This window comes from uncultured Tateyamaria sp. (assembly GCF_947487805.1).
GTDB lineage: Bacteria > Pseudomonadota > Alphaproteobacteria > Rhodobacterales > Rhodobacteraceae > Tateyamaria.
In genome coordinates, this window is the sequence record NZ_CANKXW010000010.1 from 55,060 (window position 1) to 165,590 (window position 110,531).

General features: G+C 62.9%; 119 protein-coding genes and 3 tRNA genes (1 of these 122 running past the window's edge). 67 read left to right on the top strand and 55 right to left on the bottom strand.

Annotation, left to right across the window (positions count from 1 at the left end; all coding sequences use genetic code 11):
- On the bottom strand, positions 1–53 hold the 5' portion of the coding sequence (locus Q0949_RS19080) for a hypothetical protein (protein WP_299376212.1). The gene continues 121 nt to the left of window position 1, outside the view; 53 of the gene's 174 nt are visible here — the first part of the coding sequence; its start codon is at positions 51–53; its stop codon lies off the left edge, out of view.
- On the bottom strand, positions 54–236 hold the full coding sequence (locus Q0949_RS19085) for a hypothetical protein (protein WP_299144803.1): 183 nt from the start codon (positions 234–236) through the stop codon (positions 54–56).
- Between the two features lie 200 nt (positions 237–436).
- Here Q0949_RS19085 and Q0949_RS19090 point away from each other — a divergent pair, with 200 nt between their 5' ends.
- From Q0949_RS19090 to Q0949_RS19115, 6 genes are all read left to right on the top strand, one after another.
- Positions 437–634, top strand: coding sequence for a hypothetical protein (locus Q0949_RS19090; RefSeq protein ID WP_299376214.1), 198 nt, complete (start codon positions 437–439; stop codon positions 632–634).
- Positions 635–724: 90 nt separating this feature from the next.
- Positions 725–1,054 (top strand): sarcosine oxidase subunit delta, encoded by a 330-nt coding sequence (locus Q0949_RS19095; protein ID WP_299376217.1) that lies wholly within the window; start codon positions 725–727, stop codon positions 1,052–1,054.
- 49 nt (positions 1,055–1,103) lie between these two features.
- Positions 1,104–4,118 (top strand): sarcosine oxidase subunit alpha family protein, encoded by a 3,015-nt coding sequence (locus Q0949_RS19100; RefSeq protein WP_299376220.1) that lies wholly within the window; start codon positions 1,104–1,106, stop codon positions 4,116–4,118.
- A complete protein-coding gene (locus Q0949_RS19105) occupies positions 4,111–4,683 on the top strand; it encodes a sarcosine oxidase subunit gamma family protein (RefSeq protein ID WP_299376223.1) in 573 nt (190 codons plus the stop codon). Before Q0949_RS19100 ends, Q0949_RS19105 begins: the two co-directional genes overlap by 8 nt.
- A 75-nt stretch (positions 4,684–4,758) precedes the next feature.
- A complete protein-coding gene (locus tag Q0949_RS19110) occupies positions 4,759–5,166 on the top strand; it encodes a hypothetical protein (RefSeq protein ID WP_299376226.1) in 408 nt (135 codons plus the stop codon).
- A 92-nt stretch (positions 5,167–5,258) separates the two neighbouring features.
- A complete protein-coding gene (locus Q0949_RS19115; RefSeq protein ID WP_299376228.1) occupies positions 5,259–5,858 on the top strand; it encodes a superoxide dismutase in 600 nt (199 codons plus the stop codon).
- A gap of 62 nt (positions 5,859–5,920) precedes the next feature.
- Here Q0949_RS19115 and Q0949_RS19120 read toward each other — a convergent pair whose 3' ends face one another.
- On the bottom strand, positions 5,921–6,460 hold the full coding sequence (locus Q0949_RS19120; protein WP_299376229.1) for a TIGR00730 family Rossman fold protein: 540 nt from the start codon (positions 6,458–6,460) through the stop codon (positions 5,921–5,923).
- Between the two features lie 127 nt (positions 6,461–6,587).
- On the opposite strand from Q0949_RS19120, the gene Q0949_RS19125 reads away from it, so the two are divergent.
- Entirely contained in the window at positions 6,588–8,093 is a 1,506-nt protein-coding gene (locus Q0949_RS19125) for a LysM peptidoglycan-binding domain-containing protein (protein ID WP_299376232.1), read from the top strand.
- A gap of 68 nt (positions 8,094–8,161) precedes the next feature.
- Positions 8,162–10,015, top strand: a complete 1,854-nt coding sequence (locus tag Q0949_RS19130; protein ID WP_299376235.1) for an ABC transporter ATP-binding protein/permease — start codon at positions 8,162–8,164, stop codon at positions 10,013–10,015.
- Between the two features lie 34 nt (positions 10,016–10,049).
- On the opposite strand, the gene Q0949_RS19135 is transcribed toward Q0949_RS19130, so the two are convergent.
- Both Q0949_RS19135 and Q0949_RS19140 read right to left on the bottom strand, forming a co-directional pair.
- Positions 10,050–13,940, bottom strand: a complete 3,891-nt coding sequence (locus tag Q0949_RS19135) for an efflux RND transporter permease subunit (protein WP_299376238.1) — start codon at positions 13,938–13,940, stop codon at positions 10,050–10,052.
- Positions 13,937–15,247: an efflux RND transporter periplasmic adaptor subunit gene (locus Q0949_RS19140; RefSeq protein ID WP_299376241.1), complete on the bottom strand. Its 1,311-nt coding sequence runs from the start codon at positions 15,245–15,247 to the stop codon at positions 13,937–13,939. Before Q0949_RS19140 ends, Q0949_RS19135 begins: the two co-directional genes overlap by 4 nt.
- A 251-nt stretch (positions 15,248–15,498) precedes the next feature.
- Here Q0949_RS19140 and Q0949_RS19145 point away from each other — a divergent pair, with 251 nt between their 5' ends.
- The 3 genes from Q0949_RS19145 to der all read left to right on the top strand — a co-directional run bounded on the left by Q0949_RS19145 (position 15,499) and on the right by der (position 19,055).
- Positions 15,499–16,170 (top strand): tetratricopeptide repeat protein, encoded by a 672-nt coding sequence (locus Q0949_RS19145; protein WP_299376244.1) that lies wholly within the window; start codon positions 15,499–15,501, stop codon positions 16,168–16,170.
- Between the two features lie 11 nt (positions 16,171–16,181).
- A complete protein-coding gene (locus tag Q0949_RS19150; protein WP_299376246.1) occupies positions 16,182–17,519 on the top strand; it encodes a PQQ-like beta-propeller repeat protein in 1,338 nt (445 codons plus the stop codon).
- A gap of 84 nt (positions 17,520–17,603) precedes the next feature.
- Positions 17,604–19,055 (top strand): ribosome biogenesis GTPase Der, encoded by a 1,452-nt coding sequence (gene der, locus Q0949_RS19155; RefSeq protein ID WP_299376248.1) that lies wholly within the window; start codon positions 17,604–17,606, stop codon positions 19,053–19,055.
- On the opposite strand, the gene Q0949_RS19160 is transcribed toward der, so the two are convergent.
- From Q0949_RS19160 to Q0949_RS19170, 3 genes are all read right to left on the bottom strand, one after another.
- A complete protein-coding gene (locus Q0949_RS19160; RefSeq protein WP_299376251.1) occupies positions 19,052–19,732 on the bottom strand; it encodes a tryptophan-rich sensory protein in 681 nt (226 codons plus the stop codon). The genes der and Q0949_RS19160 overlap by 4 nt on opposite strands.
- A 57-nt stretch (positions 19,733–19,789) precedes the next feature.
- On the bottom strand, positions 19,790–21,082 hold the full coding sequence (serS, locus tag Q0949_RS19165; RefSeq protein ID WP_299376253.1) for a serine--tRNA ligase: 1,293 nt from the start codon (positions 21,080–21,082) through the stop codon (positions 19,790–19,792).
- A 313-nt stretch (positions 21,083–21,395) separates the two neighbouring features.
- Positions 21,396–22,871: a pentapeptide repeat-containing protein gene (locus Q0949_RS19170; RefSeq protein WP_299376256.1), complete on the bottom strand. Its 1,476-nt coding sequence runs from the start codon at positions 22,869–22,871 to the stop codon at positions 21,396–21,398.
- A gap of 193 nt (positions 22,872–23,064) precedes the next feature.
- On the opposite strand from Q0949_RS19170, the gene yajC reads away from it, so the two are divergent.
- The 10 genes from yajC to Q0949_RS19220 all read left to right on the top strand — a co-directional run bounded on the left by yajC (position 23,065) and on the right by Q0949_RS19220 (position 30,120).
- On the top strand, positions 23,065–23,343 hold the full coding sequence (yajC, locus tag Q0949_RS19175) for a preprotein translocase subunit YajC (RefSeq protein ID WP_299376259.1): 279 nt from the start codon (positions 23,065–23,067) through the stop codon (positions 23,341–23,343).
- On the top strand, positions 23,343–25,007 hold the full coding sequence (gene secD, locus Q0949_RS19180; RefSeq protein ID WP_299376261.1) for a protein translocase subunit SecD: 1,665 nt from the start codon (positions 23,343–23,345) through the stop codon (positions 25,005–25,007). Before yajC ends, secD begins: the two co-directional genes overlap by 1 nt.
- Positions 25,008–25,236: 229 nt before the next feature.
- Positions 25,237–26,205: a protein translocase subunit SecF gene (secF, locus tag Q0949_RS19185; protein ID WP_299376263.1), complete on the top strand. Its 969-nt coding sequence runs from the start codon at positions 25,237–25,239 to the stop codon at positions 26,203–26,205.
- The gene (locus tag Q0949_RS19190; protein WP_299376266.1) at positions 26,198–26,950 is read left to right on the top strand and encodes a sulfite exporter TauE/SafE family protein; all 753 of its coding nucleotides are present in this window, start codon (positions 26,198–26,200) and stop codon (positions 26,948–26,950) included. The genes secF and Q0949_RS19190 overlap by 8 nt, the downstream gene beginning before the upstream one ends.
- Positions 26,951–26,953: 3 nt before the next feature.
- Positions 26,954–27,307, top strand: coding sequence for an Mth938-like domain-containing protein (locus tag Q0949_RS19195; RefSeq protein WP_299376269.1), 354 nt, complete (start codon positions 26,954–26,956; stop codon positions 27,305–27,307).
- A gap of 73 nt (positions 27,308–27,380) precedes the next feature.
- Positions 27,381–27,995 carry a heme ABC exporter ATP-binding protein CcmA gene (gene ccmA, locus Q0949_RS19200; protein ID WP_299376271.1) on the top strand — a complete coding sequence of 205 codons (615 nt, stop codon included), beginning with the start codon at positions 27,381–27,383 and terminating at the stop codon, positions 27,993–27,995.
- Complete coding sequence (gene ccmB / locus Q0949_RS19205) at positions 27,992–28,648, top strand: heme exporter protein CcmB (protein ID WP_299376273.1); 657 nt, start codon at positions 27,992–27,994, stop codon at positions 28,646–28,648. The genes ccmA and ccmB overlap by 4 nt, the downstream gene beginning before the upstream one ends.
- A 47-nt stretch (positions 28,649–28,695) precedes the next feature.
- The gene (locus Q0949_RS19210) at positions 28,696–29,439 is read left to right on the top strand and encodes a heme ABC transporter permease (RefSeq protein WP_299376276.1); all 744 of its coding nucleotides are present in this window, start codon (positions 28,696–28,698) and stop codon (positions 29,437–29,439) included.
- Positions 29,436–29,588, top strand: coding sequence for a heme exporter protein CcmD (gene ccmD / locus Q0949_RS19215; RefSeq protein ID WP_299376279.1), 153 nt, complete (start codon positions 29,436–29,438; stop codon positions 29,586–29,588). Before Q0949_RS19210 ends, ccmD begins: the two co-directional genes overlap by 4 nt.
- Positions 29,581–30,120: a DsbE family thiol:disulfide interchange protein gene (locus Q0949_RS19220; RefSeq protein WP_299376282.1), complete on the top strand. Its 540-nt coding sequence runs from the start codon at positions 29,581–29,583 to the stop codon at positions 30,118–30,120. Before ccmD ends, Q0949_RS19220 begins: the two co-directional genes overlap by 8 nt.
- A gap of 172 nt (positions 30,121–30,292) precedes the next feature.
- On the opposite strand, the gene acnA is transcribed toward Q0949_RS19220, so the two are convergent.
- Positions 30,293–32,980: an aconitate hydratase AcnA gene (gene acnA, locus Q0949_RS19225; protein ID WP_299376284.1), complete on the bottom strand. Its 2,688-nt coding sequence runs from the start codon at positions 32,978–32,980 to the stop codon at positions 30,293–30,295.
- 248 nt (positions 32,981–33,228) lie between these two features.
- On the opposite strand from acnA, the gene Q0949_RS19230 reads away from it, so the two are divergent.
- Positions 33,229–33,921: a thioredoxin family protein gene (locus Q0949_RS19230; protein WP_299376287.1), complete on the top strand. Its 693-nt coding sequence runs from the start codon at positions 33,229–33,231 to the stop codon at positions 33,919–33,921.
- A gap of 9 nt (positions 33,922–33,930) precedes the next feature.
- Here the strand turns inward: Q0949_RS19230 and Q0949_RS19235 are convergent, their stop codons facing one another.
- The 6 genes from Q0949_RS19235 to purB all read right to left on the bottom strand — a co-directional run bounded on the left by Q0949_RS19235 (position 33,931) and on the right by purB (position 39,188).
- A complete protein-coding gene (locus Q0949_RS19235; RefSeq protein WP_299376290.1) occupies positions 33,931–34,836 on the bottom strand; it encodes a lysophospholipid acyltransferase family protein in 906 nt (301 codons plus the stop codon).
- A 26-nt stretch (positions 34,837–34,862) separates the two neighbouring features.
- On the bottom strand, positions 34,863–35,726 hold the full coding sequence (locus tag Q0949_RS19240) for a DMT family transporter (RefSeq protein ID WP_299376292.1): 864 nt from the start codon (positions 35,724–35,726) through the stop codon (positions 34,863–34,865).
- 45 nt (positions 35,727–35,771) lie between these two features.
- Positions 35,772–36,842 (bottom strand): FliG C-terminal domain-containing protein, encoded by a 1,071-nt coding sequence (locus Q0949_RS19245; RefSeq protein WP_299376294.1) that lies wholly within the window; start codon positions 36,840–36,842, stop codon positions 35,772–35,774.
- 71 nt (positions 36,843–36,913) lie between these two features.
- Complete coding sequence (locus tag Q0949_RS19250) at positions 36,914–37,507, bottom strand: tetratricopeptide repeat protein (protein ID WP_299376295.1); 594 nt, start codon at positions 37,505–37,507, stop codon at positions 36,914–36,916.
- 84 nt (positions 37,508–37,591) lie between these two features.
- On the bottom strand, positions 37,592–37,756 hold the full coding sequence (locus tag Q0949_RS19255) for an adenylosuccinate lyase (RefSeq protein WP_299376298.1): 165 nt from the start codon (positions 37,754–37,756) through the stop codon (positions 37,592–37,594).
- A gap of 124 nt (positions 37,757–37,880) precedes the next feature.
- Entirely contained in the window at positions 37,881–39,188 is a 1,308-nt protein-coding gene (gene purB / locus Q0949_RS19260; protein WP_299376300.1) for an adenylosuccinate lyase, read from the bottom strand.
- Between the two features lie 84 nt (positions 39,189–39,272).
- On the opposite strand from purB, the gene Q0949_RS19265 reads away from it, so the two are divergent.
- The gene (locus tag Q0949_RS19265) at positions 39,273–39,605 is read left to right on the top strand and encodes a hypothetical protein (RefSeq protein ID WP_299376303.1); all 333 of its coding nucleotides are present in this window, start codon (positions 39,273–39,275) and stop codon (positions 39,603–39,605) included.
- Positions 39,595–40,005 (top strand): DUF6314 family protein, encoded by a 411-nt coding sequence (locus tag Q0949_RS19270; RefSeq protein ID WP_299376305.1) that lies wholly within the window; start codon positions 39,595–39,597, stop codon positions 40,003–40,005. The genes Q0949_RS19265 and Q0949_RS19270 overlap by 11 nt, the downstream gene beginning before the upstream one ends.
- Here Q0949_RS19270 and Q0949_RS19275 read toward each other — a convergent pair.
- Positions 40,002–40,256 carry a DUF6455 family protein gene (locus Q0949_RS19275; protein ID WP_299376307.1) on the bottom strand — a complete coding sequence of 85 codons (255 nt, stop codon included), beginning with the start codon at positions 40,254–40,256 and terminating at the stop codon, positions 40,002–40,004. The genes Q0949_RS19270 and Q0949_RS19275 overlap by 4 nt on opposite strands.
- Positions 40,257–40,409: 153 nt before the next feature.
- Here Q0949_RS19275 and Q0949_RS19280 point away from each other — a divergent pair, with 153 nt between their 5' ends.
- The gene (locus tag Q0949_RS19280; protein ID WP_299376309.1) at positions 40,410–41,009 is read left to right on the top strand and encodes a biotin transporter BioY; all 600 of its coding nucleotides are present in this window, start codon (positions 40,410–40,412) and stop codon (positions 41,007–41,009) included.
- A gap of 157 nt (positions 41,010–41,166) precedes the next feature.
- A complete protein-coding gene (locus Q0949_RS19285; RefSeq protein WP_299376312.1) occupies positions 41,167–41,682 on the top strand; it encodes a hypothetical protein in 516 nt (171 codons plus the stop codon).
- Between the two features lie 154 nt (positions 41,683–41,836).
- On the opposite strand, the gene Q0949_RS19290 is transcribed toward Q0949_RS19285, so the two are convergent.
- Together Q0949_RS19290 and dddP are read right to left on the bottom strand one after the other, a co-directional pair.
- A complete protein-coding gene (locus Q0949_RS19290) occupies positions 41,837–43,075 on the bottom strand; it encodes a bifunctional alpha/beta hydrolase/OsmC family protein (RefSeq protein ID WP_299376314.1) in 1,239 nt (412 codons plus the stop codon).
- Between the two features lie 94 nt (positions 43,076–43,169).
- Entirely contained in the window at positions 43,170–44,513 is a 1,344-nt protein-coding gene (gene dddP / locus Q0949_RS19295) for a dimethylsulfonioproprionate lyase DddP (protein WP_299376317.1), read from the bottom strand.
- A gap of 118 nt (positions 44,514–44,631) precedes the next feature.
- Here dddP and Q0949_RS19300 point away from each other — a divergent pair, with 118 nt between their 5' ends.
- On the top strand, positions 44,632–45,729 hold the full coding sequence (locus Q0949_RS19300; RefSeq protein WP_299376318.1) for a hypothetical protein: 1,098 nt from the start codon (positions 44,632–44,634) through the stop codon (positions 45,727–45,729).
- Positions 45,730–45,758: 29 nt separating this feature from the next.
- Positions 45,759–46,505: a DUF3445 domain-containing protein gene (locus Q0949_RS19305; protein WP_299376320.1), complete on the top strand. Its 747-nt coding sequence runs from the start codon at positions 45,759–45,761 to the stop codon at positions 46,503–46,505.
- 5 nt (positions 46,506–46,510) lie between these two features.
- Here Q0949_RS19305 and Q0949_RS19310 read toward each other — a convergent pair whose 3' ends face one another.
- Positions 46,511–46,954 (bottom strand): glyoxalase superfamily protein, encoded by a 444-nt coding sequence (locus tag Q0949_RS19310; protein WP_299376322.1) that lies wholly within the window; start codon positions 46,952–46,954, stop codon positions 46,511–46,513.
- Positions 46,955–47,122: 168 nt separating this feature from the next.
- Positions 47,123–47,860: a lytic transglycosylase domain-containing protein gene (locus Q0949_RS19315; protein WP_299376527.1), complete on the bottom strand. Its 738-nt coding sequence runs from the start codon at positions 47,858–47,860 to the stop codon at positions 47,123–47,125.
- A 186-nt stretch (positions 47,861–48,046) separates the two neighbouring features.
- On the opposite strand from Q0949_RS19315, the gene Q0949_RS19320 reads away from it, so the two are divergent.
- Positions 48,047–48,256 carry a hypothetical protein gene (locus tag Q0949_RS19320; RefSeq protein ID WP_299376324.1) on the top strand — a complete coding sequence of 70 codons (210 nt, stop codon included), beginning with the start codon at positions 48,047–48,049 and terminating at the stop codon, positions 48,254–48,256.
- A 161-nt stretch (positions 48,257–48,417) separates the two neighbouring features.
- Here Q0949_RS19320 and glnA read toward each other — a convergent pair whose 3' ends face one another.
- Together glnA and Q0949_RS19330 are read right to left on the bottom strand one after the other, a co-directional pair.
- Entirely contained in the window at positions 48,418–49,821 is a 1,404-nt protein-coding gene (gene glnA, locus Q0949_RS19325) for a type I glutamate--ammonia ligase (RefSeq protein WP_299376326.1), read from the bottom strand.
- A 33-nt stretch (positions 49,822–49,854) separates the two neighbouring features.
- Complete coding sequence (locus tag Q0949_RS19330) at positions 49,855–50,193, bottom strand: P-II family nitrogen regulator (protein WP_299376329.1); 339 nt, start codon at positions 50,191–50,193, stop codon at positions 49,855–49,857.
- Positions 50,194–50,510: 317 nt separating this feature from the next.
- On the opposite strand from Q0949_RS19330, the gene Q0949_RS19335 reads away from it, so the two are divergent.
- A complete protein-coding gene (locus Q0949_RS19335) occupies positions 50,511–51,320 on the top strand; it encodes an NAD(P)H-hydrate dehydratase (protein WP_299376332.1) in 810 nt (269 codons plus the stop codon).
- On the opposite strand, the gene Q0949_RS19340 is transcribed toward Q0949_RS19335, so the two are convergent.
- Entirely contained in the window at positions 51,317–51,820 is a 504-nt protein-coding gene (locus Q0949_RS19340; protein ID WP_299376334.1) for a Hint domain-containing protein, read from the bottom strand. The genes Q0949_RS19335 and Q0949_RS19340 overlap by 4 nt on opposite strands.
- Positions 51,821–51,959: 139 nt before the next feature.
- Between Q0949_RS19340 and Q0949_RS19345 the strand changes: the two genes are divergently transcribed.
- A tRNA-Leu gene (locus Q0949_RS19345) sits at positions 51,960–52,044 on the top strand.
- Positions 52,045–52,054: 10 nt separating this feature from the next.
- On the top strand, positions 52,055–53,020 hold the full coding sequence (locus tag Q0949_RS19350; protein ID WP_299376337.1) for a YihY/virulence factor BrkB family protein: 966 nt from the start codon (positions 52,055–52,057) through the stop codon (positions 53,018–53,020).
- Here Q0949_RS19350 and Q0949_RS19355 read toward each other — a convergent pair.
- From Q0949_RS19355 to Q0949_RS19385, 7 genes are read right to left on the bottom strand one after another with little or no spacing between them, the layout of a single operon-like run.
- Positions 52,977–53,906, bottom strand: a complete 930-nt coding sequence (locus Q0949_RS19355) for an AEC family transporter (protein WP_299376340.1) — start codon at positions 53,904–53,906, stop codon at positions 52,977–52,979. The genes Q0949_RS19350 and Q0949_RS19355 overlap by 44 nt on opposite strands.
- 24 nt (positions 53,907–53,930) lie before the next feature.
- Entirely contained in the window at positions 53,931–54,734 is an 804-nt protein-coding gene (locus Q0949_RS19360; RefSeq protein WP_299376342.1) for an MBL fold metallo-hydrolase, read from the bottom strand.
- The gene (locus Q0949_RS19365; RefSeq protein WP_299376345.1) at positions 54,731–55,531 is read right to left on the bottom strand and encodes a TatD family hydrolase; all 801 of its coding nucleotides are present in this window, start codon (positions 55,529–55,531) and stop codon (positions 54,731–54,733) included. Before Q0949_RS19365 ends, Q0949_RS19360 begins: the two co-directional genes overlap by 4 nt.
- A complete protein-coding gene (locus Q0949_RS19370) occupies positions 55,528–56,643 on the bottom strand; it encodes a DNA polymerase III subunit delta' (protein ID WP_299376347.1) in 1,116 nt (371 codons plus the stop codon). The genes Q0949_RS19365 and Q0949_RS19370 overlap by 4 nt, the downstream gene beginning before the upstream one ends.
- A gap of 51 nt (positions 56,644–56,694) precedes the next feature.
- Complete coding sequence (gene tmk, locus Q0949_RS19375; protein ID WP_299376349.1) at positions 56,695–57,342, bottom strand: dTMP kinase; 648 nt, start codon at positions 57,340–57,342, stop codon at positions 56,695–56,697.
- Positions 57,339–58,502, bottom strand: a complete 1,164-nt coding sequence (locus Q0949_RS19380) for a D-alanyl-D-alanine carboxypeptidase family protein (RefSeq protein ID WP_299376352.1) — start codon at positions 58,500–58,502, stop codon at positions 57,339–57,341. Before Q0949_RS19380 ends, tmk begins: the two co-directional genes overlap by 4 nt.
- Before the next feature lie 18 nt (positions 58,503–58,520).
- On the bottom strand, positions 58,521–59,309 hold the full coding sequence (locus Q0949_RS19385; RefSeq protein ID WP_299376530.1) for an SPOR domain-containing protein: 789 nt from the start codon (positions 59,307–59,309) through the stop codon (positions 58,521–58,523).
- A 309-nt stretch (positions 59,310–59,618) separates the two neighbouring features.
- Here Q0949_RS19385 and Q0949_RS19390 point away from each other — a divergent pair.
- From Q0949_RS19390 to Q0949_RS19420, 7 genes are all read left to right on the top strand, one after another.
- Positions 59,619–59,708 (top strand) — tRNA-Ser (locus tag Q0949_RS19390).
- Between the two features lie 146 nt (positions 59,709–59,854).
- Positions 59,855–61,048, top strand: coding sequence for a site-specific integrase (locus tag Q0949_RS19395; protein ID WP_299376354.1), 1,194 nt, complete (start codon positions 59,855–59,857; stop codon positions 61,046–61,048).
- Complete coding sequence (locus tag Q0949_RS19400; RefSeq protein WP_299376357.1) at positions 61,049–61,960, top strand: hypothetical protein; 912 nt, start codon at positions 61,049–61,051, stop codon at positions 61,958–61,960.
- A gap of 97 nt (positions 61,961–62,057) precedes the next feature.
- Entirely contained in the window at positions 62,058–62,270 is a 213-nt protein-coding gene (locus Q0949_RS19405) for a MerR family transcriptional regulator (protein WP_299376359.1), read from the top strand.
- 183 nt (positions 62,271–62,453) lie between these two features.
- Complete coding sequence (locus Q0949_RS19410; protein ID WP_299376361.1) at positions 62,454–62,750, top strand: hypothetical protein; 297 nt, start codon at positions 62,454–62,456, stop codon at positions 62,748–62,750.
- A gap of 81 nt (positions 62,751–62,831) precedes the next feature.
- Positions 62,832–63,320, top strand: a complete 489-nt coding sequence (locus tag Q0949_RS19415) for a hypothetical protein (RefSeq protein ID WP_299376363.1) — start codon at positions 62,832–62,834, stop codon at positions 63,318–63,320.
- A 545-nt stretch (positions 63,321–63,865) separates the two neighbouring features.
- Complete coding sequence (locus Q0949_RS19420) at positions 63,866–64,444, top strand: hypothetical protein (RefSeq protein ID WP_299376366.1); 579 nt, start codon at positions 63,866–63,868, stop codon at positions 64,442–64,444.
- 18 nt (positions 64,445–64,462) lie between these two features.
- On the opposite strand, the gene Q0949_RS19425 is transcribed toward Q0949_RS19420, so the two are convergent.
- Entirely contained in the window at positions 64,463–64,942 is a 480-nt protein-coding gene (locus tag Q0949_RS19425) for a hypothetical protein (RefSeq protein ID WP_299376368.1), read from the bottom strand.
- A 281-nt stretch (positions 64,943–65,223) separates the two neighbouring features.
- Here Q0949_RS19425 and Q0949_RS19430 point away from each other — a divergent pair, with 281 nt between their 5' ends.
- On the top strand, positions 65,224–65,925 hold the full coding sequence (locus tag Q0949_RS19430; RefSeq protein ID WP_299376371.1) for a fumarylacetoacetate hydrolase family protein: 702 nt from the start codon (positions 65,224–65,226) through the stop codon (positions 65,923–65,925).
- Here Q0949_RS19430 and hpaR read toward each other — a convergent pair.
- Positions 65,922–66,359, bottom strand: coding sequence for a homoprotocatechuate degradation operon regulator HpaR (gene hpaR / locus Q0949_RS19435; protein WP_299376374.1), 438 nt, complete (start codon positions 66,357–66,359; stop codon positions 65,922–65,924). The two genes, Q0949_RS19430 and hpaR, sit on opposite strands and share 4 nt — an antisense overlap.
- A 133-nt stretch (positions 66,360–66,492) precedes the next feature.
- On the opposite strand from hpaR, the gene hpaE reads away from it, so the two are divergent.
- From hpaE to hpaH, 4 genes are read left to right on the top strand one after another with little or no spacing between them, the layout of a single operon-like run.
- Positions 66,493–68,004: a 5-carboxymethyl-2-hydroxymuconate semialdehyde dehydrogenase gene (gene hpaE / locus Q0949_RS19440; RefSeq protein WP_299376377.1), complete on the top strand. Its 1,512-nt coding sequence runs from the start codon at positions 66,493–66,495 to the stop codon at positions 68,002–68,004.
- Positions 68,004–68,987 (top strand): 3,4-dihydroxyphenylacetate 2,3-dioxygenase, encoded by a 984-nt coding sequence (gene hpaD, locus Q0949_RS19445; protein ID WP_299376380.1) that lies wholly within the window; start codon positions 68,004–68,006, stop codon positions 68,985–68,987. The genes hpaE and hpaD overlap by 1 nt, the downstream gene beginning before the upstream one ends.
- 17 nt (positions 68,988–69,004) lie before the next feature.
- The gene (locus Q0949_RS19450; protein ID WP_299376382.1) at positions 69,005–69,859 is read left to right on the top strand and encodes a fumarylacetoacetate hydrolase family protein; all 855 of its coding nucleotides are present in this window, start codon (positions 69,005–69,007) and stop codon (positions 69,857–69,859) included.
- The gene (gene hpaH / locus Q0949_RS19455) at positions 69,856–70,656 is read left to right on the top strand and encodes a 2-oxo-hept-4-ene-1,7-dioate hydratase (RefSeq protein WP_299376385.1); all 801 of its coding nucleotides are present in this window, start codon (positions 69,856–69,858) and stop codon (positions 70,654–70,656) included. The genes Q0949_RS19450 and hpaH overlap by 4 nt, the downstream gene beginning before the upstream one ends.
- 6 nt (positions 70,657–70,662) lie before the next feature.
- On the opposite strand, the gene Q0949_RS19460 is transcribed toward hpaH, so the two are convergent.
- The 3 genes from Q0949_RS19460 to Q0949_RS19470 are packed head-to-tail and all read right to left on the bottom strand — an operon-like array spanning position 70,663 to position 73,831.
- Positions 70,663–72,156, bottom strand: coding sequence for a malonyl-CoA synthase (locus Q0949_RS19460; protein WP_299376388.1), 1,494 nt, complete (start codon positions 72,154–72,156; stop codon positions 70,663–70,665).
- 14 nt (positions 72,157–72,170) lie between these two features.
- Complete coding sequence (locus Q0949_RS19465; protein ID WP_299376390.1) at positions 72,171–73,439, bottom strand: malonyl-CoA decarboxylase; 1,269 nt, start codon at positions 73,437–73,439, stop codon at positions 72,171–72,173.
- Between the two features lie 5 nt (positions 73,440–73,444).
- On the bottom strand, positions 73,445–73,831 hold the full coding sequence (locus tag Q0949_RS19470; protein ID WP_299376393.1) for a YciI family protein: 387 nt from the start codon (positions 73,829–73,831) through the stop codon (positions 73,445–73,447).
- Between the two features lie 95 nt (positions 73,832–73,926).
- Here Q0949_RS19470 and Q0949_RS19475 point away from each other — a divergent pair, with 95 nt between their 5' ends.
- From Q0949_RS19475 to Q0949_RS19505, 7 genes are read left to right on the top strand one after another with little or no spacing between them, the layout of a single operon-like run.
- Positions 73,927–74,808, top strand: a complete 882-nt coding sequence (locus tag Q0949_RS19475) for a fumarylacetoacetate hydrolase family protein (RefSeq protein WP_299376395.1) — start codon at positions 73,927–73,929, stop codon at positions 74,806–74,808.
- Positions 74,805–75,458, top strand: coding sequence for a malonic semialdehyde reductase (locus Q0949_RS19480; RefSeq protein ID WP_299376398.1), 654 nt, complete (start codon positions 74,805–74,807; stop codon positions 75,456–75,458). The genes Q0949_RS19475 and Q0949_RS19480 overlap by 4 nt, the downstream gene beginning before the upstream one ends.
- Before the next feature lie 19 nt (positions 75,459–75,477).
- Positions 75,478–75,921 (top strand): OsmC family protein, encoded by a 444-nt coding sequence (locus Q0949_RS19485; RefSeq protein WP_299376401.1) that lies wholly within the window; start codon positions 75,478–75,480, stop codon positions 75,919–75,921.
- Between the two features lie 27 nt (positions 75,922–75,948).
- Entirely contained in the window at positions 75,949–77,037 is a 1,089-nt protein-coding gene (locus Q0949_RS19490) for a C4-dicarboxylate TRAP transporter substrate-binding protein (protein WP_299376403.1), read from the top strand.
- Positions 77,038–77,048: 11 nt separating this feature from the next.
- Complete coding sequence (locus tag Q0949_RS19495) at positions 77,049–77,570, top strand: TRAP transporter small permease (protein ID WP_299376405.1); 522 nt, start codon at positions 77,049–77,051, stop codon at positions 77,568–77,570.
- On the top strand, positions 77,567–78,874 hold the full coding sequence (locus Q0949_RS19500; protein ID WP_299376408.1) for a TRAP transporter large permease: 1,308 nt from the start codon (positions 77,567–77,569) through the stop codon (positions 78,872–78,874). Before Q0949_RS19495 ends, Q0949_RS19500 begins: the two co-directional genes overlap by 4 nt.
- Positions 78,875–78,887: 13 nt before the next feature.
- Complete coding sequence (locus tag Q0949_RS19505; protein WP_299376411.1) at positions 78,888–79,757, top strand: dioxygenase; 870 nt, start codon at positions 78,888–78,890, stop codon at positions 79,755–79,757.
- Here the strand turns inward: Q0949_RS19505 and Q0949_RS19510 are convergent.
- The 4 genes from Q0949_RS19510 to Q0949_RS19525 all read right to left on the bottom strand — a co-directional run bounded on the left by Q0949_RS19510 (position 79,754) and on the right by Q0949_RS19525 (position 82,751).
- On the bottom strand, positions 79,754–80,434 hold the full coding sequence (locus Q0949_RS19510; RefSeq protein ID WP_299376414.1) for a GntR family transcriptional regulator: 681 nt from the start codon (positions 80,432–80,434) through the stop codon (positions 79,754–79,756). The genes Q0949_RS19505 and Q0949_RS19510 overlap by 4 nt on opposite strands.
- Positions 80,435–80,762: 328 nt before the next feature.
- The gene (locus tag Q0949_RS19515; RefSeq protein ID WP_299376533.1) at positions 80,763–81,563 is read right to left on the bottom strand and encodes a metal ABC transporter permease; all 801 of its coding nucleotides are present in this window, start codon (positions 81,561–81,563) and stop codon (positions 80,763–80,765) included.
- A complete protein-coding gene (locus tag Q0949_RS19520) occupies positions 81,550–82,278 on the bottom strand; it encodes a metal ABC transporter ATP-binding protein (RefSeq protein ID WP_299376417.1) in 729 nt (242 codons plus the stop codon). The genes Q0949_RS19515 and Q0949_RS19520 overlap by 14 nt, the downstream gene beginning before the upstream one ends.
- Positions 82,269–82,751, bottom strand: a complete 483-nt coding sequence (locus Q0949_RS19525) for a Fur family transcriptional regulator (RefSeq protein ID WP_299376420.1) — start codon at positions 82,749–82,751, stop codon at positions 82,269–82,271. Before Q0949_RS19525 ends, Q0949_RS19520 begins: the two co-directional genes overlap by 10 nt.
- Before the next feature lie 87 nt (positions 82,752–82,838).
- Here Q0949_RS19525 and Q0949_RS19530 point away from each other — a divergent pair, with 87 nt between their 5' ends.
- On the top strand, positions 82,839–83,864 hold the full coding sequence (locus Q0949_RS19530; protein ID WP_299376423.1) for a zinc ABC transporter substrate-binding protein: 1,026 nt from the start codon (positions 82,839–82,841) through the stop codon (positions 83,862–83,864).
- A 9-nt stretch (positions 83,865–83,873) separates the two neighbouring features.
- Here Q0949_RS19530 and Q0949_RS19535 read toward each other — a convergent pair whose 3' ends face one another.
- Positions 83,874–85,082, bottom strand: a complete 1,209-nt coding sequence (locus Q0949_RS19535; RefSeq protein WP_299376426.1) for an FAD-binding domain-containing protein — start codon at positions 85,080–85,082, stop codon at positions 83,874–83,876.
- Between the two features lie 132 nt (positions 85,083–85,214).
- Between Q0949_RS19535 and Q0949_RS19540 the strand changes: the two genes are divergently transcribed.
- From Q0949_RS19540 to Q0949_RS19575, 8 genes are all read left to right on the top strand, one after another.
- Positions 85,215–85,856, top strand: a complete 642-nt coding sequence (locus Q0949_RS19540) for an ATP-dependent Clp protease proteolytic subunit (RefSeq protein WP_299376429.1) — start codon at positions 85,215–85,217, stop codon at positions 85,854–85,856.
- Between the two features lie 161 nt (positions 85,857–86,017).
- Positions 86,018–87,283: an ATP-dependent Clp protease ATP-binding subunit ClpX gene (gene clpX / locus Q0949_RS19545; RefSeq protein WP_299376432.1), complete on the top strand. Its 1,266-nt coding sequence runs from the start codon at positions 86,018–86,020 to the stop codon at positions 87,281–87,283.
- Positions 87,284–87,389: 106 nt separating this feature from the next.
- Complete coding sequence (locus Q0949_RS19550; RefSeq protein WP_299376435.1) at positions 87,390–87,734, top strand: metalloregulator ArsR/SmtB family transcription factor; 345 nt, start codon at positions 87,390–87,392, stop codon at positions 87,732–87,734.
- Positions 87,731–88,177, top strand: a complete 447-nt coding sequence (locus Q0949_RS19555; protein WP_299376438.1) for an SRPBCC domain-containing protein — start codon at positions 87,731–87,733, stop codon at positions 88,175–88,177. The genes Q0949_RS19550 and Q0949_RS19555 overlap by 4 nt, the downstream gene beginning before the upstream one ends.
- Before the next feature lie 63 nt (positions 88,178–88,240).
- Positions 88,241–88,606, top strand: a complete 366-nt coding sequence (locus tag Q0949_RS19560; protein WP_299376445.1) for a RidA family protein — start codon at positions 88,241–88,243, stop codon at positions 88,604–88,606.
- 78 nt (positions 88,607–88,684) lie between these two features.
- A complete protein-coding gene (locus tag Q0949_RS19565) occupies positions 88,685–89,068 on the top strand; it encodes an NADH:ubiquinone oxidoreductase subunit NDUFA12 (RefSeq protein WP_299376447.1) in 384 nt (127 codons plus the stop codon).
- Entirely contained in the window at positions 89,069–89,521 is a 453-nt protein-coding gene (gene mlaD, locus Q0949_RS19570; RefSeq protein ID WP_299376449.1) for an outer membrane lipid asymmetry maintenance protein MlaD, read from the top strand.
- Positions 89,518–89,874: a DUF2155 domain-containing protein gene (locus tag Q0949_RS19575; RefSeq protein ID WP_299376450.1), complete on the top strand. Its 357-nt coding sequence runs from the start codon at positions 89,518–89,520 to the stop codon at positions 89,872–89,874. The genes mlaD and Q0949_RS19575 overlap by 4 nt, the downstream gene beginning before the upstream one ends.
- Here the strand turns inward: Q0949_RS19575 and aat are convergent.
- The 9 genes from aat to Q0949_RS19620 all read right to left on the bottom strand — a co-directional run bounded on the left by aat (position 89,838) and on the right by Q0949_RS19620 (position 99,188).
- Positions 89,838–90,479: a leucyl/phenylalanyl-tRNA--protein transferase gene (gene aat / locus Q0949_RS19580; RefSeq protein WP_299376452.1), complete on the bottom strand. Its 642-nt coding sequence runs from the start codon at positions 90,477–90,479 to the stop codon at positions 89,838–89,840. The two genes, Q0949_RS19575 and aat, sit on opposite strands and share 37 nt — an antisense overlap.
- Before the next feature lie 80 nt (positions 90,480–90,559).
- A complete protein-coding gene (gene accC, locus Q0949_RS19585) occupies positions 90,560–91,909 on the bottom strand; it encodes an acetyl-CoA carboxylase biotin carboxylase subunit (protein WP_299376454.1) in 1,350 nt (449 codons plus the stop codon).
- Between the two features lie 10 nt (positions 91,910–91,919).
- The gene (gene accB / locus Q0949_RS19590; protein WP_299376456.1) at positions 91,920–92,408 is read right to left on the bottom strand and encodes an acetyl-CoA carboxylase biotin carboxyl carrier protein; all 489 of its coding nucleotides are present in this window, start codon (positions 92,406–92,408) and stop codon (positions 91,920–91,922) included.
- A 182-nt stretch (positions 92,409–92,590) separates the two neighbouring features.
- Positions 92,591–93,691 (bottom strand): calcium-binding protein, encoded by a 1,101-nt coding sequence (locus Q0949_RS19595; RefSeq protein ID WP_299376458.1) that lies wholly within the window; start codon positions 93,689–93,691, stop codon positions 92,591–92,593.
- Positions 93,692–93,910: 219 nt separating this feature from the next.
- On the bottom strand, positions 93,911–94,666 hold the full coding sequence (locus tag Q0949_RS19600) for an ABC transporter ATP-binding protein (protein WP_299376461.1): 756 nt from the start codon (positions 94,664–94,666) through the stop codon (positions 93,911–93,913).
- Positions 94,667–94,752: 86 nt separating this feature from the next.
- Positions 94,753–95,517: an ABC transporter ATP-binding protein gene (locus Q0949_RS19605; RefSeq protein WP_299376464.1), complete on the bottom strand. Its 765-nt coding sequence runs from the start codon at positions 95,515–95,517 to the stop codon at positions 94,753–94,755.
- A gap of 12 nt (positions 95,518–95,529) precedes the next feature.
- Entirely contained in the window at positions 95,530–96,729 is a 1,200-nt protein-coding gene (locus tag Q0949_RS19610; protein ID WP_299376466.1) for a branched-chain amino acid ABC transporter permease, read from the bottom strand.
- A 3-nt stretch (positions 96,730–96,732) separates the two neighbouring features.
- Positions 96,733–97,764 carry a branched-chain amino acid ABC transporter permease gene (locus Q0949_RS19615; protein ID WP_299145906.1) on the bottom strand — a complete coding sequence of 344 codons (1,032 nt, stop codon included), beginning with the start codon at positions 97,762–97,764 and terminating at the stop codon, positions 96,733–96,735.
- Between the two features lie 83 nt (positions 97,765–97,847).
- On the bottom strand, positions 97,848–99,188 hold the full coding sequence (locus tag Q0949_RS19620) for a substrate-binding protein (RefSeq protein ID WP_299376469.1): 1,341 nt from the start codon (positions 99,186–99,188) through the stop codon (positions 97,848–97,850).
- Positions 99,189–99,419: 231 nt separating this feature from the next.
- Between Q0949_RS19620 and Q0949_RS19625 the strand changes: the two genes are divergently transcribed.
- From Q0949_RS19625 to Q0949_RS19645, 5 genes are all read left to right on the top strand, one after another.
- Entirely contained in the window at positions 99,420–100,718 is a 1,299-nt protein-coding gene (locus Q0949_RS19625; RefSeq protein ID WP_299376471.1) for a helix-turn-helix domain-containing protein, read from the top strand.
- Positions 100,719–100,815: 97 nt separating this feature from the next.
- Positions 100,816–101,190, top strand: a complete 375-nt coding sequence (locus tag Q0949_RS19630) for a response regulator (protein WP_299376474.1) — start codon at positions 100,816–100,818, stop codon at positions 101,188–101,190.
- The gene (locus tag Q0949_RS19635; protein ID WP_299376477.1) at positions 101,187–101,483 is read left to right on the top strand and encodes a hypothetical protein; all 297 of its coding nucleotides are present in this window, start codon (positions 101,187–101,189) and stop codon (positions 101,481–101,483) included. The genes Q0949_RS19630 and Q0949_RS19635 overlap by 4 nt, the downstream gene beginning before the upstream one ends.
- A complete protein-coding gene (locus Q0949_RS19640; protein WP_299376479.1) occupies positions 101,483–104,152 on the top strand; it encodes a sensor histidine kinase in 2,670 nt (889 codons plus the stop codon). The genes Q0949_RS19635 and Q0949_RS19640 overlap by 1 nt, the downstream gene beginning before the upstream one ends.
- Positions 104,153–104,249: 97 nt before the next feature.
- Complete coding sequence (locus Q0949_RS19645) at positions 104,250–105,437, top strand: hypothetical protein (protein WP_299376482.1); 1,188 nt, start codon at positions 104,250–104,252, stop codon at positions 105,435–105,437.
- 3 nt (positions 105,438–105,440) lie between these two features.
- On the opposite strand, the gene Q0949_RS19650 is transcribed toward Q0949_RS19645, so the two are convergent.
- From Q0949_RS19650 to Q0949_RS19665, 4 genes are read right to left on the bottom strand one after another with little or no spacing between them, the layout of a single operon-like run.
- Positions 105,441–105,875: a TIGR01244 family sulfur transferase gene (locus Q0949_RS19650; RefSeq protein WP_299376485.1), complete on the bottom strand. Its 435-nt coding sequence runs from the start codon at positions 105,873–105,875 to the stop codon at positions 105,441–105,443.
- A 9-nt stretch (positions 105,876–105,884) separates the two neighbouring features.
- Positions 105,885–106,316, bottom strand: coding sequence for a DUF6691 family protein (locus Q0949_RS19655; protein WP_299376488.1), 432 nt, complete (start codon positions 106,314–106,316; stop codon positions 105,885–105,887).
- Positions 106,316–106,735: a YeeE/YedE thiosulfate transporter family protein gene (locus Q0949_RS19660; protein WP_299376491.1), complete on the bottom strand. Its 420-nt coding sequence runs from the start codon at positions 106,733–106,735 to the stop codon at positions 106,316–106,318. The genes Q0949_RS19655 and Q0949_RS19660 overlap by 1 nt, the downstream gene beginning before the upstream one ends.
- A gap of 10 nt (positions 106,736–106,745) precedes the next feature.
- Complete coding sequence (locus Q0949_RS19665) at positions 106,746–106,988, bottom strand: hypothetical protein (RefSeq protein ID WP_299376494.1); 243 nt, start codon at positions 106,986–106,988, stop codon at positions 106,746–106,748.
- A gap of 107 nt (positions 106,989–107,095) precedes the next feature.
- Between Q0949_RS19665 and Q0949_RS19670 the strand changes: the two genes are divergently transcribed.
- Positions 107,096–107,359, top strand: a complete 264-nt coding sequence (locus Q0949_RS19670; RefSeq protein ID WP_299376497.1) for a DUF2312 domain-containing protein — start codon at positions 107,096–107,098, stop codon at positions 107,357–107,359.
- Between the two features lie 12 nt (positions 107,360–107,371).
- Here the strand turns inward: Q0949_RS19670 and Q0949_RS19675 are convergent, their stop codons facing one another.
- Positions 107,372–107,842 carry a helix-turn-helix domain-containing protein gene (locus Q0949_RS19675; protein WP_299376499.1) on the bottom strand — a complete coding sequence of 157 codons (471 nt, stop codon included), beginning with the start codon at positions 107,840–107,842 and terminating at the stop codon, positions 107,372–107,374.
- Between the two features lie 87 nt (positions 107,843–107,929).
- Positions 107,930–108,805, bottom strand: a complete 876-nt coding sequence (locus Q0949_RS19680; protein WP_299376501.1) for a hypothetical protein — start codon at positions 108,803–108,805, stop codon at positions 107,930–107,932.
- Positions 108,806–108,939: 134 nt separating this feature from the next.
- Here Q0949_RS19680 and Q0949_RS19685 point away from each other — a divergent pair.
- Positions 108,940–109,015, top strand: a tRNA-Thr gene (locus tag Q0949_RS19685).
- The last annotated feature ends 1,516 nt before the right edge of the window (positions 109,016–110,531 follow it).

The following is a 110,531-nucleotide window of genomic DNA, read 5'->3' on the forward strand; positions in this document are numbered from 1 at the left end:
AGAACCACGCCGACAATGGCAAATGCCAGAACGATCAGGCCCAGCCACTCCATTCAGTGGGTCTTCTTACCTTCACCGGCGGCACTGCCAAAGGCGATCAGGTTGCTGACGTCAATCTCGCGCCCTCCACGGGCGGCCTTGCGCCGGGCCGCGGCGCGCTGTTCGCGCACAAACATGATCAACGCAATCGCGATGATCGTGCCAAAGACCAGAACGGCGCCCATTTCCTTGCTCATGGCTCTCTCCTGTCAACTCACGTTGACACTGCCACATCCGTAAGGGCGCGGTCACGCAAATTCGCAAAACCGGCGGGACGTGGCCGGATGACACCCCGGCAAATGGCCGGGTTCAGCCCGTTTTCGCACGGACACGCCCGCCCCGTTGCGCCCCGCGCCACAGCTGACCAGATGGAGGCCCACACAACGGAGGCTATCCCATGTCAGACTATCCCAACCCGAACCTGCACCGTGGTGACGGCGTGTCGGGCCGCGGCCTGCTCATCGCCTTTGGCGTCATTGTCGCGATCATCGCGATCCTGGCCCTTGTCGGCACCAGCAGCGTGCCCGACGGCGGCACCGTCAGCCAGGACGCCATCGCACCTGCGACGGAACCCCTGGTCGTGCCAACCGAATAACACCACACCATCCACATTCCGGACCGCATCGGGCGGGCGTCTCACGGCGCCCGCCTTTCGCGTGTCCGCCCCGCTGACCGGAGTGTTGCCATGCTGATCCTGACCTGCCCCTGCTGCGGCGTGACCGGCGAAGAGACCGAATTCCACGCCGGTGGCGAAGCCCACCTGAAACGGTTCGGCCCCGGTTCGACCGATGACGACTTTGAAAGCTATCTGTTCATGCGCGAGAACCCCAAGGGCGTTCATTTCGAACGCTGGCGCCACGTCTATGGCTGCGGCAAGTGGTTCCACGCCGCCCGCTGCACGATGACGTTGGAGGTGTTCGGCACCTATCCCGCCCAGACGTTGGCCCCACCGCAAGAACTGTGCGACGCGATCTCCGCCAAGCGCCCCGGCTGGTCCTGGAGGGCATTCTCGTGATCCACCCTTTCGTCTCTCCATTCCGCGCCACAGTTCAGGGGGCCCTGACATGAGCACAAGACTAGCCACAGGTGGCCGCCGTCTGAACCGCGACGCTGGCGTCCGGTTCTCTTTCAACGGGCAAAGCCTCAAGGGGGTCGAGGGCGACACACTCGCCTCGGCGCTCCTGGCCAATGACCAGATGCTCGTAGGCCGGTCCTTCAAGTACCACCGCCCGCGCGGCATCGTCGCCGCAGGCCCCGAGGAGCCCAACGCGCTGGTCAACCTCGGCCAGGACGCCGCGTTCGAACCCAACCAGCGCGCCACCACGACCGAGCTTTTCGACGGGCTGACCGCCACCAGCCAGAACCACTGGCCCAGCCTCGAATTCGACGTGGGCGCGATCAATGCGAAACTGTCGCGTTTCATGCCCGCGGGCTTCTACTACAAGATGTTCATCCACCCGCGCCCCTTGTGGAAACATGTCTACGAGCCATTCATCCGGCAGGCCGCGGGCCTCGGTAAGGCGCCCAAGGGCCGCGATGGCGACACCTACGAACATTTCTATGCCCATTGCGATGTGCTGGTCGTGGGCGGTGGCATCGCGGGCCTGACCGCGGCCAAGGCCGCCGCTGACAGCGGCGCGCGCGTGCTGATTGTGGAACAGACCGCCCATTGGGGCGGACGTGCGCCGGTGGATGGCGGCACCGTGGACGGGTTGCCTGTGGATAAGGTAGTGGACGATCTCGTGTCCGCGCTGCGTGACATGGACAATGTCACGATGCGGTTACGCATGATGGGCGCAGGCGTGTACGACCACGGCTATGTGCTGGGTTACGAACGGCTGACCGACCATGCGCCGGATCTGGACGGGCCGCGCCACCGGCTCTGGCGCATCCGCGCAGGCCACACGATCACCGCGACGGGCGCGATCGAACGGCCTCTCAGCTTTGCGGGCAATGACGTGCCGGGCGTGATGCTGGCGGGGGCGGTGCGCGACTACGTTGTCGACTACGGCGTCAGCGTGGGCGACCGCACGGTCGTGGTCACCAACAATGACGACGCATATCGCACCGCAATCGCTTTGAACGCCGCAGGATTGTCGGTTCCGGTCATTCTCGACGCGCGGGTGCCGTCGGTGGACAGCCCCCTGATGGCGCAGGCCAAGGCCGCGGGCATCCGGGTGATGATGGGCCACGGCGTGGCCAAGGTGCTGGGCGGCAAGCGCGTCACCGGTGTCGCTGTCTGTGCCCAGGCGGGCGAGGGCGCGGTGCTCGAAGAAATTGCCTGCGACGCGGTGGCGATGTCGGGCGGCTGGTCGCCCGTGGTGCACCTGTGGTCGCATTGCGGGGGCAAACTTGTCTGGGACACGCAATTCGCCATGTTCCGCCCGGATGTGGACAAATCCCCCCTGGGCGCCGATGGCGCGCCGTTCGTCAGTGCTGCGGGTGCGGCCAACGGCCACTTCGGGCTGGCCGAAATTCTGGGCGACGCCCACGCGATGGGGCAGGGGGCAGCACGGCGCACGGGCCACACCCCCGCCAAATCCGCAGCCCCCGCAGGCGACAGCATCGAAGAGGCCCCGATGCTGCCCGTCTGGCTGATGCCCCAGGGCGCGTCGCGCGCGCTCCGCTCCAAGGCGTGGCTCGACTACCAGAACGACGTGAAGGTGTCGGACGTGCAACTGGCCGCGCAGGAAGGGTTCGAATCCGTCGAACACGCCAAGCGCTACACCACGCTGGGCATGGCCACGGATCAGGGCAAGCTGAGCAATATCAATGGCCTCGCGATCCTGTCGGACGCGCTGAACCAGCCGATCCCGCAGACCGGCACGACCACGTTCCGCCCGCCCTATACACCGATCTCCATGGGGGCCATCGGTGGCGAGGCGCGCGGCGACGTGTTCCAGCCGATCCGCCGCACGCCCATGCACAACTGGCACGACCAGAACGGCGCTGACTGGGAACCGGTGGGCCAGTGGCGGCGACCATACGCCTATGTACGCGCCGGCGAGAGCACCCATGACGCGGTGATGCGCGAAACCCGCAATGTGCGCGAAAACCTCGGGCTGCTCGATGCCTCCACGCTGGGCAAGCTGGTGGTCAAGGGGCCGGACGCGGGCAAGTTTCTGGACATGCTTTACACCAACATGATGAGCACGCTGAAACCCGGCAAATGCCGCTACGGGCTGATGTGCGACGAAAACGGGTTCCTGATCGACGACGGCGTCGTCGCGCGCATCGATGACCAGACATTCCTGTGCCACACCACCACCGGCGGTGCCGAACGGATCCACGGCCATATGGAAGAATGGCTGCAAACCGAATGGTGGGACTGGCAGGTCTATGTGGCCAATGTCACAGAACAATATGCCCAGGTGGCCGTGGTCGGCCCTAATGCCCGCAAGGCGCTCGAGGCGCTGGGCGGCATGGATGTGTCCCGCGAGGGGCTGGGTTTCATGGAATGGGCCGATGGCACGCTTGGCGGGTTCGACGTGCGCGCCTACCGGATCTCCTTCTCGGGCGAGCTGAGCTATGAGATCGCCGTGCGCGCCAGCGAAGGGCAGGCGTTCTGGGATGCGCTAATGGCGGTCGGGGCCGATCTGGGCGTCATGCCCTACGGGACCGAAGCGCTGCACATCCTGCGCGCGGAAAAAGGGTTCATCATGATCGGTGACGAAACCGATGGCACGGTGATCCCGCAGGATCTGGGCCTGCACTGGGCGCTGTCCAAGAAAAAGGACGATTATCTGGGCAAGCGCGCGCATCTGCGCAGCCACATGGCCGATCCCGAACGCTGGAAACTCGTGGGGCTCGAGACGCTGGACGGATCGACGCTGCCCGATGGCGCCTATGCCGTGGCCCAAGGCACCAACGCCAACGGCCAGCGCAACATGCAGGGACGGGTGACCTCCAGCTACCATTCGCCCAACCTGAACAAGGGCATCGCCATGGGCCTCGTGCTGCACGGGCCGGACCGCATGGGCGAGGTGATCGATTTCCCGGGCACTGACGGCACCGTCTACAAGGCCCGGATCGTCAGCCCGGTATTCTATGACCCGGACGGGGAGAAGCAGAATGTCTAATGCCGTGACCGCCCTGAACGGGGCCGAAGCCCGCGACGGGATCGCTACCATCACCGAAGTCGCTTTGCAGGGCATGATCACCCTGCGCGGCGATCTGGCCTCCAAACCGGTGGCCAAGGCTGTCAAGGCCGCCGCTGGCGTGGCCGTGCCCAAACCCGGCACCGCCGCCGTGGTGGGGGACAGTGGCGTCTGCTGGATGTCGCCTGACGAGCTGTTGATCCTGTGCCCCTATGACACCGTGGCCGAAACGGTCGCGCAGATGAACGACACGCTGGCGGGTGTCCACGCACTGGTGGCCGACGTGTCGGACGCCCGCGCATCCTTCCGCGTCGCAGGCCCCGCCGCCCGCGAGGTCATGGCCAAGCTCGCGCCCGTCGACCTGCACCCGGACGCCTTTGCGCCCGGCATGTTCCGCCGTACGCGCATGGCGCAGGTGCCCGCGGCCTTCTGGATGCCCGACACCGACAGCTTTCAGATCGTGTGTTTCCGCAGCCAGGCGCAATACATGTTCGACCTCCTGAAAGTGGCCGCACAAAAAGGCAGCGGCGTCTCGGTTTTCCAGTAGAAACCGCGGCTGCCGCCCTTGGGTTTCCGAGCGCTGATGCTAAATAGTGTCAGGTACGCGTCAAAAGGGAATTCCATGAAAAAGTCATTTGCAACTCTGGCCGCCCTCGCAGCCCTGTCGACACCTGCGCTGGCCCTCGACTATGTCTGTCAGGTGCGCGACACCGGCAACGGGTTCATCTCGCCCGTGCTTGCCCTGCAATTCGAACCGGGCGCTGCTACCGGTGCGGTCTTTGACATCTATATCAACGAGGTCCACGGCGCGCCGATCCAGGCCAAGATCAAGGATCGCGGCAATGGCAAATACCGGTTCACCTACCGTGTGAACAACATCCCCGCACGTCCGCGCCCTGCGCGCATCGGCTACCGGATCGAACTGGATACGGTCAAGAATACCGTGGTGGTGCGCGGATCCATGCCGGGGGTCACCAATTCGTTCAACGGCAACGGCACCTGCCAGCAAGGCGTGCTGCCGCGCAGCTAGGCCGCGTTTTGCGCAGATCGCGCTTGATCTTGCCGTGATCCGCACAATCTGTCAGTCACACGCATGTAATACGAACCGAAGGGGGCCCACACATGGCTTTTGAACTTCCCGATCTTCCCTATGCCCACGATGCACTGGCGTCCAAGGGCATGTCCGCAGAAACGCTGGAATACCACCACGACCTGCATCACAACGCCTATGTCACCAACGGCAACAAGGCGATCGAGGGCACCGAATGGGCGGGCAAATCCCTCGAAGAGATCATCGTGGGCACCTATGATGCAAACGCTGTGGCGCAGAACGGCATCTTCAACAACATCAGCCAGCTGTGGAACCACAACCAGTTCTGGGAAATGATGGGCCCCGGCGACGCGGGCATGCCCGGCGAGCTGGAAAAGGCACTGACCGAAAGCTTTGGGTCGGTCGACAAGTTCAAGGACGCGTTTTCTGCCGCAGGGGCCGGTCAGTTCGGCTCCGGCTGGGCGTGGCTGGTCAAGGACAGCGACGGCAGCCTCAAGGTGACCAAGACTGAAAACGGCGTGAACCCGCTCTGCTTTGGTCAAACCGCGCTGCTGGGCTGTGATGTGTGGGAACACTCCTACTACATCGATTTCCGCAACAAGCGTCCCGCCTACCTGACCAACTTCCTCGACAACCTGGTCAATTGGGAAAACGTCGCCAGCCGCATGTGAGCAGCTGCTAACATCCTGATTTCAAATGACATGAGGTCTGTCCCCGCGGGGACAGACCTTTTTCATACCAGAAGATCCAGCGCCTGATCCGCCGTCTCGGCAACGGTGAAATATTCCAGCAGCGACGCATCGGCAAATCCCTGATCGACCACGTGCTGCATCAAGGCCAGCAGCGGATCCCAGTAGCCGTTGATGTTGATCACCACGACCGGCTTGTCATGCAGGCCCAGCTGCCGCCAGGTCAGGACCTCGAAAATCTCGTCCAGCGATCCCGCGCCGCCGGGCAACAGCACAACCGCATCGCAGTTCATGAACATGACCTTCTTGCGCTCGTGCATGGTTTCGGTGACCACGTACCGGGTCAGGTCGGTCTTGCCGACTTCCCAGTCGACCAGATGTTTGGGGATGACACCGAACGTATCCCCGCCTGCGGCTTGCGTGGCCCGTGCCACGGCACCCATCAGGCCCACATCCCCGGCCCCGTAAACCAGCCGCCAACCGCGGCCCGCAATCCCGCGCCCAAGGGCCAGCGCATCAGTCTCATAGGAGGGGTCAACACCGGTGCGCGACCCGCAAAAGACACAGACAGACAGTGGGGCCATGGCAACAGTTCCTGTATGAGCGCGTGAAAGTGAAGGCTTTGTGACAGCAGTGTTTTGACCGTTGTTATGCGCCCTGCTATGCAAGCGCAACGAAAGCGGGCTGTTTTGGGGCGCGGAAAGGCTGCAAATGTCGAAGTTGACGGCACTTTTTGGAACGAATGCGGGCGTGATGGCCGTCGGGGGCGCGGTGGTTGCCGTCGCTGTTGGCGCGGGCGTCTATATCAGTTCGCAAGACACAGGCCCGGTGGCCAAGGCGCCGGTGGTCGAGGCGGCGCTGACGCCAGAGCCGACGCCAGAGGTTGAAGCGGCGGCACCCGAACCCGAAGTGGCCGAGGCCGCGCCGCCTTCCATCGACGAGGTGCGGCTGGAACCCGACGGGCTGACCATTATCGCAGGCCGCGCGGCACCGGGCAGCGAAGTGTCCGTGTTGCTGGACGGGGCCAAGAACACATCCGTGACGACCGATCCCGGCGGCAGCTTTGCCGCGATCACCATCCTGCCGCCCAGCGCAAAGGCGCAGGTGCTGACCGTGGTGCAGCGCGTCGGCATCGATGAGATTGCGTCCGATGACGAGGTGATCCTCGCCCCCCAAGCGACACCGGCGCCCGTCGTTGTGGCCGAGACGGCCCCCGAAGCGGAAGCGGCCCCCGAAGCGGAGGTGGCGGCTGCGGATCCGGTCGAGCCGGTCTCTGACTCCGATGTGGTCGAGGCCGCCCCCGCGCCGCAAGTTGACGTGGAAATCGCCAGCCTGCCCGAGATTGACGACACCCCCGCGCCCAGCGTCCTGCAACCGCAGGCTACGGCGCAGCCCGAGGCTCCGGTGACCGAAACCCCCGCAACCGAGACCGCCGAAGCGACCGAAGCCCCCGTCGTGGCCCCGGTTGTCTCTGACGACATCGCCGCCGTGACCGAAGATACACAACCGGTGGTCGACATTACGCCCGCGCCCGTCGAGGACACCGCAGAGGTCGCGGAGGTGGCGCCCGTGGCCGAACCCGCAGACCCGGCACCCGCCGTTGTCGCCGAACAGGTACCCGCCCCTTCGGCCCAGGAAACCGTCGCCGCCGTGGACGCCCCCGACACGCAAGAGGCCGAGCTGCCTGCGCCGGTGACGGTCCTGAAATCCACCGCCGAAGGCGTGCAGGTGCTCAGCAATGCGCGCCCCGAGGCGCTGGACAATATCGAACTGGACACCATCAGCTATTCCAACGAGGGCGAGGTCCAACTGGCAGGCCGGGCACAATCCGAGGCCGAGGTGGTGCGCGTCTATGTGGACAACCGCCCCGTTGCGGACCTGAGCGTGGCCGAGGATGGCGGCTGGCGCGGCGATCTGCCTGACATCGACACCGGCACCTACACCCTGCGCGTGGACGAGCTGAACCAGGAGGGCGAGGTGACAAGCCGCGTGGAAACGCCTTTCCGTCGCGAGGACCCCGAGGTGCTGGCCGCGATCGACGATCCGGACGCACCCGCCACCCAGATCACCGTCCAGACCGGCAACACCCTGTGGGGCATCGCGCGCGAACGCTATGGCGAGGGGCGGCTTTTCGTGCAGGTGTTCGAGGCCAATCAGGAACGCATCCGCAATCCCGATCTGATCTTTCCCGGCCAGGTCTTTGCCCTGCCGAATTGAGGCGGGCACTGGCAACCGGCGCATTGCTGGCCTAAGTAGAACGCTCTGACTTTTGGGGACGTTCATTCATGCCATCTGACACCACGGCGGCGGCCAAACCCGCCGACCCAGGCACGCCACAACCAGATCCGGGCCACATCAGCAGCGAGGCAGAGCGGGCGTCAGGCTGGCGCACAGTCCGCAAGGTCGCGCCCTACCTGTGGCCCGAGGACAAACCATGGGTCAAGAAACGGGTCATCCTGGCGCTTCTGGCGCTGATCCTGTCCAAGGCCGTGTCGGTCTATACCCCCATCATCTACCGCGATGCGGTCGACGTGCTGGCAGGCGACGGGGTCTCCGCGCTGGCGCTGGGGGCCATCGGGCTGACCATCGCCTATGGCATGGCGCGCCTGATGAATGTGGGCTTTCAACAGCTGCGCGATGCGATCTTTGCCAAGGTGGCGCAGCGGGCGCTGCGGATGCTGGCGCTGGAGACGTTTGAGCACATCCACCGCCTGTCGATGCGCTATCACATCACGCGCAAGACCGGCGGCCTCAGCCGGATCATCGAGCGCGGGGTCAAGGGGGTCGAATTCCTGCTGCGGTTCCTGCTGTTTTCCATCGGGCCGCTGATCCTCGAACTGCTGCTGATCGGGATCGTGCTGACGATCCTGTTTGACGCCTGGTACCTGCTGATCGTGTCGGTCACCATCGGGCTCTATGTCTGGTTCACCTTTGCGGTGACCGAATGGCGGGTCAAACTGCGCAAGGTGATGAATGATCAGGATACCGACGCCAACCAGAAGGCCATCGACAGCCTTCTGAACTTTGAGACGGTCAAGTATTTCGGTGCCGAGCGTCGGGAGGCGTCGCGTTATGACGCGGCGATGGAAGGCTACGAGGCGGCGGCGCTCAAGACCAGCTATTCGCTGGCCTTCCTGAACTTTGGCCAGTCGGTGATCATCACCGCCGGTCTGGTGGGCGTCATGGTGCTGGCCGCCGTGGGCGTGCAGAACGGCACGCTGACCGTGGGCGATTTCGTAATGGTCAACGCCTACATGATCCAGATCACCATGCCGCTGAACTTTCTCGGCACCGTCTATCGCGAGATCCGGCAGGCCCTTGTGGACATGGGCGAGATGTTCGATCTGCTGGAACAACCGGCAGAGGTTAAGGACGCACCCGACGCCAAGCCCCTCGACGTAAAGGGCGGTCGGATCGAACTGGATGACGTGCACTTTGGCTATGACCCGGCGCGGCCCATCCTCAAGGGCGTGTCGGTGGTGGCCGAGCCTGGCCAGCAGGTGGCCATTGTCGGCTCGACCGGGTCGGGCAAGTCGACCATCGGGCGGCTCTTGTTCCGGTTCTATGACGTGGGCGGCGGCGCGTTGCGCATCGACGGGCAGGACGTGCGTGACGTCACACAGGAAAGCCTGCACGCCGCCATCGGCGTGGTGCCGCAGGACACGGTGCTGTTCAACGACACGATCCGCTACAACATCGCCTATGGGCGCGACAACGCCACCCGCGCCGATATCGAGGCGGCGGCAAGGGCGGCGCAGATCCACGACTTTATCATGGCGCTGCCGCAGGGCTACGACACGGCGGTGGGCGAACGGGGGCTCAAGCTCTCTGGCGGGGAAAAGCAGCGGGTGGGCATCGCACGCACCCTGCTCAAGAACCCGCCCATCCTGCTGCTGGACGAGGCGACAAGCGCGCTGGACACCGAGACGGAGCAGGACATCAAGGAGGCGCTGAATGCGGCCGGGCAGGGGCGTACGGTTCTGACCATCGCGCACCGTCTGAGCACGATTGCAGAGGCCGACCGGATCGTGGTGCTGGAGCAGGGTGTGATCGTCGAAACCGGCACCCATGACGAGTTGCTGGCGGCCGAAGGGCGCTATGCCCAGCTGTGGCAGCGCCAGCAGGCCGACGAGGCCTAGGCAGAACGGGGCGGGCGTACCCGCCCCTGTTCGTTTATTCCGCCGCCTTGAGCGGTGCGCCAGGGAAGGGCAGCTCGCGCTGTGCGGTTTCCACAACCGGGTCGTCGTCGAAATCCCAGATCAGTTCCTGCGACTTCAGCTTGCCGGTCTGGCGCGCCAGCGACCAGTCGCGCGACGCGGCACTGGCCCGGCCCAGCGACAGTTTCGCCAAAAGCTGGCTGAGCCACTGTGCATAGGTCACGATCCACACCCGCATCGCCAGCATCGACGGCGTCACCATCAGTGTCAGCACGGTGGCAATGCCCAAGCCAAAGACCACCGCCGTGGCCAGCTGTTTCCACCAGAGGGCGGTGGGGCTGTCGACGGTATAGCCGCCGTCGCCGAAATCGAGGCTGAGCCCGAACATCATCGGCGCCAGACCCGCCATCGTGGTGATCGTGGTCAGCAGGACGGGACGGATCCGGTCCTGTGCCGTGCGAATGATCGCCTCGATCCGCGGCATATAGCGTTCGTATTCCTGGTAGGTGTCGATCAGAACGATGTTGTTGTTCACCACGATCCCGGCAAGGGCCACGATGCCCGTCCCCGTCATGATGATCGAAAACGCCTGATCCATGACCAGCATCCCGATCAGCACCCCGGCGGTGGACAGGACCACGGCCCCCAGCACCAGAAGCGCGTTATAGACCGAGTTGAACTGCGCCAGCAGGATGATGAACATCAGCCCAAGCGCGCCCAGGAACGCCTGACCGAGGAAGGCACCGGATTCCGCCTGATCCTCCTGATCGCCCGTCCATTCCCATTCCAGACCGACCGCAAAGGGGCTGTCGTCCAGCCACTTGGTCAGTTCTGCAATCCGCTCATTCGGGTTGACCGGGGCCATGCGCAGATCGCCCGCATCCAAGGCGGCCTGCAAGTCCAGCGACGCATCGACATCACCGCGCGCGAGCACCGCATAGGTGGTGCCCTCCTCGTCGGTCACGCTGCCCGCCGCAGAGGGGCGCAGGGTGGCCGCGATGGTCTCGACCTCTGTTCCGTCCACGGAAACGGTGCGTACGAGCTTTTGCAGCCCGTCATAGACATCCGCCTTGACGTCAAAATACCGCTTTTGCCCGATGCGGTTGATCTGGGCCAGTTCGGCCACGGGCGTCCGGGTGATGAAGTTCGCCAGCGGCACCAGCCCGTCGCCGGTGCGCACCTTGAGCGTGTCGAGCGTCGACAACACGCGGTCTTCTTCGGGCAGGCGCACGCGGATCTCGATCTCTTCGTCCGAGGTGTCGACGCGCATCGTGTCCAGAAGCAGCCCGCGCGTCACCAGCTGGACCATTGCCCCGACGGTGGCCACATCCGCGCCATAGCGCCCGGCCTTTTCGACATCCACGTCGATCTGCCAGTCGATGCCGGGCAGGGGGCGCGTGTCCTCGATCCGGACAAGGCCGGGGGTCGCGTCGAATTGCTGACGGGCGGCGGAGGCCGCGGCGATCAGGTCCTGCCAGTTGTCGCCCTTGATGCGCAGGTGCACGGGCTTGGCCGAGGCAGGGCCCTGCGCCAGTTCCAGCACCTCGGCGCGCACGCCGGGGATCTCCGACAGCTGATCCGTCAACTCGTCCAGAACCACCTTGCCGTCAAAGGCGTGATCCTTGATCTCGCGCATGACGGTGTAGTTGATGACCGGGATCGTGAACCACGCCTCTTCGGTGTTGGGCCGGTCCTCCCACGGGATGGTTTCAAGCTGGATCTGCCCGATCGTGTCGCGCGGCGACGCGGCCCCCCCGGTGTTGGAGTTCAGCCCACCGGCACCAGCAAAGGCAAAGGCGCTCTTGATGCCGGGATGATCGTTCACGATGTCCTCGGCCTGCGCCAGGATCGCGTCCTTTTCATCAAGCGACAGGTTGCCCCGCGCCAGCACATAGACCAGCGCCTGTTCCGGTTCGGTCTCGACAAAGAATTCGACACCACGGTTGTTGTTGATGAAGAAGATGAGCGTCGTGCCGACAAAGACGAACACGGCCCCCACCATCACCAGCGGCATGATAGGGTTACCGACAATGCCCTGGATCACATAGCCAAAGAACGACCGCTGGTAGCCGGCGTGCACCTTGCGCTGACGCTGACCGAAGACCTTGCGGTTGATCCAGCCGGCGGCCAGGCCAAAGCGTACGAACATGGCCAGGACGGCAAATATCAACAGGAATGCGCCCGTCAGGGCGAGGCCGACCAGTGCCAGCATGCCGATGGCGCGGCCGAATACGGACAGGAAGGTGGGCAGGACAGACCCCCAGATGTCTTGCTGATCCATCTGGGCAAAGGCGGCTGTGACACCGGCCTGCAATGGGGCCATGGCAATCAGGCTTGCCATCAGCAGCACCGACACCGGCACCAGTAACAGATGCGCCAGGAACGGCAGCCGCGCGATCCGCGTGGCTTGCTTACCGATGCCGCCGATAACGCGCCCAAGCACCCCGCCCATTACGGGCAGGTAGATCAGCGCCACGATCAGCGATGCCGACAGAACAAAGATCAGGGTAACGGGCAGCATGCCCATGAACTCACCCGGCACGCCGGGCCAGAACAGCATCGGCAGGAAGGCACAGAGTGTCGTGGCGGTCGAGGATACGACCGGCCAGAACATGCGCTTGGCCGCCTCGACATAGGACTGCATCGGGCCGACGCCCGCCTGTTGCCGCTTGTCGGCGTATTCCACCACGACGATGGCCCCGTCGACGAGCATGCCCACCGACAGGATCAGGCCGAACATCACAATGTTGGAAATCGAGATGCCCATGATCGCCAGCAGCACGAAACACAGCAGGAACGACGTCGGGATCGCAAAGCCCACCAGCGCCGACGCACGCGGCCCGAGGAAGGTCAGCGACACCAACATCACCAGCGCGATGGCGGTCAGGACCGACCCTTCGAGCTGGCCCACCATGGAGGCGACTTCGCGGCTTTGGTCGTTCGAGGTGCCGACATTCACCGCCGCCTGCAACCCTTCGGGCCACTCGTCCGCCTTCTCCGCCACCAGTTCCTTGACCAGTGTGGCGGTGTCGATGAGGTTGAACCCTTTTCGCTTGACCACCTGGAGCGCCACCGTGTCCTCGCCGTTGAAACGGGCGGTGGAAAGGCGGTCTTCGAAGGTGAGGTTGATCTGGGCCAGATCGCCCAGCGTGATCACCCGGTCGCCATTTGTCTTGACCGGCAAGTTGTAGATGTCCTGTACCTCGTCAAAGGACGAGGGGATCTTGACCGCAAAGGCCCCTTGTTCGGTTTCGATCTCACCGGCGGCGATCAGCTGGTTGTTGTTCTGCACCACGGTGATCAGCTCGCCCGCAGTGACGTTGTAGGCCTCGAGCCGAAGCGGATCGATGATCACTTCGACCATCTCGTCGCGGCTGCCGACGATGCTGGCCTCGAGCACGGCGTCCAGCGCCTCGAGGTTGTCCTGCAAGTCCTTGGCCACGCGGGTGATCGTGCGTTCGGGCACCGGGCCGGTCAGGTTGACGATGATGATCGGGAATTCGGAAAAGTTGAATTCGTCCAGCGTGTATTGTTCAAACCCCGCAGGGAAATTCGCCTGTGCGCTGTCCATCGCGTCGCGCACATCGGCCATGACTTGCGTCTTGTTCCAGCCGAATTCGAACTCCAGCACCACGTTGGCATAGCCTTCGGCGGCGGTGGCCGTCATCTTGTTGAGCCCGTCGAGATCGGCCAGCTCCGTCTCCATCGGTTTGACCAGAAGCGTTTCGCTGTCCGCCGCCGAGATGCCGGGGAAGGGCAGCGAGATGATCAGCGTGGGGATCTCGATGTCCGGCTCACCCTCCTTGGGCAGGCTGATATAGGCCACCGTGCCCACGGTCAGGGACAGTACGATAAAGGCCAGAACCATCCGCGCGCGCGACGCGGCCCAGTCGACGATACCGGTCATTGGGTTTGCTCCTGAAAGGTTGGGGCGACCTTGACGCCCGCGGTGACGTATTCCTGTCCGACAACGATCACATCGACCTGATCGGGCAGGCCGGTCAGCCACACGCCCTGCGTCGTGTCACGCAGCACCGTCACAGGCGCAAATTCCACGATGCTGTCCTCGGTGAGGATGCGCAGGCCAAGGCGGCCTTCTTCGTTCAGGGTCAGGGCCGAGGGCGGCAACAGGTGCGCCTGTGCGCCCGCCGACGAAATCAGGATCTCGGCGGTCTGGCCGTCGCGGATCGCCAGATCGTCATTGGGCACTTCCAGTTCGACCCGGAAGGTGCGGGTGGTGGGATCGGCCGAACGGCTGAGGAAATCGACGGTGCCCGACACGGTCTGGTCCCCGGCGGCAAGCCGTGCCTGTGCCATGGCACCCACCGACACGCGGTTCACCTCAGTTTCGGGCACAAAGGCCACCAGCTTGATCGGGTTCAGCTGGATCACCGTCGCGCAGAGCGATCCGGGTTGCAGCAGGCTGCCCAGCTCGGCGGTGTCGCTTTCCAGCGTGCCCCCGAAAGGCGCGCGGATCTGGAGCCGCTCCAGCTCCTTTTCCGCCGTCGCAATCGAGGCCGTGGCACTTTCGATACGGGCATCCGCAGATTGCAGACCGGCCGTCGCCGCAGAGACACTAGCGCGGGCCGCTTCCAGCGACGCCTCGGCGGCGGCGACAGCAGCATCGGCGTTCTTGACCCGTGTTTCCGCGGCAAAACCGCCCTCGCTCAGGCGGCGGGCGGCGTTCTGGTTGACGAGGGCCTCGTCGATGCGGGCCTGCGCCTCGATCACGCGGGCCTGCGCTTCGGGCACGCGGCTTTGGGATTCGGATTTGCCCGCGATGGCTTCGGCCAGGTTCGCGCGCGCCTCTGCGAGGGCCGAGTTGCGTGTGCCGGGATCCAGTTCGCAGAGCAACTGACCGGTTTCGATAAACGCGCCCTTGCGCAGCGGCGCGGACACCACGGTCGAAGATGTCTCTGCCCGCACATCGACTTGCCGCATCGCTTGCGTCTGGCCGCGCAGGATCACGGCGCTGTCCACCTGCTGGGCCTGGCTCTTGCGCGCCAGCACGCGGATCAGGGCGTCCGGATCCTCGAACGCATCCTCTGCGGGGTCTTCGGCCTCGGCTGCCGCTTGTGTGTCCGTGTCGGTCTGTTCCGTCGCGGGTGGGCCGGACAAGTCCGCCAGAAAGGCATTCACCATATCCCGCTGCAGTACCCACATGCCCAACGCAACCGCGAAGACAATGGCCAAAATCAACGATACAAACCGCATCTCTTATTCTTCCTTGATGGACTTCTTTATCACACGCACTGGTTGGCGTTCGGGTGTATATAGGAAGCCTTACGTCTAAACTAACCAGTTCAGATTACATTTTTTGAGACTTTTTCGCAATGACGCCCAATTGACGCAGGCAGGGGCCTGTGCGGCGGGCCTTGGCTTGGCCGCTTTGGCAGGATAAGACAAGCGCGAAAACAAGGGTGAGGCGGGTGAAACCTGCCGCAATTTCCAGGGGAGCACGGGGCGTGAGCAACACCGACAGCTTTATCGATGAGGTCACCGAAGAGGTGCGCCGCGATCGGCTCTATGGCTATCTCAAGCGCTATGGCTGGATCGCAGCCCTTGTGATCGTGGGCGTCGTGGGCGCGGCAGGCTACAACGAATACCGCAATGCGCAGGAGGCCGCGCGCGCACAGGCGCTGGGCGATGCGATGCTGGGCGCGCTGGCGCAGGATGATCAGGCCGCGCGGGCCGACGCACTGGCCGGTGTGACGGCAGAATCGTCCGAAGGTGCCGCTGTTCTGGCCTTTCTGACCGCAGGGGCGCAGGCCGATGCGGGTGACGCAGAGGCCGCGGCGCAGACATTGCAGACCGTGGCGGGCAATGCCGATGTGCCGCTGATCTACCGCCAGGTCGCCACATTCAAGGCGCTGATGCTGGACGCCGACACCCAGGACAGCGCCACCCGGCGCGCCGGGTTCGAGGCGCTGGCCGTGCCGGGCGTGCGCCTGCGCCTTCTGGCCGAGGAACAGCTGGCCCTGCTGGACATCGAAGACGGCAACACCGACGCCGCAATTGCGCGGTTCAACATGATCCAGGACGACGCCGAGGCGACCCCGGGCTTGCAACGTCGCGCCCTACAGGCAATGGTGGCGCTGGGCGGCGTGCCAGAGGCCACAGAGACCGCCGAAGAATGAGGGCTGCACCGATGACACACACCCGCACCCGCGCAGGTATTGGTCTGTGTATCCTGTCGATTGGCGTTTTGACGGCCTGCGCCGAGCGTGAGTTGATCCTGCCGGGCAAGCGCGAGCCAATCACCGCCGTGCTGAGCAACCCGGCACCCGAAGCCGCGGCGCAGGCCGTGGCCGACACCGCGCGCAGCATCCAACTGCCCGCGCCAGTGACAAATGCCGATGCCGCGCAAAGCCCCGGATCGCCTGCGTTCCGCACGGTGCACCCGGCACTGTCATCCGCGCTGACCCCGATCTTTGCCGCCAATATCGGTGAGGGCGACAGCCGCAAGCACCGCATCGTGGCCGATCCGGTCGTGGCGGGCGGCATCATCTACACCCTGGACGCCGAGACGCTGGTGACGGCCACATCCACCTCCGGCACGCTGGTCTGGCAGCGCGATGTGCGCCCCGACGGGGCGGACGAGGGCGACGGCACCGGCGGCGGCCTCGCGGTTGCGGACGGTGTTCTTTATGCGTCGTCCGGCACCGGGGCGCTGTCGGCGCTCAATGCGGCCACGGGCGCGCTGATCTGGACGCAGGACCTCGAATCCACCGGGTCCGGACAGCCGACCATTTCGGGCGACCTCGTTTACATCATGGCCGGTGACGACACCGGCTGGGCGCTGGAAAAAGACACCGGACGCATCGCCTGGCGGGTCAGCGCATCGGAAAGTGCGACCAACGTGCTCGGCGCGCCGGCACCGGTGATCACGGACGATCTGGCGGTGTTCTCCTTTGGCTCGGGCGAGATGCAGGCGGTGTTCCGCCGCGGCGGTCTGCGCCGCTGGGACGCGTCGGTTCTGGGTGAGCGCAAGGGCCGGGCATTGTCCAAGGTTGATGACGTCACCGGCCATCCCTTTGCCGCAGATGGCGTGATCTATGCGGGCAACCAGTCCGGGCGCACGGTCGCGATCTCCGCCACCAGCGGCGCGCGCATCTGGACCGCGAACGAAGGCGCGATTGATTCCGTCCTGCCCGTGGGCGGCAGCGTGTTCCTTGTCAGCGACCGCAACGAATTGCTGCGTCTCGACGCCAGCGACGGCAGCCGCATCTGGGGCACGGCCCTGCCGAACTTTGTCAAGTCCAAGCCGCTGCGCCAGTCCGAAGTCTTTGCCCATCACGGGCCGGTTCTGGCGGGCGGACGCCTCTATGTGGCGTCCTCCGACGGTGTTTTGCGCAGCTTTGATCCGGCGACCGGCAACCTGACGGGCACGACCGAGATCCCCGGCGGTGCCTCCACCGCGCCGGTGGTGGCGGGTGGCACGCTCTATGTCGTGACGCGCAAAGGGCAGCTTGTCGCCTATCGCTGACGCGCCCCTGCAACGATCAGTCCTTTTCGCGGGCGCACATATGGTCTATGTGCGCCTTTCGATATTTGGATTGCAGACCCTGCCATGACCCTGACCCTCGCCATTGTTGGCCGCCCCAATGTGGGCAAGTCGACCCTGTTCAACCGCCTTGTGGGCAAGCGCCTTGCGCTGGTCGATGACCAGCCGGGTGTCACGCGCGACCTGCGCGAAGGTGCCGGGCGGCTGGCCGATCTGCGCTTTACCGTGATCGACACCGCGGGGCTTGAGGAAGCGACGGATGACAGCCTGCAAGGCCGCATGCGCCGTTTGACCGAACGCGCGGTGGACATGGCTGATGTGTGCCTCTTCATGATCGACGCGCGCACCGGGGTCACGCCCACCGACGAGGTGTTTGCCGACATCCTGCGCAAGCGGGCCGATCACGTGCTGCTGGCCGCCAACAAGGGCGAAGGGGCCGCCGCCGATGCTGGCGTGCTCGAGGCATTTTCGTTGGGTCTGGGCGAGCCGATCCGCATGTCGGCAGAGCACGGCGAGGGGCTGAACGACCTTTATGCACAGCTGCAACCGCTGGCCGACCTGCACGCCGAAAAGGCGCAGGACGACGCGCCCGAAGTGGATGTGGAAATTGACGAGGACGACCCTGACTACGTCCCGCAACCGACCAACGCCAAGCCCTTGCAGGTGGCCGTCGTGGGCCGCCCCAATGCGGGCAAATCCACGCTGATCAACCAGATCGTGGGCGAGGATCGCCTGCTGACCGGCCCCGAGGCCGGGATCACCCGCGACGCGATTTCCCTGCGCACCGACTGGAACGGCACGCCCATGCGAATCTTTGACACCGCCGGTATGCGCAAACGTGCCAAGGTGCAGGAAAAGCTGGAGAAACTCAGCGTCAGCGACGGGTTGCGCGCGGTGAAATTCGCGGAGGTGGTCGTGGTGCTGCTGGATGCTGCGATCCCGTTTGAACAGCAGGACCTGCGCATCGCCGACCTGGCCGAACGCGAGGGGCGCGCGGTGGTGGTCGCGATCAACAAGTGGGACATCGAGGACGACAAGCAGGCCAAGCTGCGCGACCTCAAGGAAAGCTTTGAGCGGCTCTTGCCACAATTGCGCGGCGCGCCGCTGATCACCGTGTCGGCCAAGACGGGCCGGGGCATCGACCGGCTGCATGATGCGATCATGCGCGCCTACGATGTCTGGAACCGCCGGGTGACGACCGCGCAGCTGAACCGCTGGCTGACCGGTATGCTCGAGGCGCACCCGCCCCCCGCGCCGCAGGGCAAGCGGATCAAGCTGCGCTATATGACGCAGGCCAAGACGCGCCCCCCCGGTTTCGTCGTGATGTGTTCGCAGCCCGACAAGGTGCCGGAGAGCTATAATCGCTATCTGGTCAATGGCTTACGGCTCGACTTTGACATGCCGGGCACGCCCATCCGTCTCTATATGCGGGGCCAAAATGACGCGAATCCCTACAAGGGCCGCAAGAAGGCCGGGCCGTCGAAACTGCGCAAGCACACCGAGGGGCGGCGCAGCTAGGCGCGGGCGGCGCGCACGGCGGCAAAGGCCACAAGCACCAGGCCGAACATGGCGACGGTTGCCACGTCGCCGGGCGCTTTGACGATGATCGCGACAAAGGCCCAGATCACCGCGATGCCGTAAGTGGGCGCACGTCCCAGCCGCGTCTGGACCGTATAGGCCAGGGCCGACGCGATCAGGATCATGGTGATGGCGGCCGCGGTTTCGCTCAGCACTCCATAGCCCGCCAGCAGCAGTCCGATGGCGACACAGCTCGCCGCACTCAACCACCCGGCATAGAGGGCGAGAGGCCACGCGGCCCAGCCGCGATCCAGCACCGGGCTCTGCCACAAGGCGACGAGGGCGGGGATGAGCATGGCCCAGATGAGGACGGTGGCGAGGATGGGGCTGAGCAGCGCGGCGGGCAGCCATACCGCCCCCACCGCCAGCGACACGGCCAGCGCGGGTCGCATGGGCTGCCAATCCGGCGCGTCACGGCGGGCGACGACACCAAAGAGCGCGGAGGCCAGCAGCCACAGGTAAATCACGCCCCAGATCGCAAAGGCATAGCCCGCAGGTTGGACGGGGGGATTGTTTTGCGGCACCGGAAACTGGTCGGCGTCAAAGCCGCCAAAGTCAGGAACGATCAGGGTGGAGGCGGCAAAGGCCACCGTGAGCAGGAGAACAAGATAGGACATGGCAACCCATATGTTTCAATGGGTTACCTTATCAAGCCCTGGCGATGAAAAAGACGCCTAGACCAGTGTGCCGTCCGCGCCCAGCCGCGTTTTGCCGCCCAGATAGGGCGCCAGCGCCTTTGGCAGCATGACCGAACCATCGGCCTGCTGGCCGTTTTCCAGCACCGCGATCAGGCAGCGACCCACGGCGAGGCCGGAGCCGTTCAGCGTGTGCACGAACTGCGGTTTGCCGCCATCTGCGGGCTTGAAACGCGCGTTCATGCGCCGGGCCTGAAAGTCGCCGGTGGTCGAGACAGAGCTGATCTCGCGGTAGGTGTCCTGACCGGGCAACCACGCCTCGATGTCGAAGGTGCGGCGCGCGCCGAACCCCATGTCACCCGTGCAGAGAACGACAGTTCTGTAAGGAATTTCAAGGGCTTCGAGGATGCCTTCGGCACAGGACAGCATCCGTTTCTGTTCGTCCTCGCTGGCGTCGGGATGGGTGATCGACACCATCTCGACCTTCTCGAACTGATGCTGGCGCAGCATGCCCGCCGTGTCGCGACCCGCGCTGCCCGCCTCGGAGCGGAAGCAGAGCGTGTGGGCGGTGAGGCGGATGGGCAGGGAATCTGCATCCAGGATGTCGCCCGCCACGGTGTAGGTCAGCGGGATTTCCGAGGTCGACACCAGCCACATGCCCTCTTCGGTGCGGTAGCTGTCTTCGGCAAATTTGGGAAGCTTATCAGTACCATACATGGCGTCGTCGCGCACGAGCACGGGGCTGTTCACCTCCGTGAGGCCGTTCTGGTCGACATGGGTGTCGACCATGAATTGCGCCAGCGCGCGGTGGATGCGGGCGACGGCCCCCTTGAGCATGACAAAGCGGCTGCCGGAGGTCTTGGCGGCGGTCTCGAAGTCCATGGATGCGCTGACGCCTGCGATGTCGAAATGCTCTTTGGTAGCAAAATCAAAGGTTTGGGGGTCGCCCCAGCGCTTGATCTCGACATTGTCATCCTCGTCCGCACCGTCGGGCACATCGTCCGCGGGCAGGTTTGGAATGCGCGCCAAAGCGTCGGTCAGCTGGGCGTCGAGCGCCTTTGCCTCCTCCTGCATGGTCGCAATTTCCGCTTTCTTTTCAGCGACTAAGGCGCGGAGACGCTGGAATTCATCCTCGTCCCCACGACCCTTGGCGGCACCGACCTCTTTGCTGGCCTTGTTCTGCTCGGCCTGCGCGGTTTCGGCGGCGAGGATCTTGGCGCGGCGCGCCTCGTCCAGGGCCAGAAGGGACGACGACATCGCAGCGTCCCCACGGCGCGCAAGGGCGGCGTCGAAAGCGGCGGGATTATCGCGGATGGCGCGAATGTCGTGCATGGCTCTGGTCCTTTTGCGTGTCCATTGATGGTGGTGCCCCTATGCCCGATCGGCGGGCGCGGGCCAAGGGGTTAAGGCAGCGTACGGTGGGGGTGTGGGGGGTGAAACGTGCAGATTGGGGCCGGGAGTGTACGTTTTTGGTGGCCGGATCAGCGCGGTTTGGGGGTGGTTTTGGGAGAATGTGCAGATTTTGGCGCAAACTGTACGTTTTGCGCGAGGTGCGGCGGGTAACGGGTTGTTAGGGATTGGGCGGCGTTAAGGTTTGGCGGAGGCGGGTAACTTTTGGGAAAGGTTTGGGTCAGTCGGGCTGGTCTCAATCGGGCGGCAGGGTGGCTTGCCATGTGCGCCAGGCTTTGTCGAAGTCGTCGTGGTCCAGTTGCTCTTTGGCCCAATGTTCGGGCCAAATGTCATCGCGCGGTCGCGCGCCGTCCGGCGGTGTGGCGGTTGCATCGGCAAAGACATCATCCAGATGCGCGGCAAAGTATGTTAGGTTGTTAAAATCAACCTCTCTAACGCGCGCACCTCGAAGAGTAGCGCGCGTTAGAGAGGTTGCGGCGTCGAACTGCGCCTCGTCGAGGTATGCCCCCTGCAACTGCGCCCCGTCGAGGTTTGCCCCCTGCAACTGCGCCTCGTCGAGGTATGCCTCCTGCAACTGCGCCTCGTAGAGGTATGCCTCCTGCAACTGCGCCCCGTAGAGGTATGCCCCCTGCAACTGCGCCCTGTAGAGGCGTGCCTCCTGCAACTGCGCCCTGTAAAGGCGTGCCCCCTGCAACTGCGCCTCGTCGAGGTATGCCCTCTGCAACTGCGCCTCGTAGAGGTATGCCTCCTGCAACTGCGCCCCGTCGAGGTTTGCCCCCTTCAACTGCGCCACGTCGAGGTTTGCCCCCTGCAACTGCGCCTCGTAGAGGTTTGCCCCCTGCAAGTGCGCTCCGTCGAGGTTTGCCCCCTGCAAGTGCGCTTCGCGTAGCAATGCCTGTTCAAGTTTTGCAGCAGTCAAGTCCGCGCGTTGCAAATTCGCGCTGCGCAGGTCGATTTCGCCGTTTGTTAAAGGCTCAGGCGCAACATCCGCCAGACGGCCCAGTGTTTGTGCGGCTTTTTCCATGTCGGAGCGGAGTTTTGGTAATCCCTGTGCCCATTCCCATAGTTCGCCGGGCTTCGCGTCCTTTGGCGTGTCCTGCGCGGGCACCTCGGCGCTGAGTTCGCGGACGTAGACGGACAGCAGGCGGGCGATGCGGGGGACTTCGGTGGGTTTTTCGTGGGCCAGACCTTCGAGCCGGTCGATGGCGGCGTTGCGTTGGACGATGTCGTCTTGCCAGTGGTTTACGTATCCGTATTTTCGATGCCATTTAGTCACCTGCCGCCGTGCGTAGAGGCCCTTGGTGGCCTCGTTGATCTTGTCGTTGAACAGGCTTTCCTGGGTCAGGCGCAGGCGGATCACCGTGAGGGGCAGGGCGATGACAGCGCCCAGGACGGCGGTGAGGCCGCCGATGCGCAGGACGTAGAAGAGGTAGTCGTTGCTGCCGCCCACGGCCCTCAATGTGTCGACGATCAGGCCGAAGAGGCCGAGGATCAGGATACCCGCGAGGGCGATGTAAAGCGCGAGGATGCTCAGGATCAGGGCGTGGGGCAGACGCTCCATCCCCAGTGCGGCGCGGAGTTTGTGGAGGGGGCCCTCTTTGCCCTCAGCTTCGGGCAGGGTGAGGTAGATGAGCCATGAGACAAACATCAGCGCCAGCAGGGCCGCGCCGCCCGCGACGAGGGGGTGGGAGAAGTTGATAGTGAGTGTCAAAGGGTCGTCCATCCCACCAGTCTGACGCGAATGGGCGTCGGGCAAAAGGGGTTTGATGCTTTGGCACCGGGATGGGCGTGGCAAAAACCCCTTTGGACCTTGCGCAGCACCGCGCCCGCCCATAGGTTCTGCCAAACTTTGCAGCGGGCCAGAATCCGCCCCCCGAAATGCGCTTGATAACAAGGACGTCCCCATGGAAGCCATTGGCCAGTTTATCCCCCTGATCCTGATTTTCGCGATCATGTATTTCCTGCTGATCCGCCCGCAGCAGAAGAAGGTCAAAGAGCATGCGGCCATGGTCGAGGCGGTGCGCCGGGGTGATCAGGTGGTCACGCAAGGCGGGCTGATCGGCAAGGTGTCGAAGGTCAAGGAAGACAACGAGATCGAGGTTGAGCTGGCCGAGGGCGTCAAGGTGCGTGTTGTGAAGTCGACCATCGCGAGCGTGCTGAGCAAGACCGAGCCTGCCAAGTAATGCTTCGGATCGAGGGTTGGAAACGCGTACTGATCTGGGCGGCCTGTGCCCTTGGTCTGATATTGGCGCTGCCCAACGGGTTCTATACCCGTGTGGAGCAGCATAACGACGCCGCGCAAGCCATTGAGTTGGGTGCGGATACGGCTGAAAATCAGGCGCTGCTGGCGCAGTGGCCGTCCTGGATGCCGTCGAGCCTGGTGAATTTGGGTCTGGACCTGCGGGGCGGGGCGCATTTGCTGGCCGAGGTGCAGGTCGAGCAGGTCTATGCCAGCCGGATGGAGGCCAGTTGGCCCGAGATCCGCGATGCGCTGCGGCCCGAGCGGGCGACGGTGGGCACGATCCGGTTGCAACCTTCGCCGCCGGATGAGTTGCGCATTCGGATCGGTGAGCCTGCGGGCATGCAGCGGGCGTTGCAGGTGGTGCGTGGGCTGGCGGTGCCGGTGCAGACGCTGACCGGTGTGGGTGCGAACGACATCGAGGTGCGCGCGGCGGGCGATGATGTGATCGTGGTGACGCTGAGCGAGGCGGAGCGGCTGGCATCGGACGAGCGGACGGTGCAGCAATCATTGGAGATCGTGCGCCGCCGGATTGACGAGGTGGGCACACGCGAGCCGACCATTCAGCGGCAGGGCGCGCAGCGTATCCTGATCCAGGTGCCGGGCATCGGGTCGGCGGCAGAGCTGAAAGAGATCATCGGGACCACGGCGGCGCTGACCTTTAACCCTGTGGTCAACCGGACCTCGGACGAGAACGCAGCGCCCGGTGTGGGCAACAAACTGGTGCCGTCGCTGGACGAGCCGGGGTTGTTTTATGTTTTGGAAAGCGCGCCGGTCGTGACGGGCGAGTGTCTTGTCGATGCACAGCCGAGCTTTGATCAGAACGGAAGCCCTGCGGTTTCGTTCCGGTTCAATACGCAGTGCGCGCGTATTTTTGGGGATTACACGGCGGACAACATCGGGTCGCCCTTTGCCATTGTGCTGGATGACGAGGTGGTGAGTGCGCCAGTGATCCAGAGCCATATTCCCGGCGGGTCGGGGATCATCACCGGGAATTTCGATGTTGAGGAATCGACCAACCTTGCGGTCCTCTTGCGCGCTGGTGCGTTGCCAGCAGAGCTGACTTTCCTCGAGGAGCGGACCATCGGGCCGGAACTGGGTCAGGACAGCATTGATGCGGGCAAGGTTGCGACCACGGTCGCCTTTGCCGCCGTACTTGTGTTCATGTTCCTGAGCTATGGGCTCTTTGGTCTTTTTGCCAATGTGGCGCTGATCATCAACATCGGGCTGATCTTTGGCCTGCTGAGCCTGATCGGGGCGACGCTGACCTTGCCCGGGATTGCGGGGATCGTGCTGACGGTGGGGATGGCGGTGGACGCCAACGTGCTGATCTTTGAGCGGATCCGCGAAGAGTTGAAGAGCGCACGGGGGCCCGCGCGGGCGATCGAGCTGGGTTATGAAAAGGCGCTGTCGGCCATTCTGGACGCCAACATCACCACGTTTATCACCGCCGTTATCCTGTTTGCGATGGGGTCGGGGCCGGTGCGTGGTTTTGCGATCACGCTGGGTCTGGGCATCCTGACATCCGTGTTTACCGCGATCTTTGTGACGCGCTTGCTGGTGGTGATGTGGTTTGAACGCCGCCGCCCCAAGACGATCGAGGTGTGAGGATGACAACGGTTCGCAGCCGCATGCGCCATGCCCGACCTCGGGTGGGCATGGCCACATGTGATCAGCCCACTGCACTTTCAAGCATGCATGACACGCGTGCTTTGACCGACATCGCCGTATACCCTCCCGGGGGGGAGGTGTCGCCATTGTCGCTCGGACCAATGGCGCGACATGGCAACCAAGGCACATGCGCGCCGGGTCGTGATTTTTCCGGAAAGGCACCGACATGCGTTTGAAGCTGGTCAAACAGAACACGAATTTCGATTTCTTCAGCCGTTGGAAGATGTGGCTGGGCATTTCGGCGGTCATGATGATCGTAGGTTTTGCGTCTTTTGCTATTCAGGGGCTGAATTTCGGCATTGATTTCCGCGGCGGGACAACCGTGCGGACGGAAAGCACGCAGCCCGTGGATGTGGCCGTGTACCGCGATGCGATGGCGGTGCTGGAGCTGGGCGATATTTCGATCACCGAGGTGTTCGATCCCCAGTTTGACGCCGATCAGAACGTCGCGATGATCCGTATTCAGGCGCAAGAAGGTCAGGAGGCGGTGACGCCCGACACCATTCGCGCGGTGCAGGCGGCGCTTGCCGTGGCGATACCGGACATCAAGTTCGTGTCGGTCGAATCCGTTGGACCCAAAGTGTCGGGAGAGTTGATCAAGACCGCGGCGCTGGCCGTTGTCCTCGCCATCGGGGCGGTGCTGGTCTATATCTGGTTGCGGTTTGAATGGCAGTTTGCCTTGGGCGCCGTGGCCGCGCTGGTGCACGACGTGATCCTGACGATTGGCGTGTTTTCGGAACTGCAAATCAAATTCGATCTGGCCATTATCGCGGCGCTTCTGACCATCGTGGGCTATTCGCTGAACGACACGGTGGTGGTGTTTGACCGGGTCCGTGAGAACCTGCGCAAGTACAAGAAAAAGCCGCTGAACGAAGTGCTGAACATCTCGATCAACGAGACACTCAGCCGGACGGTCATGACCTCTGTGACCACGCTGTTGGCGCTGATCTCGCTTTATGTGCTGGGCGGGGATGTGATCCGGGGTTTTGTCTTTGCGATGATCTGGGGTGTGATCGTGGGCACGTACAGTTCGGTGTTCGTGGCCTCGACCATCCTGCTGTGGCTGGGCGTCAAGCGGAACTGGGACAAGCCGGATGCCAATGTCGGCAACCAATATGCCAATATAGATGCCTGAGTTCATCACCACGGCGCTGGCTCTGCCGGGGCTGTGGTGGTTGGTTGCGGCGATCATTGCGGCGGGTCTGGTGCGTGGGTTCACCGGGTTCGGGTCCGCGATGATCATCATGCCCGCGGCAAGTTCGGTGCTGGACCCGTTTGCGGCGCTGGCCTTTCTGACCGTGGTGGAGTTCTGGGGGCCGTTGCCAAACCTGCGCGCGGCCCTGCGCGAGGGGCAGCGGCGCGAGGCGTTGACCTTGCTGGCGGGGGCGGCCATCGGTTTGCCGCTGGGCTTGTGGGCCCTGTCGCTGCTGGATCCGGCGGTCTTTGGCTGGTCGGTGTCGCTGGTTGTTCTGACCCTGTTGGTGCTGTTGATGACCGGCTGGCGCTATGGCGGGGTGCTGGCACCGCGGCTGGTGGCGGCGGTGGGCACGTTGGGCGGTTTCCTGGGCGGCGTGGCCGGTGTGCCGGGGCCGCCTGTGATCATGCTTTACATGGCGCGGGCGCTGCCCATATCCGTGATCCGGGCGAATTTCCTGCTGTACCTGCTGGGGATCGACGTGATGATGATCACGGTCTTTGTGCTGTTCGGGTTGCTGGATCCGCTGGCGGTGGCGGTGGGCCTGATCTGTGTGCCGGTCTATATGCTGGCCAATGTGATCGGGGCGCGGTTGTTCGATCCCGGTGCGGAGCGACTTTTCCGGGGGGTGGCCTATGTGGTCATTGCGGCCTCGGCCATTTTGGGACTGCCGGTGTGGGGGTAAGACATGCGTTTGAATGAAATCAGCTTTAACGATGCCAAGCCGGTCGAAGGGTACGGGCCGGGGTTTTTCCGCATCGGCGGCGAGGTGTTCGAGGGGCCGGTATTGACTGGGGCGCAGGGCACGGTGCCGTGGGGCGGGTATGCGGATATCGAGACCCTCGTGGCCCTGGCGGGGCAGGTCGATGTGCTGTTCCTGGGCACGGGCGCAGAGATCGCCCATTTGCCCGCCGATTTGCGCGCGGCACTTGATGGGGCCGGGGTGGGCGCGGAGGTGATGTCGTCCCCCTCGGCGGCGCGGACGTATAATATCCTGCTGAGCGAGGGGCGGCGCGTTGCGCTGGCGATGCTGCCTGTGTGACCGGGCGGGATGTGCATATTTGAAGAACAATGAAAGACTTTTGTGTCTGCGCGCAATGGGTTAGGCCTGTCTTATGGAGTTGACAGTTTCCGATCTGGCCGTGGGCCGCGGGGGTGTGCCGGTATTGGCGGGCCTGTCCTTTGTGCTGCGGCCGGGGGCGGCGCTGGTGCTGCGCGGGCCGAACGGGGCGGGCAAGACGACGCTGTTGCGCACGGTGGCGGGCTTGCAGGAGCCGATGGCCGGGACCGTGCGTGGGGCCGAGGACCGGGTGGCCTATGCCGCCCACGCGGACGGGTTGAAGGCGGCGCTGAGCGTGGCGGAGAACCTTGCGTTCTGGGCGTCGGTCTTTGGGCAGTCGGATATCGAGGCGGCGTTGCAGGCCTATGATCTGGCGCATTTGCGGCACCGGCGGGCGGGCGCGCTGTCGGCGGGGCAGAAGCGGCGGCTGGGGTTGGCGCGGATGAGCGTGACGGGGCGCGCGATCTGGGTGCTGGACGAGCCGACCGTGTCGCTGGATGCGGCGTCCGTGACGCTTTTTGCGGATGCGGTGCGGGCGCATCTGGGCGATGGCGGCATGGCGTTGATTGCGACGCATATCGATCTGGGGCTGGATGCGGATGTGCTGGATGTGGCACCGTTTCGCGCGGCGGCGGGCGCGATGGCGTCGGTCGACGAGGTGTTTCTGTGAGGGCGCTGTTTCTGCGCGATCTGGCCTTGGCGCTGCGTGCGGGGGGTGGTTTCGGGCTGGGGCTCGCGTTTTTCCTGATCGTGGTGGTGCTGGTGCCGTTCAGCGTGGGGCCGGAGCCTGCGCTGCTGGCGCGGATTGCGGCGGGTGTGCTGTGGCTGGGGGCGCTGCTGGCGTGCCTGTTGTCGCTGGACCGGTTGCTGGCGGTGGATTTCGAGGATGGTGCGCTGGATCTGCTGGCGACCTCGCCCTTGCCACTGGAGGGGATCGTGGCGGTCAAGGCGGCGGCGCATTGGGTGACCACGGGCCTGCCGCTGGTTCTGGTGGCGCCGGTGCTGGGGGTGCTGTTGAACCTGCCTGCGGCGGGCTATGGGGTGCTGGTGCTGAGCCTTGGTCTGGGCACGCCGGCGCTGTCGATGATCGGTGCGTTCGGGGCGGCGCTGACGGTGGGGATCAAGCGGGGCGGGTTGCTGTTGTCGCTGCTGGTGCTGCCGCTTTATGTGCCCACGCTGATCTTTGGGGCGGAGGCCGCGCGGCGGGCCGCACTGGGGTTGGAGGCGGGCACGCCGCTGTTGCTGTTGGCGGGGATCACGGCGGGGGTTCTGGCCTGCATGCCCTTTGCCGCGGGTCTCGTGTTGCGGGTGAACCTGAGATAACGTCGTTGTGGATTGAGAACGGCGCTGGAAATGAATAGGTAACGGCCATGTCACTTTGGGAATATGCCAATCCGGTCAAGTTCTTGGCCCTGAGCGCGCGGGTGCAACCGTGGCTGTGGGGTGGTGCGGGCCTGTGCCTTGTGGTGGGGCTGGTCTGGGGGTTCTTTTTCACGCCCGATGATTTCCGCCAGGGATCGACGGTCAAGATCATCTACCTGCATGTGCCGTCTGCGCTGATGGCGATCAATGCGTGGTTCATGATGCTGGTGGCATCGCTGATCTGGATCATCCGGAGACACCATGTGTCGGCGCTGGCGGCCAAGGCGGCGGCCCCCGTGGGCGTGGTGATGACGCTGATTGCGCTCTTTACCGGCGCGATCTGGGGCCAGCCGATGTGGGGCACGTGGTGGGCGTGGGATCCGCGGCTCACGTCCTTTCTGATCCTGTTCCTGTTCTACCTGGGCTATATCGCGCTGTGGGAGGCCATCGAGGATCCGGACACGGCCGCCGACCTTACATCGATCCTGTGCCTTGTGGGAACCGTGTTTGCGGTGTTGTCGCGCTATGCGGTGAATTTCTGGAACCAGGGGCTGCACCAGGGGGCGTCTCTGAGCCTGGACAAGGAAGAGAACGTGGCGGACGTGTTCTATTTCCCGCTGCTGGTATGCATCGGCGGCTTTGTCCTGCTGTTTCTGGCGCTGGTGCTGTACCGGACGGGAACAGAGATCCGGGTGCGCCGGACGCGCGCGTTGATGGCGCGCGAGGCGGGTGCTGCGCGGGTGGAAGCATGATGCCGGATCTGGGGAAATATGCGGACGCGGTCCTGTCGGCCTATGCGGTGTCCATTGTGCTGCTGGTCGCCATTGTCGCCCTGAGCCTGTGGCGCGGGCGCAAGGTGCGGGCGGAAATGGATGCGGTGGAGCGGCGGCGCGATGGCTAAGCTTTCGCCCTTGATGCTGGCGCCGATCGGCATTTTTGCAGGCTTTGTCGCGCTTGCGGCGGTGGGCATGTTCCGCGACAACCCCAATGAATTGCCCTCGACTCGTGTGGGCGGGCCTGCGCCGGACATCGTGGCGGCGGATCTGGAGGGGTTTCCGGGCGTGGCCGAGGATGCGCTGCGCCGGGGCGAGGTCACATTGGTAAACTTCTGGGCCTCGTGGTGCCCACCCTGTCGCGCCGAACATCCAAAGCTGCTGGAGATGGCGGCGGATGGCATTCCGATCGTCGGCGTGAACTTTCGCGACAAGGTTGGACCGGCGGCGCAATATCTGCGCGATGATGGCAATCCGTTTTCGGGCGTGGCCTTTGACCCCAATGGGGTGGCAGCCATTGACTGGGGGGTGACAGCGCCGCCGGAGACCTTCATCGTGGACGGCGACGGGACGGTTCTGTTCCGCTATATCGGTCCGCTGGTCGGGTCCGATTATGAACAGCGTTTCCTGCCGGAGTTGACCAGGGCGTTGTCAAATTGAGCGCCTGACGGCGCATTCCATTCTTGGCCGCAAGGGTCTTCATTGTTCTTCAAATATGCACGGCCGTACGTTGGGTCGATCACCGTCTTTTGCATATTTTCTGGAACAATGAAGCAGAAAGGCCCCGCGCAGTGATGCCGGGGCCTTTCGGTTTTTCAGGGGTGCGGTGGCGTTATGCCGCCGAGGCGAGGTTGCGCAGCACGTAGTGCAGGACGCCGCCATGTTCGATATATTCGATCTCGATCGCGGTATCGATCCGGCATTTCAGCGTGATCTCTTTCACCGTACCGTCGGCAAACGTGATTGTGCAGGGCACTTCTTGCAGCGGTTGGATCGTGTCGAGGCCGGAGATGCTGACCGTTTCCTCGCCCGTCAGGCCGAGCGATTTGCGGGTGTCGCCGTTTGTGAATTCGAACGGGATCACGCCCATCCCGACGAGGTTCGAGCGGTGGATGCGTTCGAAGCTTTCGGCGATGACCGCTTTGACGCCCAGCAGCGCCGTACCTTTGGCCGCCCAGTCGCGGGACGATCCGGCACCGTATTGTTCGCCGCCGAAGATGACCAGCGGTGTGCCGTTGTCCTGATGCGCCATGGCTGCATCGAAGATCGAGGTTTGTTCCCCATCTGGGCCTTTGGTGTAGCCGCCTTCGACGCCATCGAGCATTTCGTTCTTGATGCGGATGTTGGCGAAGGTGCCGCGCATCATGATCTCGTGGTTGCCGCGGCGGGAGCCGTAGGAGTTGAACTCGCGCGGGGCGACCTGGCGTTCGGTGAGGTAGCGCCCCGCGGGGGTGCTTTCCTTGAACGAGCCTGCGGGCGAGATGTGGTCGGTGGTGATCATGTCGCCGAGGATGGCCAGCACTTTGGCCCCTTCGATGTTGGTGATCACGCCCGGTTCTGGCGACATGCCCTGGAAGTAGGGCGGGTTTTGCACATAGGTCGAGGTGGGTGGCCAGTCATAGGTTTTCTGGTCCGTCGTTTCCACGCTCTGCCATTTCTCGTCGCCGGTGAAGACTTCGGCGTATTTCTCCTGGAAGGCGGCGCGGGTCACGGTCGCCTCGACCAGTTCCGCGACCTCTTGGGAGGAGGGCCAGATGTCTTTCAGGAAGACGTCATTGCCGTCCTTGTCGGTGCCGATGGCGTCCTCGGCAAGGTTGATGTCAAGCGTGCCGGCCAGCGCGTAGGCCACCACGAGGGGCGGCGAGGCGAGGTAGTTGGCGCGCACATCCGGAGAGATCCGACCCTCGAAGTTGCGGTTGCCGGACAGGACGGACGTGGCCACGAGGTCGCCGTCGGCGATGGCTTTGCTCAGCTCGGGCTGGATCGGGCCGGAGTTGCCGATGCAGGTGGTGCAGCCGTAGCCCACGAGGTTGAAGCCGATGGCGTCGAGGTCGTCCTGCAATTCCGCCGCTTCGAGATAGGCGGAGACGACTTGGCTGCCGGGGGCGAGGGAGGTTTTGACCCACGGTTTGCGGTTCAGACCCAGCGCGCGGGCCTTGCGCGCGACAAGCCCTGCGCCGATCATCACGTAGGGGTTCGACGTGTTGGTGCAGGACGTGATCGAGGCGATCACGACCTTGCCCGATTCCATGGTGTAGTCTTCGCCCTCGACGGCGATTTCCTTGCCCATGGGGCGTTTGAACGTCTCTTCCATTTCGCGGCGGAAGGCTGTCTGGCCGTCGGTGAGCGCCACGAAATCCTGCGGGCGTTTGGGGCCCGAGATCGCGGGCACGATGGTGCCCATGTCGAGGTGCAGGGTGTCGGTGTAGATCGGCGCGTAGTCGTCGCCGCGCCAGAAGCCGTTTTCCTTGGCATAGGCTTCGACCAGCGCGATGCGGTCCTCGTCCCGGCCCGTGTTGCGCAGGTAGCGCAGGGTTTCGCCGTCGATGGGGAAGAAGCCGCAAGTCGCGCCGTATTCAGGCGCCATGTTGGCGATGGTCGCACGGTCGGCGAGTGGCAGGCGGTCGAGGCCTGCGCCGTAGAATTCGACGAATTTGCCCACGACGCCCTTGGCGCGCAGCATTTCGACGACCTTGAGCACGAGGTCGGTGCCTGTGGTGCCTTCCATCATGGTGCCGGTCAGCTCGAAGCCGATGACTTCGGGGATCAGCATGGAGATCGGTTGGCCCAGCATGGCGGCTTCGGCCTCGATGCCGCCGACGCCCCAACCGAGGACGGCAGCGCCGTTGACCATGGTGGTGTGGCTGTCAGTGCCGACGAGCGTGTCAGGATAGGCGACCTGCGCGCCGTTCTGGTCGTGGTCGGTCCAGACCGTCTGGCTGAGATATTCGAGGTTCACCTGGTGGCAGATGCCGGTGCCGGGGGGCACGACGCGGAAGTTGTTGAAGGCCGACTGGCCCCATTTCAGGAACGTGTAGCGTTCCATGTTCCGCTCGTATTCGCGGTCCACGTTCATCTGGAAGGCGCGGGGGTTGCCAAACTCGTCGATCATCACCGAGTGGTCGATGACCAGATCGACCGGGTTCAGCGGGTTGATTTTCTCAGGGTCGCCGCCCAGAGCCACGAGGCCGTCACGCATGGCGGCGAGGTCGACAACGGCGGGCACGCCGGTAAAGTCCTGCATCAGCACGCGGGCCGGGCGGTAGGCGATTTCGCGCGGGTTCTTGCCACCTTTTTCGCCCCATTCGGCAAAAGCCTTGATGTCGTCGACGCTGACGGTCTTGCCGTCCTCAAACCGCAACATGTTTTCCAGCACCACCTTGAGGGCGGCGGGCAGGTTCGAAAAATCACCCAGACCGGCGTCGGTCGCGGCGGGGATCGAGTAATAGTCGATGGACTGGCCTCCGACGGTCAGCGTCTTGCGCGTCTTCGCCGTGTCTTGGCCAACTGTGATGGGCATGGGGTTTCCTTTCCTCAAAGCGGATGGGGCAACAACTGGATGCGTCTTGCCCCAAGCGGGGCGCGCAATCAACCGCAATTGGGGGCTGTGCGACGATTTTGTATACCATGGTGTACAATTTGCGAACGCAATCCCGTGATCTGGCTGACACAACTGCTCAACAAACCTTGATTGGCAGTCCGATACGCGGTTGCCTATGTCACAGCAGTACCCGACATATCCGTGGCAACCAAAGCGTGCGCATCCTTATGAAACATCTCTCTGCTCTGGCCTTTGGCCTTTTCACAGCCCTCAGCGTGCCCGCCTGGGCGCAGTCGCCCGTGGTGGTCGAGCTGTTCACCTCGCAGGGGTGTTCGTCCTGCCCGCCGGCGGACAAGCTGATGCACGAGCTGGCCAAACGGGATGACGTGATCGCGCTGGCGCTACATGTGGATTACTGGGATTACATCGGGTGGAAGGACGAGTTTGCCGACCCGAACTATTCCAAGCGGCAACGCGGCTATGCGGTCGAGGCGGGTCGCCGGTCGGTATACACGCCGCAGATGATCATCAACGGCACCACGGATATTGTCGGCGCGCGGCCTATGGAGCTGTCCAAGGCGATTGCGGATCACAGCGCGATGGCGTCGCCCGTCACTCTGAGCGTGGTGCGCAGCGGGGACGACGTGGCGATCACCGCCACGGCCCAGGATGTGGCCGGGCCGCTGATCGTGCACATGGTGCGTTATCAGGAAGAGCGCACGGCCAAGATCACGCGCGGCGAGAATGCGGGTCACACTCTGGCCTATGCCAATGTGACCGAGGACTGGAAGATCCTGCAGGAATGGGACGGTGCCACCGATCTGTCGCTGACGGCGCAGGCGACGGGTGACAAGCCGGTTGTCGTGTTGATCCAGCAGGGTGTGCACGGGCGCATCGTGGCGGCAGCGCAAATCCGCTGAGGCTTTGCCCTAGTCGGGATAGACCTCGTCCGTGCGCCAGCGCCGGGCCACCCACAGCCATTGTTCCGGATGCGCGCGGATGCGGGCACTGATGCTGTCATTCATGGCCTGCGTCATGGTTTCGGGATCGGAATGGGGCACGGGTGCTTCCATCACGCAGTCAAAGCCCAGCCCGTTGGCGCGGCGGATGCCGTAGAACGGGATCAGCAGGGCGTCATAGCGCAGCGCAAGTTCGGCGGCGGAGACGGCGGTGCGCGCCGGGTGGCCCAGAAAGTCGAGGATCGGGGCGCGTTGCACGTGCTGGTCAAAGAGCAGGACCAGTTGTCCGCCGGCCTTGAGGTGGCGCACGAAGCCTGCCGTGCCCTTGCGCCCTTGTGCAAAGACCGGGCCGCCAAAGGCCTGCATCGTGCGCACGTAATGGGCGTTGAAATAGGGGTTGGACATGTCGCGATAGAGCCCGCCCACATCGTGACCGCGCCCCACGAGGGCGGCGCGCAGGGCCTCGTAATTGCCGAAATGGCCCGTGACGAGGATCACCGGGCGGCCCGCGGCGGCAGCGGTTTCCATGGCGGCGAGGCCATCGCCGGTGATCTCGGCCCCGCGCTGGCGGGCGAGCAGGCGCCCGGTGGAATAGTTTTCGATCAGGGTGCGCCCGGCATTGTCGAGGCTGCCGCGCGCGATGCGGCGGTGTTCGGCGTGGGGCAGATGGGGAAAGATCATCGCCACATGCGCCTCGGCCCGGCGCAGAAATCCAGCGGCGGGGCCGATGATGCGCGACAGGATCCAGCCCATGAAGGGCACGCGCCAGCGGTAGGGCAGTGCCAGTGCCGCCCCGATACAGGCCCGCGCCAGCGCGTTGGTGGCCAGGTAACCCAGCCGCGTCAAAAGGGGCATGTCATCAGGATCGTGTCGCATGGCGGCCTGTGATGGGGCGGGTCAGGTCAGGGGTTCCGCGTTTCTCGGTGCCAGACATAAATCCCCGCCCCCGCGATCACAAGCGCGCCCAGCAGTGTCCATGCGTCAGGAACTTCGGAAAACAGGACCAGCCCCCAGAGCACGGCAAAGACGAGGCCGGTGTAGTTGAAAGGGGCCAGCAGCCCCGCCTCGGCCATGGACAGCGCGCGGATCAGCATCAGCTGGCCCAGCGTGCCCACCGCGCCGATGATGCACAGGAGCGCCACAACGGGGCCGGTGAAGGTGGGCAGGTGGAAGGGGATCATGGCCGTCAAGATCACGGAGCCGACGAGGCCGGTGTAAAAGAGCGATGTCCACGCGTCCTCGTCCGGGCCGAGGCGGCGGGTGATGAGCGTATAGCTGGCAAAGCAGAAGGCCGCGATCAGCGGCAGGAGGGCTGCGGGCTGGAACACGTCGGTGCCGGGGCGGATCACGATCAGCGCGCCGATGAGGGCCACGACGATGGCAAAGATGCGCCGGGGGCCAAGCGCCTCGCCCAGAAAGAGCGCGCCACCCAGTGTGATCAGCAGCGGGTTCATCGACATCACCGCCGTGGCCTCTGCCAGGCCAATGCGCCCGAGTGCGGAGAAAAAGAAGAACGTGGCCAGCATCAGCAGGACCGAGCGGGTGATTTGCAGCTTGGGGTACTGGCTGCGGGCGACGCGGGCCAGGCGCGGGGCCACGAGGACGATCACGATCAGCATCTGCCCGGCATAGCGGGCCCAGAGCGCGGGCAGGGTGCCCGTCATCGGCGACACGGCCTTGACCGCCACATCCATCAGGCCAAAGCAGAGGATGGCGGCCACGGTCAGCAGGATCGCGCGGCGCGTGTCGGAGGGGGCCTGGGTCATGGGTCGCGCTTAGTCTGTTTGGCGCGCAAAGGGAATGCGGGATGTTTAACCTGCGTCTTCGGTCACCAGCATCAGGTCGCCCGACGCCTCCATCGTGCGGATGGTATAGACGACGCTGGACATGGCGTCGTCCACATCGGCGGTCTTGGGCGTGCCGGCCTCGGCCACTTCCTCGCGCAGCTGGTCGGCGAGGCGGGCGGACATGTTGTCGAGGATGAAATTGGCGCTGTCCTCCATCCCCATGGCGGGGGCACCGGCGATGGCGATGACCAGTTGTTCCTGGTCGATATCGCGCAGGATGCGGGGGATGTCGCGGGGGGCGATGCGGGCGGGGATGTTGGCGAAGGTAAAGATCGCCTTGCGCACAGCATTTGCGAACCCTTCATCGGTTTCATCGAGGCCCGCCAGCACGTCGTCGCGCGTGACGGTGGTGGAGGAGTTGAGGATCGCGCCCACCCGCGCCACGGGGCCATCATCAAAGGCGCGGAGTGGCCGGGCATCCATCTGGCTGGCCAGCGACAGGCCGATGCGTTCCACCGCATCGGGCGTCACGGCCCCGGTCATCGACACGGCATAGGTGATCTGGCGCGCGCGGGGGCCGGGCAGCTTGCCCAACAGCTCGGCCGCCTTGGCCACGTCGAGTTTCGACAGCATGACGGCGGCGATCTCGATGCTTTCCTCCTCGAGCACGGGGAGGAGGACATCAGGTCCCATGTCGCGGATGCGTTTCCAGGGATCGCCGGTTTCGCGCACGCCGGCCTCCTTGCGGAGGCGATCGGCGGTCTGGCGGCTGATCTTGCCATCAAGGGCAGACAGTGCGCCCGCCATGCCACCGGGAAAGGACAGGCCGACGCGCTCGACCTCTTCGGCGAATTCGGCGACCACGGCGTGCAGCGTGTCGCGGTCCACCACGCGCATGTTGCCCATCGCCTTGGTCAGGTGGGCCTGCAACTCTTCGGGCAGATCCTCGAGCGGGATATCCGCGCCCTCGTTCAGCAAAAGGCGCACGACAATGGCCGCCTTGGCCCGGCGGCTGAGCTGTGGGGAGCGCAAAGAAGAACCGCCGCCCGATTGCACGATGGCAGGGGCGGCGGACATTGGAACCAGTTCGGTCATGTCCTGCCTCGAAACGTCTTGGGTCGTTTCTGGCAGGCAATGGTTGAGAAACTCTCAACCCGACCGCGGGATCAGTAGTTATATGTGGTCCCGGTCTCGATGGCGGACCGCAGGGACGCTTCGGCCCATGTGCCTTCGCCACCGCGTGCCATGATCTCGCGCAGTTGGGTGCGGGCGGCGATCTTGTCACCCTGGGCGACCTTGCCCTGACCCATATAGGAGCGGGCGAGGATGTTGTCGGGGTTCACCGTCAGCGCCTGCTCGTAATAGAGGTTCGCCTGTTCGAGGTTACCCAGCTTGCGCGCGGTAAAGCCGCGATAGGTCAGCACGCGGTCGTCAAGCTGTTCGGGCATCTGGTCGAGGACCTGGATCGCCTCGTTGTAGCGCCCGGCATAGGCCAGTTCGCGCACGGCCTTGTAGAGCGTGTCGCTGTCGAGATGCGATGTCTTGTCGGGGCGGACGCATTTGTTGATGTTGGCATCCCAGATGCCGTTCACCGGCTGGGAAAAGCGGACATAGGCCTTGGTCTCGGGATCCCACTGCCGCGCCTGAAAGCAATCCTTGGTGGTTTCGGTTTTCTTGGGCTTGGCCGTGTCATCACTGCCTGCGGCAAAGGCCGCGGTGGGCAGGGCGAGGACGGTGGCAAGGATCATTGTACGCAGCATTGTCTATCTCCGATTGGACGCGTTGGGTTTGATACAGAGACAACCCGACGCGCCCGGATTTTATGCGATCACGAAAACGTGAGGTCAGCCGGTGGTGGCCACGCAGCTGTTGGTGGCGGCGTCATAAGAGGTGCCAGCCGCACAGGACATCGCCTGTTGATCGTGCTTGCCATAGTTGCAGCCGGCCGCGAGGGCCAGCGTGGGGGCGAGGGTGAGCGCCAGCGCCACGGCGAGGGTCTTGGTCGTCATCGGTCGTCTCCTTTGCGTTATGTGCGCAGAAGGGTAGTGCATGGGCGCCGTTCTGCAAAAGAAAAACGAAAAACCGGACGCGATGCGGCGTCCGGTTGCTGATCCTGGCATCGCGTGGTCCGTGTCAGTCCTGACCAAATACGCGGGCAAAGATCGTGTCGACATGTTTGGTGTGATAGCCCAGATCGAACTTTTCCTCGATCTCCTGAGGGCTGAGGGCGGCGGTCACGTCCGCGTCGGCCAGCAGTTCCTCTTTGAAATCGGTCCGGTGTTCCCAGACCTTGAGCGCGTTGCGCTGGACGTAAGTATAGGCATCCTCGCGGCTGACACCGGCCTGTGTCAGGGCCAGCAGCACGCGTTGGCTCATCACGAGGCCGGGGAACTTGTGCATGTTGTCCATCATGTTGTCTGGGAAGATCAGCATCTTGTCGATCACACCCGTGAGGCGGGCCAGCGCAAAGTCGAGCGTGATGGTGGCGTCGGGGCCGATCATGCGTTCGACAGAGGAATGCGAGATGTCGCGTTCGTGCCAGAGGGCCACGTTTTCCATGGCCGGGATCACGGCAGAGCGGACCATGCGCGCGAGACCTGTGAGGTTTTCGGTCAGCACGGGGTTTTTCTTGTGCGGCATGGCGCTTGAGCCCTTTTGGCCCATGGAGAAGAATTCGGCCCCTTCCAGCACTTCGGTGCGCTGCATGTGGCGGATTTCGGTGGCGATGTTTTCGATGGACGAGGCGACGACGCCGAGGGTCGCAAAGAAGGCGGCGTGGCGGTCGCGGGGGATGACTTGGGTGCTGATGGGTTCGGGGACAAGACCCAGCTTGTCGCAGACATGTTCTTCGACCGCCGGATCGATATTGGCAAAGGTGCCGACCGCGCCGGAGATGGCGCCGGTTGCGATCTCGGCGCGCGCGTCGCGCATGCGGCTGAGGTTGCGGTCCATTTCCGCGTAGAAGCGGGCAAAGGTCAGGCCCATGGTGGTGGGTTCGGCGTGGATGCCGTGGCTGCGCCCGATGCGCACGGTGTCTTTGTGTTCCAGCGCGCGGCGTTTGAGGGCGGCGAGCAGCCCTTCGATATCTGTAATCAGCAGGTCGGCGGCGCGGGTCAGTTGCACGTTGAAACAGGTGTCGAGCACGTCCGAGGAGGTCATGCCCTGATGGACAAAGCGCGCCTCGTCGCTGCCCACATGTTCGGCCAGGTGGGTGAGAAAGGCGATGACGTCATGTTTGGTCACGGCCTCGATTTCATCGATGCGGGCCACGTCGAACTCGACGTCCTTGGCTTTCCACACCGCGTCCGCGTTTTCGCGCGGGATCACGCCCAGATCGGCCATGGCGTCGCAGGCATGGGCCTCGATCTCGTACCAGATGCGGAATTTGGCCGCGGGGTCCCAGATGGCAACCATGTCGGGGCGGGAATAGCGGGGGATCATGGGCGAGCACCTTTTTGTGACTGTCGGATCGTTCGGGGCGCTCATAGACTGGAGATCACGCAACAACAAGATGAAGGCCCGGATATGAGACGCTTTGCCCTGATGTTGGCGCTGTTGGCGCCGCCCGCATTGGCCGAGGGCTGGGTGCCCCTGAGCGGGGCAGAGATTACGCAGGCGCTGACCGGGCGCACCCTGGCCTATCCCGACACGACGCAGGATTTCCGGGCGTCTGGACGGACGCTTTATGTCCACAAGGGGCGCGAGAGCTGGGGATACTGGCGGGTGGAGAACGACCGGTATTGCAGCCAGTGGCCGCCCAATGATCTATGGGCGTGTTATGCGATGGACCGGCAGGGCGACCGGCTGCGATTTGTGGGAGAGCGGGACGATATTACAGAAGCGGATTATGCCGACTGAGCGACGCCTCGCGGATTTCGAGGGCCGCTGGGATATGTCGCGCAGCATCACCCCCACCCATGGCGCGCCGGCGCAGTTCGAGGGGCAGGCCACGTGGCACCCTGCGGCGGGCGGGCTGGCCTATGCGGAGACGGGCACGCTGCGCCTGCCGGGGGCGGCACCAATGAAGGCGGAGCGGCGGTATCACTGGGCCGCGGATCTGTCGGTGTTTTTCGAGGACGGGCGGTTTTTCCACAAGGTGCCGGGCACGGGCGGGCGCACGACGCATTTCTGCGATCCGGACACCTATGTGGTGGATTACGATTTCTCGGACTGGCCGTGCATGACCGTGCGCTGGACGGTGAAGGGGCCGCGCAAGTCCTATGTGATGGAGACGCGGTACACCCGGCCGAGCGGTTAGCGCGTGTCGGGCAGCGCGGTCAGGGCCTGTGCGTTCGGGCAGTAGACGGGCGGGTGATCGAGGGTGAGTGCTGTGGCCTGGAGCCGGGCGCAGCCTTCCTGATCGGGGCAGGCAGCACAGCGAAAGACGAGATTGCGCGCGTGCCGGGCCTGGGCCTGCGAAGGCGTGCCGTGTGCCAGCCCCTTGCCCATCCGGTCGAGCATGCCGGTCATCAGGTCCGCGCTGCGGGCGAGTTTGGTGGGTCCGTACATGGGGGTTTCCTTCTGTCATGTGGTCCGATGCGGGAGGGTATGCCGCAGTGCCGGTGCGCCCGCATTGATCTGGCGCAAGTTTCTTTGCACTTGCAGAAACGGACGTGGATTGGCACAAACCCACGAGACTTATGACGGAACAGGTGAGGTCCTATGGAATCGACATGGAATAACAGGGTGTTGAGCGACGTCCTTGGTGCGAACGAAGGTGTGGCACTGCGGGTGAAGCAAGTGGCGCTCGTGGCGTTTGGCATCGTGCTTTTGGCAGTTGCAGCAAAGATTTCGGTGCCGATGTGGCCGGTTCCGATCACCATGGGCACCTTTGCCGTGCTGACCATCGGCGCGGCCTATGGCGCGCGTCTGGGGCTGGTGACGATCCTTGGCTACATGATCATCGGCGCGCTGGGTTTTGACGTGTTCGCGGGCTCTTCGGCGGAGAAATTCGGGCTGACCTACATGATGGGCGGCACGGGCGGTTATCTGGTGGGCTATGTGCTGGCGACGCTGGCGCTGGGCGCGCTGGCGCAGCGCGGCTGGGACCGGTCGGTGATCTGGATGGCGCTGGCGCTGCTGATCGGCAATGCGCTGATCTATGTGCCGGGCCTGCTGTGGCTGGGTCAGCTCTATGGGTGGGACAAGCCGATCCTGGCCTGGGGCCTGACACCGTTCCTGATCGGTGATGCGCTGAAGCTGGCGCTGGCCGCACTGGTGCTGCCCGCAGCCTGGAAACTGGTGGGCCGCGCGCGCGGCTGAAACTGACCTTTACTCAAGAAATAGACGGGCACCTCCGGGTGCCCGTTTTTTTAGTGCAGGCCTGCCCGATTGATATCCAAAGATTTACGTGACCTCGTCGCTTGACACTGATTCCGCTCTTTGCAATTCATCCGGGAACAATTGCGGGGAATCTATCGTGAAATTACCTTTTTATCTGGCTGCCGTTGTGCTGGCGGTCGGCTGTACGGAGCAGACCAGTACGACGCAGTCCGTGTCTTTTACCGACGCCAGCGGAACGCAATTTCTTGCGGCAAATGTGCCGGTCCGTGTCTCATTGAACCGGAGCGCGGGAGATAACGCCATATACGCGGAAAATGGCAATGATATTGAGTCGGTCGACGGCCAGTGCACCATTCGCGAAAAACGCTATACTGTCACGGTTGCCGTGCCCGGTACGGTGAGCCTGCCTGCCTATTTGCAAGGGGCGCAACCCATTGATGTCACTTGTACATATGGCGACGGAAAGATCAGCCAAAGGTTCCAGCCTGTAAACCTGTCTCGCAAGCAGCGGCAGAATTCGAATGTCGGTCTTACGATTTTGTGCCCGATTTGCGGATTGGGCAGTGCGGTTGCAGGTTCGGCAAAGGGGCCAAATCGCGAAGGCGATGTTTTTGGATTTGATGCTATCGCGCTGGATCTGGACGCACAGTAACTTGCGTCAAAAACCCGGTCGGAAACAATTCGGTTTTGATCCGTCCTAGGACGTTGAGTGGGGCGAAATGCGCGGGTCCGAAATAGACCCGGCGCATTCCCAGCCATTATGTGATTGGCGCGCGTATTGGAGCGTGAAGGTTTGGGTCCAGATCCTAGGTCTTTTCCAATGCGCCGGTTGAAATTGGAACAAGCTCCGTCAGGACTTTGGATGTGCGTTCCAAAGTTCTGTGAACGGGGCATTTGTCGGCAATTTCGAGAAGGCGCTGGCGCTGGGCATCATCGAGCGGGCCGGTCAGGGTGATGCGGCGTTTCCATGCGTCGATCTTGTCCTGTGTCACGGCGGTCGCGTCCTGTGCGTGTACCTTGTCGTGGCTGACATCGACCGAGACGTGGGCCAGCGGCCAGTCCTTGCGGCGGGCATACATGCGGATGGTCATCGATGTGCAGGCCGCGAGACCGGCGGACAGGAACCCGTAGGGCGACAGGCCTTGATTGGTGCCGCCATAGGCGCGCGGTTCGTCGGCCAGCATGTGGTGGCGGGTGCCGTGGGTGATGTCCTGAAGAAAGCCGTTTGGGTCCGCCTCAGAGCTGCGCACGATGCCTTCGGGCGCGCCGATGGGCGGGGCGGGCGGTTTGAGGGCAAGGTATTTCTTGGCCCATGTCGCGATGATATCGGCGGCGTATTCGGCGTGGTCGGCCTTGGTGATCAGGTGATCGGCGTCGTCGAGGGTGACAAAGCTTTTGGGGTGTTTGGCGGCGAGGAAGATGTCGCTGGCATTGTCGATGCTGACGATCGTGTCGCGTGGGGCGTGCAGGACCAGCAGGGCGGCGTTCAGCTCCGCAATGCGGGGGGCGAGTTTTTCGCGGGTCACGTCCTCGACAAAGGTTTTGCCGATGCGGAAGGGGCGCCCGCCCAGCGAGACCTCGGCATCGCCATTTGCCAGGATGTCGGGCAGCGCGTCGGCAAAGTTATGGGTGACGTGGCCGGGATCGAAGGGGGCGCCGAGGGTCGCCACGGCCTTGATCTGGTCCAGCTGCGAGGTGGCGCGCAGCACGGCAGCACCGCCCAGCGAGTGGCCAATCATCAGCGCAGGCGGCATGCCGCGGTCGTTGAGGTACTGCACAGCCTTTTCAAGGTCTTGCACGTTGGAGGTGAACGAGGTGTTGGCAAATTCGCCGTCGCTGTGGCCCAGCCCGGTGAAGTCAAAGCGCAGCACGGCGATGCCCATGGTGGTCAGCCGGGCCGCGATGCGGCGGGCGGCGGGGATGTCCTTGCCGCAGGTAAAGCAGTGGGCGAACACGGCCGTGGCCAGGTGCGGGCCCTCGGGCAGGTCGAGGCGGGCGTCGAGCGTGCCGTCATGGCCGCCAAAGGTGATACGTTCTGTGGGCATTGTCGTCTCCTTGGCCCCGAGAATGGGGGAGCGCACCCGCCGGGAAAAGGGGGGTGTCACACAAATCACGCAGAGGTGTTGCCCTTGGGCGCGGTCAGGCGGCGCCCATCAGTGCCGGATCGTAGGGGTAGGAGATCAGGTTTTCGTAGCCGTCCTCGGTCACCAGCACCTGATCCTCGAGCTTGATCGAGAAATCGCCGCCGACCTCGCCCACTGCGGCCTCGACACAGAGCACCATGCCGGGTTCGAGCGCGTAGTCGAAGCTGCCGGGCACGGCCTTGTCGGGGTATTGCACGAGGGGCCATTCGTCACACAGCCCCACGCCGTGCATCAGGCAGCCGTATTTCTGGGCCTGGAACTTGTCATCGAGCACATGGGTGTTCGCGGTCAGTTCGGGGATGGTGACGCCGGGTTTGATCATCTCCATGTTCTGCATGATGTGTTCGTGGCCGTGCTGCATGGCATAGATCATGTCGGGTCGCGGGGCGCGGTCGCCGATCCACCAGCTGCGCGAAATGTCCACGCAGATGCCGTAGGCGCCCACCAGATCGGTGTCGAAGGAGATGATCTCGTTTTGCTGGCAGATGCGGGGGCCGCATTCCTGAAACCACGGGTTGGTGCGCGGGCCGCTCGACAGCAGCCGGGTTTCGATCCATTCGCCGCCGCGGCGGATGTTTTCGGCGTGCATCACGGCCCAGATGTCGTCTTCGCAGGTCTTGCCGTCGCCCACATTGGCGCGGGCGAAATCCTCCATCGCTTGCACGGCGGCCTCGCAGGCGTGCACTGCGCAGCGCATGGCCTTGATCTCGTCCGGGCCTTTGACGGAGCGGGATTTCTCGGTGACTTCCTCGCCGTCCATGACCTCGAAGCCCTGCGCCTCGAGCGCGCGCAGCCCGTGGACCATGGGTTTGTCGACGGCCAGCCGGGTGAGGCCGGGTGCATGTTCTGCGAGGATCTCGCGGACGCTGTTGGCAAAGACGTCTGCGGCCACGTCGATCTTGTCGCCGCGGTCGAAATAGAACAGGTCGGCGCCCGCGCGGACCTCGCGCACGAGCGGGTTGAACGAGCTGAGGAAGGGCGCGTTCTTGTAGTCCCAGATCACCATGTAGCCATCGGCACAGAGCAGCACGGCGCGGAACGGGTTGTGGGTGTTCCAGAGCTGCATGTTGGTCGAATCGGTGGCGTAGCGGATGTTGAGCGGGTCGAACATCAAAAGCCCGGCATAGTCGCGGTCGACAATGTGCTGCGTCAGCCGCGTCCAGCGGTAGGTGCGCATCGCCTCGAGATTGGGCAGGAGCAGGCCTGCGGCCTCCCATTCGGCAAAGGCCAGCTGGGTCGGGCCGATTTCTATGCGGTTGGCATCGTTTGGTGTACCGTCGCCCAGAACGGGGCCGCGTGACGGGTCGATCTTGCGGACGTCGCGGTGGTGCTGGTTCATGTTCGGTCCTCCCTGACTTAAACCAAGGGTGGCGCGGAAATGCCGCGCAATATTGCCGGAAAGCGACCGGGATCGGCGGGGATGTGGCGCAAATTGCCAATTTTGGAGGGGCGGTGCAGTGACGGATGACGGGTTGGCGCGGGAGGCTGCGCGGATCGAGGAGATGTTTCTGACGCGGGATGCGGCCTGTGGGGCGGTGCCCGTCGCTGTGCGCGATCCGCTGTTGGCGGGCATGCACGATGCGGCACGCGCGGGGGGGCGGGACGGGTTCCTGCTGGCCGCAATGCGCCTGTTTGCAGCGGCAGGCAATGGGCACAGCCGGGTGATCCCCAACCCCGCGATCCGGGTGAACCCTGCGCGGATCGTGCTGCGCGACGACCGGTTCTGTATGGTGCAGGGTGGCGTGGCCGTGCCGGTGCAGCGCATCGGCGGGCGGGCGGTGGAAGAGTTGGTGCCTGAATGGGCCGACCTGCTGGCGGGATCACCCATGCGCCGCCGTATGCTGTCGGGGATCATGATGGTCTGGCCGGCGGCACTGGCTGTGGCGGGGGTGACGGAGGCGGACTATGCGCTGGTGGATGGCGCACGCGTTCGGTTCGGGGCGGCGGATCTGGTGCCTGCGTTGCCTCTTTACCCGGTGTCGGACACGGGTGCTGCGGCGGCGGGGAAAGACCCGTTTCCCGGCCCTGACGCCGCGCTGGTGAACGGGGTCTGGCGGGTGCGCCTGTCGGATATGAAGGCGATCACGCGCGACCGTACTGGGGCTGTGGCGGAGCAGATTTCGGCGCGGCCTGCGCCTGCCATCGTGGATCTGCGGGGCAATCCGGGGGGCGATTTCACCAAGGCGCTGCCGTTGATCGATGCGCTGGCGCGGGGGCCACGCTGTGCGGTTCTGGTGGATGCATACACGTTTTCGGCGGCGATTGTGGTGGCAGTGCTGATTGCTCACCGGCTGGGGCCGCGTGCGGCGTTGTTCGGCGGCGATATGGGCGACGACCTGCGGTTCTGGGCCGAGGGGGATATGGAGACGTTGCCGGTGACCGGGGCTGCGTTGCGCTATGCCACGGCCTGGCATGACTGGCGTGACGGGCAGGCGGATGCGACCACGCCCGCAACGATTGCGCAGCATCTGGTGGCGGCGGGCGACGTGCCCGTGCGCCAGACGCCCATGGCAGAGATCGAGGCCGCAGCGCTGGCGTTCGTGCACGGCTGGTGAGCGCCGCGCGGCTGTGGCAGAAAGCGGACATGCCACCGATCCTGCAACGATATCTGCCCGAGGACATGCACCGGTCGCGCGCCTTGCCCGGCATCCAACCGGAGAGGGGCGCATGGTTGCGGGTGGACGAGGCCTATGCCGCCCAGATGCGGCGGCGCGAGGCGCTGTTGGCCGCGCAGGCCGGGGATGTGCTGTACCTTGATGCGGCGGCGATGGCGGCGGCGCAGGAGTTGCTGGATACGGTGGTGGCGGTGCTGCCGGGGCAGGGCTTTGACCGCGATGGTGGGCGGATCACCTGCCCGGATGGGCGCGTGGTGGATCTGGACACCGCCGCGCCGATGCGGACCTTGGCGCGGCTCTGCCAGAACGATTTCGTGCTGATGGAGAAACGCGGGGACGAACATGTGCTGACCGGGGCGGCCTTGTGCTTTCCGGCGTCGTGGCAGCTGTCGGAAAAGGCGGGCAGGCCGCTGACGGATATCCACATCCCCGTGTCGGAATATACCGTTGATCTGGCGCGGCGTGTGCAGCGCCTTTTTGACGGGATTCAGGTGGGGCGGCCGCTGTGGCGGTTCAACCAGCTGTGGTACGCGGATCCCGAACTGTTCCAGCCGAGATCACAGTTCGCGCCGCGCCGGGTGGGTGCAGGTCTGGCCACGGGGCCCTATTACCGGACCGAGCGGCAGACGCTGTTGCGCCTGCCGCAGACGCGGGCGGTGGTGTTCGTGATCCACACCTATGTGCTGGCCGCGGCGGATGTGCCGGACCTTTCATAGGCACGTTACCCGCCCGCCCACGCATCGTGGATCACCACATGCGGTTGCCCGTCCGAGGTGGCGCGCGGCGAGCGTCCGCGTTGATCGACGATGCAGTTGACCTGCCGCCGCAGCGCGGAAAAGTGCCGCGATGTCACCACGTCAATCGCCGCGTCAAAGCGCAAGGTCAGCGCGTGGCGCCCGCCGGGCATCAGCCGCGCGGCCTTGATCACCGCATCAAAGCGGTGGCCGAGATAGCGGCCCGAGACGCGCTGTCCGGGGGCATAGCCGGGCTGGCCCGTATCGGTCGCGCGGGCGCTGAGGGTGTTCCAGTCACGCGCGCCCCATTGCCGGGCGATGGTTTCAAGGGCCTGCGCATGGGTGCAGGGCGTGCCCGCCGCAGCAAGGGCCGCGCGCAGTCGTTTGGCCTGCGCCTTGAGCGCCGACCGGGAAGGCAGGGGGATATCCATATCCGTCTCCGTCATCTGGTCGCGATGAGGGCGTTTCGGGCTCCGCATTGCCGTGCCTGCGACCGTGAAACGAAGGTGCGCATTGTCAGGCTTCACCACAAATGCGCGGAGGGCAGGGGCCTGAACCCTATGCCCGCCGTGTATCGCCGGTCGTGCCGCTTGGCAAGCCTAGCCGTCGATGCGCGCGCCCATGATGGCGATGGCCTGCTGGTAAACCGTGGCGGCGTTCCATTGCTTGATCACCTTGAAGTTCGGCTGACCCTCCTGGTAACCCTTGCCGGGTTTCCAGCCCTTTTGGCGCAGGAAGTTCGCGGTGGAGGCCAGCGCATCGGTCTGGTTGTAGAAATCCACACGTCCGTCGCCATTGGCGTCCACGCCGTATTTCAGCGCATTGCCGGGCAGGAACTGGGTGTGGCCCAGCTCGCCATGTTTGGCGCCCTTTGTGGATCCGGTGATGGCCCCCTGGTCCACCAGTTTCAGCGCGCCGATGGCGTGGGGTTCGAAAAACGCGGAGCGGCGACAATCGTAGGTCAGGGTGACGATGGCCGAGACGACCGCGCTGTCGCCCATGAACCCACCGAAGGCGGTTTCCATGCCGTGGATGGCGATCAGGACACCCGCGGGCACGCCGTATTGACGTTCGAGCGCGGCGTAGAAGTTGGGGTTGCGGGCCTTGCGCTTGCGCCCCTGGGCCACGATCGTGTCGGCGCCGCGCACTTGCATGAACTTGGACAGCGAATAGCGAAAGCTTTTCTGGTTGCGGTCGGCGGCGATGGTGCGCGTGGCATAGGTCGCATCGTTGAGCGCCTGAAGCCCGCGGGATTTCACACCCGCCTTCTTGGCCTTGGCCGCAAAGCCGGGCTTCCACGCGTTGAAGCCGCCGCCGTCATTGCCGCATTGCGCCATGGCAGGCCCCGCGGCAATGGCTAAAACCGCCGCCGTCGCGAGGCCGATTTTCAGGTTGAACCTTTTGGTCATACTCATACTCCCACCCTTGTCTTTGAGGCAGGATAGCCTGCTGCGGGCAGAGGCCAAAGGAAAAATAAAAGGTGCCCTCAGGGCAGGTAATTCACAAGAAGATGCAGCCCCATAATGATCGAAGCAGCAACGCAAACACGGAAACAGAACTGGGTTGTTGTCATGGACGTTCACCAAAAAATATGCTGGTTAATGTCCCCATCGTCCGTTGTGGGGGCGGTGCTGGCAAGTAAGGAAAACACGACCTTTGCCGCAACGCGGCATTCCGGCGGATTGTTGCCGAAAATTCCACCACAAGGTGAAGGCGCTGGCGTGAGTTGTTGAAAAGCAGGCGGAAAATCGAGTTTTGCACACGCCATACGTGCGTGTTTTGTGAGCGTTTCCCCCAGTCGCTTGCCGCCACGCAGCGTTGATTCGGAGCCCGTGCCCGCACGAAAAAAGGGGCGCCCGGTGGGCGCCCCTCGAGGTTCAGCTGCCAGGGAGGATCAGCAGCTGTAATACATGCCGAACTCGACCGGGTGGGGCGTATGTTCGTATGTGGTGATCTCTTCCATCTTCAGGTCGATGTAGCCCTGGATCTGGTCCTTGGTGAACACGTCACCGGCCAGCAGGAAGTCCATGTCGGCCTCCAGCTCTTCCATGGCTTCGCGCAAGCTTCCGCAGACGGTGGGGATGCCGGCCAGCTCTTCTGGCGGCAGATCGTAGAGGTCCTTGTCCGAAGGCTCACCCGGATGGATCTTGTTCTGGATGCCGTCGAGGCCGGCCATCAGCAGGGCGGCAAAGCACAGGTAGGGGTTTGCGGACGGATCGGGGAAACGTGCCTCGACGCGCTTGGCCTTGGGCGACTCGGTCCATGGGATCCGGACGCAGCCCGAACGGTTGCGTGCCGAGTAGGCGCGCAGAACGGGGGCTTCGAAACCGGGGATCAGACGCTTGTAGCTGTTGGTCGACGGGTTGGTGAAGGCGTTGAGGGCCTTGGCGTGCTTGAGCACACCGCCGATGAAATACAGCGCCTCGTCGCTGAGGTCGGCGTATTTGTCGCCTGCAAACAACGGCTTGCCGTCTTTCCAGATCGACATGTTGACGTGCATCCCTGTGCCGTTGTCGCCCGCGATGGGTTTCGGCATGAACGTGGCCGACTTGCCATAGGCGGCGGCGACGTTGTGGATGACGTATTTGTATTTTTGCAGCTCGTCGGCCTGTTTGGTCAGGCTGTCAAAGATCAGGCCCAGCTCGTGCTGACAGGACGCCACTTCGTGGTGGTGCTTGTCGACCTTCATGCCCAGACGCTTCATGGTGGACAGCATCTCGGAGCGCAGGTCCTGGCTTTCGTCCGTGGGGTTCACGGGGAAGTAGCCGCCCTTGACGCCGGGACGGTGGCCCATGTTGCCCATCTCGTATTCGGTGTCGGTGTTCCAGGACGCGTCGGTTGCGTCGACTTCGTAGGATACCTTGTTGATCGAGTTCGAGAAACGCACGTCGTCAAACAGGAAGAATTCCGCTTCGGGGCCCATATAGGCCACGTCGCCGATGCCTGTGGATTTCAGGTAGGCCTCGGCCTTTTCGGCGGTGCCGCGGGGGTCGCGCTCATAGGCTTCGCCGGTGTCGGGTTCGACGATGGAGCAGTGCACGCAGATGGTCTTTTCCGCATAGAAAGGATCGACATAGGCGCTGTCCTGATCGGGCATCAGCTTCATGTCGGAGGCTTCGATCGATTTCCAGCCCGCGATGGAGGAGCCGTCGAACATGAAGCCTTCTTCGAGGAAGTCTTCGTCAACCTGATCCGCCATGACGGTCACGTGTTGAAGTTTGCCGCGTGGATCGGTGAAGCGGATGTCGACGTATTCGGCGCCTTCTTCCTTGATCATGTCGAGAACGGGGTTGGCCATTTCCTATGGGTCCTTCCTGTCTATTGGATAGATTTAGAGCGCGTCCGAGCCGGTTTCGCCGGTACGGATGCGGATGGTTTGTTCGATGGGGGTGACAAAGATCTTGCCGTCGCCGATTTTCTCGGTCTTGGCGGCGTCCACGATCGCCTGGATCGCGGCGTCGACCTGATCGTCATCGAGAACGATCTCGACTTTGACCTTGGGCAGGAAATCCACAACGTATTCCGCGCCGCGGTAAAGCTCTGTGTGGCCCTTCTGGCGGCCAAAGCCCTTGACTTCGATCACCGAAAGCCCTTGCACACCGACCTCTTGCAGGGCCTCTTTGACTTCATCAAGTTTGAAGGGCTTGATGATCGCTTCGATCTTTTTCATGTGCTGGCCTCCCTTTGCCGCGTCGTGCTCTGGCGATGGACCACTGACCGGTTTGGAGGGTCCATGGGGGCGGGGTGATATTGTCGGTTTGGGGCTGCGAAATCGGGCAACGTGGTTATAAATTGGGCATGGCGCACAAAAAATATGCAAGATGAAAACTTTTGAATTTCCGGACCGATTGCGGTGCCGGGGCTTGCTGCGTGGTGAGTCGGCGGGCCGTGCTGGCGGTGTTGCAGCCGTGCGCCGCCTGTGGTCATGTCGGTGCGATACCTGACAGTGGCGGAGCCTGACCCATCCCTGATCCCGAGCCTATCACAGTGCCCGATCTGACCAAGCCTTCGGGGCACAAGTTCGACCATGGTCATGCCCTGGTGCTGTCCGGTGGTGCGGGGCGGACGGGGGCGGCGCGGCTGGCGGCACGGGCGGCGCTGCGGATCGGGGCGGGCGTTGTCACGCTGGGTGTTCCGCCCGCCGCGCAGTTCGAGGTGGCCGCGCAGATCACCGCGCTGATGCTGACCCGCGTGGCGGATGCCGCGGCGTTGGGCGCGGTGCTGGGGGACGGGCGCATCAACGCGCTGTGCCTTGGGCCCGGTCTGGGGCTGGGGGCGGGCGCGCTCGTGGATCAGGTTCTGGACGGGGGGCATCTGAGTGCGGCGCGCCGGGTGGTGCTGGATGCGGATGCGTTGAGCCTGATTGCGGAGGATGGCGCGCGGATGGAAGCGCTGAACGCGCACGCGGTGCTGACGCCGCATGGGGGTGAGTTTGCGCGGCTGTTCCCGGATCTGGTGTCCCTGCCCAAGGTCGAGGCCACCTGTCAGGCGGCGGTGCGCTGCGGCGCGGTGGTGCTGTTCAAGGGGGTGGAGACGGTGATTGCCCATCCCGACGGGCGCTGTGCCATCCATGCGGCGACGGGCGCGCGTGCGGTGCCTTGGCTGGCGACGGCCGGGGCGGGCGATGTGCTGGCCGGTCTGATCATCGGCCTGCTGGCGCGGGGGTTCGATCCGATGCCGGCGGCCCAGGCCGCCACCTGGCTGCATGTGGAGTGCGCGCGTGTTTTTGGCCCCGGCCTGATTGCCGAGGATCTGCCGGATCTGTTGCCGCAGGTTTTGCGGGCGGTGGCGGGCTAGGCCGCCTGTGCCGCAGCGGTTGTCATCGCGGGCACCGACAGTTCCAGACCATCCGCATAGATGATGTAGGGCGCGTCAAAGCCCAGACGCACCAACGTCATTTCGCGCGGGCCGAGGGATGTGATGAATTCGTCGTCGATCAGGCAGCCCGCAGGCATCACCGCCTGGTTTGCACCGCGCATCGCCTGCGCCCGCCAGTCGCGGATCAGCACCATTTGTGCCGCGGGCAGCATGACGTGGTGCGTGGGCTTGGTATCCCCCAGCGACCCGGCGGCGATTTTCACCGCCTCTTCGGTGCTGCGAATGGTTTCGACTGCGCGCAAGGGCACAAGGCCTGCATTCCGCGTGATGATGCGGTCACCGGGCGAAAGGTATTCGACCGGAATTTCGCCGTCTGCTGTCAAAAGGATGGTACCGGCCACAAGGCCAGCATGAGCAATCTGAGTGCGCAATGGGGGCATTTGCCCGCTGATATCGCGCCCGACCGTATTCGGTTTCATGGCGTCTCTTTCTTACAACCTGCCTCTAGGTTAAGCGCAGTCTATCTGAATATTCGCTTAATGTCGTGCAGTTTCTGCATGTTGGCGGCACGAATACCTCTCGCTTCCGCCGCGCCATTTTGCTAAGCGTCGCGCGGAAGCGGGCGTGGCGGAATTGGTAGACGCACCAGATTTAGGTTCTGGCGCCGCAAGGTGTGGGAGTTCGAGTCTCCCCGCCCGCACCACCGGACGGACATGACCGGGTCGCCCGCCAGCCAGCGCGGTGCGCATGACAGGGGCACGCCAGCGATGAGCCAACCGCCGACATCCACAGACAAAGTGCCCAAGAACCCGGCGCTGTGGTGGCGCGCGGTGCAGCATGTGCTGCATCTGTTGGATGAAAAGAACCTTGGCCTCATCGCCGCAGGCGTCGCATTCTATGCAATCCTGGCGGTGTTTCCCGGTCTGGCGGCGACCATTGCACTGTGGGGGATCATTGGTGACCCTGCGCTGGCGCTGGAACAGCTCGAGGAGTTTCGCGCCGTGATCCCGGTGGATGTCTACCGGTTGCTGGCGGGGCAGCTGGTCAAGCTGGCCACGACGGACGGTTTGACGCTGGGCTGGGCCTCGCTGATCTCGTTCGGCTTTGCGTTGTGGTCGGCGCGGGCGGGGGTCGCGGCATTGATGCGCGGGCTGAACGCCATCTATGACGCGCCGAACCGGACGGGGCTGGCGCACTATTTGCGGGCGCTGATGCTGACGGCCAGCCTGATCGGCGTGTTGCTGGTGGCGATGGCGTGCATCGTGGTGCTGCCGGTCGTGCTGGCCTTTGTGCCGCTGGGGCCGTGGGCCGGGTTCGGGATCGAGCTGTTGCGCTGGGTGGTGGGAATTTCGGTCTTGCTGATCGGATTTGCAGTGATCTACCGGCTGGGTCCGAACCTCACCGGGCAGCGGCCCAAGCTGATTTCGCCGGGGGCTGTCTTTGCCACGATCGGATGGATTGCCGCGTCGGTGGGATTCTCGATCTACCTGCGCAATTTTGGCATCTACAACGAAGTGTACGGGTCCATCGGCGCGGTTATCGTGATGCTGATGTGGCTTTTCATCAGTGCCTATCTGGTGCTGTTGGGCGGGGCCCTGAACGCCGAGCTGGCACGCGCGCGGCGAGCCAGGCTGTCTATCCCAGAACCGTCAGCCACATCCACGCTGTCAGGATCGTAAGCCCCGTGGCCACCAGAACCGACGTCGCGGCCACGCGTTTGGCGCGGCCGTACATGTTGGCAAAGATATACCCGTTGACCCCCGGCGCCATGGCCGCCGTCAGCACGCCGGGCTTGAACGTCTCTGCGGGCACGGCCAGTGCGGTGCCGAGGCCAAAGGTGATCGCGGGATGCAGCAGCAGCGAAACGGCGCAGACCATGGCGATGACGCGCGCGTCGCCCTCGGGCTTGTACTGGATCAGCACGCCCCCCAGCGCAAAAAGTGCTGTGGGCAGGGCCGCGCGGATCACCAGGTCCAGCCCGTCGCGCAGCACGCCCGGCAGCGGGATCTGGGCCAGGTTGACGACAAAACCCGCGATGATGGCCAGCACCAGCACATTGCGGAACATCGCCCGCGCCACGCCGCGCGCCATCACAAGAGGCGAGCCGCCGCGGTTGCGCGCGATTTCCATCGCGGTGATGCCTAGCCCGTAGCAAAACGGCGAGTGGAAGGCGATGATGGTGTAGGCCCCGGCCAGCGCTTCGGGGCCGTAGGCGCGTTCGTTGATGGCAAGACCCAGCAGGACGGAGTTGGAAAAGAGGCAGCAAAAGCCGATGGCGATGCTGTCTTCGATGTTGCGCTTGAAGATGTAGAACGCGCCCGCCGTGCCCACTGCAAAGCCCGCCGCCGCGCCCACGTAGAAGCTGGCCAGCAGGCGGGTGTCGAGGCTGGCGCCCAGATCGAGATTGGCGATGGCCGAGAACAGGAGGCAGGGGATGGCGAAATTCTGCGAGAATTTCATCAGCGCGTCGATGCCGGTTTCGGTAAACACCCCGCGCCAGGTCGCGACATAGCCAAAGCCGATCACCAGAAAGACTGGCAGGATGACATCGAGGAGCGCTTGCATGGGCAGGCCTTTGCGGCGGCGGCGTCAGGGGGCGGGCAGGGTGATCGTCATCCCGTCAAAGGCGGGCTCGATGTGGTCGGGCGTTTCGGCCATGACCGTGTCGTAATCCAGGTCGATATGCATGTTGGTCAGCACGGCGCGTTTGGGGCCCACACGGTCGATCCAGGCCAGCGTGTTGTCTAGATGGCTGTGCGTGGGGTGCGGGTCGCGGCGCAGCGCGTCCACGATCCAGCAGTCGAGCCCGTCGAGCAGGGGCCACACGTCATCGGGGATCACGGCCACATCCGGCAGGTAGGCGAGGCCCGCGATGCGGAAGCCCAGGGCGTCGATGCTGCCATGGCCAACCTTGAACGGGGCAAAGGTGATGGGGCCGCCGGGGCCATCGATCACCGTGTCGCCGTCGATCGTATTCAGCTCGAGGATCGGCGGATAGGGCGAGCCCTTGGGCTGTACGAAGGCATAGGCAAAGCGGTTGATCAGGTCGTCCTGCGTGTCGCCGTCCGCCCAGACTTGCAGCCGGTTGCGCATGTTGAAGACGATCATGCGCAGATCGTCGATGCCGTGTACGTGGTCGGCATGGGCGTGGGTATAGATCACCCCGTCAAGGCGGCCGACGCCCGCCGCCAGCAGTTGATTGCGCAGGTCGGGCGCGGTGTCCACCAGCACGGTTGTCGTGCCCGATGGCCCGCTGCGTTCAACCAGAAGCGAGCAGCGCTGGCGTCGGTTTTTCGGGTTGGCGGGGTCGCAGGCGCCCCAGTGCCCGCCCAGGCGCGGCACGCCACCCGATGATCCGCAGCCGAGGATGGTGAATGTCAGCGTGTCGGTCATGGCTGCACCCCGTGGACTGCGGCCTTGGTGAACAGCCGGTCGAAATTCGCCTGCGTCTGTGCCGCAAAGGCGGCATAGTCGAGGCCCATCGTCTCGGCCCCCACACGGGCGGTGTGGGCGGTATAGGCGGGTTCGTTGCGTTTGCCGCGATGGGGCGGCGGGGCCAGATAGGGCGCGTCGGTTTCCACGAGGATGCGGTCGAGCGGGGCGGCGGCAAAGATGTCGCGGACCTCCTGGCTTTTGGGAAAGGTGGCGATGCCCGACATCGACAGGTAGAAGCCCAGATCCAGTGCGGCGCGCGCCAGTTCGGGTGACGAGGAAAAACAGTGCATGACGCATGTATACGCGCCGTTGCGGAATTCCTCGGTCAGGATCCGGGCCATGTCGTCATCGGCGGCACGGGCGTGGATGATCAGCGGCAGACCTGTTTCGCGCGCCGCCGCGATATGGGTGCGCAGCGAGGTTTGCTGGATCTGGGCACTGTCGGCGGTATAGTGGTAATCGAGCCCGGTTTCCCCGATGCCCACGAATTTCGGATGCGCCGACAGGGCGATCAGGTCGTCTGTTGTGGCCAGCGGCTCGGATGCCGCACTCATCGGGTGGGTGCCCGCGGCGTAGAATACGGGCGCGTGCGCCTCGGCGATGGCGCGCACCTGCGGCTCCAGCCGCAGCTTGGTGCAGATGGTGACCATGCGCGTGACGCCGGCAGCGGCCGCGTTTTCGATGATCTGGGGCAACTGCCCTTCGAAATCCGGGAAATCGAGGTGGCAATGGCTGTCGGTGATTTCGGGTGTCATCTGGCGGGGGCTGTCTGCGAAAGTTTGAACAGCGTATCTAGGACCAATGCGGCAGGGTCAAGGTTCACCGCCCGCCCGTGTTGGGCCCGCGCCAGTGCGGTCTGGGCGGTGTCGGCCCAGGCGCGGGCCTGTGCGGGGTCTGCGGCCAACCGGGCGAATGTCGCGCCCTCGTTCGGGGCGGCATCGACCTGCGGCGGGTGACCGGCCCCGGTCCGCGCCAGCCGCGCAAGGGCCACGTCGATCAGGGTATAGAGCAGATCCAGCTTTTGCTCCGCGCCGCGTTGGGCGGCAGCCTCGGCCAGAGACAGGGCGCGGGCGCGATCCATGTTCGGCATGCTGGAGAGCAGTTCGATGATTTCATTGTAGATTTTCAGCCCGTCCATGAGCGACAGCCGCATGGCCTCGCCCACGGAACCGGCGCTCAGCTCGGCCAGGGCGGCACCGTTTGGCCCCGGATCCACGCCCGCCTGCGCCATGGCGGCGGCCATGTCCTGCGACGACAGCGGGGTCAGACGCAGGGTCCGGCAACGGGACCGGATGGTGGGCAGAAGGCGGCTGGGCTGGTGGCAGACCAGCAGCAGCGTGGTGCGCGCTGGCGGCTCTTCGAGCATCTTCAGGAGCGCGTTGGCGGCATTCACGTTCATATCATCGGCGGCATCGATGATCACCACGCGCCGCCCGCCATCAGTGGCCGACAGCTGAAAGAAGCTGCCCAGGGCGCGGATGTCATCGACGGTGATCTGGTCGCGCAGGCGTTTGGTCTTTTCGTTCTCCGTGCGTCGCACGGCCTTGAGCCCCGGTTCGGCCCCGGCCGCGATCCGGCGGGCGATGGGGTGGTCGGGCGATATGGCGAGCGTGTCTGGCACGGGCGCGCCGAACATGTCGTCGGGGTCGGGATCCGGCGTCGCCAGCAGGAAGCGCGCGATGCGCCATGCCAGCGTCGCCTTGCCCACGCCGCGCGGCCCGGTGATCAGCCACGCGTGGTGCAGCCGCCCGGTGTTGAACGCGCCCAGAAAGGCGCGCTGTGCCGCGTCCTGCCCGATCAGGTCAAGCGTTTCGGACGGGTGCGGTGCGCCGGGAATGCGCGTGGGATCCTGAGCGTCATCTGCCATGGCGCTGGTGTAGCACCGCCGCGGGGGCAGGGGCCAGAGCGTGCAGCGGTTTTAGCGCGCGGCGGCCAGATAAGTGACAACAGTCTTCTGCACGTCCGTGGCCACCGCATCGATGTCGCGCGCGCCGTCGATGATGCGAAAGCGCGATGCAAATTCGCGGGCGAGGTCCAGAAACCCGGCGCGCATCTTTTCCTGCAACCCGGTGCCGAAATCCTCGAACCGTTCCTCGACCCCCTGCCGGCCCTTGGCGCGGGCCAGCCCCTGGGCCGGGTCCATGTCAATGAGGACGGTCAGGTCCGGTTCGCGCGTGATCATCAGGCTGTGCAGCACATCCACCTTGCCGCGCAGATCGCCACGGCTGGTGCCTTGATACATGCGGGTGCTGTCGGCAAAGCGGTCACAGATGACAATCTTGCCCTCGGCCAGTGCCGGTTCAATCAGCCGTTCCAGATGGTCGCGGCGCGCGGCGGTGAACAAAAGCAGCTCTGTCTCGGCGGACCAGCGGTCGGGATCGCCTTGCAGGACAAGGGCGCGGATTTCCTCTGCGCCCGGACTGCCGCCCGGCTCGCGGGTCAGTACGACGTCATGGCCCGCATCGCGCAGGTGATCGGCGAGGATTCGGGCCTGGGTGGATTTGCCCGATCCGTCGATCCCTTCGAAGCTGATGAAGTGGCCGGGCAGGGGCCGGGGTGGTGTCACACGTCACCTTCGGCGTCGGAGGGGGCGTTCATCCGCTCAATCAGCGACAGGGCGGCGGTCGACAGCTTGGCCAGAAAGCCACCATGGGCCACGTCCGTTTCCGCCACGAGGGGGAAGCGCTGTTCCGGCAGGCCCTCGGGCTGGATCACCAGTTCGGCCAGCGGTGTGCCTGCGGTCACGGGCGCCTGAACGGGGCCGGTATAGACCACTTCGGCGGCCACATCGGCACCCGACAGAATGGGCAGCAACACGGAAATGTCGCCTTCGGGGACAAGGCCCACCTCGGGTTCGGCCCCTTCCCACACGCGGGCGGTCGCGATGCGTTCGCCACTATCCGCCACGGTGCGTTGTGCAAACTGGCGGAAGGCCCAGTTCACGATCGCCTCGGATTCCTGCGCGCGCGCGGCAGCGGTATCAAGGCCGGAGATCACGAAGACGACGCGGCGGTCGCCCTGTTTGGCGGACCCGGTGAGGCCATAGCCTGCCTCCTGGGTGTGGCCGGTCTTGAGGCCATCGGCCCCGATCCCCAGCCCCAGAAGCGGGTTGCGGTTGAAGCGGTTGGAGGATTCATTGGCGTCGAAAAGGAACTCCTTTTCCGCGAACATCGGGTAGAATTCCGGGAAATCCGTGATCAACCGTTGCGACAGCAGGCCCAGATCACGCATCGACATGCGGTGCCCGGCGGCGGGCCAGCCGTTGGAATTGGCGAATGTGGAGTTGGTCATGCCCATCTCCTGCGCGCGGCGGGTCATGAGCCGGGCAAAGCCTGCTTCGGTTCCGTCGGGGCTGAGCGCCTCGGCGATGACGGCGCAGGCATCGTTGCCCGACAGCACGATGATGCCGCGGATCAGGTCCTCAACGCTGACCCGTTCGCCCTGTTTAAGGAACAGGGTCGAGCCGCCATAGCTGTTGGCATGGGCCGAGACCGCCAGTTGGTCGGTCATGTTCAATTGGCCGCGCGCGATGGCCTCGAACGCCATGTAGAGCGTCATCAGCTTGGACATCGACGCAGGCGGCAGGGGCGCGTCCGCGTTCTTGTTCAGCAGGACGGTGCCGGTGGTGTGGTCGATCACATAGGCCGCCGTGGCGCGCGTCTCGAACGCGGCCAGGGGCAGGGCGGTGGAGATCAGCAGGGTGGCGGCAGCAAGTGTGCGGATCAAGGCGTGCTCCTATACGGGTCAGTTCGAGACGGCGTAGGCGTCCGTGAACCCCTCAGATTTGATCTTGGACAGCAGCTGTTTGCGTTCCGCGGCCGTTCCGGCCGGGCCCACGACGACGCGCCAGAACGGTTTGCCGCTGCGTTCGAATGTCTTGACGGTGGGGATGATGCCCGCGCCACGCATCTGTTTGGCGGTGCGTTCGGCATTGGCCTCGACCGAGAAGATGCCGATCTGGATGAACGGCTTGGACAGGCCCGTGGCGGGCGCGCGCGCGGCGGCTGGCGTGGCCTCTGGCGCGGGTTTGGGTGCGATGCCGGTGGCCGCAGGGGCGGGCGCGTCGATCGCGGCGGCGGCACTTTGGATCGGATCGAGCGGTGTGGCGACCACGTCCGCAGGGGCGGCCACCAGATCGGCCTCGACGGGCGCGTCGAGTTCCGGCGCGACCGAGACCTCTTCCTTGCGCAGGGCGGTCACGTTCAGCTGTGCGGGGGCACCGGCCAGCATGCCAAGGGCCTCGGCGGCATCAGAGCTGATTTGCAGGCGCGGACCGGGGATGTCGCGTTCGCGGCGGAAGAGGGCGCCGACGACGAACTTGTCATTCGTGGTGTTGCGGATGATCACGCGTTCAGGCTCGGTCACATCCGGGTGCGCGACCCAGACCCCACCCAGCGACGGACGTCCGTCCCAAAGCCCGTCTTCGGTTGCGGAGAAGACATCGGGGGCCTCCACATCGCGTTCCACGGTCTTGATGGCGCTGCCCGGTTCGGGCTGATCGCTGGTGGAGGTGTTGGATTTGAACGCATCCATCGCCACGAACTGCCCGTTTTCGTTGCACCCGGCCAGAAGACCAAGGGCGAGAACAAGGGTGACGCTGCTGCGAAGTGTGGAACGGGAAAGTGTTCTGCTCATGGACCAAGTCCTTGCCTGCTGTTGCCTGTGGGGCCGTTTTTGGCCGGTGCCTTTGCGACACGTATTTTATCCCGCTTGAACGGGTATGTGCGCGCAGCATAGCGCGTGGACGGCGCTCTGAAAAGCTTTGCGTGTGCAGATCGGCAATTTTCCCCGTGTGTCTGGGGATTTGCAGAATCGGATGCCGATCCGTAAAGCAGCGTCACCGGAGGTTTGGCAGAGTGGTCGAATGCGGCGGTCTTGAAAACCGTTGGGCGTGAGAGCGTCCCGTGGGTTCGAATCCCACAGCCTCCGCCACCATCAGCTTTTACTGAAACTCATAAGGCGGCGCAAAACCCATTAAATCTCAAGTTTTATGAGGTTTAGGGTTGTTGCTCGCCTTTGTTGCGTTTTGTTCAGTTTCGTCTATATTTATTCATACCGAGGTATAGATTGTGGTATAAATGGCGGCGCTGGGCGGTAAGCTGACAAAGAGGCTGGTGGAGAACTTGGGGCCGGGGCGTCACGGCGACGGGTCAGGCCTCTATCTTGTTGTGGACCCATCAGGCGCGCGCCGCTGGATTGTCCGTGTCACAGTCAAAGGACAGAAAAACCGAAAGGGTGCACCTCTGCGCACCGATTTTGGCTTGGGCGGTGCGGATGTCGTCACGTTGAACGCAGCCCGCGAGCGGGCCTTGGAATATCGGCGCATGGCGAAATCGGGCCTCAACCCCCGCTTCAATGCGCGCCAAGAGGTGCCGACCTTCGAAGAACTCAGTCAGCAAGTCCATATCGAACGCCTGCCCACATGGAAGAACGCCAAGCACGGCCAGCAATGGCTTAACACCTTGCGTGATTATGCTTTTACCAAAATCGGGCGGATGCCTGTGGATAGCATCGGCCAGCCAGAAGTGCTGATGTGCCTCGCTCCCATCTGGACTGACAAACACGAAACCGCAAAACGCCTCGCCCAGCGCATCAAAACAGTGCTGGACGTGGCTAAGTCCAAGGGTTTCCGCGAAGGCGAGAACCCGGTCACGGCGGTGCGCGAGGCTAAAGTTCTGCCAACGGTGAAAGCCAAAGTGAAGCATCACGATGCGATGCCGTGGCAAGACGTGCCAGCCTTCTATTCGGAATTGAGCAAGCGCAGCGCGGTTGCGGCCAAGGCCCTGCAATTCACTATCCTAACCGCATGTCGCACGTCCGAGGTGCTGGAAGCCCGTTGGCCTGAGGTGGACTTCGAGGCGCGTGTCTGGACCATCCCAGCAGAGCGTATGAAAGCGGGCGAGGAACACCGCGTTCCCCTGACCAATGAAATGCTGGCGATACTGGAACCGCTCAAGGCGATGGCGTCAGAGTTTGTCTTTGAAGGCCAGAAACGCCACCAGCCGCTAAGCAATATGTCGATGCTGATGCTTCTGCGACGGATGGGGCGGGATGCCTACACCGTGCACGGGTTCCGCAGCACGTTCCGAGATTGGGCCTCAGAGGCTGCTGGAGCGCCGCGTGAGGTGGCCGAGGCCGCTTTGGCGCATCAGGTCGGCTCTGAGGTGGAACGGGCCTATGCGCGCTCAGATGTGTTGGAACGGCGTAGAATTCTGGCGTGCGATTGGTGTGTGTTCGTTGCCGATGTCAGTTACATACAAGAGGTCATTTAGGTGTTTGCACCGGTCGGTTACACAGACGTACGCAGCATTATGGCGACGCTAATCAGAGGTTTAGACGAAGAGAATGGGCTGTACTTTCCGTCGCTTGAGCACATCGAAGTTAAATATCTGTCTTGGCTCGCTTGGCGGTACGGCGAGTTCGACTTTATAGAACAAACAGTGTTCGAAACTGCACTAATACATGGGCTGTTTCTTTGTTCGCCGGATGGAAAGGCTGTCAAAATTTCGGTAAACCCAGCGGCGCTAACGCAAGCCTCCGCTATCGACCTTTACGAAGATGACGAAAGCTTTTTTGCACTCAAGGAACGGTTGATAACCGGAGTGCCTGTTAGCAAGGGAACACAGCAAGACGAAAGTACAGACCCATGGGCCAAACATAGGACCGGAGGCTATCGTTCCGTGCCGATGGTTTATTCCCGATCCGACTACATTGTGCGCCTCACTAACCACGATGAGTATTTGAAGCGTTTGGATAACTCAGGGTTCCATGTCCTAGCAAATTATCCGATGCTGTTTGGCGATGTTGTAGAAAACTGGCGACCATTCGAAGGCTGGTCCATTTGCGTTTTGGATTCCTGCACAAAAGAGTTTTCGATCGACGCCATGCGGCCCAAGATTCATTACACAATATTCTCAGCGATTTGGGACAATGCTGACGAAATGTTTGCCCATTTGTTTGAACCAACCGAACGAAAGCCAAATGTGCTGGGCAAGGTCGCATCGGAGACTAGGGCGCTTCAATTGGCTGAGGGCTTGCTAACAAGCGAAAGCTACAGGTTTTTTACTTTGGATAGACTGAGAAAAGACATCGTTGTCGATTTGGGCGAGCGCGCATGGAGACGGGTCGTTGACCAGTTGCGTCCAAATTTCCCGTTTATCTCAAAACCTGGTCGGAAGTCTTGACGGCGTAATGATACACTTTTTTTTATGACGCCTATTTGCGGACAAAAGCTAAGGTAAATTTCAGTCATCGCAACCAACCCAAAGAGGGAATTTGCCGATGGCAGCAATCTACGACCAAGACCGCATCTACTTCCCCGAAGACCCTGAACTCCGTATTCTGGGCAGCGTGGAAAAACTAGCCCAATGGCGGCACCGCAATCGCGGGCCAGCCTTTCTGCGCATCGGGCGGCGCATCGGGTATCACGGCACCGATCTAAATGCCTACCTCTCCGCCCAGCGCATCGACCCAAACTCAAATGAGGCCGCATAGTGAAAAACCCCAACTCGTCTGAGCGGGTCGGGGTTTTTCGAGTGACAGAGACTGCCACCGTGACAAGTCCAGTTTCTGCCACGCGATGCCCGGACCCGGCAAGGGGAAACCGCCAAAGGTTCTTCCTGTCACCCGTCACACACGCGGTTGAACCCCTCCGCATATTCAAAGGACGCATCGACCATGTCTAACGATTGGTACAGCAAAACATCCCAAGTCTATTGGACGTGCAAGGCGCTTCTGGAGGGGCGCACCATCACACACATGGATGAGATTGGCGAAACACGTGGTTGGCGTTTGGGGGCGATTATTCATCGGCTGCGCCGCCACTATGAATGGCCCATCGAAACCGAGTATCGCGGCCCCGAACGCATTGCGCACTACAGCCTGTCCGCAACGCGTAAGCGGCAAAGCCTCAAATGGCCGAGGTCTGCCAAACGCCTTGGCCCGGACGATGATACCGGGGGCGAACATGGCTAATCCTGGAGCAACAATCGGGGGGCGGTTTTGCCGCCCCACCATTCGCGCGCGCGCGCGTGAGGGTCACGTTGGGGTCTGCCTATGACGGATCGAACCTATAAGCGGAAAAAGCGCGGCACAGGGCGTCATGTGCAGTTGTCAGAGGCGCTTCAATCAACCGAGGCATGGGCAACGCTCAAACCCGGCCCGAGAGCGCTATACGTCGAACTCAAGCGCCGCTATCGCGGCAACAATAACGGGCGGCTGGTCCTGAGCCACAGAGATGCGGCCAAGGCTCTGTCAGTGCATCGCAACACCGTTGGGGCATGGTTCACTGAACTGGAGCGGCGCGGCCTAATCTACATGGTGCGTGGCGCGTTCCTTGGGCCGTCTGGTGTAGGGGAGGCACCACATTGGGCATTGGCTGAATTGCCAACCGCTGATGGGCAGTCTGCCAACTGGGCGTTCAGGTCATGGCGGGAAAATCAGAAACCCGTCACAGAAAACCGGACGCGCCGGCACAGGGATTGTGACGGTCACGCGGTTTCGGCTGGCTCTGAGAACTTTGGCGTCCTGAAAATTGTGACGTGAGGCTGATTTATTTAATGCCACCGCAGCACAGTTTTTGGGCCATATATACATCTAGCCATAGTGTGATGTGCCGACGTAGCTGGCGCGTTTGGATGCAGTAGATCTGCTAGTCTATGCTAAGCTCAAACAGGGCTTTCATGTGAGGAACATTCAATGCGTGTTTTGGTTGGACTGTTGCTTTGCGCATCGCCCGTCTCCGCAAACTCATACGTCTACGAGTGTCGGGGCGAACCCGCCTATCTGGGCGCGAGCATAGATAAGTCGGGTCGGCCCTGCAAATTGGTCACTGTTCCGCGTGACCACGCAGGCGAATTTCGCAAGATAGAATCAGAGGCAGGCAAGCAGCATAAAGCGCGGCGGGCAAAAGAGCGTTGGGAACAGTTCTTGGAACAACATGGCGAGTAGATTGCCTTTGCGCGGTCAGAGCAAAAAACGGGTTTAGCGATATTCGTTGACGGGGCCGTCGGTTCCCTATGGGAGTGTTCCTAGAGATCGGCCCCCCCCCATCACCCTAAAGTTTCGGCCCAAATTGAGAGGTTAGCCAATTGGTTTCGAAGGCCACGGTCGAAGCGCACCATCAGTTGTGCATCTTTACCATGCGACGTTCCGGCGTTCTGCATGATGGTTACACGACCAACTGGGTTTGGCGAAATGCGCAAACGCTGGAGGAAACCGGACGCATGGCGATGCGGGTGAGTGCCTCTGCCGTGCATCTCAGCTATCGCCTCCGCTGGGGCATGGGCGATTGGGAAAGCATCAGCGACACCATTTTTCTCAGCATTACCCAGCCAGAAAAGGGCGGTGTGCGATGGTGGTTTGAGTGTCCCGGTTGCCACGCGCGCCGTGCCAAGCTGTATCTGAGCACCTATTTCCGGTGCCGTTCGTGTCTCGGTCTTTGCTATTCCAGCCAATTGGAGCACACCCGTGACAGAGATTTGCGAAGGTTCTTTAAGCGTCGGCAGTCGCTGGGCGTTTTTGGCGGCATTTGCGAGCCGTTCCCAGCGAAGCCAAAGTGGATGCGCTGGGCAACTTATCATCAGCTACATGCGCAAGACTGCCGAGACATTACGCGCATCGACGCGCACACGATCAAGTTGCTAGAGCGAGTAGGCGAAATTTACTAGCGCATACCATTCAAGTGCTTAGCCCTCTTCGTCATGAGCCTGCGCGGTCTTGGCAAGAAACTCAATTGCAAACCGCTTCGCGCCTTCCAAAGCCTGAACGTTGAAGTTTTGACCGACGACGTAAGAGGTATGCGACGTGACTGACACCTCTGTGAAGCCATCAGTGCCACGCACATTCGCAGGCATTCGGAAGTCGAAGATAATCACCCCTGAACACACGCCGTTGGTCAGCCGTTCGCCTAATACGGTAACCTCAACCATCGATTTCAAAGTCACGCCCCTGCCAATCACCTCAAAACCACCTATGTCTAGTTGGTCGGTAAGATAGGTTCGAACCTCTCCAATGTTGGTCCAGCAACCGTTTATTGCTTTGTCATGTATGTCGATGCGCATTGGATTGACGGTTTCGTATTTGATGACGTCTTCAACGCCTATCCATTGAGAGAACCCGGGGCTTGCCCAAAGAAGCATACCCGCGCAAAGAACGCCAAAACGCATAAAAGCTCTCCTATCGCTTGCCCGCAGTTAAGTTATCGCAAGAGTAGGCTGCAATGTAATTTTGAGAGACTTGAAGCTTAGAGGTTGTATGCTCCACACTCTAGTGTCGCTAAAGTCGAGAGGAATCGACTGGCGGGGTATGAAGTGTGGTATAAATACTATCGTTTGATAAATTCATACGTAAAAACAAGTGATTGGAAGATTTGTTTGGCTGACACAGCATCCGCCATTTGCCCTGTCAGGCCGGAATTGGCGCCGCGCGCCCGTGTTCAGGAGCTGATATGACCGACAACGCACCCGATTATGCCTTTGCCCCCGCACCTGTGGTCAGCCTGCCGATTGAGGGGCACGCCGAGCGGTTTCCGGTGCGGCGTATTTACTGCGTCGGGCGCAATTATGCGGCCCATGCGGTCGAGATGGGGCATGATCCGGACAAGGAGCCGCCGTTCTTTTTCCAGAAACCCGCGGACACGATTGTGCAGCCGGGTGCGGATTTCCCGTATCCCGCACAGTCGAGCGATGTGCATTTCGAGATGGAGCATGTGGTGGCCATTGGCACCGGCGGGGCGGACATTCCAGTTGAGACGGCGCTGGATCACGTTTTTGGCTATGCTGCGGGCCTCGACATGACGCGGCGCGATCTGCAAGGCGCGGCCAAGAAGATGGGTCGCCCGTGGGAAGTGGGCAAGGCGTTCGAGAGCTCTGCGCCGATGTCGGCCATTCGCACCGTCGCTGATATCGGGCACCCCGCGCGCGGGGCCGTGCGCCTGTGGGTGAATGGAGAGATGCGGCAGGACGGTGATCTGGATCAGCTGATTTGGAAAACCCAGGAGGTGATTGCGCATTTGTCGGCGCTGTTCACGCTGGCGCCCGGTGACCTGATCATGACGGGCACACCTGCGGGTGTGGGGCCGGTGGCGCGCGGTGACGAGATGGTGGGCGAGGTCGAGGGGATCGGGCGGGTCGAACTGCGCGTGGTCTAGTCGCGCGGTCCGGGGTCGAGCCTGCCCAGTAGATCCAGCAGGGTCTCGTAGTTTTCTGTGCCCAGCGTGGCGCGGAACCCGTCCACGATCTGGCCCGCGCGATGGCGGTGGTCGTCGATGATCTTTTGCCCGGCGGGGGCCAGCGCGATCATCTGGCGACGCCGGTCCACGGTGTCGCGGGTCTGGGTGATCAGCCCCTTGTCGCGCATCGCACTTGCGATCCGGGTCAGGCTGGGAAAGAGCAGGCTGGCGCGGTTGGCCAGCGTTTTGGTGTCCATGGACCCGGCCTCGTCCAGCACCCGCAGCACGCGCCATTGCTGTTCCGTGATGCCGGTTTCCGACAGCATCTCGCGGATGGGGGCCATAACCCCCTCGCGGGCGCGGATCAGCGCGATGGGCAGGGATCTGGAGGTCGAGGGCAGCGGGTCGGTCATGCGGGCGCGCCTGTGTCAAAGAGGTCCTGGCGGTGCTGCCAAGGTACACTTGACAATGCAAGCAGGGTTTACTTAACCTGTCAATAATTAACATGTTAACGATACTGCCCCGCGGCAGATCCTGGGGGCCGAGATGGCAACACTGAACGACAATCTGGAAAAGCTGGACGGGTTTCTGGCGCGGTTTCGCGCGCACGGGATCAAGAACCGCATTGCCGGCGCGGACCGGGACGGCGGGGGCGGTGTCTTTGCCAGTGTCTCGCCCGTGGACGAAAGCCATATCTGCGATGTGGCGCGCGGCGACGCGGGCGATATCGATGCGGCCGCACAGGCCGCACACGCCGCCTTTGCCGAGTGGCGCGACATGCCCGCGACCCAACGCCGCGCCATACTGATCCGTATCGCCGAAGGGATCGAGGCGCGGGCCGAGGAAATTGCGCTGTGCGAATGCTGGGACACCGGGCAGGCCTATAAATTCATGTCCAAGGCCGCCCTGCGCGGGGCAGAGAATTTCCGCTATTTCGCCGATCAGGTGGTGCAGGCCCGCGACGGCCAGCACCTGAAGTCTCCCACCTTGATGAACATCACCACCCGCGTGCCGATTGGCCCGGTGGGCGTCATCACGCCGTGGAACACGCCCTTCATGCTCTCCACCTGGAAAATCGCGCCGGCGCTGGCCGCGGGCTGCACGGTGGTGCACAAACCCGCCGAAGCCTCGCCGCTGACCGCGCGGCTGCTGGTCGAGATCGCCGAAGACGCGGGCCTGCCCCCCGGTGTGCTGAACACCGTGAATGGCTTTGGCGAGGAGGCGGGCAAGGCGCTGTGCGAACATCCCCTTATCCGCGCCATCGCCTTTGTCGGAGAAAGCCGGACCGGCAGCCTGATCACCAAACAGGGGGCCGATACGCTGAAACGCAACCATCTGGAGCTGGGTGGCAAGAACCCGGTCATCGTCTTTGACGACGCGGAACTGGACCGGGCGCTCGATGCGGTGATCTTCATGATCTATTCGATCAACGGCGAACGGTGCACCTCGTCCTCGCGCCTGTTGGTGCAGGACACGATCCGCGCAGCGTTCGAGGCCCGTCTGGTTGAGCGGGTCAATGCGATCCGCGTCGGCCATCCGCTGGACCCCAAGACGGAAATCGGGCCGCTGATTTCGCAGGAGCATTACGACAAGGTCACCGGCTATTTCGACACCGCGAAGGCGGACGGTGCAACGATCGCCGCAGGCGGCGCGCCTGCGGGGGATACCGGGTATTTTGTCAAGCCGACCCTGTTCACCGATGCCACCAACGACATGCGCATCGCGCGCGAGGAGATTTTTGGCCCTGTGCTGACCTCGATCCCCTTTGCAACCGAGGACGAGGCGCTGTCCATCGCCAACGACACACCGTACGGTCTGACGGGATATGTCTGGACCAACGACCTGACACGTGCGCTGCGCTTTACCGACCGGCTGGAAGCGGGGATGATCTGGGTCAATTCCGAAAACGTGCGGCACCTGCCCACGCCCTTTGGCGGGGTCAAGGCCAGCGGGATCGGGCGCGATGGCGGCGACTGGTCCTTTGACTTCTACATGGAGCAAAAGCACATCGGCCTGGCCACGGGTCAGCACAAGATCACCAAGCTCGGAGCGCTGTGATGCCTGTACCTGCACCGAACCTGTACCCCGATTTCAACACCATCCGGCTGAGTCATGTGTGCCTGAACGTGGCGGATCTGGCCGCATCGCGGACGTTTTACACCGATATTCTTGGGATGCAGGTGACCGACGAGACCGACAGCCACATCTATCTGCGCGCAATGGAGGAACGGGGCCACCACTGCATCATCCTGCAACGCTCGGACCAGCCGGGCACGGTCGAGGTGATGGGGTTCAAGACCTTTGACGAGGGCGATTTGGACCGGGCGGCGGCCTATTTCGAGGGCAAGGGGCGGCCCACATCCTGGGTCGACCGGCCCTATCAGGGGCGCACATTGCTGACCTCGGACAATATGGGCATTCCGCTTGAGTTCTATCACCGGATGGACCGCCTGCCGCCGATCCATCAGCAATACGCGCTTTATCGCGGGGTCAAGCCGCTGCGGATCGACCATTTCAACTGCTTTTCCACGGATGTGGACGCCTCGGTCGCGTTTTACAGCGATTGGGGGTTCCGGGTGACGGAGTACACCGAGGATGAGGACAGCAAGCGGCTGTGGGCCGCGTGGATGCACCGCAAGGGCGGGGTGCATGACATGGCCTTTACCAACGGGACGGGACCGCGGATGCACCATGTGGCGTTCTGGGTGCCGACACCGCTGAACATCATTGACCTGCTCGATCTGATGGCGACCACCGGCTATGTGGATCATATCGAGCGGGGGCCGGGGCGGCATGGGATTTCCAACGCGTTCTTCCTTTATATCCTCGACCCGGACGGGCACCGGATCGAGATTTATTGCTCGGATTACCAGACGGTCGATCCGGATCTTGAGCCGATCAAGTGGGATCTCAAGGATCCGCAGCGCCAGACGTTGTGGGGTGCGCCCGCGCCGCGCAGCTGGTTCGAGAACGGATCGCCCTTTGTGGGCGTGACGCCGCGCGCGTCGGATCTGGCCGCAAGCCCGATCATCGCGCCATGACCAGCCAGGGAGAGACCATGCGATTTGCCACATTCTCGGCGCAGGGGCGCACGCATTACGGGGCCGTGACGGATGCGGGCCTGATCGCGCTGGATGGCGATTTCCCGGACTGGCCGACCTTGTGCTCTGTCATCCGCGGTGGCGGGTTGGCACAGTTGGAGCAGGCCGCAGTGGGGCGCGACGTGACCCATACAGAGGTCGCGTACGAGATGGTGCTGCCCGATGCGCAGCGGATCCTGTGCGTCGGGGTCAATTTCCCTGACCGCAATGCCGAGTACAAGGACGGCAGCGCGCAGCCGAAATATATGTCGCTTTTCCCGCGCTTTGCCAGCGGCTTTACCGGCCACAACCGCCCGCTGATCCGCCCGCCGGAAAACCACACGCTGGACTACGAGGGCGAGGTGGCCGTGATCATCGGCAAGGCCGGGCGGCGGATCGCGCCCGAGCACGCCTATGACCATATCGCGGCGCTGACCATCTGCAACGAAGGCACCATCCGCGACTGGGTCCGGCACGCCAAGTTCAACGTGACCCAAGGCAAGAACTGGGACCGGTCGGCGGCCATGGGGCCTTGGATCGTGCCGTTCCAGGAGGCCGCACAGCTGGACGAGGCGCGCATTCTGACCCGCGTGAACGGCGAGGTGCGGCAGGACGATGTGCTGCGCCGGATGATGTTCCCGGTGCGCGCCGAGATCGCCTATATCTCGACATTCATGACGCTTCAGCCCGGTGATATCATCGTGACCGGCACGCCAACGGGGGCCGGGGCGCGGTTTGATCCGCCCCGCTATCTCGCGCCCGGCGATGTGGTAGAGGTCGAGGTGAACGGCATCGGCACCCTGCGCAACACCGTGGAGGACGAAGTGCTATGACCCCTGAAGATCACGCAGATGCCGCCGCCCGCCTGCTGGAGGCGGAGGCGACGCGCACCCAGATCGGGCTGCTGTCGCGGGCGCATCCCGAGATGGGCATGGACGACGCCTATGCCATCCAGTCCGCGATCCTGCGCGCCAAGCTGGCGCAAGGGCGCGACGTGATCGGGTGGAAGATCGGTCTGACCTCGAAGGCGATGCAATATGCGCTCAACATCGACATCCCCGACAGCGGGATCCTGTTTGACGACATGCTCTTTGCCGATGGCGCGCGGGTGCCAAAGGGGAGGTTCATCCAGCCCAGGATCGAGGCCGAGATCGCCTTTGTCATGGGCCGTGCACTGGGCGGTGCGGATGTGACGCGGGCGGACGTGATTGCGGCCACGGATCATGTGGCGCCCTCTCTGGAGATCCTCGACACCCGCATCCTGCGGGCCGATCCGGAGACGGGTGCCACGCGCAACGTCTTTGACACGATCAGCGACAATGCGGCCAATGCAGGCATCGTGCTGGGCGAGGCGCGGCACGCGGTGGATGCATTCGATCTGCGCTGGGTCGGGGCGATCACCACGCGAAACGGCGCGGTCGAGGAAACTGGGCTGGGGGCCGGGGTGCTGAACGACCCGGTGGAAAGCGTCGTCTGGCTGGCCCGGCGCATGGCGGAATACGGCCAGAGCATCCAGCCCGGTCACGTGATCCTGTCGGGCAGCTTTATCCGGCCGGTGGAATGTCCCGCAGGCGCCGAGATCCACGCCGATTTCGGCCCCTTCGGCCATGTCAGCGTGGCCTTTGACTAGGCCGCGTTAGCCGTAGGTGTCGCGCAGCGCGTTTTTCTGCACCTTGCCCATCGTGTTGCGGGGCAATTCGGACGCCACCTCGTAACGGCGGGGGTGTTTGAACCGCGCCAGACGCGACCGTACGGATTCCGACAGGCTGTCGGTGTCGATCTGGCGGCCCGCATCGGGCACCACGACGGCCACGATCGCCTCGCCGAAATCGGCGTCGGGGATGCCGATCACGGCACTTTCCGACACGCCGTCGATATCGTTCAGCACGTCTTCGATTTCCTTGGGATAGACGTTGTAGCCGCCGGTGATGATCAGATCCTTTTCGCGGCCCACGATGGACAAGTACCCGTCCGCATCGATCTGACCCAGATCGCCGGTGATGAAAAATCCGTTCTCGCGCAGCTCGGCCGCGGTTTTCTCGGGCATTTGCCAATAGCCCTGAAAGACGTTGGGCCCGCGCACCTCGATCATGCCGACGCCGCCGGGGGCCACTTCGTCGCCGCTTTGCGGATCGGTCAGGCGGACCTCGACCCCCGGCAGGGGGTGGCCCACCGTGCCGGGCCTGCGGTCGCCGTCATAGGGGTTCGAGGTGTTCATGTTGGTTTCGGTCATGCCATAGCGTTCGAGGATCGCATGCCCGGTGCGTGCGGTGAACGCCTCGTGGGTTTCGGCCAAAAGCGGGGCGCTGCCCGACACGAACAGGCGCATGTTCGACACCAAATCGGCGCTCAGGCGGTCATCGGACAAAAGCCGGGTGTAGAAGGTGGGCACGCCCATCATCATCGTGGCGCGGGGCAGGGCGGCCATGATGGCGTCAAGATTGAAGCCGGGCATGAAATCCACAGTCGCCCCCGCCAGCAGGCTGGTGTTCAGCGCGACAAACAGCCCGTGGGTGTGAAAGATCGGCAAGGCGTGCACCAGCCGGTCGGCATCGGTGATGCGCCACAGATCGGTCAGCGCTTTGGTGTTGGACAACAGGTTTGCGTGGCTCAGCATCGCGCCCTTGGAGCGGCCCGTGGTGCCGGAGGTATAGAGCAGCGCGGCCAGGTCGTCCGGTCCGCGCTCTGCGGTGTCGAAGATATCGGGCAGGGCGTTGAGCCCGTCGGTCAGGCTGCCCGTGCCGTCAGCGTTCAGGGTCAGAACCTGCGCGCCATTTGCGATCTCCTGCATCTGCGTGGCCGTGCCGCCATCGCACACGATCAGCGCGGGCGTGGCGTCGCCAACGAAATAGGCGACCTCGTCGCGGGTATAGGCGGTGTTCAGCGGCAGGAACACGCCCCCCGCCTGCACGGTCGCGGCATAAAGCATGACCATCTCGACCGTCTTGGGGGCCTGCACGACCACCCGGTCGCCCACGTCCAGTCCGGATTTGCGCAAACGGTGCGCCATCCGCGCCACTTGCCGGACAAAGGCCGCATAGCTGATGTCATCCGCCCCGTCCTGCACCAGGAACGGATGCGTGTTCTGGGCGTGGGGCGCGATCAGATGATCATAGAGGTGGTTTGCCACGGGGTATGTGTCCTTTACGTCGTCTCGGGTCCGGCCGTCAGCGTGGACCGGAAGGCGGGTGTCATCGACACGTCGCCATTTTGTACAAACCGTTCGTGGTTCTGTTCAAGCAGGTCAAGGTCGTAGTGGTAATTCACCATGGCCCCGCTGGACTGGTGCTGGCCGTTCTCGCTCAGGTCCGCATCGGCGTGGACGGCATAGATTTGCGCGCCATTGCCTAGGTGAAAGCGCGCCACGGGATCAAAGGGCGCGCCCTGGGCGGTGCGCGCATGGGCGAGGTAGTCAGAGGCCGCCTGCCGGATCATGTCCGCGCTGCCGTGGCCTTGCAGGATGGTGCGCGCGGTCTCGTCCTCGGTCTGTTGCGACAGCCAGGCATTGAAGCGGGGGATCGGCGACAGGGTGACAAAGGTGTCCAGCCCCGGCAGTTCCTGACGCAACTCGTCGACCACTTGCTTGATCAACAGGTTGCCAAAGCTGATCCCCTTCAGCCCCGTCTGGCAATTGGAGATCGAATAGAACACCGCGACCGATGTGTCCTGCGGGCTGCGGACCTCCCGGTCCCCCGCCAGCACGTGCTGGATCGATGCAGGCACGGACATGGTCAGGGCCACCTCGACAAAGATCAGCGGCTCGTCCGGCATGGTGGGGTGGAAGTATGCAAAACACCGGCGGTCCTGCGGATAGAGCCTGCGGCGCAGGTCGTCCCAGTCCTGAATGGCGTGGACCGCCTCGTATTCCACGATCTTTTCCAGGATGCTGGCCGGGGTTTCCCAACTGATCTGCCGCAGCACGAGAAAGCCGCGGTTGAACCAGCTGCGCAGGAGGTGGCGGAAATCCAGATCGGTGCGCGCAAGGTTCGGGTCCTCGGCCAGTGCCGCCAGCAGATCGGTGCGCATGTTGACCAGGGCACGCGTGGCGCCCGGCGGTTGGTTGAGACGGCGCAGCAATTCCTGCCGCCGCGGTTCCGCCGCCTGGGCCAGGGCGCGATAATCCGCCACCGATTGCGAGGCGGCAAAGGTCTGAGCCGCGGCCTGCACCCCCTGCGGGCTGATTTCCAGCACGTCGTTGAGAAAGGTGAAGAACGTGCGTTTTTCTGCGGGGGTCAGGGCCGCGTAACGATCGAGGATGGATTGGGCCAGGGCGATGCCCGACACCTCGCCGCCCGCATCAAGCAGCGCAAGGCACATGTCGTCAAGCGACCGCGTGTCGCCAGCAGGCGCCGTGGGCGCGCGCCGTTCAAACAGCGTGGTCAACATGTCCCCCAAAAAGCTGAGCTGCGTCATTGCGTTTACTCCAGTGTTACGGACTGTCCCGACAGGCGCACGTTCACCGTTAGGCCGCCCTCGTTTACCAGCCATTTGCGCAGCACGAAGGTGCGGGTGCCGGTCGTGTGCATGGGATCATTTGCGGCAAAGGCGCGGGCCTCGTCTATGGATCCGGCCCGCAGGACCATCATACCCATCCCCTCCATCTGCCCGCCCGTTTCATCCGACAGCGGCCCGGAAAAGGCCAGAACACCGTCTTTTTCCAGCTGCGCGATATAGGCCAGATGCTCCGGCAGAACCGCGCGCAGATCCTCCGGGCCCTTGGCGGGCGTCGACACGGCCACGTACAATTCAAACGCCAATGCGCCGCGTGCGGTGGCCTGAGCCTTGTAGTCGTTCCATGTTGGCATGTCGTTTTCCTTTCGCGCTCTTCCATAAAATCGATTTTATTTGACTTGGAATATTTTTATCGTCAAAATTTCCATCAAGCAACCGGGAGGATTCTATGCGGTTTATCGTTGGCACGCATGAAGGCAGGCAAAGTGTTTTTGCTGTGAAGGGCGATGACGCCTTTGATTTGACCGCTGCCGTTCCGGAAATCGGTCAGGATCTGGCGACCCTGTGCCACCATCCCGACCTGATGGACCGCGTCGCTGCGGCCATGGGGGGGGCTGCGTCCGTTCCGGTCAGCGCGATCACGCCGGCCCTGCCCATCGCCGCACCGGGCACCATCATCTGCCTTGGCCTGAACTATGTCGAACACATCAAGGAAGGCGGGTACGACATCCCCGACTATCCGGCACTGTTCATGCGTGGCAAGCAGTCGATCATGGCCGCGGGCCAGCCGATGGTGCGCCCATCTTGCTCGGACAAGCTGGATTACGAGGCCGAGCTGATGATGATCATCGGCAAGGGCGGGCGGCATATCAGCGAGGCGGACGCGCTGGACCACATCTTTGGCTTTACCGTGTTCAACGACGGGTCAGTGCGCGATTATCAGCGCAAGACGCACCAGTGGACGCCGGGCAAGAACTTTGACGCAACGGGTGCAATTGGCCCCTTTGTGGTCACTCCGGACGAGTTGCCCGAGGGCGCATCCGGCCTCAAGATCGAAAGCCGCGTGGGCGACGAGATCCTGCAATCCTCCAACACCGCCAACATGATCTGGGGGGCGGCGCGCACCATCGCCATCATCTCTGAATACACGACCCTGAGCCCCGGCGACCACATCGCGCTGGGCACCCCGCCGGGCGTGGGGCACGCCAAGAAACCCAACCCCCGCTGGCTCAAACCCGGCGAGACGGTCGAAATCGAGATCGAAGGCATCGGCATCTGCGCCAGCCCGGTCATCGACGAGGCCGAAAGCAAGACGCTGGCGGCAGAATGATGGCGGACGGCGCTGATATGCGCGCCGACGCGCAAGAGGCCGTGCGCGCCCTGAGGGGGCGTATCTCCCAACTTGATCAAGACAGTATCGACCTGATCCTGGGCGATGCCCGGTCCCATTACGCATGGACGGACAGGCCCGTGCCGCTGGACATGCTGCGGACACTGTTCGACATCGTGATCGCCGGCCCGACCAGCATGAACACGTGCCCGGCGCGGTTCATCTTTGTCACGTCGGATGCGGCCAAGGACAAGCTGGCGCTGTCGCTCAAGGAAAAGAACATCGAAAAGATGCGCGCGGCCCCGGTCACGGTCATCGTGGCGTGGGATCCGAATTACTGGCAGCGCCTCGACTTTCTGTTCCCGCATGAAAACCGCAAGCCGCTGTTCGAGAACAACGCCGCGTTTGCCCACGATACGGCATATCGCAACTCGACCCTGCAAGGGGCGTATCTGATGATTGCCGCGCGGGCGCTGGGTCTGGACGTGGGTGCGATGTCCGGTTTTTCCAACAAGATCGTGGACGAGACGTTCTTTGCCGAAAACGGGTGGAAATCGAATTTCCTGTGCAACATCGGCTATGCTGACGAAACGGCGCTGTATCAAAAACTGCCGCGATTCAAGTTCGACGATGTGTGCAGCGTGATCTGAGGGCACCATGACCGTAAAGATGATAACCACTGTCAAACTCAGGTCTTCGGCAACATGCCCCAGCCACTCGCGGGCCGATATCTCCGTGCGCGACCTGCACATGGCCATTGACGAGCCGACCGAGCGTGGCGGCACCAATGCAGGGCCAACGCCCACTGACACGGCGCTGGCCGCGCTGATCGGCTGCACCAATGTGATCGGGCACAAATGCGCCAAAAGCCTCGGCATCGACATCGGCCAGCTGAAGATCGACATCGCCTGCGATTTTGACCGTCGCGGCGTGACGCTGGCCCAAGAGATCGACGTGCCGTTCGTGTCCATCGTTCAAACCGTGACCGCCGATGGCCCGGCAAGCGCGGCCGAATTGCAGGCCGTCGCAACAGAAGTCGACAAATACTGCCCGCTGTCCAAGCTGTTTGTGGCGGCGGGAACCAACGTGGAAACCACGTGGAAGAAAGCCTGAAAACGGGCAAAACAAGGGAGGACTGACATGTTCAAACACTGGACGCGCCGCACCGTTGTGGGCGCACTTCTCGCGGTGACGGCGGGCTTGCCCGCGGCAGCCACCGAAACCATCAAGGCGGTCGTCATCGACGGCTATCCGGCGCGCGCGCTCTGGGTCAAGGAGTTCACCAACTTCTTCATCCCCGAGGTCGACAAGCGCCTTGCCCAGTCCGGCAATTACAAGATGGACTGGCAGGAAAGCTATGGCGGCACCATCGTCAAACCCAAGGGTGTCCTCGAAGGGGTCAAGCTGGGTCTGGGTGACATCGGCATCGTCACGACGATCTTCCACAACTCGAAACTGCCCAGCCAGGCGATATCCGCCGTGACCCCGTTCGTGGCCGCCGATGCGCGCGCCGTGGCCAAGGCCGTGGACGAGATCGCCAAGGAATTCCCGACCATGCAGGCGGAGTTCGAAAAGCAGAACCAGGTCTATCTGGCCACCGGCGTTGTGCTCGACACCTATCAGGTGTTCTCCAAATCACCCGTAAACAGCCTCAAGGACATCGAGGGCGGCAAGGTTGCGGGCGCCGGCATGAACCTGCGCTATCTCGAAGGGATCGAGGGTGCGGCCGGTGTGCGTGGGGGTCTGACCGATTTCTACAACATGCTGCAAACCGGTCTGGTGGATCACGCCATGCTGTGGCCCGAAGCGGCCAAGACCTTCAAGATTGCCGAAGTGGCCCCCTACATGCTGCGCGCCGATCTGGGTGCGGTGAATTCCAAGACGATCACCGTGAACAAGCGGTACTGGGACAAGCTGCCGGACGAGGTCAAGGGCGTGCTGCAAGAGGTGGCCGTGGCCTATCGTGATCACGTGGCGGGCATCGCAATGGACCGCGCCGAGGCGAGCCGTCAGGCCTATGTCGAGGCAGGCGGCACCATCGTTGAGATGGACCCGGCCGAGCGCGCGGCTTGGGCCGCAGCCATGCCCAACATTGCCGCCGAATGGTCCGCGAACCTGAATGCGGACGGTCAGCCGGGCACAGAGATGCTCAACGCCTATATGGGCAAGCTGCGCGCCGCCGGTTACGAGCCCATTCGTGACTGGGCCGCGGATTCCGTGACCAACTGATCCGGGCCGTCATGCACGCTTTGACCAAAATTGCCGGCGGCATCGCCATGGCGGCCAATGCCGCCGGCACCTTTGTGGTCATCGCCCTGATTGCGGTGGTCAACTACGACATCGTCGCGCGCGGCCTGTTCAACAAACCCTTTCTGGGTGCGGTTGAGGTGGTCCAGTTCTCGATGGTGTTGATCGTCTTTCTCCAACTGCCGGACGTGATCCGCGTGGGGCGCCTGACCCGGTCGGACGGGTTCCTCAGCCTGATGACGCAAAAGGCGCCGCCCACGGGTCGCTTCATGCGCCGCACCATCGACCTGGTGAGCGCGGTGTTCATGATCCTTGTGGCCATCGCCATCTGGCCCGAATTCCTCGAGATGTGGGAAACAGGCGACTTTTTTGGCGTGCCGGGCGTGTTCACCGCGCCGTGGTGGCCGGTCAAGCTGGTGATCTTTCTCAGCGCCTGCCTCTGCGCGCTGCACTTCGTCTTGCACATCTTCACCTCAAACGGCGATGACGCCGCATCCCAGGACAGCAGCGCATGAATTCCATCGACATCGGGATGGTGTCCATCATCGCCATCATCGTCCTGATCTATCTGGGCGTCTACATTCCCATCGCGCTCGGCGTCGTCAGCTTTGTCGCCATCTGGGTGATGCGCGACAGCTATGACCTGTCCTTTGCGCTCTTGAAGATCGCGATCGGCGACAGCGCGATGGAATACACCTTTGCCACCATCCCGCTTTTTACCTTCATGGGGCTGATCGTGTCCAAGGCGGGGCTGGGCGCGGACATCTACAGCGTGATGAACCAGGGATTCCGCCGCATCACCGGGGGCATCGGCATGGCCACGGTTGGTGCAAATGCCGTCTTTGCCGCCGTGACCGGATCGTCCATCGCCTCGGCCTCCGTCTTTTCCAAGATGTCGGTGCCGGAGATGCTCAAGCATGACTACAACCCGCGCTTTGCCGTGGGCGTGGTGGCGGGCAGTTCGGTGCTGGGCATGATCATCCCACCTTCGGCGATGCTGATCATCTACTCCTTTGTGGCCGAACAGTCGGTGGGCGAGATGTTTCTGGCCGGTGTCGTGCCGGGCCTGCTGCTGGCGGCGGCCTATGTGGCGGCGATCTGGTTCATGGGCCGGTTCACGCCCGGTTTTGTCGGCGGCACTCTGGTCGAGGACACCGACCTGATGCCCTGGTCCGAAATCGCCATCAAGACCCTGCCGATCCTTGCGCTGATCGTGGTGGTGCTGGGCGGCATCTACACCGGCTGGACCACCCCGGTCGAAGCGGGGGCGGCAGGCTCACTCCTTGGCATCGTGATCGCCGGCTTGCGCGGGCGGATCAACCTGCGCACGTTCTGGGACACGGTTATCGAGACCGGCCACATCACAGCCGCGATCCTGTTCCTGATCACGGCGGCATCGATGTATGCGCGCATGCTGGGCATCGCGGGCCTGCCCAATGAGCTCCAGACGATCCTCGCCGAGAACGATTTCAGCTTTTTCTGGATCATGTTCCTGCTTGTGGTGCTGATGCTGTTTCTGGGCACGATCCTCGACACCGCATCAATCATCCTGATCGTTGTGCCGCTGTTCCTGCCGCTGATCGATTCCATGGGCCTCAGCCTCGTGTGGTTCGGCATCGTCGCTGTGGTGGCCGCCGAAATCGGGTTGCTGACGCCGCCTCTGGGCTTGAGTTGTTTCGTGATCAAGGCCACGCTGGATGACGACAGGATCGCCCTCAAGGACGTGTTCCTGGGTGCTTTGCCATTTGCCGGGGTGATGCTGATCGTTCTGATCATCCTGATCTGTTTCCCCAGCCTCAGTCTGGCGATTTTGGGATAAAGAGGAGACCGCCATGCGCGACGTGACCAAAGACAATATCACCGATGTTTTCATGGGATATCTGGGCGCCGACACGGACCCGCGCCTGCGCGAGGTGATGGGCAGCCTGGTCAAGCACCTGCACAATTTCGCCCGCGAGGTGAACCTGACCCATGCCGAGTGGAACACCGGCATCGCCTTTCTGGAAAGGGCAGGCGAGATTTCGGACGCCGAGCGGCACGAATTTGTGCTGCTGTCGGACGTGCTTGGCATGTCGAGCCTTGTGGACATGATCAACTCAACGCCCGAGGGCACATCGTCTTCCGTGCTTGGGCCGTTCCACATCACCGGCTCGCCGGATCTGCCGGTGGGGGCGGACATGCGGCGCGACTATGATGACACGCTGCTGCTGGTCGAGGGCACCGTGCGCGATCCCGATGGCAACCCCATCGAGGGCGCAACGCTGGACATTTGGCAGACCGCGCCCAACGGCCTCTATTCCAGCCAGGATCCGGATCAGGACACCTATTCCTTCCACGGGCTGCAACAGGTCGGCGCGGATGGGCGCTATGGGTTCACCACTGTGCGGCCCGTCGAATACACGGTGCCCTCGGACGGGCCTGTGGGCGACATCCTGCGCGCCTGCGGGCGGCATCCATGGCGGCCCTCGCACCTGCATTTCATTGTCGAGGCCGAAGGCTTCCGCCCGCTGGTCACCGAGGTCTTTCCCGAAGATGACCCGTACCTCGATCAGGACACCGTCTTTGGGGTGCGCGAGGATCTTGTCATGCGCTACAAGACCCTGGGCCCCGAGACGTTCCCGGCCCAGGGCTTTGCGCTGTCCGGCAAGGTGACCGAAGACTATCTGAAGGTCGATTTCGACCTGACGCTGGTGCGCGCCTAACCCAGAGCGCCGTCGCCCAGCAGACCGGCCAGAAAATCACCCGTCATGCGGTAATGGCGCAGCAGGCTGGCGCTTGCGCCATCCGCATCGCGGGCGATGGCGGTGGACATGATCAGGCTGTGCTCCTCGCTCACATCGCGCTTTTGATAGTCCAGCGCGCTGCCTGCGAGGTACCGGTAGCGGATATTCAGATCATAAAGCTGCGAACAGAACTTGAGCAAAATGGGCGAGGGCGCATTGGCCAGCAGCGTCATGTGAAACGCCTTGTGCAAAACCTCGAAATCCGCCTTTTTGTCGGCCTTGGCGCGCTGCATGCGGTGGTGGGCGAGCACAATGGCTTCTTCCCACTGCTGGTCGGCATGGGCGATGCTTTCACGCAAAGCGAGGTCTTCGAGTGTGCAGCGCAGCGTCAGGATCTCGGTAAAGTTCGACGCGCTGATCTCGGCGGCGCGAAACCCGCGTTGGTCGATCCGCTCCACGAGATTGTCCGAGGTCAGAAGGCTCAGCGCCTCGCGGATGGGCGACGCTCCGGTCGACAGCCGCGCCCGCAACGTGTCGATCTTGAGCTTTTCCCCGGGGCGCAGATCTCCCGTCACGATCATCTCGCGCAGCCTGTGATAGGCCTTGTGCGTGGCAGAACCGTCACGCCCTGAGATTTCTGTTTCGATGGCTGTCATGGTATGTTCAGATTATCGATTTTTTTAAGTCTTTCAACAGATTTGGACGGAGTTTTGCCAAGCGATGGAGAGTGGTGCAGCGAGCAGTGACGAAAGGTACAGTGCCGCCGCCATCATACCTTTTCAGGGCGCGATTCCGCCCTGTGGATAAAAAAATATACGTTTAAAAGCAGTAATTTAATGAGGTAAAATAAAGTAATGGTTCATTGCTTGAGCGTGCTCAGTGAAGCAAGTGATCCAATGATTTGCAGCCTATTCATATGTAGCATGATAAAGTGACGGTAAATCTCTGACGTAAAAGGACTTTTCTGCCAAATCGCCCGCAAGGTCATCCGGTCCTGCCGAATCTGCCGAAAACAGCGCCAACAACGAACAGTCCTGTCGCTGTACACACGATGGTCGGTCCTGTTGGCGTGTCGAGTTCAAAGGCGAGGCCAAGACCACCCAAGGTGGACAGAACGCCAACGCAGGCCGTCAGGATCGCCATTGCTTCGGGCGTGCGCGCAAGGGGGCGCGCGGCTGCGGGCGGGATCACCAGTAGCGCCCCGATCAGCAAAGCCCCCACGGCCTTGATCGCCACCGCTACCGTCAACGCCAGCGCGACCGTCAACACCAGCTGTTCGACCCGGGCGGAAATCCCGCTGGCCTGGGCCAGGTCGGGGTTGAGCGTTGTTGTCAGAAGACGCTGCCACCGCCAGAGCATCAGGCCGATCACGACAGCCGCGCCGGTCCATATGATGGCCAGATCGGTCTTGCTGACCGCAAGTATGTCTCCAAAGAGATAACCCATCAGATCAACCCGTACCCCGGACAGAAATGACACACTGACAAGGCCAAAGGCGAGTGCTGCGTGGGCCAGCACGCCCAGCAGCGTGTCCTCGGCCAACCCGCGCCCCGACAGGCCCATGACGAGAAATGCCATGATCAGCGCCGTTGCCAGCACGCCAAGGATGATGGGGCCCTGGAACGCCAGCGACAGCGCCACGCCCAACAGGGCTGCATGGGCCGTGGCATCTCCGAAATAGGCCATGCGCCGCCACACAACGAAACACCCCAACGGTGCCGCAGCAAGCGCGGTCCCCACGCCGGCCAACCCGGCGCGCACCAAAAAATCGTCAAGCATGGTCATGGTCGTGATGATGGTCGTGGTCATGGTCGTGGCGATAGATGGCAAAGGCCCCTTGCGTGCCGCTGCCAAACAGCGCGCGGTATTCAGGCGCATCCTGCACCACATCCGGCGTGCCTTCGCAGCAGACATGCCCATTCAGGCACAGCACCCGGTCAGACGCGGCCATCACGACGTGCAGATCGTGGCTGACCATCAGCACGGCACAGCCCAACTGGCTGCGCACATCCGCGATCTGGCGGTAAAACGCCGCGGCACCGGGCTGGTCCAGCCCCTGCGTTGCCTCGTCGAGGATCAGGATGTCCGGCCCCATCAGTAGCGCGCGCGCCAGCAGAACGCGCTGGAACTGGCCCCCGGACAGGGCGCGCATCTGGGTGTTGCCCAGATCCGGCACGCCCGCCTCGTCCAGCGCCCGCGCGATGGCATCCGCCCCGTGGCGGTGCGGCAGGCACAGAAACCGCCGCACGGGCAGGGGCAGCAGCCCATCCATGTGCAGCGACTGTGGCACATAGCCGATCCGCAGGCCGCGCAGGCGCTCAACCTGACCGCTTTGCGGCGTCAACGCGCCAATCAACCCTTTAACCAGAGTGGATTTTCCCGACCCGTTTGGCCCGACCAGCGTGACGATCTCTCCGCGGTCGATATGCATGTTCACGTTGCGCATGACCGTCTTGCCAGCCTGTTGCAGGGTCAGGTCCGTGGCGGTGATCAGGCGCATGGCTGGTCCTGACAGTTCGGGCAAACGCCCAACGCCTCGATCACGGTGCGGTTGATCCGAAACCCGACGGCGCGCGCCGTTTCACCCAACCGGCCCTGCGTGGCCTGCGTCTCGGCCTCGGCCACGGATTTGCATTCGGTGCAGATCAGGAACGCGGGGCTGTGATCGGCGCCCAGGTGCGCGCAGGCGATATAGGCATTCAGCCCTTCAATCTTGTGCGCAAATCCCGCCTTGGTCAGAAAGTCGAGCGCGCGGTAGGCCACGGGCGGGGCCGTGCCCAACCCGTCCTTGGCCAGCTCCGCCAGCAGATCGTACGCCCCCAGCGCGCGATGCTCTGCCAGCAGGATCTCAAGCGCGCGGCGGCGGATTGGCGTGAACTTCAGCCCATGTGCCGCGCAATACGCTTCGGCGCGGTGCAGCGTCGTGCTGATGCAATGCGCGTGGTCATGTGCATGAAACCCAAAGGCGGTCATGGTTGCTCCTCTTTTGGACTTGTTATGTTATAGCATTGCGGTTAGCAAGTGACCTGAAGTGTTATGATATAACAAAAAGGAGTCGGCATGCGTACGGCTATGGTTACATTCGTTTTCACGGTGGGCGCTGCTGTCGCCGAGGTGCCGCGTGTTGCGGTCGATATCGCACCGGTCCATTCCATCGTTGCGGCGGTGATGCAGGGGGTCGCGACGCCGGACCTGATTGTGCCGCCGGGCGCGTCACCGCACGGCTACAGCTTGCGCCCGTCTGAGGCGCGCGCCCTGCAAAGTTCTGATATCGTGGTCTGGATGGGTCCGGCACTGGCGCCGTGGATGGATGGTCCGATTGACGCATTGGCCGGAGACGCCCGGGTGATCACTCTGCTGGATCACCCACGCACCGAGGTGCTGGAGATCAGGGAAGGCGCGGGATTTGAAGCGCATGATCACGACCACGGGGGTGATGACGGGCATGACGACCATGACACGCACGCGCATGACAATCACGCGGACGAGCATGAGGACCATGGACAAGACGAGCATGGGCACGATGATGATGCACATGACGACCACGCCAAAGAAGACAAGGCCGCGCACGGGCATGAGGGAACATTGGACCCGCATGCCTGGCTGTCACCTGAAAACGCGATGGCGTGGGCGGATCTGGTTGCCATTGCGCTGACGCAGGCGGATGCTGAAAATGGCGCGATTTATGCTGCCAATGCGGATAATTTCAAATCCGAGATCAAAGGGTTGCAGGGCGAAATTGAACAAATGCTTTCGCCTGTGCGCGGCAAACCCTTCATCGTTTTCCACGATGCCTATCACTATTTCGAACATCATTTCGATATCGAAGCATCCGGAGCGCTGTCCGACACGGATGCTGCGGCCCCCAGTCCGGCCCGCGTCGCCGAAGTGCGGACGCTGGTGAACGATACGGGCGCGGTGTGTGCGCTGACCGAGCCGCAATTCAACCCGGCTATTCTGGATGCGGTCGGTATCGCCAACCGGGGTGAGCTTGACCCGATCGGCAGCACGCTCGAACCGGGGCCCATGCTCTATGAAACCCTGATGCGAAATCTATCAGCGTCGCTGCTCAATTGTCTGAAATAGAACGTTAAATCAGGGCACGTATTCGGAAATCAAGTCCGGAATGCGCGCCTTGAACTTGAAGAAACCGCGCGTCGCATGGGGCCATGCGGCGCGGTCGTACGGGCGCTGAACCTCGATCACCGGCGGGACGTCGTCACGGGCGCGCAAGGCGGACAAAAGGCTTGCGACAGGTCCAACCGGGGCATAAGCCGTCACGATTTGATCCAAGCCTTGGGCCCAATGTGCAATCGCCTCCGCCTTGGCCGTCACATCCGACACCGCCCCCAAACGCGCGCCGTATCGCGCTGTGGCATCAGCCAGCGCACCGGTGGCAAATTCATCCACATGCGGCGCAATCGCCAACGGCGACAGATCGGACCGCACGGTGACGCAAGCCGTTGCTTTCACGTCCAAACCCTGGTCCAGCACAAAACCGGGGCTGGTGTCTTCGTCGTGCAGGAGCAGGCCGGTGACACCGTTCGCAGGCACCGTACCAGACAGCGGCAGGGGCTGAGGCTCGGGCATTGGCTGCGCCGGCAGTGGCTCTGCAACCTGTGCCAGCCCGGTGGGGTGCGGAAACCGGTTCTGGGTGTATTTCGCGATGTTGTCGGGCCGGGCGAGGTAGGTCTTGCCCACCGTCTGTATCCCCGCCACCCAACGCCAGCTGAGCGTGTTGGACGCAGGGTCGCCATCGAGCAGATGCCGCAGAAAGAAATCCGCGCCCAATTCCCACGGCAACCGCAGGGTAAAGATCCAGATCGATGCAAACCACATGCGGGCATGATTGTGTAAATATCCTGTCTGAACAAGTTCTTGTGCCCATGTATTAAAGCAGTCTATTTCCGTTTCGCCACGGCACGCATCCTCCCAGCGTGCCCGCAGTCCAGCTTGCGTCTGCACCTCGTTCAGCGCGGACGACAAACTCGCGCGGTACATCGTCCAGACCTGGGGCCGCATCTCCAGCCAGCCTTTCCAATAGGTGCGCCAATAGACCTCCTGAATGAACTTTTCCGCCGCCGACGCACTGTGTCGCCCCAGCACGGAGCGCAGGACCTCCTCTTCGGTGATCAGGCGCGCGCGCAAGTACGGCGACAGCGTGGACACGCCGCTGTGCTGGCCGGGGCCCAGGTCATAGTTGCGCCGGGCGGCATAATCGCGCCCCGCGGCGGGCACAAAGCGGCGCAGGCGGTCAAGGGCTTTGGTCCGGGTGGGCGGGAATGTTTCAAGTGCAACGGTCATTGCCGTCCAGTTAGCGGGCGCAAGATGCGCTTCAACCGCTCGGGTGCTCTTGCAGGTCCCAAACGGCGATACTAAGACTCAGGTAACTTCTTTGCGGGTATGGTCTCGCAAAGTGTGACGAGGCAGGACACCATGCGCGATCCCATCGATCAATATTCCCATTTCACCAACAACCTGGTCCCCATGGTGGTCGAACAGACCAGCAGGGGTGAACGGGCCTATGACATCTTTTCGCGCCTGCTGAAGGAACGGATCATTTTCATCAACGGCCCGATCCACAGCGGCATGAGCCATCTGGTCGTGGCCCAGCTCTTGCACCTTGAGGCGGAAAACCCGTCCAAGGAAATCAGCATGTATGTGAACTCGCCCGGTGGCGAGGTGACGGCCGGTTTTTCCATCTATGACACGATGCAGTACATCAAGCCCAAGGTGTCCACGCTGATCTGCGGCATGGCAGCATCAATGGGGTCTGTGATCGCCATTGGCGGTGAGCCGGGCATGCGCTTTGCACTACCCAATTCCGAGGTGATGGTGCACCAGCCGTCGGGCGGCGCGCAGGGGATGGCCGCGGATATGCTGATCTCGGCACGGCACATCGAACGCACCCGCGAACGCATCTACCAGCTTTATGTCAAACATGCCGGTCAGGATTATGACACGGTGCAAAAGGCGCTGGATCGGGACACCTGGATGACCCCCGAAGAGGCCAAGGAGTGGGGTCATCTCGACGAGATCGTCGAGAACCGCGCCAAGGGCGATGACGACGACAGCTGACCAAAATCGCGCCGGTTTTCACGGTTGCGCGATTTGACCCAAGGGTCGGCTAAAAAGACGATTGTGGACCCCGCGGGGCTGTCTTAAGCTGGCAGTCAACGCGGGACACGCCGGATCATACCGGCACCTGGAATGGCGGCATCTGCCGGGAAGGACGCGACATGGCCTCGAATTCGGGCGGCGACAGCAAGAACACGCTCTATTGCAGCTTTTGCGGCAAGAGCCAGCACGAGGTGCGCAAACTGATTGCCGGTCCCACGGTGTTCATCTGTGATGAATGCGTGGAACTGTGCATGGACATCATCCGCGAAGAGACGAAGGCGTCCGGCCTGAAATCCACGGATGGCGTGCCTACACCCAAGGATATCTGCGGGGTTCTGGATGACTACGTGATCGGTCAGGCGATGGCCAAGCGCGTGTTGTCCGTTGCGGTGCACAACCACTACAAACGTTTGAACCATGCCCAGAAGGGCGGGGACATCGAACTGGCGAAATCCAACATCCTGCTGATCGGCCCCACGGGCTGCGGCAAGACATTGCTGGCCCAGACGCTGGCGCGCATTCTGGATGTACCGTTCACCATGGCCGATGCCACCACGCTGACCGAGGCGGGCTATGTCGGTGAGGACGTGGAAAACATCATCCTGAAGCTGTTGCAGTCGTCGGAATACAATGTTGAACGTGCACAGCGCGGCATCGTCTATATCGACGAGGTCGACAAGATCACGCGCAAGTCCGAAAATCCGTCGATTACCCGCGACGTGTCGGGCGAAGGCGTGCAGCAGGCGCTTTTGAAACTGATGGAAGGCACCGTGGCCTCCGTCCCACCGCAGGGCGGGCGCAAGCACCCGCAGCAGGAATTCCTGCAAGTGGACACCACGAATATCCTGTTTATCTGCGGTGGCGCCTTTGCAGGCCTCGACAAGATCATCGCACAGCGCGGCAAGGGGTCGGCCATGGGCTTTGGCGCCGATGTGCGCGATAATGACGAACGCGGCGTAGGCGAGGTGTTCACCGATCTCGAACCCGAAGATCTGCTGAAATTCGGTCTGATCCCGGAATTTGTCGGGCGTTTGCCTGTTCTGGCCACGCTCGAGGATCTGGACGAGGACGCGCTTGTCACCATCCTGACACAGCCCAAGAACGCGCTGGTCAAGCAGTACCAGCGCCTGTTCGAGCTGGAAGACACCGCGCTGACCTTTACCGAGGATGCGCTGAGTGCGATTGCGAAGCGCGCGATCGAACGCAAGACCGGGGCGCGGGGACTGCGCTCCATCCTCGAGGATATCCTGCTCGACACGATGTTCGAATTGCCCGGACTGGAGTCGGTGACCGAGGTTGTCGTCAACGAAGAGGCGGTGAATTCCGATGCCGCCCCGCTGATGATCCACGCGGATGCGGAAAAGGAACCGGCCAGCGCAGGCTGAGCCGTCGAAACAGGGCGGACGGGTTCCGCCCTTTTCTTTGGCTGAATAGTTAGCCATATGGATAACTTTTTTGCCCGTCGCCTGAATTCCTGTGTTACTTAGCCATATGGCTTACGAATCAACAGACACCATCACGCCCGTCTTCGGCGCCTTGGCCGACCCAACCCGCCGGGCCATCCTGCACGCATTGGCCCGCGGGCCGCGATCGGTGTCGGACCTTGCCGCGGATCACGACATGGCGCTGCCCAGTTTTCTCAAACACATCGGCAAACTGGAAAAATCGGGCCTTGTCACCAGCGACAAACAGGGCCGGTCGCGCATGTGCCGCTTGCGCCCCGACGGGTTTGCCCCGGCGCAAAACTGGCTGGCGCAGGAACAGGCACGGTGGGGCGGGGCGTTGGATCGGTTGGCCATGCACCTGGAAACACTGGAAAAAGGACCAAGGCAATGACTGCTGTGTTCGGAACACTCAATTTTGACCGCCATGTACCGGTCGCCGCATCCCGCGTATTTTCGGCCCTGGTCTCGCCCGAGGACCGCATGGCGTGGGGCCCACCCGACACCGGCTCCATCGTGGTGATCACGGACCAACCCGCCCCGGCCGAAGGGGTGCGCGAGCTGTCCAAGTGCGGGCCGCGTGACAACCCTTACGTCGACGTGGCCACTGACTGGGTTCTGATCGACGCGCCACGCCGCCTGATCTTTGCCGAAACGCTGCTAGCCGAAGGTGAGATCCTGGGCACCAGCCTTGCGACCTACGAGCTGACCGAGGCCAGTGGGGGCACGGACCTGCGCCTGACGGTGCAGCTGGTGAATTTTGCCGGAGAAGAAATGATGGGCGAATTCGAAGGTGGCTGGACCCACGCGCTCAACAATCTGACCGCGCATTTCTGAGACTGGTTGACCCCACAGCGCAGCCTTGGCCATATGCGGAAAATTGCATGGACCGAGGATATCATGACACTCAAACGCATTCACTCAGGCGGCCCGTTCGAGGCTAAAATCGGCTATTGCCGCGCGGTCGTGGCGGGCGACTGGGTGCATGTGGCGGGCACCGTGGGGCAGGGCGACACGGTCGTTGATCAGTGCCGCGACGCGCTCGCCACAATCCACGGTGCGCTTAAGGAGGCGGGCGCGGATTGGAAGGATGTGGTTCGCGTCACCTACATGCTGCCGGACCGTGCGGAGTTCGAACCCTGCTGGCCCGCGCTGCGCGACGCCTTTGGCGACAACCCGCCCGCCGCTACGATGATCGAATGCGGGCTGCTTGACCCGAAATTCCGCATCGAGATCGAAGTGACCGCCTATTTGCCGGCTGGCTGACGCCCATGCGCGCGCGTGTCCACTGGACGCCGCGCGCGCGATGCGGCATAGACGGGAACAAAGCGTCGGAGGCGATACATGGGCATTCTCAACACTCTGCTGCGAGCGGTGACCTGGTGGAACGGGCAAACGCTGAACACGCAGCTGTTCACGTGGCGCAAGGGCGTGCGCGTCGGCGAAGATGCGCAAGGCAACGTGTTCTACAAAACGCAGGACGACAGCAAACGCTGGGTCATCTTCAATGGCGAAGCCGAGGCAAGCCGCGTGGATCCCGAATGGCACGGCTGGCTGCACCGCACCTGGAACGAGCCGCCCACCGACAAACCGCTGCCGCGCAAGGACTGGGAAAAACCGCACCAGCCCAACTTGACCGGCACCGCGATGGCCTACGCGCCCGCGGGCTCGATCCGGCGGGCTGACCCTGCGGACCGCTCCGATTACGAAGCGTGGACACCCGAGTAAATGTCCGAGAACACCACCGAGGTTCTGGTTGGCGGCGTCGTACTTGCGGCGGCCATCGGCTTCGCCATCTATGGTGCGCAGGTTGCGGGCCTGGGCAGCACGGGTGGGGCCAACTATCCACTGTCAGCCAGCTTTCGCAGCCTTGAAGGTGTGGGCGTGGGCACCGACGTGCGGTTGGCGGGGGTCAAGGTCGGCACCGTGACGGATGTGGCGCTGAACCCCGAAACCTACCGCGCGGACACGGTTGTGGCCTTGCGCTCGGACACGCAAATCCCGGATGACAGCGCGATCATCATCAGCTCCGAAGGGCTCTTGGGCGGCAACTTTGTCGAGATCGTCCCCGGCGGGTCACCGTTCTATTTCGAAGCGGGCGACGAAATCACGGACACGCAAGGGTCGGTCAGCCTGATCTCGCTTCTGCTCAAATTCGTGTCCGGTGGCGACAGCGAATGAAACGGCTGTTGGCGGCGATGCTGATCTGTGCCGGTACAGCGCACGCACAGCAGCAAACCCAGACAGCGACCGGTGCAATTTTGCGCGGTCTCGATAAGTTCAGCGGTGATGTCGTCGACATTCAGCTGCCCGCAGGTCGCACGGTTCAGTTCGAGCGGCTTAACATCTCGCTGACCGAATGCCGCTATCCGGCAGGCAACCCGTTTGGCAATGCCTATGCGGGCCTGCAAATCACCGAGATTGGCCGCGAGGGCGTGGTGTTTTCAGGCTGGATGATCGCCTCGGCCCCTGCGCTCAACGCGATGGAGCACGCCCGCTATGACGTCTGGGTGATCCGCTGCACCACATCCTGAAGCGTCGCAACGGGCACATCCGAAAACTGATTGCGCCCGGCGAGCGCCCGGTCCAGCCGTTTGTGATATTGCCCCCGCGTGATCTCGATCCCGCCAAGGCTGGCCAGATGCGGCGTCAGGAACTGGGTGTCGAACAGGGAAAACCCGCTGCGGTTCAGGTGATCCACCGCTGCGGCCAGCGCCATCTTTGACGCATTTGTCCGCCGTGAAAACATGCTTTCCCCGAAAAACGCGCCGCCCAGCGTGACGCCATAGACGCCCCCAACCAGCGTGGCGCCCTCCCAGATCTCAAAGGAATGGGCGTCGTCCGACATGTGCAACTCTATGTAAAGACGCCGGATTTCCGGGTTGATCCACGTATCTGCACGATCGGCGCAACCGTCCAGAACGCCACAGAAATCGCTGTCGATGCGCAGGGCCCAATCGGTGCGGCGCATGGCGCGTGCAAGAGACCGCGACATGTGGAACCCGTCCAGCGGCAGCACGCCGCGCAACCGCGGGTCCACCCAGAACACCTCCGGATCGTCCCGCGATTCCGCCATCGGAAAGATGCCCGACGCATATCCCTTGAGAAGCAAATCTGTGGTGATCTGAAAATCCTGCATGGTTCTCTTGTCTATGGCCCGCGCCCTGAAACGTAAAAGGGCCGCCAAGAGGGGCGGCCCTTCGCATCATACGCTCCGTCTTACCAGTCTGTCTGTTGTTCCAGCCAGTGTTCGAGCCAGTGAATGTTGTAGTCGCCCGTGTGGATGTCCTTTTCCGCGAGCAATGCGTGAAACAAGGGCACAGTTGTGTCGACACCATCGATGATCAGCTCGCCCAGGGCCCTGTTCAGACGCGCCAGCGCCTCGGCCCGGTCGCGGCCATGCACGATCAGCTTGCCGATCAGGCTGTCGTAATAGGGCGGGATCCGGTAGCCGTCATACAGCGCGGAATCGATCCGCACGCCAAGTCCACCGGGCGCATGGTATTGCGTGATCCGACCGGGCGAGGGCGAAAAGTTCGGCAGCTTTTCCGCGTTCAGGCGCACTTCGATGGAGTGGCCGTTGATCTCGAGGTCGTCCTGCTGGAACGTCATGTCCAGTCCAGAGGCCACGCGGATCTGTTCGCGCACCAGATCGACGCCGAAAATGGCCTCTGTTACCGGGTGTTCGACTTGGAGGCGCGTATTCATCTCGATGAAATAGAATTCGCCGTTCTCGTAAAGAAACTCGATGGTGCCCGCGCCGATATAGTTGATCTTGGCCACGGCGTCGGCACAGACTTTGCCGATGGCCGCGCGCTCTTCGGCGGAGATCGCAGGGCCGGGGGCCTCTTCGAACACCTTCTGGTGGCGCCGTTGCAGCGAACAGTCGCGTTCGCCCAGATGCACGGCGCGGCCTTTGCCATCGCCAAACACCTGGATTTCGATGTGGCGCGGCGTGGTCAGGTATTTTTCGATATAGACTTCGTCATTGCCGAACGCCGCCTTGCCCTCGGCCCGCGCGGTCATGAACGCGCTTTCCATGTCGGCGGCGGTTTGCGCCACCTTCATGCCCCGCCCGCCGCCACCGGCGGTGGCCTTGATGATGACCGGGTATCCCATGTCCTCGCCTAAGGCCTTGGCCTCGTCCAGCGTGGCCACGCCGCCATCCGATCCGGGCACGCAAGGCACACCCAGCGCCTTCATCGTGTCCTTGGCGGTGATCTTGTCGCCCATGACGCGGATATGTTCAGCGGTGGGGCCGATAAAGGTCAGGCCGTGATCTTCGACGATCTGCACGAATTGCGCGTTTTCGGACAGGAATCCGTAACCGGGGTGAATCGCCTCGGCGCCGGTGATCTCGCAGGCCGAGATGATGGCCGGAAAGCTGAGGTAGGATTGCGGCGATGCGGGTGGGCCAATGCACACGCTTTCGTCGGCCATGCGCACGTGCATGGCGTCCGCATCGGCGGTGGAGTGGACGGCAACCGTCGCGATGCCCATTTCACGGGCGGCGCGGATCACCCGCAGGGCAATCTCTCCGCGGTTGGCGATCAGGATCTTGTTGAACATGACGCGCCCCTTATTCGAGGATCACAAGCGGTGCACCGAATTCCACGGCGGCCCCATCGTCCACCAGAATGCGTTTGACCGTACCGGCGCGCGGGGCCGGGATGTGGTTCATTGTCTTCATCGCCTCGACGATCAGCAGCGTGTCGCCTTCGCTGACCTGCTGGCCCACCTTGATGAAAGACGGCGCGCCGGGTTCGGCCTGCATGTAGACGGTGCCAACCATGGGCGAGGTGACCGCGCCGGGATCGCTTGCGGGATCTGCGGCGGCCTGGGGCGCTTCGCTCGGGGCGGCGGCAACGGGGGCCGCGACAGCGACCGGGGTCGGGGCTGCGACCTGTGCGGTGACGGCCTGTGCCGTGTGGCGCGATACGCGCACATTCAGGCTGTCGTCTTCGCCATATTCGCGTTTGACCTGCAACTCGGTCAGATCGTTTTCCCGCAGCAGTTCGGCCAGAGCCTGAATAAAGGCCACATCTGCATCATGATTGCTTTTTGTCATTGTCGTCCTCAACCGATTGCAACGGCCACGCCTTCGTTGAAGCGCGCCGCAAGCTCAGCGCCGCTTATAGCGGGCGAAACGGGCAGAGGAAAGCATCCTTGATGACGTGAGGGCATGCAAGCCGCCGGAAAACGGCTGTGCCGCCCCTGTGAGGGCGGCACGGGATGTCACCGATGCGGGCGTTAGAGAATGAAGTCGTCCGCCGTCAGACTGTTCTCTTCGACGTTGTTGAGGCGCAGGGAATTGATCCGGCCGGCGCTCAGATCGCTCATCCCGATGGTGGCATAAAGCGCGTCGAGGTTCACGAAAGCGTTGCCGCCCACATACGTCGTGACCGAGTCGATCAGCGCATCCACGCCCAGAGCTTCGACGGCGCCGGGAACGGCGGGAACAAAGGACGAGGCAAGCACAATCACGTCTCCGTCACGGAAATCGGTGATCACATCCCGGCCGCTGCCGCGCTCGAAGATAAAGACATCGTCGCCCGATCCGCCGCTCAGCGTGTCATTGTCATTGCCACCGATCAGCGTGTCTTGCCCGCTGCTGCCAAGCAGCTTGTCCCGGCCATCGCCGCCAACCAGCACGTCGCTGCCGCGGCCTGCGTTCAGGAAATCGTTGCCGATGCCGCCTTGCAGATCGTCCGCGCCATCGTTGCCAAAGATCCTGTCATTGCCGTCATTGCCCTGCAACAGGTCCTGTCCGTCACCGCCCGAGATCACGTCGTTGGCGGTCCCGCCGCGTACGGTGTCGTCGCCCGTGCCGCCGCGGATGCTGCTGGCTGTCGCATCCGACTGCTCCGCGACATAGAGGTCGTCCCCGCTCCCGAGAAAGACATGGCCGACAGAACCGGTGTTGATAACGATGTCGTCGCCCGATCCCATGATCAGCCGTTCCGACACTGTCCCCGTGCTGGTCTGGACAAAGATGTCGTCGCCGCCGCCCATACGGATATCGCCGTCAATCAGGCCGGAATTGAGGATGTAATCTGCGCCGCCACCCAGCTGGATGTCGCCGTTGATGATACCGTCATTGGTGATCAGCCTTTGGCCCGTACCGGTCACCTGAATGACCGTCTCGGCGCGGCCACTGCTGCCGATAATGCCGGTGTTGGAAATGATCACATCCGCCGTGCCATTTCCGGAAATGAAATCGCGCACGATCCCGTCATTGAGAACCAGGCTTTCCAGATCGCCCAAAAGCCCGAAATTCCGCGCTTCGCCAATCTCCTGTTCAATCAGGAAAACCGGCGCAAAATCGATTGTATATCCTTGGAGCAATCCCATTGATGCTCCGAATAAAAGTGCGTCCAATTGTGTTTCTGCAGCAGTTGTCATGACAAAATCCCCCAGGTGTCTGCCTTAATTGTGCCTTAAAATTGCCTTATTTGCCACCGTCGCAGGGCGCTGTTTCCAACGGGGAAACAAACCTTCGGCAGAGGCAGGAAAGCACAAAAAAACCGGCCAATCGGGCCGGTTTTTCTATTCGAAGTTGAAGAATGAGGCTTAAATGGCCAGATATTCCGCGCGCAATTCCGCATTTTCCAGAACTTCGGCGGCGGTGCCGTCGAAAACAATTCCGCCCGTGTCCAAAATTACGGCACGATCCGCCAATTGCAGGGCACGCACCGCATTCTGTTCGACGATTACAGTGGTGATTCCCTGTTCCTTGATGATGCCCAGTGTCTTTTCGATCTCGTCCACAATCACCGGGGCCAAACCTTCGTAGGGTTCGTCCAGAAGCAGCACCTTGATGTCACGGGCCAGCGCACGGGCGATGGCCAGCATCTGCTGCTCGCCGCCCGACAGGGTCGTACCTTCCTGGGTGCGGCGTTCGCCAAGGCGCGGGAACAGGTCATAGAGCCGCTCGATCGACCAGCCGATGGGTGGCGCGATCTGGGCCAACTTGAGGTTCTCCTCGACCGTGAGGCCGGGAATGATCCGGCGATCTTCTGGCACAAGGCCCAGACCGGCCTGGCTCGCCTCGTGGCTGGCCATCTTGTGCAGCGGCTGGTGGTCCAGCCAGATCTCGCCATGGGTGACCTCAGGATCGCCGATGCGCGCGATGGACCGCAGCGTGGATGTCTTGCCGGCGCCGTTACGGCCCAGAAGGGCGAGGATCTCGCCCTCGTGCACGTTAAAGCTGATGCCCTGCACGATATAGCTTTCGCCGTAATAGGCATGCATGTCCCACACGCTCAGGAATGCGGGGGCGGTCTGGGCGTGGTTGATGCCCTTGGAAAAGTCGGGTTTGACGTTCATGTGTCCGTCCTTAATTTTGAGCCGGTGGTGGGCAAATTGCCCACCCTACCGGGTGCCGGGAGTAGGGTGGGCAATCTGCCCACCGCCTATGCCGCGTCCTGCGTTTCGCCCAGATAGGCTTCGCGCACCTTGGGGTGGCCCTTGATGTTGTCGGGCGTGTCTTCGACCAGAGGGGTGCCTTGCGCCAGCACGGTGATCCGTTCGGCCAGGCTGAACACCACATGCATGTCGTGTTCGATGATCGAGATGGTGATGTCGCGGTCGTCCTTGATCTGCTTGAGCAGGTCGATGGTATTGTTGGTGTCCGCGCGTGCCATGCCCGCCGTCGGCTCATCCAGCAACAACAGTCGCGGTTCCTGCGCCAGGCACATGCCGATTTCGAGCCGCCGCTTGTTGCCGCGCGACATGGTGGCGGCGGTCTCGCCGCGCGCATCGGCCATGTTCATCTCTTCCAGCATCTGCTCGGCCTTCTCGATGATCTCGCGGTCCTTCATCATTGCCGCGAATGCGTTGGGCGTGAACGCCCCGTCGCGCTTGGCAAAGCAGGGGATCATCATGTTTTCCAGCACCGACAGATCGCCAAAGATCTCGGGGGTCTGGAACACGCGGGAAATGCCCATCTGGTTGATCTCGTAGGGCTTGCGGCCCAGCACGGATTGACCGTCAAACATGACCGACCCGGTGTCGGGGATCAGCTTGCCCACCAGACAGTTCAACAGGGTGGACTTGCCTGCGCCATTCGGCCCGATGATCGCATGGACAGAATTCTCGGCCACGCTAAGGTTGACATCCCCCAGCGCTTGCAGACCGCCGAACCGTTTGCCCACGTTTTTGACTTCAAGGATACCCATTGTGTTTTCTCCTTATTCCGCAGGTGTGGTTTTGCCGTCAGGCGTGTCTGTGGTCTTTTTCTTGCGACCGAACAGGCGGGCGATGCGTTGGCCGCCTTCGACCAGGCCACCGGGCAGGAAGATCACGACCAGCATGAAGATCAGGCCCAGCGTCAGGTGCCAGCCCTTGCCGATGAAGGGATAGATCAGCGCCACCACGAAGTCTTCGAGCCCGTCGGGCAGGAAGGCGAACCAGGTGTGCAGGATGTCCGAGTTGATCTTGGACAGGATGTTTTCCATGTACTTGATCGCACCCGCACCCAGCACCGGGCCAATCAGCGTGCCGACACCGCCCAGGATGGACATCAGGACGACTTCGCCGGATGCGGTCCAGAACATGCGTTCCGCGCCCACCTGCGTGTCCATCGCCACCATCAGGCCACCGGCCAGACCGGCATACATGCCCGAGATCACAAAGGCGGCCAGTGTGTAAGGCTTGGAGTTCAGGCCCGTGTAGTTCAGGCGCTGCTGGTTCGATTTCACCGCCCGCAGCATCATGCCAAAGGGCGAGCGGAAGATGCGGATCGACAGGTAGAAGGCCAGCAGCATCACGATGCCCGCGAGGTAGTAGCCCACATTGAAGGTGAACACCCATGCCCCGACACCGAGGTCAAAGCTTGATCCCATCTCCAGCCCGAAGAGGTTGGCCTTGGGCGTTGCCCCTTCGGCCAGCGCGCCGTCCAGAACGCGGGGGTCGTTGACCTTGGGTTGCAGGCCCGTCTCGCCGCCCGTGATCGGTGTCAGCACCGAATAGGCGAGGCTGTAGGACATCTGCGCAAAGGCCAGCGTCAGGATCGAGAAGTAGATGCCCGAGCGCCGCAGGCTGATCCATCCGACCGCAAGGCTGAACAGGCCCGCGACGATCACCGACACGATGATGGCCGGGACGACGTTCATGGTCAGCAGCTTCATCATCCAGATGGCGGCGTAAGAGCCGACACCGAGGAACGCGGCGTGACCGAACGAGAGGTAACCGGTCAGGCCGAACAGGATGTTGAAGCCGATGGCAAAGATCCCGAAGATCACGAAACGCTGCATCAGGTCGGGATAGCCCGCGTTGAATTGCGCCAGGCCGGAACCTTCGGGAAAGGGGTTGAGGATGAAGGGGGCCAGCGCCACGAGGATGGCCACCAGGATGAGCAGGCGGGTGTCTTTTGCGTCCAATCCGAACATGGGTCAGTCCTCCATCACGCCCTTGCGGCCCATAAGGCCCCGAGGACGGGTCAACAGAATGATGATGGCCACCAGGTAGATGACGATCTGGTTGATGCCGGGCAACACGTCCAGCACCTGGCGCATCGAGGCAAAGCTTTCGAGGATGCCGAGCAGGAAGCCGGCGGCGACGGCGCCGGGCAGGGAGCCCATGCCGCCCACGACCACCACGACGAAGGACAGCACGAGGAAGTCCATGCCCATGTGGTAGTTGGGCGAGTTGATGGGCGTGTACATGACACCCGCAAGGCCCGCGACAGCGGCGGCAATGCCGAACATCAGCGTAAAGCGGCGGTCGATGTTGATGCCCAGCAGCTGCACGGTCTCGCGGTCTGCCATACCGGCCCGCACGACCATGCCGAAGGTGGTGAATTGCAGGAAGGCAAACACGGCACCGATGATGATGGCAGCAAAGCCGAAGTAGATGATGCGCCAGTAGGGGTAGATGATGACGTTCGGGTCAAAGCCCAGCATCGCCCCGAAATCGAACGACCCTTTGAACGCGTCGGGTGCGGGGGTCGGAATGGGGTTTGCGCCGTAGTAGAACTTGATGATCTCTTGCAGGACGATGGCAAGGCCAAAGGTCACGAGGATCTGGTCGGCGTGCGGGCGTTTGTAGAAATGCTTGATCAGGCCGCGTTCCATGATGACGCCGATGGCGATCATCACCGGAATGGCAAAGATGATGGACAGCGGCACAGCCCAGTCGATGATGGCGTCCCCGGTGGCCTGACCGAACCAGTCATAGACGTAAGGGACGTCGACCTTGAGGGGGTTGCCGAGGAAGTCTTTTTGCGTGTCGTCGATGACGGTATGGCTCGCCGAGATGATGCGGCTGAGGGTCACGGCGCAGAATGCACCGATCATGAACAGCGCCCCGTGGGCAAAGTTCACGACACCCAGCGTGCCGAAAATCAGCGTGAGACCCAGCGCGATCAGCGCATAGGCCGAGCCCTTGTCGAGCCCGTTTAGAATTTGAAGGACGATCGCTTCCATCGGCTTAACCTTTGGTTGAGAGAGACGTGTCCCCGCGGGGACAGAGGGGTGGGCATGACTGCCCACCCAATGTTTTCAATGGCTTATGCGCCGGGGTTGCAGGAGCCCAGCTCGCCACCGAAGATCGACGCGTCGTATGTCACCTGGCTTGTCGGTGTGATTTCGACGATTTCGAGAAGGTCGAACTCGGACGTCGGGTTCTCTTTACCCTTCACGACGAGCACGTCCTTGAAGCACTGGTGGTCTTCGCCACGATAGAGCGTTGGACCGTTGCCCATGCCGTCGAACTGGAAGTCTTCGAGCGCTTCGGCAACCGCACAGGGGTTGAACGACCCGGCACGTTCCACGGCATCTGCATAGAGCAGGGCCTGAACGTAGCATGTGTGCGCGGCCTGGCTCGGCGGGAAGCCGTACTTGGTGCCGAAGGATTGCACGAATGCTTTGGAGCCTTCGTCCTGCAGCGACCAGTGCCAGTTTGTCGAACCGAAGATGCCTTTGACGTTTGCGCCAGCACCCTTCGCCATCAGGCGGGAGTAGAGCGGAACGACGATCTCGAAGTTCTTGTTGTTCACCAGCTTGTCGCGCAGGCCGAACTGAACCGCGTTGGTCAGCGAGTTCACCATGTTCCCGCCGTAGTGGTTCAGAACCAGAACGTCGGCACCGGACTGCAGAACAGGCGCGATGTAGGACGAGAAGTCTGTTTGTGTCAGCGGCGTTTTCACAGCTGCAACAGTTTCCCAACCCATGGCTTCGGTCGATGTGCGCACGGCTTCTTCTGTGGTGTAACCCCAGTTGTAGTCGGCGGTCAGGTGATAGGCCTTGCGGTCCGTGCCGTAGTTGTTGGCAAGGATGGGCGCGAGGGCCGCACCGGACATGTAGGAGTTGAAGAAGTGGCGGAAGCCATTCGCCTTCTTGTCCTTGCCGGTGGTGTCGTTGGAGTGGGTCAGACCCGCCATGAAGATGACGCCTGCCTCTTGGCAGAGCGCCTGCACGGCCACGGCCACGCCCGAGGACGAACCGCCCGTGATCATCACGGCACCGTCTTTTTCGATCATCGACCGGGCCGAAGCGCGGGCGGCGTCAGATTTCGTCTGCGTGTCACCTGTGACGTATTCGACTTTCTTGCCCAGGATACCGTTGCCTTGCAGGGCCTTGGACGAGAACGTGTTCATCAGGCCGCCGTCGCCGCCACCGTTCAGGTGCTCGACCGCGAGTTCGTAGGCGCGCAGTTCGTCCGCACCTTCGTCCGCGTAGGGGCCGGACTGCGGCACGTTGAAGCCGAGTGTGACCGAGCTGCCGGTGGGGGCGTTGGTAAAGCCCGAGTGGCCATCGGCACGCAGATACGTCGGCAGTGTCAGGCTTGCAGCACCGGCAACTGCGCCGGTCTGGATCAGACCGCGACGTGTCAGATTCATTTTGGACATAAATATCCTCCCATGTGTTGATTTGCGCACCCCCGCTCCTCAACGGGGCTGCGCCACACCTTTTGGTGCAAATGTGTTATGGGGCAAAGTCAGAAAATTGCGCAATAAACCCCTTGTTTTTCACAACTATTTTGTAAACATATGCACAATACGGCGGTATACATTGTAAATTTTCTTATGTTGCATCGCAGAAACGCCTTGAAATAGCAGGCAAAGGAACGGGGGCGCGCCATGGCACGCGAGGGGCTGACCGGAACACGCATTCGCGAACGCCGCGTGATGGTGGGGGCGAAACAATCCAATCTGGCGCGCCAGATCGGGATCTCGGCCTCGTATCTGAACCTGATCGAACACAATCGCCGCAGAATCGGCGGCAAGCTGCTGTTGGATATCGCAGCGGCGCTGGGGGTCGAGGCCTCGGCGCTGACCGAAGGGGCGGAGGCCGCGCTGATCGCGACGCTGCGCGAGGCCGCGTCGGGCGCGCGCATGCCCGAGACGGAGATAGAGCGGGCCGAGGAATTCGCGGGCCGGTTTCCCGGCTGGGCCGACACGCTGGCCACGGCGCACCGCAAGATTGCCGCCCTCGAACGTACGATCGAGACATTGAGCGACCGGTTGGCCCATGACCCTGCGCTTGCCGCGTCCGTGCACGAGGTACTGTCCACTGCGGCCTCGATTCGTTCGGCGGCGTCTATCCTGGCCGAGGACAAGGACCTGGCGCCCGAATGGCAGGAACGGTTTCACACCAATATCGATGCGGACAGCCGTCGCCTCGCCGAAAGTTCCAAGGCGCTGGTCGGGTTTCTGGATGCAGAGACGGGCGATGCGGCGGGGTCAAGTTCCCCGCAGGAGGAGGTCGAGGCCTTTCTCGAGGCGCGCAACTATGGCTTTGCCGATATCGAGGATGGCCGCGCGCAGGTCGATGATCTGGTGGCGCAGGATCCCGCGCTGACCTCGGTGGCGGCGCGGCACATCGCGCGCGGCGTGCTGGAGCGGGTGCGGGCCGACAGCGCGCGGGTTGCGATGGCGGATCTGGAACAGGCGCTGGCGCAGGGCCCGCTGGATCCGCTGGCGTTGGCGCAGGCCTTTGACGTGTCCGTGCCATGCATCCTGCGCCGCTTGGCGGCGGCGCCAACGCTGACATGCGGGCTGGTGGTGGCGGACCGGTCGGGGTCGCTGCTGTTTCGCAAGGCGGTGCAGGGATTCACCATCCCGCGCTATGGCCCGGCCTGTCCACTTTGGCCGCTGTTCGAGGCGCTGAGCGTGCCGGGTCAGATGTTGCAGCAGCGCGTTTCGATGTCGGGCGCGTCCGATGTACAGTTCGACTGCTATGCTGCGGCGGAGTTCACCGGCCCCGCAACGCTGAACGCGCCGCCGTTGGCGCAGGCCACGATGCTGGTTCTGCCCGTATCGACGGGGGCCGCACGTGAGGAGGGGACCGTCAAGAATGTGGGGGCGGCCTGCCGGATCTGCCCGGTGCGGGCCTGTGCGGGGCGGCGTGAGCCGTCGATCCTCAGCGACGGCTTCTGAGCTTTTGACAGGTCCGGCAAATCGGCACATAGTGCGCGCGTACCGCAGACGGGGAACACCCCGCACCGTCGGTGCACCGAAGGGGAGGATTGCAGCGATGGGCAAGCATGTGCTGCTCGTTGAGGACGAGATCAACATCATAGAGGCCATACGGTTCCTGCTCAGCCGCGAGGGCTGGCAGGTGGACACCCATTCCGATGGCGCAACGGCGCTTGCCATGATCCGGGACATGCGACCCGATCTCGTGGTGCTGGATTACATGCTGCCGGGCAAGAGCGGCCTCGATATCCTGACCGAATTGCGGGCCGATCCCGAGTTCACGTCACTGCCGGTGCTGATGCTGACCGCGCGCGGCCAGTCGCGCGACCGCGAGATGGCGGAAAAGGCGGGCGTGAGCCGGTTCATGACCAAGCCGTTCTCCAATACCGAAGTCATGACGGCCGTGCGGGATCTGGTTCAGCTGGCGCAATGACGGAACAGGGCCCACCGCCGATATTCCTGGAACGCCGCAGTTATCGCCGCCGCCGGATGATGGATGCGCTGCGGCTGTTGCCCGTTGTGGGCGTGTTGCTGTGGTTGCTGCCGATGTTCTGGCCCAAGGCGTCGGACGGGCCGGCGGCGCCCGCGCCCTTGGCCATGTCAGATGCGATTGTCTATGTGTTTTGCGTCTGGGTGGCCCTGATCGCAGGCGGTGCCGCGCTGTGGTGGGCGCTGCGGCCTCCCAATGGAGATGGCCCCGAGGATCCCGCGCGAGAGGACCGCTGATGGCGTCGATCAATCAGCTGGTCGCGGTCAGCCTCGGCTATGTCGCGTTCCTCTTTGCCATTGCGTTCTTTGCCGAGCGTGCCGCCGTGCGCGGGCGGGGCGGGTGGCTGCGGTCGCCGCTGGTCTACACGCTGTCTTTGTCGATCTACTGCACCGCGTGGACGTTTTACGGCGCGGTCGGCTATGCCGCGCGGTCGGGCATGGAGTTCGTGACGATCTATCTGGGGCCCAGCCTTGTGATGATCGGCTGGTGGTGGGCCCTGCGCAAGCTGGTGCGGATTGGCCGCGTGCACCGTGCGACATCCGTCGCTGACCTGATATCGGCGCGCTATGGCAAGTCGAACCTGCTGGCCAGCGTGGTGACCGTCATGGCCGTGATCGGGGTCACGCCCTATATCGCGCTGCAATTGCAGTCGGTGACCCTGTCGTTGTCGATCTTTTCGCCGCCCGAAACGGCGGGCAGTCTGAACCAGTTTCAGGCGGCCTTTTGGGTGGCCTTTGGTCTGGCGATTTTTACCGTGCTCTTTGGCACGCGCAACCTGAACGCAAACGAACGGCACGACGGCGTTGTCATCGCCATCGCGGTGGAGGCGGTGGTCAAGCTGGTGGCATTGCTGGCGGTCGGCATCTTCGTGGTCTGGGGCATTGCGGGCGGCATCGGCCCGATGATGGACCGCATCGACAGTTCGCCGATCGGGGAATGGAACATGGACCGCAGCCGTTGGGTCGCTTTGACCGCGCTGTCGGCGGCGGCCTTTCTGGCGCTGCCGCGCATGTTTCAGGTGATGGTGGTCGAGAACGAGGACGAGCGGCACCTGCAAATCGCAAGCTGGGCCTTTCCGCTGTACCTGATGCTGATGAGCCTGTTCGTGGTGCCCATCGCGGTGATCGGCCTTGATCTGCTGCCTGCAGGGTCCAACCCCGATCTGTTCGTGCTGACCGTGCCGCTGGCCGAGGGGCGCGTCGGGTTGGCCACGCTCAGCTTTCTGGGCGGGTTTTCGTCGGCGACGTCGATGGTGATCGTGGCGACGCTGGCGCTGTCAACCATGGTGTCGAACCACGTGGTGATGCCTGTGTGGCTGAATGCGCGGGCCGAGGGCGCGCAAGTGTCGGGGGACGTGCGCGACGTGGTCATCCTGTCGCGGCGCGCGTCGATCCTGATGATCATCGGCCTTGGATACCTGTATTACCGGTTCTCGGGCGGTGGGGCGGCGCTGGCGGCGATTGGCCTGATCTCCTTTGTGGGCGTGGCCCAGTTTCTGCCCGCCATGTTCGGCGGCATCTTTTGGCGTGGGGCGACGCGCTGGGGTGCGCTGGCGGGGTTGCTTGTTGGATTTGCGGTCTGGGTGTTCTGTTCGCTTCTGCCCAGTTTCGGCCCCGGCACCGTGCTGAGCGTTGCGACCTTTGACGGTGGCCTCTGGGGGCTGGGATGGCTGCGGCCGCAGGCGCTGTTCGGGATCGAGGGGATCGATCCGACGGTACACGCGGTGGTGTGGTCGCTGACCCTGAACATCACGGCCTTTGTCGCGGTGTCGCTGGTCACTTTCCCGGACCCGCTGGAGCGGTTGCAGGGCGCGCAGTTTGTCAACGTGTTCGACCATTCCACGCAGGCGCGCGGGTGGGACGCGGCCCTGGCCACATCCGAGGACCTTATGATCATGTCTCAGCGGATCCTGGGTGCGGACGAGGCGCAGCGCCTGTTCCGCGCTGAGGCGAACCGGCAAGGGATGCCGGGCCAATTGCCCGAACCGACGCAAGGGTTCCTGCAACATCTCGAACGCGAACTGGCGGCCTCTGTTGGCGCTGCGACCGCGCATGCGATGATCAGCCAGCTGGTCGGGGGCGCGTCCGTGTCGGTGCAGGATCTGATGGCCGTGGCGGATGAAAGCGCGCAGATCCTCGAATACTCAAACCAGTTGGAGGCCAAATCCGCCGAGCTGACCCAGACGGCGGGCAAGCTGCGCGAGGCCAACGAAAAGCTGACGGCCCTGTCGGTGCAAAAAGACGCGTTCCTGAGCCAGATCAGCCACGAATTGCGCACGCCCATGACCTCGATCCGGTCCTTTTCCGAGATCCTGCGCGACACGGAAGGGTTGGGGCAGGTGGAAAAGACGAAATACGCCTCGATCATCCATGGCGAGGCCATCCGCCTGACGCGGCTGTTGGATGACTTGCTGGATCTGAGTGTGCTGGAAAACGGGCAGGTCAACCTGAACCTTGAGACCGGCAAGCTGGGCGATGTGCTGGAGCAGGCCGTGATGGCCACCCAAGCCGGGCCAAGTGGCGCATTGACGATCCGGCGTCGCCACGTCAACGAAGGCGTGATGCTCAGCACCGATCTGGACCGTTTGAGCCAGGTCTTTATCAACCTGATCTCGAATGCGCAGAAATATTGCGATGCGGATGCGCCGCGTTTGGATATCGACGTGCGTGACGGGGCAGGGCGCACCGAGGTGGCATTTCACGACAATGGCACGCCCATCGCAGCGGAGGCGCACGCGCTGATCTTTGAGAAATTTGCTAGGCTCAACGATCAGGATGGCTCTGGTGCGGGGCTGGGTCTGGCGATCTGCCGCGAGATCATGACGCGCCTGGGCGGCGACATCACCTATCACGCCGAAGCGGCGGGCAATACGTTCGTGGTGCATCTGCCCGCACAGGCGGCATGACCCTGGCAAAGGTTATCTTTTGGCCGGAAATAAAGTGGTTGGTAACCAATCGCGCCTAAGTCTGACGCCAACGCGAACAGCAGATGTGTCGGAGGACATGGGCGACACCGCAACACAGAATGTCTTGGGACGTATCGCGGCCGCGGGCCGCGAAGAGCGGAAGGCGCGCGCCATGACGCTGCAAAAGGCGTTGCGCGTGACCCTGGCCAAGGTGGCGGATGCGCTGATGGACCTGCCCATGGCGGTGATCGGCGCGGTGGTGCAGGCGGTGGATGGCGACGCGGTGGAGGCCGTGTTTTCAGACGATGCGATGCTGATCCTGCTGGATGGGCCCGGTGGCGCCATGGGGGCCGTGATGATCGACCCGGTCATCGTCGGCGGGCTGATCCAGCAACAGACCATGGGCACCGTCCGCCCCGATCTGGGCGACAAACGCGCGATGACGCGCACCGATGCGGCGATTTGCGCGCCGCTGATCGATGCGCTGATCGAACGGGCCGCGATCATACTGGATGATCCCGACGACCGCGCGCTGATGGAGGGGTTCCGCTTTGGTGCCAAGGCCGATGACGGGCGCACGCTGGCGATGTCACTGGATCTGTCGGACTATGTCGCCGTGCGCCTGACTTTGGACATCGCACGCGGGGCCCGGCAGGGTGACATGACGCTGATCTTGCCACGGCCCGACGCGCGGCAGGGCCTCCCCGACGAGACGGGTGAGGATGTCGGAGATTCTGCGGCGCCGTCGCTGGCTGAAACGGTGATGATGGTGAACACCGACATCAACATGGTCGTGTGCCAGTTGCATATGCCGCTCAGCACGATGCGGGGCTGGCAGGTGGGTCAGCAGATCGCACTGCCCCCCGGCCATTTCCCGAATGTCCAGATGGTCACCCGTACGGGCCGGGTCGTGGGCAAGGGCGTCGTGGGGCATGTCGACGGGGTCCGCGCGGTCAAGCCGCAGCGCAAACCGTCCCACGCCAACCAGCCGCTGCGCCGCGCGTCTGATGCGCCGGATGTTGACATGCCAGAGGTCGAAAACCTCGAAAGCCATAACCGCCGCACGGATCCCGCGCCGGAGCCCAGCGTCGAAAAGCCGCCCATCGGCCTGGAACCGGAAACCCAACTGCCCGCGGTGGCGGACGTAGAGGAAAAGGCCTTTCCGGTCGAGGTCGTGGAACCGGCGATCAGCATGACCGACCTGCCGGATCTGGATGACCTGCCCGATCTGGCGGACCTGCCGGACCTGGCCGACCTTCCGGATCTGGCAATGAAGGCGGGGTAGCCCTTAGCCGCGACGCGCCTGTGCGATGGCGTCCAATGTTGGGCGCATCGCGTCTAGGTCATAACCGCCCTGACGTGCCGTGCTGAGGATCTCGTCCGTCGCCATCGTCCCGGCCTGGGCCAGACACCAAATCACCGTCGACCGCGTGCCTGACGCGCAATAGGCCAGAACCGGGCCGCCCGCGGCCCCGGCCGCCTGCGCCTGTTTGGCGACATTTTCAGGTGTCATGGTCTGGTGGGTCAGCGGCAGAACGACAAAGTCGAGGCCCGCGGCCCGTGCGGCCGCTTCCACCGCGTCTGCCTGAAATGCGGGCGGCACTTCGGCATCGGGCCGGTTGCAGATGACGGTTGTGATGCCTGCGGCGGCGACGTCCACCATGTCGGCCGGGTCAACCTGCGGCGCAACATAGTACTGATCGGTGATCTTGCGGATATCCATGGCCGGAAACTATGCGCCCGCGCTACGGGTGTCCAGCGCCCGGCGCAACGGCGGCACCGCCCACATCCCGCCCAGCATCGCGGCCAGAAACAGCGCCCCTTGCCAGCCACCATAGGTGATCGAAGCCAGCGCAGGACCGGGGCACAGGCCCACCAGCCCCCAGCCCACACCAAAGAGGACCGAGCCGATGATCAGGGGGCGTGTGATCTCCTGGCTTGGCCGGTCGGGAAAGGCGTTGCCGGTCAGCGGTTGCCGCCCGCGCGTCAGACGCCATGCCAGCACCATGGGCAGGATCGCGCCCCCCATGACAAAGGCCAGCGTAGGATCCCACGCCCCTGCAAAATCGAGAAACCCCCGGACGCGGTTGGTGTCGGTCATGCCGGACACGTGCAGGCCCGCACCAAAGAACGCGCCACTCAGCAGTGAGACCAGCGCGCGCATCACAGGCCCAACCCCATACGCAGGGCTGTGACCGTGGCCGCGCCCGCACCGATATAGGCCAGCGTCGCCACCAGCCCGCGCAGCGACAGGCGCGACAGCCCGCACACCCCGTGCCCCGACGTGCAGCCATTGGCAAACCGCGTGCCGATGCCCACGGCCAGCCCGCCCAGCACCAGCAACCACAGCTGCGACGTGGCGTGGGTGTCGACCTGCCAACCCGCGGCGGTCATCACCGCGGGTAGCCCGATCAGGCCCACCAGAAACGCAATGGTAGAGCTGCGGTCCTGCCCGGTGCCGTCAATCAGCCCGCCGACGATACCGCTGGCCCCCATGACCCGGCCCGCACCCAAGAGCAGGATCGCACCTGCGGTCCCAATCATCAAACCGCCCAGCAGGCCGTATAACCACGCCATCTGCATGCCGCGTCTCCTATCCCAGAAAAATGCCGACGATGACCAGCATCAGCCCGATCACCGAAATGAACAGCGCGCCCATGTTGCGCGGCAGAACGCGGCCCATGACGGCGCGCATCTCGTCGTCGGGCAGCTTGGCGCGGCGCGCGCGCCACACCGTGAGAATGCACCAGACCAGCCCGACCAGCCCCAGAAGGGACAGGCTGGCTCCGGCCCAGATCAGGCCGTCGAACAATGTGAATGTGGCAGAGTTTTCCATGGTCCCGGAGCTAGCCGACGGGCGCGGCCTTGGCAAGCGGGCTTGCCCCTTGCAGGGGCGCGCGTGCCCGGCTATCCAGCGGGTCCATCTGCCATAAGGATCCGCGCATGTCTGACACCGCCACCAATGCCGAGAGCTACCGCGTCACCGCCGATGAACTGCGCCAGTTCATCGAACGGATCGAACGGCTGGACATGGAAAAGAAAGACTTGGCCGACCAACAAAAAGAGGTCATGGCCGAGGCCAAGGCGCGCGGCTATGACACCAAGGTGATGCGCAAGGTCATCGCGCTGCGCAAGCGCGACAAGGACGACATCGCCGAAGAGGAAGCGGTGCTGGAGATGTACAAGGAAGCGTTGGGCATGGGCTGAGGCCCACGCGGTTCAGTTGTCCCCGTGCGCGGCAGGCGCAAAGGCCAGCCGCCGTGCGGGCAATATCCCGCCCTCAAGCACAAGACCTGCCTTGACTGGCGTACCGGTGCGCCGGTCGGTCAGGTCCAATGTGGCGGTGCCGTCCTTGAGATGCTTGTCGCCCCATTGCATCAGCGCGACGATCACCGGCACCAGATCGCGCCCTTTTTGCGTCAGGACATAGCCATGGCGCGTGCGCGCGGTGCCATCGCGGTAGGCTTCCTTCTGGATCAGCCCGGTGTCCACCATCGTGGCCAGACGCCCGGAGAGCACGGATTTCGGAATGCCGATATCGTCCTGAATGTCTGCGAACCGCGCCACACCGTAGAACAGTTCGCGCAGGATCAGCCACGTCCACCGGTCCGGTACGACAGTCATGGCAAGGGCCGCGCCGCAATTCTCCATGGAAACGGGGCTAGTGCGGATGGGATCTGTGTCTGACATGGTGCCTGCCTGCTTTTTTGTGGCGTTGCAGGCACGTTAGCGCGGATCGCGCAGTCAGACTACAGAAAACAGACCGAGCTATAAGGGTCAGGGCGCAATGAATGTCACGCCGGGGATGCGCGCCACGTGATGCATGTCCTCTTCGTAGAGATCGGTGAGCGCGTCGATCGTTTCCTCGGACCAGCCGGGGGCGTTCAGCTCTTCTTCGATCTCGTCCTCGATGGCGAATTTGTCCAGAAAGGCCGCGATGACACGGCGCTTTTGCATCTCGGTCATGGTGGGGTGTGACTTGAGGTAGGTGCGGAACCGTTGCATGCCTTCCTTGCTCATGATGTCGGACAACAGGTCAAAGCCGCCGACGATCTTTTCGCCATGTTCCAACCCGCCCATTTCGCGGATGATCTGTGCCCAGATCATGGGCATGTCCTCAAAGCACCAAGTGGTGATCGAGATATTGGGTGCCGCCGTACGGATCGCATTGATCGTGTCCGACCAGCGAATCGCAAACGGATCCGCGCCGCGCAGAAACGCGTTCATGTCCTCTTGCGGCGCGTTTTCGAACAGCGCGGGCAGAAAGGTGCCCGGGTTGCGCACGGCGAGGAACAGTTCGATGTCATCATGCACGAACAGCCGCGACAGGTCCGCCAGCCGGGCAGGGGCCGCCTCGTAGATCAACCCGTTGCGCACGCAGGCACGGGGCGCGCCAAAAAGGAACATGTGGCTGAGGATCATCCTGTCTGCGTTCTCGTCATCGAGAATCAGATCAAGAAGCACCTCGCGCGCATCCTCGGCCGGTTGGGCATCCTGCAGGGCCGCCAGCGTTTCCTTGAGAAGGGTCCGGTACTTGCCCGGTCCGGGCACCGCCACGCCACGACGCGAGAAGTCTTCCTTGTTGCGCAGCAAACAGCGCACAAGCCGCTCTTCTTCGGTGAAATGTGCCCCTGCATGCAGTACCAGTTGCATCGTTCGCCGCCCCGAAAATCAGTTGTTGCCCTGACCCACAGCTATACCTGATTTCGAACGGGATAAAACCTCTGCCAAAGGTGCAATTTTCATCTTGCCACCGCTTTGCACAAGGATTAGACCCTCGCTCCAACGCCCCTATAGCTCAGCTGGTAGAGCAACTGATTTGTAATCAGTAGGTCCGCGGTTCGAGTCCGTGTGGGGGCACCATTCAATTCAATAGTTTAGCTATTTTTTGCTTTGCTGTGGTGTTGTGTCAGCAACCACCCAGCGACCACATCCCATGAAAAACTGTAGAAGACTGTGCGTGTCTAAGGTGAATATGCTCGCCTGTGTAGTGGCGCAAAGTCATCTGTCTCTGCGCCATTCCCACCAGTGCTCCATCTCTCCCGCTCTCAGCTTTTTTCTGAGCTCAGTGTACGAGCCGCACTGACTAATGAAACCAATCAAGAACTCAACGGGTACACTGTGCCGATGGGCATATAGCAATTGGTTGCAGGCTTTCTCTCTTTCTTGTCGAGAAAAGTGCTTTGGTCGACTGCCAAGTGCGAGGTAGTACAATGAGTAGAACGGGTTTTCCTCAGGGGACGGCGCGTTCGCAGGGATCGCCCTTCCTTCAAGCGCATCGACATTTGCTTGGTACACTCGTTGCACCAAGGCGCCGAGGCTACGCCTTTTCCTGTATTCTTGGCCAAGTTGGTAAAGAGATCGCTTCAGAATTGTGTATCTATCTTTGAACTGTGGGCTCGCTTGATCTGCGTTCAACTCATACGTACTGCCTGCCTGTTCGCATGCCTTACGCAAATTCTTCCTGGTTCCGACTGGCAAGCTTGTACGAAAACCATGTTTGTCAAAATATCGCGCGTCGTTTCGCATCGCGAATCAATCCTAGCTGCGTGCCTCTTTCGTGGAAAGGATACCTAAACTTCGGCGTGCTTGCATTTTTAAAAATGACGAAATGGAAGTTAGCGTCAAACCAAGGAGCTTATGACAAGCTTACGGCGCCACTTCGTCATTTTTCGAAGGAGCGGGTCGGGGGTGGATAAGATTTTGTTATTAAAGTATATATTTTGACGCCTCGTCAGTTTTGAGGCGATCAAATCAATGATGCTTTGGAGGCTCCCAATGAGTGCATTTGTGCAAACAGAGAAGATTTGCCCGAACGGGCCAGCAGGAAGCGTGCAACCGCAGTTCCTGCACGAGAAGCAAGCTAGCGCCTATCTGAACGTTAGTGTGGGACTACTCAGGAAGTGGCGGGCAAACGGTGATGGACCGCCATGGGTCAAATTTGAAGGCTCAGTGATCAGATACCCGGTCAAAGGCCTTGTGGAGTTTGGCTTGAAATCCACAAGAGAGTTCACAGGACAGAGTCCGATTGACGGAAAATAGTTCGCCACTCGGACCACCGCTTTTCACGTTGGCGCAGGAGAAAAATCACTTACGCCAACGTGAAAAAGCCGTCGATTTATTTGAGACTTCGTAGCTTCGTGCGGCTCGTCGCGCGTCACCCTGAAGTCCCTTTTCTGATACTAGAAGGGCTATTTTAGCATGAAAAACCGTCAATCCGACCGTTCGAAGACCAAAACCGCTGCGGGGAAACCCAACGTTGAGGGGGCTCGAACGAGTGCCTCGCCTTGTAATTACATGAGTAGTGATAGGGCCAATCAGGATACTACTCCTCCATCACCGCATTCAGCTACTAAACTGGAAACAGGGAATACATGTC

Bases quoted from the DNA above. Each gene is read 5' to 3' on its own strand.
- Q0949_RS19085 (WP_299144803.1), bottom strand. From the start codon at position 236: ATGAGCAAGGAAATGGGCGCCGTTCTGGTCTTTGGCACGATCATCGCG.
- Q0949_RS19090 (WP_299376214.1), top strand. From the start codon at position 437: ATGTCAGACTATCCCAACCCGAACCTGCACCGTGGTGACGGCGTGTCG.
- Q0949_RS19095 (WP_299376217.1), top strand. From the start codon at position 725: ATGCTGATCCTGACCTGCCCCTGCTGCGGCGTGACCGGCGAAGAGACC.
- Q0949_RS19100 (WP_299376220.1), top strand. From the start codon at position 1,104: ATGAGCACAAGACTAGCCACAGGTGGCCGCCGTCTGAACCGCGACGCT.
- Q0949_RS19105 (WP_299376223.1), top strand. From the start codon at position 4,111: ATGTCTAATGCCGTGACCGCCCTGAACGGGGCCGAAGCCCGCGACGGG.
- Q0949_RS19110 (WP_299376226.1), top strand. From the start codon at position 4,759: ATGAAAAAGTCATTTGCAACTCTGGCCGCCCTCGCAGCCCTGTCGACA.
- Q0949_RS19115 (WP_299376228.1), top strand. From the start codon at position 5,259: ATGGCTTTTGAACTTCCCGATCTTCCCTATGCCCACGATGCACTGGCG.
- Q0949_RS19120 (WP_299376229.1), bottom strand. From the start codon at position 6,460: ATGGCCCCACTGTCTGTCTGTGTCTTTTGCGGGTCGCGCACCGGTGTT.
- Q0949_RS19125 (WP_299376232.1), top strand. From the start codon at position 6,588: ATGTCGAAGTTGACGGCACTTTTTGGAACGAATGCGGGCGTGATGGCC.
- Q0949_RS19130 (WP_299376235.1), top strand. From the start codon at position 8,162: ATGCCATCTGACACCACGGCGGCGGCCAAACCCGCCGACCCAGGCACG.
- Q0949_RS19135 (WP_299376238.1), bottom strand. From the start codon at position 13,940: ATGACCGGTATCGTCGACTGGGCCGCGTCGCGCGCGCGGATGGTTCTG.
- Q0949_RS19140 (WP_299376241.1), bottom strand. From the start codon at position 15,247: ATGCGGTTTGTATCGTTGATTTTGGCCATTGTCTTCGCGGTTGCGTTG.
- Q0949_RS19150 (WP_299376246.1), top strand. From the start codon at position 16,182: ATGACACACACCCGCACCCGCGCAGGTATTGGTCTGTGTATCCTGTCG.
- der (WP_299376248.1), top strand. From the start codon at position 17,604: ATGACCCTGACCCTCGCCATTGTTGGCCGCCCCAATGTGGGCAAGTCG.
- Q0949_RS19160 (WP_299376251.1), bottom strand. From the start codon at position 19,732: ATGTCCTATCTTGTTCTCCTGCTCACGGTGGCCTTTGCCGCCTCCACC.
- serS (WP_299376253.1), bottom strand. From the start codon at position 21,082: ATGCACGACATTCGCGCCATCCGCGATAATCCCGCCGCTTTCGACGCC.
- yajC (WP_299376259.1), top strand. From the start codon at position 23,065: ATGGAAGCCATTGGCCAGTTTATCCCCCTGATCCTGATTTTCGCGATC.
- secD (WP_299376261.1), top strand. From the start codon at position 23,343: ATGCTTCGGATCGAGGGTTGGAAACGCGTACTGATCTGGGCGGCCTGT.
- secF (WP_299376263.1), top strand. From the start codon at position 25,237: ATGCGTTTGAAGCTGGTCAAACAGAACACGAATTTCGATTTCTTCAGC.
- Q0949_RS19190 (WP_299376266.1), top strand. From the start codon at position 26,198: ATGCCTGAGTTCATCACCACGGCGCTGGCTCTGCCGGGGCTGTGGTGG.
- Q0949_RS19195 (WP_299376269.1), top strand. From the start codon at position 26,954: ATGCGTTTGAATGAAATCAGCTTTAACGATGCCAAGCCGGTCGAAGGG.
- ccmA (WP_299376271.1), top strand. From the start codon at position 27,381: ATGGAGTTGACAGTTTCCGATCTGGCCGTGGGCCGCGGGGGTGTGCCG.
- Q0949_RS19210 (WP_299376276.1), top strand. From the start codon at position 28,696: ATGTCACTTTGGGAATATGCCAATCCGGTCAAGTTCTTGGCCCTGAGC.
- ccmD (WP_299376279.1), top strand. From the start codon at position 29,436: ATGATGCCGGATCTGGGGAAATATGCGGACGCGGTCCTGTCGGCCTAT.
- Q0949_RS19220 (WP_299376282.1), top strand. From the start codon at position 29,581: ATGGCTAAGCTTTCGCCCTTGATGCTGGCGCCGATCGGCATTTTTGCA.
- acnA (WP_299376284.1), bottom strand. From the start codon at position 32,980: ATGCCCATCACAGTTGGCCAAGACACGGCGAAGACGCGCAAGACGCTG.
- Q0949_RS19230 (WP_299376287.1), top strand. From the start codon at position 33,229: ATGAAACATCTCTCTGCTCTGGCCTTTGGCCTTTTCACAGCCCTCAGC.
- Q0949_RS19235 (WP_299376290.1), bottom strand. From the start codon at position 34,836: ATGCGACACGATCCTGATGACATGCCCCTTTTGACGCGGCTGGGTTAC.
- Q0949_RS19240 (WP_299376292.1), bottom strand. From the start codon at position 35,726: ATGACCCAGGCCCCCTCCGACACGCGCCGCGCGATCCTGCTGACCGTG.
- Q0949_RS19245 (WP_299376294.1), bottom strand. From the start codon at position 36,842: ATGACCGAACTGGTTCCAATGTCCGCCGCCCCTGCCATCGTGCAATCG.
- Q0949_RS19250 (WP_299376295.1), bottom strand. From the start codon at position 37,507: ATGCTGCGTACAATGATCCTTGCCACCGTCCTCGCCCTGCCCACCGCG.
- Q0949_RS19255 (WP_299376298.1), bottom strand. From the start codon at position 37,756: ATGACGACCAAGACCCTCGCCGTGGCGCTGGCGCTCACCCTCGCCCCC.
- purB (WP_299376300.1), bottom strand. From the start codon at position 39,188: ATGATCCCCCGCTATTCCCGCCCCGACATGGTTGCCATCTGGGACCCC.
- Q0949_RS19265 (WP_299376303.1), top strand. From the start codon at position 39,273: ATGAGACGCTTTGCCCTGATGTTGGCGCTGTTGGCGCCGCCCGCATTG.
- Q0949_RS19270 (WP_299376305.1), top strand. From the start codon at position 39,595: ATGCCGACTGAGCGACGCCTCGCGGATTTCGAGGGCCGCTGGGATATG.
- Q0949_RS19275 (WP_299376307.1), bottom strand. From the start codon at position 40,256: ATGTACGGACCCACCAAACTCGCCCGCAGCGCGGACCTGATGACCGGC.
- Q0949_RS19280 (WP_299376309.1), top strand. From the start codon at position 40,410: ATGGAATCGACATGGAATAACAGGGTGTTGAGCGACGTCCTTGGTGCG.
- Q0949_RS19290 (WP_299376314.1), bottom strand. From the start codon at position 43,075: ATGCCCACAGAACGTATCACCTTTGGCGGCCATGACGGCACGCTCGAC.
- dddP (WP_299376317.1), bottom strand. From the start codon at position 44,513: ATGAACCAGCACCACCGCGACGTCCGCAAGATCGACCCGTCACGCGGC.
- Q0949_RS19305 (WP_299376320.1), top strand. From the start codon at position 45,759: ATGCCACCGATCCTGCAACGATATCTGCCCGAGGACATGCACCGGTCG.
- Q0949_RS19310 (WP_299376322.1), bottom strand. From the start codon at position 46,954: ATGGATATCCCCCTGCCTTCCCGGTCGGCGCTCAAGGCGCAGGCCAAA.
- Q0949_RS19315 (WP_299376527.1), bottom strand. From the start codon at position 47,860: ATGGCGCAATGCGGCAATGACGGCGGCGGCTTCAACGCGTGGAAGCCC.
- Q0949_RS19320 (WP_299376324.1), top strand. From the start codon at position 48,047: ATGATCGAAGCAGCAACGCAAACACGGAAACAGAACTGGGTTGTTGTC.
- glnA (WP_299376326.1), bottom strand. From the start codon at position 49,821: ATGGCCAACCCCGTTCTCGACATGATCAAGGAAGAAGGCGCCGAATAC.
- Q0949_RS19330 (WP_299376329.1), bottom strand. From the start codon at position 50,193: ATGAAAAAGATCGAAGCGATCATCAAGCCCTTCAAACTTGATGAAGTC.
- Q0949_RS19340 (WP_299376334.1), bottom strand. From the start codon at position 51,820: ATGAAACCGAATACGGTCGGGCGCGATATCAGCGGGCAAATGCCCCCA.
- Q0949_RS19350 (WP_299376337.1), top strand. From the start codon at position 52,055: ATGACCGGGTCGCCCGCCAGCCAGCGCGGTGCGCATGACAGGGGCACG.
- Q0949_RS19355 (WP_299376340.1), bottom strand. From the start codon at position 53,906: ATGCAAGCGCTCCTCGATGTCATCCTGCCAGTCTTTCTGGTGATCGGC.
- Q0949_RS19360 (WP_299376342.1), bottom strand. From the start codon at position 54,734: ATGACCGACACGCTGACATTCACCATCCTCGGCTGCGGATCATCGGGT.
- Q0949_RS19365 (WP_299376345.1), bottom strand. From the start codon at position 55,531: ATGACACCCGAAATCACCGACAGCCATTGCCACCTCGATTTCCCGGAT.
- Q0949_RS19370 (WP_299376347.1), bottom strand. From the start codon at position 56,643: ATGGCAGATGACGCTCAGGATCCCACGCGCATTCCCGGCGCACCGCAC.
- Q0949_RS19385 (WP_299376530.1), bottom strand. From the start codon at position 59,309: ATGGATGCGTTCAAATCCAACACCTCCACCAGCGATCAGCCCGAACCG.
- Q0949_RS19395 (WP_299376354.1), top strand. From the start codon at position 59,855: ATGGCGGCGCTGGGCGGTAAGCTGACAAAGAGGCTGGTGGAGAACTTG.
- Q0949_RS19405 (WP_299376359.1), top strand. From the start codon at position 62,058: ATGGCAGCAATCTACGACCAAGACCGCATCTACTTCCCCGAAGACCCT.
- Q0949_RS19410 (WP_299376361.1), top strand. From the start codon at position 62,454: ATGTCTAACGATTGGTACAGCAAAACATCCCAAGTCTATTGGACGTGC.
- Q0949_RS19415 (WP_299376363.1), top strand. From the start codon at position 62,832: ATGACGGATCGAACCTATAAGCGGAAAAAGCGCGGCACAGGGCGTCAT.
- Q0949_RS19425 (WP_299376368.1), bottom strand. From the start codon at position 64,942: ATGCGTTTTGGCGTTCTTTGCGCGGGTATGCTTCTTTGGGCAAGCCCC.
- Q0949_RS19430 (WP_299376371.1), top strand. From the start codon at position 65,224: ATGACCGACAACGCACCCGATTATGCCTTTGCCCCCGCACCTGTGGTC.
- hpaR (WP_299376374.1), bottom strand. From the start codon at position 66,359: ATGACCGACCCGCTGCCCTCGACCTCCAGATCCCTGCCCATCGCGCTG.
- hpaE (WP_299376377.1), top strand. From the start codon at position 66,493: ATGGCAACACTGAACGACAATCTGGAAAAGCTGGACGGGTTTCTGGCG.
- hpaD (WP_299376380.1), top strand. From the start codon at position 68,004: ATGCCTGTACCTGCACCGAACCTGTACCCCGATTTCAACACCATCCGG.
- Q0949_RS19450 (WP_299376382.1), top strand. From the start codon at position 69,005: ATGCGATTTGCCACATTCTCGGCGCAGGGGCGCACGCATTACGGGGCC.
- hpaH (WP_299376385.1), top strand. From the start codon at position 69,856: ATGACCCCTGAAGATCACGCAGATGCCGCCGCCCGCCTGCTGGAGGCG.
- Q0949_RS19465 (WP_299376390.1), bottom strand. From the start codon at position 73,439: ATGACGCAGCTCAGCTTTTTGGGGGACATGTTGACCACGCTGTTTGAA.
- Q0949_RS19470 (WP_299376393.1), bottom strand. From the start codon at position 73,831: ATGCCAACATGGAACGACTACAAGGCTCAGGCCACCGCACGCGGCGCA.
- Q0949_RS19475 (WP_299376395.1), top strand. From the start codon at position 73,927: ATGCGGTTTATCGTTGGCACGCATGAAGGCAGGCAAAGTGTTTTTGCT.
- Q0949_RS19480 (WP_299376398.1), top strand. From the start codon at position 74,805: ATGATGGCGGACGGCGCTGATATGCGCGCCGACGCGCAAGAGGCCGTG.
- Q0949_RS19485 (WP_299376401.1), top strand. From the start codon at position 75,478: ATGATAACCACTGTCAAACTCAGGTCTTCGGCAACATGCCCCAGCCAC.
- Q0949_RS19490 (WP_299376403.1), top strand. From the start codon at position 75,949: ATGTTCAAACACTGGACGCGCCGCACCGTTGTGGGCGCACTTCTCGCG.
- Q0949_RS19495 (WP_299376405.1), top strand. From the start codon at position 77,049: ATGCACGCTTTGACCAAAATTGCCGGCGGCATCGCCATGGCGGCCAAT.
- Q0949_RS19500 (WP_299376408.1), top strand. From the start codon at position 77,567: ATGAATTCCATCGACATCGGGATGGTGTCCATCATCGCCATCATCGTC.
- Q0949_RS19505 (WP_299376411.1), top strand. From the start codon at position 78,888: ATGCGCGACGTGACCAAAGACAATATCACCGATGTTTTCATGGGATAT.
- Q0949_RS19510 (WP_299376414.1), bottom strand. From the start codon at position 80,434: ATGACAGCCATCGAAACAGAAATCTCAGGGCGTGACGGTTCTGCCACG.
- Q0949_RS19515 (WP_299376533.1), bottom strand. From the start codon at position 81,563: ATGACCATGCTTGACGATTTTTTGGTGCGCGCCGGGTTGGCCGGCGTG.
- Q0949_RS19520 (WP_299376417.1), bottom strand. From the start codon at position 82,278: ATGCGCCTGATCACCGCCACGGACCTGACCCTGCAACAGGCTGGCAAG.
- Q0949_RS19525 (WP_299376420.1), bottom strand. From the start codon at position 82,751: ATGACCGCCTTTGGGTTTCATGCACATGACCACGCGCATTGCATCAGC.
- Q0949_RS19530 (WP_299376423.1), top strand. From the start codon at position 82,839: ATGCGTACGGCTATGGTTACATTCGTTTTCACGGTGGGCGCTGCTGTC.
- Q0949_RS19535 (WP_299376426.1), bottom strand. From the start codon at position 85,082: ATGACCGTTGCACTTGAAACATTCCCGCCCACCCGGACCAAAGCCCTT.
- Q0949_RS19540 (WP_299376429.1), top strand. From the start codon at position 85,215: ATGCGCGATCCCATCGATCAATATTCCCATTTCACCAACAACCTGGTC.
- clpX (WP_299376432.1), top strand. From the start codon at position 86,018: ATGGCCTCGAATTCGGGCGGCGACAGCAAGAACACGCTCTATTGCAGC.
- Q0949_RS19550 (WP_299376435.1), top strand. From the start codon at position 87,390: ATGGCTTACGAATCAACAGACACCATCACGCCCGTCTTCGGCGCCTTG.
- Q0949_RS19555 (WP_299376438.1), top strand. From the start codon at position 87,731: ATGACTGCTGTGTTCGGAACACTCAATTTTGACCGCCATGTACCGGTC.
- Q0949_RS19560 (WP_299376445.1), top strand. From the start codon at position 88,241: ATGACACTCAAACGCATTCACTCAGGCGGCCCGTTCGAGGCTAAAATC.
- Q0949_RS19565 (WP_299376447.1), top strand. From the start codon at position 88,685: ATGGGCATTCTCAACACTCTGCTGCGAGCGGTGACCTGGTGGAACGGG.
- mlaD (WP_299376449.1), top strand. From the start codon at position 89,069: ATGTCCGAGAACACCACCGAGGTTCTGGTTGGCGGCGTCGTACTTGCG.
- Q0949_RS19575 (WP_299376450.1), top strand. From the start codon at position 89,518: ATGAAACGGCTGTTGGCGGCGATGCTGATCTGTGCCGGTACAGCGCAC.
- aat (WP_299376452.1), bottom strand. From the start codon at position 90,479: ATGCAGGATTTTCAGATCACCACAGATTTGCTTCTCAAGGGATATGCG.
- accC (WP_299376454.1), bottom strand. From the start codon at position 91,909: ATGTTCAACAAGATCCTGATCGCCAACCGCGGAGAGATTGCCCTGCGG.
- accB (WP_299376456.1), bottom strand. From the start codon at position 92,408: ATGACAAAAAGCAATCATGATGCAGATGTGGCCTTTATTCAGGCTCTG.
- Q0949_RS19595 (WP_299376458.1), bottom strand. From the start codon at position 93,691: ATGGGATTGCTCCAAGGATATACAATCGATTTTGCGCCGGTTTTCCTG.
- Q0949_RS19600 (WP_299376461.1), bottom strand. From the start codon at position 94,666: ATGAACGTCAAACCCGACTTTTCCAAGGGCATCAACCACGCCCAGACC.
- Q0949_RS19605 (WP_299376464.1), bottom strand. From the start codon at position 95,517: ATGGGTATCCTTGAAGTCAAAAACGTGGGCAAACGGTTCGGCGGTCTG.
- Q0949_RS19610 (WP_299376466.1), bottom strand. From the start codon at position 96,729: ATGTTCGGATTGGACGCAAAAGACACCCGCCTGCTCATCCTGGTGGCC.
- Q0949_RS19615 (WP_299145906.1), bottom strand. From the start codon at position 97,764: ATGGAAGCGATCGTCCTTCAAATTCTAAACGGGCTCGACAAGGGCTCG.
- Q0949_RS19620 (WP_299376469.1), bottom strand. From the start codon at position 99,188: ATGTCCAAAATGAATCTGACACGTCGCGGTCTGATCCAGACCGGCGCA.
- Q0949_RS19625 (WP_299376471.1), top strand. From the start codon at position 99,420: ATGGCACGCGAGGGGCTGACCGGAACACGCATTCGCGAACGCCGCGTG.
- Q0949_RS19630 (WP_299376474.1), top strand. From the start codon at position 100,816: ATGGGCAAGCATGTGCTGCTCGTTGAGGACGAGATCAACATCATAGAG.
- Q0949_RS19635 (WP_299376477.1), top strand. From the start codon at position 101,187: ATGACGGAACAGGGCCCACCGCCGATATTCCTGGAACGCCGCAGTTAT.
- Q0949_RS19640 (WP_299376479.1), top strand. From the start codon at position 101,483: ATGGCGTCGATCAATCAGCTGGTCGCGGTCAGCCTCGGCTATGTCGCG.
- Q0949_RS19645 (WP_299376482.1), top strand. From the start codon at position 104,250: ATGGGCGACACCGCAACACAGAATGTCTTGGGACGTATCGCGGCCGCG.
- Q0949_RS19650 (WP_299376485.1), bottom strand. From the start codon at position 105,875: ATGGATATCCGCAAGATCACCGATCAGTACTATGTTGCGCCGCAGGTT.
- Q0949_RS19655 (WP_299376488.1), bottom strand. From the start codon at position 106,316: ATGCGCGCGCTGGTCTCACTGCTGAGTGGCGCGTTCTTTGGTGCGGGC.
- Q0949_RS19660 (WP_299376491.1), bottom strand. From the start codon at position 106,735: ATGCAGATGGCGTGGTTATACGGCCTGCTGGGCGGTTTGATGATTGGG.
- Q0949_RS19665 (WP_299376494.1), bottom strand. From the start codon at position 106,988: ATGGAAAACTCTGCCACATTCACATTGTTCGACGGCCTGATCTGGGCC.
- Q0949_RS19670 (WP_299376497.1), top strand. From the start codon at position 107,096: ATGTCTGACACCGCCACCAATGCCGAGAGCTACCGCGTCACCGCCGAT.
- Q0949_RS19675 (WP_299376499.1), bottom strand. From the start codon at position 107,842: ATGTCAGACACAGATCCCATCCGCACTAGCCCCGTTTCCATGGAGAAT.
- Q0949_RS19680 (WP_299376501.1), bottom strand. From the start codon at position 108,805: ATGCAACTGGTACTGCATGCAGGGGCACATTTCACCGAAGAAGAGCGG.